The organism is Corynebacterium sp. TAE3-ERU2, from assembly GCF_019209955.1.
GTDB classification, from domain to species: Bacteria; Actinomycetota; Actinomycetes; order Mycobacteriales; family Mycobacteriaceae; genus Corynebacterium; species Corynebacterium megadyptis.
On record NZ_JAHUTL010000004.1, the window covers coordinates 115,344 to 230,686 of the forward strand.

Consider the following 115,343-nt stretch of genomic DNA (forward strand, 5'->3'; position numbering starts at 1 on the left):
AAGCCGGGAATATCCAGGCTGAGGATCTCAAGATCCGGCGCGTTTGCGTCCTCCGGGCGGGTGCGCTGTAGCTCGCGGGTGAGGGTGTCGAAGTCCTCGAGGCCGCGGCCAATGCCGTGGATGCACACCACCGGCAGGCTCTCGGCTGGGCTCGGGATGTGGCGATAGCGCAGCTGACCATGGGAGGTGTCCAGCATCTGTGGTGCGGGCAGCTCCGATGCCGGCGGCTGCTGCGCTGGGTCCGCGGACTCATCGGGGGCTGCGGCGGGATCGGCTGCGGCAGCGGCACCCGGGGCGGCACTGGCGGGGGCGAAGGCCATATCCGTGGTGGGGTCGGTGCGGCGGAAATCGCGTACCTCGCGCAGATAGTCATTGCGCAGGGTCCACGGTGCGGTGTCGGTGACGGCGGGGAATTGGGCGATCCCGCGCTCCACATAGTTGCTCTGCAGGTCAATGATGCGGCTACGGGGCCCAGTCGGCGGGGTCGTAGGGCAGAAGGAGCCGAGGCCATGCTGGCGCAGATGGGTGATCATGCGGGCCAGATAGCGGCCCACCAACTCGGCCCGGAGAGTGAAGGAATCATTCACATAGCCCAGGGTGAAGCTGAAGTTGGGGACGCCATCCAGGCACATGCCGCGCCAGGCGGTTTTCTCGCCGGGATGAACCGGCGCACCGTCCACGGAGAGCGCGATATCGCCCAAAGCCTTGAGCTGCAGCCCGGTGGCCTTGATGAGCACATCGGCCTCCACGGCCGTGCCATCGCTGGTGTGGATGTGGTGGGCGCTGAGGCTATCGATGGTGTCGGTGACCACGCTGATATCGCCGGCGGCGATGGCGTGGAAGAGATCGCCATCGGGCACACGGCATACCCGTTGGGTCCACAGGGGGTAGGAGGCCTCGAAGTGCTGGGAGTGCAGTTCTTCGCCAATGATGGCGCGGCGGTGCGAGGCGAGCGTGCGCGTGACCGCATCCTCTGCGAACTGGGAGGCTTTGAGGGTCAGCGCCTGGGTGCCGATCGCACGCCAGCGATCGAGGGCATCCACGCCCCGCTGTGGCAATACCGAGCGCAGCGGCTGGAGGGGAGTGGAGTTGGGCATGACGGCGGCGTGATTGACGGTGCGCTGGATCATCGTCACGTGGCGTGCCTTCGCGGCGAGTTCTGGGGCGAGCGTGACGGCTGTCGCCCCTGAGCCGACAATGGCCACCGCGGCATCGCGGAGGTCGAGATCCTCCGGCCAGAACTGGGGATCAACGATGGTGCCGGTGAAGTTCTCCTCACCGGGAAGCGTGGGTTGGTGGGAGTGGGCGTGATCGTAATAGCCCACCGCGGCGTGCAGGAACTGGGCGTTGAGCTGGTGTTCCTCGCCGGTGGCGCTATCCACATAGCGCAGCTGCCAGCGCTGGGTGGCACTGTCATAGGCCGCCTCGCGCACCTGGGCGCCGAAGCGCATCTTGGAGGCGAGTCCGTGGCGCTGGGCCGTGTGCTGCAGATAGTGCAGAATCTCCTCGCCGGTGCCCAAAGGCCGGCTGCCCGTCCAGGACTCGAAGGAAAAGCAGTAGCTATCGATATCGGAATCACTGCGCAGCCCGGGGTAGGAGAAGGTGTGCCACGTGCCTCCAAGATCCTCCTTGGCATCGAGGATCACCCAGCTCAACCCAGGGATCTGGGAGAGATAGTAGGCGGTGGCGATGCCGGAAATTCCGGCACCGATAATGGCTACGTCTACCTGCTGTTGAGACACGTTTCTCCTGCTTGTTCGGGGCCAAGGGCTCATATGGGTGAAGCGATCCGCGATGGATCTATCGAATATCTTAAACAGCATTCAATTGCGGTGTCTGCCGTTCTGCGTACGTGTAGTGATCGCTGCTCGTATCGTCCAGTGCCGCATTCTGCGCCGGGCGGCCGCGGGTGGGGTCTGCGCGTTCGGGTGCCTGTAATTCGCACCCATTAATGGGGTTATATACACCATTAAAATCCCCCAAATAAGAAAGAGATTAAGCAATTAGTACAACAAAATAAGAGGGGTGAGACCTCCGACAATACCCCCGTATAGGGGTCCTATGTAACGCTTCCTTCCCTGTCACATTGACGGAGGCGTAACGAGCTGGCAAAGTCTCTTTTAGCCGTTGAGGTAGACGGTAACCCGCCCAGCAGGGCAGGCCTTTTTTCAAGGTCAGCCTATGTTGTGGTGGAGATTATGTAGTCCATTGGGGTGGGTGCCCCACGGATGAAATCAAAGGGATTCGGTACTCGTTTTGAGGGAATGCGGGTACCGAATCCTTTTCTTTATGCCTATTGACGCATATCAATGGCGAGTGAAATAGGCGTTATTCTTCTCGCTGCCCCGAATGACAGCACGCGAAAAAAGAGGTCCGGCGCGCTGCGGTGTGGCCGGGGTGGGTGCGGGGCAGGTAAGCGTCGATAAGCGTGTGCCCTATGCCACTAGACAGGGTGGTCTAGGGTAGGCTGGTGTCCATGACTGATCGTATGAATGTGGAATCCTTCAATCTCGACCACACCAAGGTGGCCGCGCCCTATGTGCGCATCGCTGATCGCAAGGAGCTGCCCGGCGGCGATGTGCTGATCAAATATGATGTGCGCTTTAGCCAGCCCAATAAGGGCCATTTGGAGATGCCGGCAATCCACTCGATTGAGCATCTCACCGCCGAGCACATGCGCAATCACACCGATAAGCTCATCGATTTTTCTCCCATGGGCTGCCAGACCGGCTTCTACGCCCTCATGCTCGGCGTGGAGCCAGAGGAGTTTTATCAGCTGCTCGAACAGACCCTGCAGGACATCCTCGATGCCACCGAGGTGCCGGCCGCCAACGAGGTGCAGTGCGGGTGGGGCGCTAATCACTCTCTCGGCGAGGCACAGCAGGCCGTCCGCGGCTTCCTCGAGCACCGTTCCGAGTGGGAGACCGTAGACGCCTAAGCGGGCTCAGAGCGCGCTCTGGCTAGCATGAACTCATGGCTACCATCATCCCCATCGGCGATAAGACCCCGCAGATCCACCCCACCGCCTGGGTGGCGCCCAATGCCACCCTCATCGGCGATGTGGTGATCGGCGAGCACGCCAGCGTGTTCTATGGCTGCGTGCTGCGGGCGGATATCAACGCTATTCGCGTGGGCGCGCGCAGCAATATCCAAGACAACTCGGTGCTGCACGTCGATCGCGACGCCCCCTGCACCCTCGGCGCGGACGTGACGGTGGGGCATATGAGCCTGGTGCACGGCACGACCGTGGCCGATGCCTGCTTAATCGGCATGCACTCCACGCTCCTATCGCGCTCCAGCGTGGGCACAGGCAGCCTCGTCGCTGCCGGAGCTGTGGTGCTGGAAGGTCAGGACATCCCGGCCTCCTCGCTGGTCGCCGGCGTGCCTGCGCGCGTACGGCGGCAGCTTGACGACGGCGACCGCGAGCACTTCATCGCCCATGCCGGCCGCTATGTGGAGACCGCCCAACTCCAAGAGGAACCACTGGAAAGCTAAACCGGTCCGGCCATGCTAGAAGCCCCCTGCCTCGCGATGCGATACTGCATCACGGCAGGGGGCTGAACTGATGGATGGACGGGGCGCCGTGGCTGGCTGCTCTGGAAGCTAGCTGCTTTGGCGGCGGCGCCGTGGGCGACGGCGGGTGGTGGTGATGCGCCGCTTCGGGAAGAGCCGCTCGGAGATCAGCGTGGGATCGGTAAATAGCGGTCGCACGGCGATCGCCCGTGCCGCCGAGGTGTAGGTGCCCTGCAGGTTATCGCAGTACACCACCTCGTGCGCGTGGCCGGCCTCGCGGAGAGTGGAGCGGACGATCTCCACGGCGCGGGGGTCGTGAGAGAAGGCGCAGCCGGTGACGATCACCGTGGTGACGTCCAGACCAGAGGCCATGGTGGAGGCGATCGAACCCAAGAGCCGGGCGCGCTCATCGAGCAGGCGGCGGGCGGATTCTGCGCGCTCATCATCAGAGTTCGCGAGATCCACCATGCCGCTGACCGTGGCGGTCTTAATGCCTTGGCGGCCTGCTGCGGCAAGGAAGCCGCGGGTCGAGAGCGCCTCGTGCGCGTCGCAGACGTGAATCTCCGATTCCGAAGGCGATTCACAGCCGCCGAAGCCCAGCAATTCCGAGTCGGGAATCGGCAGGCGCGTGGCACCAGAGACCCCGTGGGTGCTGGTCCAGGCCGCGCCGACGGTATCGCCGGCGGCGAGCACCGCCACCTGATGCGGGGACTTGGTCTGTGCCAGGCAGGCGCCACGGTCGAGGTACTGCGCGAGCACGGTGCCCGTGGCCAGATCCTCCACATCCACCGGCACAGCGAAGGCCTCGGTGAAGGGGTGCAGGATATCCACGTCGCGCCAATACCATTCGGCGTTGGTGACGGTTCCGCGCAGTACTCGGGCCGGGATCATGATGCCGATAGCGGCGAGCGGCAAGGCGTGCTCGGCCACCAGGGTGCGAAGTTCGGCGATCATGGCGTCCACGAAGTCGGCGGGGTTAGTAGTGGCAGGGTCCATGGTGGTGGAGTGCTCCACCACCAGATCAGCGCGCGTGCCGTATAGCGCCATGTGGAAGCCAGTGGGATCAATGGCGATGGCGGCATGCAGCCACGGCGACGGAGACAACTCGATCGGGATGCGCGGACGGCCCGGGCCGCGGGGAACAATCAGATCGGGGCGCTCGCGCACCAAGCGCGATTCAATCAGTGTGGTGACGGCCCGAGTGATCGTTGGCTGGCTGAGCTCGGCGGCCTCGATGAGGTCTTGGCGGATCATCTGGGTGCCCTGCTGGAGGACAGATAGACAGCGGCTTAGAGGGGTATCCGCCGTATACACAAAGGTTTGACCTGCCAAGGGCGAGAGGACGCTGATGTCTTCCTTGACTGGTGCATGTGTTGCGGGGGATTTCATGCGAGTCATTCTATGCATAGCCTTGACAGACCACGAAAACGACAATCTGCGTTTAAAGAGTTCTCAGGCTCTTCTCACTTTGTGGTGGTGTGCTGCATCTTTAGGTTTCTCTGGGGGCGGTGATAGCCCGTCTCTACCGGGCGCGGATAGGGGCGTAATATTCCCGTTTTCGACACGCAACTGAGCCGATTTTGGGCCTGCACACATGGGGGTGGCATCAGATGTCAGAGGAGTAAAGAAAGAGAACGAAGCCTTCCACATGAGATGCTCGCTTAATAATTAGGAATTAACACTAGAGAGCTTGGTGTAATGAACCGCTCGGTTCATCCCCGCATAACCTACAGTCAATAAAGGACGCGTCCACACTGCGGGCTTCGGGGCGCAGCATAAGGGGGTGCGCGAGTGCTTCGAGGCAGGGGCAGACCGAACGGTTGGTGGACATAAGCCTGGGGTGCGAGGTCGTCAGGGCGAACGAGGAGTCTTGCGCCTCCGCCAGCCCAGCGCCCCAGCTAGCCCAGCGCCCCAGCTAGTCGCGGGCGGCGCGCAATCCTTCGCGCACATGGGCCACGAGGGCGGGAAGTGCGTCCTGGGCGGTGGCCTGGATGAAGACATCCACCTGCGGGGTGAGGTCGGTGGTCTGGGGTGAGATTTCCACCAGTTTCGCCCCCATCTGCTTGGCGATAATGGGCAGGGAGGCGGCGGGCTGCACGATGCCTGAGGTGCCCACGATCACCACCAGATCGGCGCTGGCCATGCGTTCTTCGGCCTGCTGCCACTCTCGTTGGGGCAGTGGCTCGCCGAACCAGACGACACCGGGGCGAATGAGGTTGCCGCACCGCGAGCACGTCGGTGGGGTCAGTCGCGGGCTGGGCTGCTCGGGCAGTTCAGGGCGGCGGGCAGGGGCGCCACACATGCAGCAGCGGAAGGCAAAGAGCGAGCCGTGGAGGTGAATGGGCTTGCGGGAATTGCCGCGTTCGTGCAGATCGTCGATGTTTTGGGTGGTGACGTGCACATCCTGCAGTCGCTCCCACTCGCCGATGGCGAGGTGCCCGGCATGGGGATAGGCGTTCTGGGCCACGCGGGCCCGCCAGAGATACCAGGCCCACATGGGTTCGGGGTCGCGCGCCCACGCATCGATGGAGGCCATGGCCTGCGGGTCCACATGATCCCAGAGCCCCGATTCGGCTGAGCGATACACCTCCAAGCCAGAGTCGGCGCTCATTCCGGCGCCGCTGAATACCTCGATTCGCTCGGAGTGCAGGGCGAGATCCCCGGCGGTGGCGATGCTGTCGTGGTCCATGCTGTCCGTGCTGTCCATAGTGTCCATGCTAGAGAAGCGAGGCGACCTCGCTGGGGTCCGCGTTGAGCAGCAATGCTAAACGCTGCTGCGGTACGGCGAGGGCCTGCTCCAGGGTGGCGATATAGGGGGCTTCCTGGGCGGCGCGCTGCGCCAAGAACTCTCCTTGATCGCTGGGCGAGCAGCGGTTGATATACACCCCGCCCACCCGCACTCCGAGGTGCTGCAGGGTGTGATAGAGCTCGATGGATTCACTCACCGGCATCTTCTCGGGCAGGGTCACCAGGCCAAAGGAGGTGAGTTCTGGGTCGTGGATGAGCTCACGGAAACTGCTGAAAAGGTGCTTGCGGCGGGTGAGGATAGCGCGGATCTCGGCGTCGCGGCTGCGCTCTTTCTCCCCAGAGAAGCCGCGGACGATCTCGCCGAATTTCTCGGATTGGCCCCGGCGTTTCAGCAGCCCCTCAGTCCATGCGCCCAGCAGCTCGGGCAGGGCGAGCAGCCGCGCGGTGTGCCCGCTGGGGGCGGTGTCGATGACGATGTGGCTGAACTCCTCGCGCTGGTGCAGCGCCACATCGGCGATGCGCTCGAGCAGGGCCGCTTCGTGGGTGCCAGGCGAGGTCCGCGCCAGGTTGAGGTGTTTGCGCACCTCGCCGTGGAGGCGCTCCGGCATCATCGTGCGCATGGTCTCTTCCACCTTGGCGATGTGTGCCTCGGCGGTGGCGCGCGGGTCGAGTTCCATCGCGGACAGGGTGGGTGTCAGCGCGGTCGGGGAGTCGCTGAGGGTGGCGTCGAAAATGTGCCCAATATTGTGCGCCGGGTCGGTGGAGACCAACAGGGTGGGGGCGGCCTCGCTCAGACGCAGCGCGGTGGCCGCGGCGAGGGTGGTTTTGCCCACCCCGCCTTTGCCGCCGAAGAAGATCACGGGGGTGTTTAGCAGCATTGGATGTGCTCCACGGGTGAGTGCTCTAAGCCCATGCGGGTATGCCAGGCGTGAAAGTCCTCGTAGATGATGGGCAGCAGCTCGATGGTGTAGAAGCTCGCGGGATTATCAATGCCAAGGGCTTCGGAGAGCACCAGCATCATGAAGAGGTCATCTTCTTCTCGCTGGGCCTGGGCGAAGGTGGCGCGGTAGGGGGAGACATAAAACTCCTCCATGCCGCGGCTCACCTTCTTGAAGGCGTCGAGAAGCTGTGCGGGCCAGGCCGTCATGGTGCCCCGCTAGCTCCGGGTGGAGGAGGCGGCCAGCTCGGGGTAGTCCTCGGGGAAGGCCGCATCCGGTTCGCTGTGCTCGCGGGCGCGGCGCACGGCGGAGAGTGCTTCCACGGAGACCCACAGGGCGCAGGCGAGGATGATGATATCGAGGGTGGCGAGCAGCCAGTTGGCGTCGGCGATGAAGGTCTTGAGCTGCACCACCAGCGCCCACACGGACATCACGAGCACGAAGAGCAGCGGGATTACCACCGGCCAGATCGGCCGGGAGAGGCGGGAGAGGATCACCGCGATGATGGACATCGACAGCGCCGCCATGAGCTGGTTGGTGGTGCCGAATAGCGGCCAGATGAGCACGCCGCCGGAGCCATTGCTGCCGGTGGAGAAGGTGAGTGCCAAGCCCACGGTGACGGCGATGATGGTGGCCCAGATAGCGGAGACCTTGGCGCCGATGATGCCGCCGATTTCTTGGACCACGAAGCGCTGGAGGCGGATACCGGAGTCCATGGTGGTGGCGGCGAAGAGCACCGCCATGGTGGCGAGGACGGTGGCAGACAGCGAGTTGGGCAAGCCGAGACCCTCGTTGATGATGGAGCTGCCGCCCTGCACGAAGGCGCCGACGCCACCGGCGTTGAACTCGGTGTAGATCTCCTTCCAGTCCGCCAGGCTCTGAAAACCTGCGGTGGTGGCCACGATCGCGCCGAGGGCGAGCAGGCCCTCGCCGACCGCGCCGAAGTAGCCCACGAAGCGCTCATCGGTTTCTTTGTCGATCTGCTTGGAGCTGGTGCCGGAGGCCACGGTGCCGTGGAAGCCGGAAATCGCGCCGCAGGCGATGGTGACAAAGAGCAGCGGCACCATCGACGGGGTGCCCTCGGGCAGGGAGGTATTGACCATGGGAGCCACCACGGTGGGCGCGGTGAGCAGCGCGGAGGTGTAGAGAATGCCGAGGCCGATGAATAGCTGCAGGCCATTGATGTAGTCGCGCGGCTGCAGCAGCACCCACACCGGCAGCAGCGAGGCGATGCCGCCGTAGATGAACAGCAGCAGAATCCACACGGCCTCCGGGGCGAGTCCGAAGGTGGATTCGGGCAGGCTCACGGGAACACGGTCGCCCAATACGATCAGCCCGTAGAGAGCCACGATGCCGACCAGCGATACCAGCGGCAGGTTCCACTTCAGCCGGTAGATGGCTTGGCCGATGAGCAGCGCCACCAGCAGCGCGCCCCAGGTGGGGATCACGGCGCTCGGTGTGGATACCAGCAGCCCGGCGATCACCACGCCGAAGGCGGCGACCACCATGAGCAGCAGCAGGAAGATGACCACGAGGAAGAGGTTGCGGCCGCGGGTGCCAATGTATTTGCCGGACAAGGTGCCGATGGATTGGCCTTTGTGCCGCGCCGAGGCCCACAACACGCCGAAGTCGTGCATGCCGGCGATGAACACGGTGCCGATGGTCACCCACAAGAAGGCGGGCAGCCAGCCCCAGATCACGGCCACGGCCGGGCCCACAATGGGGGCGGCACCGGCGACGGAGGTGAAGTGGTGGCCCCAGAGCACGTACTTATTGGTGGGCACGAAGTCCACGCCGTCCTCGAGCTCATGCGCGGGGGTGGCGTACTCCTTTTTGAGTTGGTACACCGTCGATGCCAAGTAGCGGGAGTACAGCAGGTAGCCGCCGCCCATCATCGCTAAACCGATGAGGATGAGCCACAGTGAGTTCATTTCTTCACCCCTAGAGTGTGATCGCCGAAGAGTATGTGCATCTTAGTGTGTCACATCACGCGGGGGTGGGGGAGCAGAATACCCGAGCTCTGCAGGCTTATCGACGCCGCCCTCTGCCTAGAGCACCCGCTGCAGCCAGCGCAGCACCCAGGGCAGCCAGCCGGCGAGGAAGAGCACGGTGATGAGGCGCACGATCTGCATGGCGGCGACGATCTCCACGGCGCCGGTTTCGGAGCCCAAGGCCAGGGCGGTTTCCAGGCCGCCGGGATTGGTGGCGAGGAAGGCGTCGATGTAATCCATACCCATCCATTGCGCAATCACCCAGGCCAGCCCAGCGCAGCCGCCAATGAGCACCGCAATCAGCCCCAGGGTGAGGGGGAGCTGGTGGGAGAAGGAGCGCAGCGCCGCTACCGAGAGCCCGCCGCCGGCCATCCAGCCGATGGAGACATAGGCGATATCGCGGGCGGCCTCGGGCAGGGCGAGGGAGTGCCAAGGATCGAGCAGCAGCGCCACGATGATGGTGAGCAGCATGGGCCCGAGCACGCTGGCCGCGGGCAGGTGGAGAAGCCGTCCCAACTTCCCGCCGAACACGACAATGACGAGGATAGCGAGAGCGCTGAGCCAGGTGAAGGGCTGCGCCTCGGGTTCGCTGGGGCTGCTACTGCCGCTGAGGTGAGCCCAGGCCACCACCAGCGGCATGATGATAGAGACGCTGAGGAGCCGGAGATACTGGGTGAGGGTGACATAGCGGAAGTCCGCGCCGAGGTCCTTGGCCAGCAGCGGCATGACGGAGGCGCCGCCAGCAAAGAGCGATAGCACCCCGGTTTTCGGGGAGACTACGTGCGCGGGATCGCGTGGATCAGCACCGGCGCGCCGGGCCTGGCGCAGGGAGCCGCGCCACAGGAGCCAGCCGCCACCGAAGGCGAGCACCACGGTAAAACCCGCAGAGAGCAGCCCGGGTGCCACATAGCGCAGCAGCTCACCGGCGGGGGTGCGCACCAAGGGCAAGGCGGCGATGATCGCGATGAAGGACTTGGCCACGGTGATCAGGCGAGGATCCACGGTGAGTTCCTCGCCATGGAGGATAGCCGAGCCGGCCGCGGCGATAATGGCGGCGAGAATCCATGCGGCAGGCACATGCAGCGCGCTCAACGCTACGCCCAGCACCACAGAGAGCGGGGCCACAATGGCCCATCGTGCCCACTGGGTGCGCACTGGCCTCACCCCTTTCTTCTCACCGCTTTAGAATCAATCCTATGAGCCACGGATACGACAGCGACAAGCAACGCTACCTCGCGCGCCTCAAACGCATCGAAGGACAAATTCGTGGCATTCACCGCATGGTGGATGAGGACGAGTATTGCATTGATGTGCTCACCCAAATCCAGGCAGCTCGCGCCGCCCTCGACAATGTGGCGCTCAAGCTTCTCGACGATCACCTCTCGCACTGTGTGGTCACGGCAGCAGCCCACGGCGGCCAGGAAGCCGAGGACAAGATCGCGGAGGTATCGCGGGCCATTGCCCGGCTCGTGAAGTAGCAGCCGCGTCTCGGGCGCGGTGCTCGCAGGCGGCGCTGGCGACGGGGCGCGAGATAGTAAAGATAGTAAAGATAGTAAGAGATAGTAAACGGGAGACCATGGAACGCAGAGCCAACCCATTTCGCGCCACGTTCGGGTCTACACCGCCGTATCTCGCGGGCCGCGCTTCGGAGCTGACGGACTTTCGCTATGCACTCGAAGAAGGACCTGGGGCGCATGAGCGGGTCACTGTGGTCACCGGACTTCGAGGTGTTGGTAAGACGGTCCTCTTGAACGCCTACGAGGATGAAGCGCGTGCGCAGTCGTGGCACGTGATTTCCGAGACAGCCACACGCGGGTTCATGCAACGGCTTACTGACACGATATATCGATTAACAACAGATCAGTACGAGCAGGGCAAAAGGAGAATCACTGGGCTGAGTATCGCTCCTTTGGGGGGAGTGCAGCTATCAACTCCCACGCATTATTCCCCTCAACCGACCTTCCGAGATGTGCTTACTCGATACCTTGAGATCCAAGCAGACATTGATCTAGCTATGAATCAAGAGCCGGTTGGACTGCTCATTACCGTGGACGAGCTTCACAACAACCGCAAGGACGAGATCATTGAGTTTGGCGCAGCAATTCAACATCTCGTGCGCGAAAACCGGCAGATTGCCGTGGCCATGGCAGGCATACCGCAGGCTGTGAATCCACTGCTAGCAGCTGACAGCGGAGACAACCCTGTGACATTTCTCCGCCGTGCAAACCGAGTGGACCTTGGACTTATTCCCGATGAGGAGGTGCGGCGAGCCCTCAAGGAGCCGGTTGAAGGAAGCGGTTGCTGCTTCACGCCGGATGCATTGGACAAGGCGGTGCAGGCATGCGCTGGGTATCCCTTCATGATTCAGCTGGTGGGGCACGAAAGTTTCCGTCGACGTGAGGGCGAGGTCATTACGGGCGCCTCGGTTGAGGAAGGTGCGGCAAAGGCCAAGCGTAAGCTAGGCCAGCTGGTGCACGAGGCATCACTGCGGGATCTCTCACCGGTCGATCGCACCTTCCTCGCGGCGATGGCTACGGATGATGGCCCGTCGAGAACCAAGGATATTGCCACACGAATGGGAGTGGATGCGCAGTATGTGGGCACCTATCGGCGGCGGCTTATTGCCGCAGAGATGATCACCGTTGTGGGCCACGGGCTGGTGGACTTCGCGCTGCCCTTCATGCGCTCCTACCTGCGCGGTTGAGCGCGGCGGGAGCTTTTAACGGCGCAGCTGAGCTGTGGTTTTTCGTGTTGCAGGTGCGGTGCGGGGATCCTCCGGCCAGGGATGCTTGGGGTAGCGCCCGCGCATGTCGGCGCGCACATCTGCATAGGCGCCGTCCCAGAAGCGGGTGAGGTTATCGGTGATCGCCACGGGTCGCCCAGCAGGGGAAAGCAGCTCGAAGCGGATGCGCGTGCCGAGTACCTCGGGGCTGTCCTCGAGACCAAAGCACTCTTGGAGTTTGACCTGCACGCTGGGTTGCTTATCGCTGTAGTCCACGGGGATCGATCGCCCCGAGGGCACGGTGATACTGGCGGGCACATCCTTGTCGAAGTCCTGAGCCGCCGGCCAAGGCAGCAGCGCGGACAGCGCCTGGTGCATGTCGATCTCCGCCAGCGGCATGCCCTCGGCGAGCCGCGGATAGTGCATGCTCAACCAGATGGGCGCGGCGGCGATGAGGCCCGCATCGCTCACATCTGGCCACTGCGGGTCGTGGGCGTGATAGAAGGCCATGCGCTGGCGCAACTGCTGGGCGGCGGCGCTGAAGCGTATATCGCGCAGGCCATCACGTTCGAAGGCGCGCGCTACCGCCTCCTCCACCTGCGCCACGGGCACGGCGGTGGGGGTAGACGCCAGCTCAATCGCTGCGATACTCCGAATCGTGCGGGCACTCAGCTTGCCCTGGCGCACCCGCACCTCGGTGCTGCTCGTGGGCGGATAGAGCTGAAGGATCTGCTCCTCGCTCACGGCAGCGGCGCGCCGAATAATGGGCAGCGCCTGCTGATTCGTGCCGCGGCTCATCTCCGCCACGGCCAGCCATACGGCACCACGCAGCTGGGTATCGAGCAGCCGCGCCCGCGTCCCCGCGGTGGTGAGATAGACGTGCTGATCGGCATCCACGAGCCGAGCCACCATGTGCGGCAAAGCCAGCGCAATCACCCCGCCGGCAGATAGTTGCCGCAGCTGCGCAGGCTGCTCAGAGGAGGCGGAACGAGCGATCCGGGTGAAACGGCGGGTCTCCCGCGCCACCTGGGGCGAGCTGCTCGGAATGCTGAGATCCGTGGCGCTGCCCACGGTGAGCTCGGCCAGCACCGGCGCGGCAGCGGGGCCTGCCTGTAGTAGCGCGTGGGCACAGCGCGGGTCTGCGGGGATGGTAGAGATCTTGCGGCCATGCTCAGTGATCGCCCCATGCTTATCGACGGCACCTATCCCGTGCAGTACCTCCTCCGCAGCGGCCAGCGCGGCCGGCGGGGGAGCGTCCAGAAGCGGAAAGCCCTCACCCCGCGGGCTGCCCCAGCTGGCCAGGGTGAGTGCCGCCTGCGTGAGATCCGAGGTGGCGATCTCGGGGGCGGGATAGGCGGGCGCGGCAGCATAACTACGCTGCTCACACAGCCGAATCGCGGTGCCGGGCCCGAGTCGTCCGGCGCGGCCGGCGCGCTGATCCATCGCCGCGCGCGCCGCACTAATGGTGATCAGCCCAGTCATGGCGCGCAGATTATCGCGGCGCGGGACGCGGGCCAGACCGGCATCCACCACGGTATGCACCCCAGGCACGGTAATGGAGGATTCTGCAATGGCGGTGGACAACACGATCCGCGGCTGATCAGTGCCGCGCACGACCGCGCTTTGTTCCTGCGCACTCAAGCCGCCATGCAGCACCGCGTGGGGGCCGTGCAGCTGCTCGGCCACGCGCTCTATTTCCCGACGCCCCGGTAAGAAAACCAGCACCGAGCCAGTGGACTCGGCCAGCGCCTCATCGGCCACCCGCGCTGTCCACGATAAAAACTCGCGGGTCACACCCCGCTCGTCGAGGCGCGCCGGGCCGGGTTGATAGCGGATGTCTACCGGATGGAGGGCGGCGTCTACCTGGTGCAGGGTGGCGTCGATAAGCGTGGCGAAGGCGCGGGCATCCACGGTGGCGGACATCGCCACAAGCTGCAGGTCTTCGCGCAATAGGCGCAGCTCGGCGAGCATGCCGAGGGCAAGGTCGGTGTCGAGATTGCGTTCATGTACCTCGTCGAGGATGACGGCGTCGATACCGGAGAGTTCGGGGTCGCTGAGCAGCATGCGCACCAGCACGCCCGGGGTCACAAACTCGATGAGCCGGCCCGCTTCACTCTGGCCGCGTACCGCGAAACCGATATCTGTGCGGGGGCCGTGATGCAGCTGGCGCAGGCGCTGGGCGGCGGCGATCACCGCCACCCGCCGCGGTGCTGTTACTAGTACCTTCCCGGAATGTGACTGCTCATGCAGCAGATTGGCGACCGCCGGCGGGATCAGGGTGGTTTTACCCGTACCGGGCGGGGCGTGCACCACAGTGGCACCGCTCTGGGCCAGACGCTGCTGAAAGAGCGCGATATCGCGGGCCACGGGCAGCCCAGCGCCAATCGCTCCGAGATCACAGGGAAGGGTCATGGTGCAGAGGCTAGCCGTAGTGTCGGGGTGCGTGTGATGTTAGGGGTATTGCCGCGCGCCGCAACGACGACGCATGCTTTATCCGTACCGGCACTTTGGCTTAGGATAGTACCGCGATACAGATAGAGCCTTCTTCGGAAAGAGTGCATGCAATGAAGCTCACCGTGCGGTTGTTTTTTCTTTTCGGCATTGCTGCCGAAGTTATCCTCTTAATAGCCAAGCTAGCGGGGAAAGACCTGCCTGCATACCTGCTCTTTTATCCCCTGATCTTTCTCGCGGTGGCTGTGGGGATCATCCTTATCACGCTCATCAGAGACATCATGCGTAGCGGCTCGGTCACATCATCCATCACAGATGTCTCCCGCAGGCTTGGCGTTCCCCGAAAAGCACTGGCCTTGTGGTGCTCTGAGGTGGGAATGCTCTATGGAGTCACGGGGCTGTGTACAAGGAACACTGGCGCGGGGGAGCCGGTGTCGTATCACCGTGCTTTAACGCCTGTGTTTATCGGCGTGCTGCTATTGGGAATCGTGGAGGCTGTGGTTGTGCACCTCGTGGTGAGCAATGGCGTGCTCGGGGTAGTGATAGCCATTCTGAGCGTATATGCGATCGTCTTATTCGCCGGATTTTATGGATCAATGCGGGCTCATCCGCACCTGCTCAACGACGATGGCAGCATACAGGTGCGCCTGGGCACTAAACTCCGCTGCTTCATTGAGCCGCACAATATAGCGGCAATCACAAAGGTGATGCCAGGTTCCGGCGGGGCGGTGGAGATCGAGAACTCGGGATGTCGGGCTCCGGTGCTCGGGCAGGTGAATGTGCAGATAACGTGCACGGATCCTGTTGTTGTTGAGGACATATCGCTGGGGGTGCACGAGGTCACACGGCTAGATATTTATTGCGATCAGCCCGATATTCTCTTGGCGGCTCGCCCCTAGTTGCTCTGGCCTAGCGCTTGGTGATGGTGTGTCGATAGTCCATGGCGCGTACCGGCACCCCTAGTGCTAAGGAATCGGCAGGAATATCGGTGGTGACGATCGCCCCCGCCCCGATTACCGAGCGGGCCCCGTACCCCAGGCAGAACCGTTACTCCAGCGCCGATCCACGCCTCCTCCTCGATGGTGATCGGGTCGGACTTTTCCTTGATTTGGTACATCGAGAAGGTCTACACCTCGACAAACCGTGCCGGTGCTAGTAGCCGTTTGCTTACCGCGCTGCATGCTGAACTCACTGAATTCTTTGGTTCTGACCGGCACTTTTCCCACGCATATCGGGGTGGCCGTTCTACGGAGGCGCCGATAGGACCGCCTACCGCTGGCACGAATCAGCACCGCACGGTTGTCAAGATGGGCAGTATGGTCAGAAAGGTGCGCACCATCATGGGTAAACCGCCTACAGCCCCCCGAAAAAGTAGGCGAAAAGCAGTACAGCTCGGGCCGGGAACGTATTGAAGCTGTGCGCGCGTCGGCGGCTGCTTTCCCGGCTGCTGTGGGCAATAACGATGGGTCGTCTAGTGGCAAAGATTTTGATCGGTAGGACGCGATGCAAGATGTTTTCGATGGTTGTCGGTAGATTTTTCACTACCCCTGGAGTGGCCAGAAAAATGACTACATTGATTTCAATGTTTGAATCCAACCCCAAAAAGGGGTGATCGACAATCTTCGTTGAGGTGTTTCATGTTGATCGCTAGGGTGTGCTTTAGTCGCCCCGTTGAGTGGCCAAAATCGGAACCGGTCGCCCCGAAGAGAAAACGGGGTGGGGCGGATTTGCTGACCAAGGCGCAAAAGTTCCCCAAGACATCATGAGGGGAAGAAATGAAGAATCTGCGAAAAGCGGCCATGGTCGTTTGTGTCCTATCTCTTGCAACAATTGGCACCCCCAGTTCGTATGCTTCAGAATCAACCAAGGAGCTCTCCGCCAATGCCGTAACGGACTAGGGAAAAACGATCCCCGAGTACGAGACAGTATCGGAACCTACACGGTAAAGTGCCACGTACATGAAAATTCTTCAGGAAATTCCGTAGTCGGATACGTTGTTGGAAATCACTCTTCTGATCCAAACAAAGCAGAGAGAGACGCCAATTCCTTTGTCTCAAAATTTGGTCCGGGAAACTCAAAACGGCACTGTAAAACCCAGACGCAATACATCGGCAGAGGTGCATACACTCAATCAATGCAGAGTATATAGGAAAGATGTACCATGAAAAAAATTTACACTTGGTGTTTTTTTACAACGTTCGTATGCCGTTATGATCAACTGAACGAAGCTAAACAGCGTCATCAAGACTGCACCGATAAAGTTCGGGAAAAGTACAATGTGCATTTCTCGTCAGAACAGGCCTATCAGCAAGGGCAAAGTAATCTACTCTTCGATCTTCTGCTTCTGGAAATAGTCGGAAATGATACAGAGCTTTCACTAAAAGAAAAAGAAAAATATTCTTCTTTTTCTTTTGTGACAGTGGTGGATATTCCATGTGAAGATGACTCATATGAAGATGAGTTCAGAAGTATTTGCGATCTATTGGAGATAGACCTTGAAGAAGGGTTTCCTGCTAAGTTCCCTAGTCGCACGCGTGGGATTTTAGTTAGTCCTGGAGGTCGCGAATTTAAGGAATGCGATTACCAATAAAGTGTAGTGACAGAGTTGTCGTTGAAGCTGGTTGTCGCGTGGTCGATTCCTCGGCCGCAGGGGTCGCACTAAAACCGCTTTTCAAGCCTCGTGTCAGATTGTGGCGCACAGCCCCTTAGCTGCGGTGATGTATGGCTACCTGAAACCGAGTTTTACGATGATCCTGTTTTCCCTGTTTACCCAACTATGCCAATGTGGCAGTTATTCTCTGACCTGCACTGGGGGGGAGCTTGCCCTCGGGCAGGTGAATGTGCAGATAACGTGCACGGATCCTGTTGTTGTCGAGGACATATCGCTGGGAGTGCACGAGGTCACACGGTTAGATATTTATTGCGATCAGCCCGATATTCTCTTGGCGGCTCGCCCCTAGTTGCTCTGGCCTAGCGCTTGGTGATGGTGTGCCGATAATCCATGGCGCGTACCGGCACCCCATCCGGAAGCTCGTCGCGCTCCCACTTCTCTTGGCTATTTTCGAGCGTATCGACCACCCGCGCCGGCACCCCTAGTGCTAAGGAATCGGCAGGAATATCGGTGGTGACGATCGCCCCCGCCCCGATTACCGAGCGGGCCCCGATGCGCACCCCAGGCAGAACCGTTACTCCAGCGCCGATCCATGCCTCCTCTTCGATGGTGATCGGGTCGGCCTTTTCCCAGCCATGGCGGCGCATCTCCACGTCATAGACCGGATGATTCACAGTGATCAGCCGGACATCGGGGCCGATCAGTGCGCCCTTCTCAATGGTCACGGGCGCGGAATCTAAAATAGTGACCTTGGCGTTAATAAATACCTCGGGGCCGATGAAGGTATTGCGCCCGTATTCGATAAAGGCCGGTGCCACCACTGTGGAACCGCCGCCGACAGCGCCCAGCCACTCCTCGGCAATGGTGCGGGCCCGCTCGGGGTGGCGCTCCTCATTGAAATCACGCATCAGATTCTGGGAGCGGCGGCGCACCGCGTTGAGGGTGGCATTGTCGATGGGTAGATGCCATTCCCCCTTCGCCATCTGCTCGAAGCTGGAATAGGTACCGACATCAAAGCTCATAATGCCCCATTCTAGGAGGCGAGGGTGCACGGCATAACTGGGCCGATCCGTGCCGCTGCGGCCGGGCGAGCGCCTGTGGGGGTGAAGGCATTACCGCGCCGGCGCGGAGCTATCGCCGCAGATCAGAGCGGTGGGAGTCGGCACCGCCGGCAGTAGGGGGTGGGGCGAGTGTCCGGGGCTTTTTCTAGAGTGCAAGGCATGAACACCACCGCAGATCACACAGCAGTATCCAGCCCCGAGCAGTACAGCCCCGAGCAGCGCGGTCTCACCCAAGGTGAGGATGGGCGCTGGCGTATTCCTTGGGGCAACCAGAGCGCCCAGTTGCGCGATTACTATGACAACGAATGGGCGCATCCCGTGCGCGATGAGCGCGGCATATATGAACGCCTCGTGCTCGAAGGCTTCCAAGCGGGCTTATCCTGGCGAACGATCCTGCAGAAGCGCCCCGCTTTCCGGCAGGCCTTTGCTCATTTCGACCCCGAGAAAGTCGCAGCCTTCGACGAGGCAGACATACAGCGCCTGCTGGAGAACCCAGCGATTATTCGCAACCGCGCCAAGATCACCGCGGCGATCAGTAATGCGCAGGTGCTGCTGCGCACCCGCGAGAGTGCGCCCTTGCCGGAGCTGCTTGCCCGCTACCAGCAGCCCCTCGGCAGCCGTTTTGCTCATGTGGATCACATCCCCACCACCAGCCCCGAGGCCGCAGAATTAGCCCGCGAACTCAAAAGCCTTGGGTATCGTTTTGTAGGGCCCACCACCTGCTATGCGCTCATGCAGGCGAGTGGGCTAGTGGAAACACGAGTGGAGGGAGAATCTCGATGCTGAAGAAGAAACAGCTCACGATCAACGGCGTCACTGGGGTGCTCACGCTGCCCGCCCAGCCCAGCGAGACCCTCGTGGTGATGGCGCATTGCTTCGGCTGCAGCAAAGAAACCAAAATCCTGGTCAAACTAGCCCGCTTCCTTGCCGGCCACGGCTACGGCTCTGTGCGCATGGACTTCTCGCGGCATCTCTACTCCACCTATATCGAGGAACTCGAGGGCGTCTCTCGGGTCATGCTTGGCGACGCAGCCGCAGATGCAGCCGGCAGCAGCGCGGGGGAGCTGGGGGAGCTGCCGCGGTTTTCCCGGGTGGTCCTCCTCGGGCATTCGCTCGGCGGGCTGGCGGTGCTCAGCGCCGCAGCGCGTAGCCGGAGCACGGGGCTGGGGGAGTACCTGCAGGGTGTGGTGGCGTTGTCCGCCCCAGCCACCGCCCACCACGTGGAGGCCGCGGCCGCCGATGTGCCCGATCTGGACCCCGGGTTGGTGGATGAAACCTTTGTGCAGGATGTGGCTGCCACCGCGGCCACCGAATTCAGTGACTGCCAGGTGCCGGTGCTGATTGTGCACCCCGATGAGGACCCAGTGGTAGGAATCGAGCATGGCCGGCGACTGCACGAGCTACTGCCGGACAGCGAGCTCGTGGTGGTGCCAAAGTGCACGGATCACATGTTCGTCTCCGACGCGGCGCGCACAGCCGTCGAGGAGGCCGTGGGCAGATGGCTACCCCAGCACACTGCAACGCCAGCGGATTCCCATCCACAGCAGCGCTGAGCCGCCCAGCCAGCTCCCGTCTCAGCGGGTGGATAGTGCCCCCGCGGTGGCGAGTTTTGCCATAATGGCCGCTATGGCCGAAAACACAGCGCATGAGCACTATCCGCACCTGAACACGCAGGGCCGCACCGCCGTGGTGACGGGAGCCTCCGCCGGTATCGGCGCGGCCTGCGCCCGCGCCCTCGCCGCCGATGGCTGGACCGTGATCCTCGGGGCGCGTCGGCAGCAACCACTCGAGGAACTCGCGCACGAGATCGGCGGTATCGCCCTGCCGCTGGATGTCACCGATGAAGCATCCGTGGAGAATTTCTGTTCCCAGATTTCCCGTTGCGATCTGCTGGTGAATAACGCCGGCGGCGCCAAGGGGCTGGACTCCGTAGAAGAGGGGCGCATTGAGGAATGGCAGTGGATGTATGAGGTCAATGTGCTCGGCACGGTGCGTCTCACCCAAGCCTTATTGCCGCTGCTGCGTCAGGCCCCCGAGGGTGCCGGGCAGATCATCAACATGAGCTCCGTTGCCGGACACACCGCCTACGCCGGCGGCGGTGGCTATAACGCCGCGAAGTTCGGGGTGGCCGCGCTTACTCGGGCGCTTCGCATCGAAACCCGCGAGGAACCCATTCGCGTGGTGGAGGTATGCCCGGGCCGGGTAGAGACAGACTTTTCTCTCAACCGTTTCCGCGGCGACCAGAGCCAAGCCGAGAAGGTCTATGCCGATAAGCTCAACCTCTCGGCCGAGGACATTGCAGAAACGGTGCGCTGGATCGCCGCCCTGCCCGCGCATATGAACGTCGATCAGATCACGCTGCGGCCGCGGGATCAGATCTAGCGGCCAGCCTGTACGCAGCTTTTTCGCCGCTGCCCAGTACCGCTGCCCAGCCCTGTCTCGCCACCGCCTCCTCGCTTCCGGAAGAAAGGCCCTCGTGTTCAGCTCTCTCGCTAGCCTCTGCGCGGTGTGGATAGTGGCCCTCGCATCCCCAGGGCCGGATGTCTTTCAAATTCTGCGCATCGCCTCCCGGCAGCGGCGCGCCGGGGTGCTCGTGGCCCTAGGTATCTGCCTGGGAAATACGGTGTGGATTCTCGCCTCGCTCGCAGGCCTCTCGGCGCTGGTCACCACCCACCCGGGGCTATTGAATCTGCTGAAACTCATCGGTGGCGGCTACCTGCTCTATCTCGGCATGCGGGCCCTCTCTGCGGCGCTCGGCCCCTATTGGCCTAGGCGGCGTCGTCGCCAGGCACAGGGTGCAGCGGGCACGAAGGAAACACCACCACCCAACACCCTGCCTAGCAGTACGGCGGCGCAGCTGCGCCTCGGGGTGGCTACCAACCTCTCCAATCCCAAGGCCATCCTGTTTTTCGGGGCGGTATTTGCCCAGTTCATCTCGGCAGACAGCTCCCTGGGGGAACAAGTACTCATCGTGCTGTGCCTCGAGATAATCCAGCTGCTGTGGTTTCCCGGGGTGGCGCTGGCGGTCAGCACGGTCAGCGCCACGCTGCGTCGCTATGCTGCGGCCATCGATACTCTCAGCGGCACCGTCTTTGCCGGTTTTGGTTGCTATATGTGCCTCACGGGGGCGGCGGCGCTGCTCGGCTAGGTGCGGCTGCGCCTGCAGCGGAGCGCGGTGCGCCACAGTGTCTAAGGCGCTGACTACACTGAGGACACGATGAACAATTCACATGTAATTGATGTAGCGATTAAGACCGAGACCATTAAGCTCGGGCAGTTCGTGAAGCTCGCCAACCTCGTCGAGACCGGCGGTGCGGCCAAGTCCGCTATCGCCGAGGGCGAGGTGTATGTCAACGATGAGCAGGAAACTCGCCGCGGCAAAACTCTGCACGCCGGTGATGTGGTGCGCGTCGGGGGACTGCAGGCACGGGTGTCTACCTCTGATGACGAGGATGACTTCTTTGATGAGGCCACCGCGAATGATGACTTCGACCCGGAGAAGTGGAGGAATCTCTAAACCATGCCAGCATTCATGGGCCAGGACGGGATGCCCTATTGGATCGATCTATCCACCTCGGAGCTGCGCAAGGCGCGCTATTTCTACTCCAAGGTGTGCGGCTGGGACTACACCGAGCTCTCCTCGGGCTATCTGCTTGCCACGAAGAACGGGATGCCGGTGGCGGGCCTGGTGGCCAAGCCGGAAGATTCGCAGCAGCCCGATAGTTGGGTGACGTATTTCCTCACCTCGGATATCAACCACGTGGTCGAGCGCGTTGCTGAGCTCGGGGGGCGCTGCCTCACCGAGCCGCTGCCCACCAGCCAGGGCCAGATGGTGGTGATCGCCGATAGCTCCGGCGCGTTATTCGGTGTGATCCAGCCAGAGGGCGAGGAGCGTTTCGTGGCCGCGGGCGAGCCGGGCACGAGCGTGTGGCATGAGCTGACCACCGTGACCAATCACGAGGACACGCTGAAGTTTTATGCCGAGCTTTTCGAGTGGACTCTGCACACCGTGGACAATGACGCCGGCCAGGGCTACACCATGGCCCTGGCTGAGGGCGCGCCCTTCGCTGGAATCTATGATGCTGCCGGCCAGTTCCCGCCCCAGGTGCCGAGCTTTTGGCAGTCCTTCCTCGGCGTGGAGGATCTGCGTCTGGCGGTGCAGATGGTGGAGGATCTCGGCGGCGAGGTGATTCGCCCGCCCATGAACTCCGATTTCGGGGCGCTGGCTTTGGTCGCCGATTCCACCGGCGCGGTGGTCACCCTCGTGGAGGTCGAGGAACCCCAGGAGGAAGAATTCCTCGACGAGGCCGCGCCGCTGCACGATATCGATGTGGAGCAGCTGCGCAAGGACATTCAGAACTAGCGCTTGTCGACGCCACCTCTGCCGCTATCCCCCTAGCGGCAGAAGTCCGCGGCGTCCTCGATGAGCTGGCGGGCCTGCTGCGGGGTGGCGAGATAGTCTGCTGCGTAGTAGCGCACCGTGTGTGCCTCGCTGAGCTCTCCGAGCGCGCCCTCATCGGCCCAGCTGGAATGGCTGAACTGCTGGATGAGGGTGCGGGGCCAGGTCTCAGCGGCGGGTAGTTCAACCGTCTCCGCGCCGCCGTCGAACTGCGGGTTGCGCAGGATCAGCCCGTCGAGCTCGCCGGCGAGAGCGCCGAGGAGGGCGGCGCCATAGCCATCGCCGAAGCCGATGACCCGATCCACCCCTTGCTGCTGCCGAGCGGCGCTGAGGGCGTCACGCACTGCGGCGCGGGCGGCCGCAGGCTCTGCCGGGTGCAGGGGATAGTGCACGTCTATCACCCGCGCGCCGCTGCGCTGGGCCAGCGCAGCCACCAGCGGCTGCCAGTAGACATCACGGAAGGCGCCGCCGCCGAAAAAGCCACTGCCGCCATGAACGCTGAGGATCGCCGTGGAACTGGGATCATCGGCGGTGATGAGGGTGTGGCTGCCCAGCGGGGCGAGCTCCACCTGGTCGGTCCAGGCCACCTGCGGCATGCGATGATCCACCGCCGTGCCCAGCTGCAGAATCGCGGCATGGGTGGTGCGGTCCACGATATGTGAGACCCAGCGTTCGGCATCTGCGGGCTCGGTGCGCCCGCCCTGCCACGGCGGGGTGAAATCCGGTGCAGGATAGTGCTCCGAGAAATACCAGAGCAGCTGTTCGAGCTGCTCGGCGGCGGGCATCATCTCCGCGGAGTCGGCGGCGGTGGTGGAGCTATCGGACACGAGAACATCCCCTTCACTAGCAATCGCGCATGGTGCCTAGAGTCTAGCCAAGGAGATGTCCTGTGCGGCTGCCGGGTGTTACCAGATGCTCACGCGATCCTCGGGGCGGATATACATCGGGGAGTCCTCATCAACCTCGAAGGCCTCATAGAGCTCGGCCACATTGCCGGCGATGAGATTGCAGCGGAACTCGGCGGGAGAGTGCGGGTCCACAGCTAGGTAGGTCCTTTGCAGCTCGGGGCGGATCGTGGTGCGCCACACCCGGGCCCAGGAGACGAAGAGGCGCTGCAGGCCGGTCAGTTCCACATCCAGTTCGGGGCGGGCGCCCTCGGTGTCCACGCGCAGCTTCTCATCGGTGTCGAAGCTCAAGCCCTGATCATCGAGCCAGCGGCGATAGGCCACCACGGCGATGCCGAGGCCGCCGAGATCGCCAATATTCTCGCCGAGGGTGAACTCGCCATTCACCCCGGCGCTGTCCTCCTCGGCCTCGGCCAAGACGGAGGGCACCTGGCCGTCGAATTGCTGCACCAAGGTGGCGGTCAATTTCTCGAAGGCGGCGCGATCCTCGGCGCTCCACCAATCGTTGAGGCTGCCCTGGCCGTCGTAGCGGGAGCCTTGATCATCGAAGCCATGGCCGATCTCGTGGCCGATCACGGCGCCGATAGCGCCGAAGTTGGTGGCGGCATCCGCATCCGGGGAGTAGAAGGGCGGGCGCAGGATCGCGGCCGGGAAGGTGATGTCATTTTGCACCGGGTAGTAGAAGGCATTGACCATCTGCGGCGGGCAGAACCACTCCTCGCGGTCGGCGGGCTTGCCCACCTTGGCCACCTGGTAGTCGTGCTCGAAGGCGGAGGCGGCACGGGCATTAGCCACCACATCGGCACCAGCGGCCGAGACCTCGAAGTCATAGGAGCGCCAAGTATCGGGGTAGCCGATCTTGGCCTTGAAAGTGCCCAGCTTCTCGAGGGCACGCTCGCGGGTGGCGGGCGTCATCCACTCCAGCTGGCTGATGCGCTCGCGATAGGCGCCCAGCAGATAGTCCACGAGGCGTTCCATCTCTGCCTTGTACTCCGGCGGGAAGTGCTCCTCCACGAAGAGCTGGCCGATCTCCTCGGAGACGGCCGAGTCGGCGAAGGACACAGCGCGACGCCATCGGGGCAGCTGTTCGGTCGAGCCCTGCAGCACCCCGTTATAGAAGCGGAAATTCTCCAGCTCCAGCTCGGTGGGCAGCATGGAGGCGAAGGAGGAGATGATGCTGCGGCAGGCCCAGAGGCGCAGATCCTCAGGCGCCACCTCCGCGAGCAGGCTATCGATGAACTCGGGGAAGTCCTTGTTGCGCACAATGACGGTGGTATCGGGTGCAAGCCCGCTGGCCAGCAGGAACTCGCGGCTAAACTCGGGCAGCTCGGAGACCGCGATCGGGTTATAGCTCTTCTGCGCATCGCGCGAGGCCACCACATCGCGGTGCCCGGAGGCGATCCGGGTCTCGAAGGCCACGATGCGCCCTGCGGCATCCGCGGCCGCATCTGCCTCAGAAACCCCAGCGAGCTCCAGCATGGTGGTCACGTGCTGCTCATAGGCCTGCAGCACCGGGGCATGGGCCTGCTCGCGATAATAGGCCTCGTTCGGCAGCCCCAGACCGGACTGATCCGCCCAGGCGACCACGTTTTCGCTGCCGGCATCCTTGGCCATATAGCAGCCCAGCAGCGAGGGCACGCCCTCGCGATAGAGCGCGCCAGCGGCACGGGCGAAGCGGGTCTTATCCACCCCGGCGTCGGAGTCAGCGGTGGCGGGCTGGATGGCCTGGGAGATGGCGTCGATAAGCGGCGCGATGGGCGCAACACCGGCCTGGTTAATGCCCTCGGTGTCCATGAAGGAGGAGTAGAGGGCACTGGCGCGCGAGGAGCCACCCTCGATGAGGGCGCGGACATCATCCTCGGCGCGATCGCGCAATGCATGGAACGCGCCGTAGATGCCGCGGTCGGCGGGGATAGTGGTGGAATCGATCCATTCCCCGTTGACGAGGTCAAACAAATCATAAAGTTTCATGAGCACCAGCGTAGCGAGGGCGTGTCCTGCTGCCCACCTACACTGGTGGCTATGCGCAATTCCTTGAAGCCGTCCGCCGGCGCGAAAAGCTGGTGGGCGTTGATGATTGCGGTCAGTGTGGTGCTGGCGTTACCGCTGGTTATCAATGCCGCAATCCCTGAGCGCCTCAGTGTGGGCGCACAGCCGGTAGTACTGAGCGGAACGGATAACAACTGGGAAATACCCGTCTATCTGGATCCGGAGCAGCAGCAACAGCAGCCCTCCTGCATGCACGACGGCGCCGATCCGCTGGTGACCGCCTTCGCCTGCCCCGGCGGGCGAATCACCTCTACCGTTGTTGAGAGCACGGATGATCCGGTGCTGGCGCTGCAGCGCATGGTGCGGGCCATTCGGGTGACCGGACTGCCCACCGATGAAGCGGTATTTTCTCTCGCAGTGGACAGCGAGGATGTCAGCGACGCCTATGTGATCGCCAGCGACCGCGGCTATGTGGCCGTCTCTGGTGTGGGCGCAGGCGAGCACGAGGGGACAACGATGGTGGCGCTCGTCTCCGGCGAGAACGCCCCAGAGATCGGGGCCGCGGTATTTGCCTCGCTCACCGGCGAGGAGCCGGTGGCCCTAGCCGAGAGGGGCGAGGTGGTCTACGGCGAGAGCTTCCTCGACGGCGAGTACCCGCTCGCGCCCCGGGTGCACCCCGAGCAGCTGCAACGCCAGCTCGACGGGGAGGCCGGCCCGGCCGCACCCCGCTCCGAAAAAGCCCCCGCCGAGGAGACCGTACAGGCCCTGAACCGAGACAAGGATGTGGCATGAGCACGATATACCGCATCTCCATGATCGTCATGATCGTCATCTGCATACCCATCGGCCTGGGGCTGGTTGGCGGCACCGCGGTGCTCTCCCCGCAGGGCTTCGGCGTAGGCATTCCCTGCGCCCTGCTCTATGCGGTGGTGATTATCTCGCTGCTTCGCCGCACCCCGCTGTGGCCCTCTACCCGCACCGCGCCGGGGCTGCGTCGCAGCCAGGTGCTGTGGTGGGCGGTCGCGGCGATGAGCTGGGGAGCATTCGCCTCCTTCGGGCTCACCATGCTCTCGGGCGGGCCGATCATGGCGCTGACCTCCAAACTCGGCTGGGACATAGTGGAAGCCTCCCTGGGTGGCGCCTATCCGGAGGAAATCTCCAAAGTCCTGGGCGTGGTGCTCATCATCTTCGCCTTCCGCTTCCTCAACCGCCCCTGGCATGGCTTTATCACCGGCGCGCTGGTGGGGCTCGGCTTCGAGATCACCGAGAACCTGCTCTACGGCACCGTCGGCGCGGTATATGACCCCGCCTCGGATTTCTGGGGCGCGCTGCAGATGTGGGGCTTGCGCACCCTCTTCGGCGTGGGACTGCACGTGGTGCTCTCCGCGATCGCCGGCTGGGGTGTGGGCTATGCCCTGCTCGGCGGGCCGCAGGTGGCACGCTTATCGACGCCACGCCGCATCCTCATCGCCCTTGGCTGGCTAGTGGCCTCGTTCGTGGGCCACTTCTGGTGGAACCTGCAGTGGGGAAACATGGTGGCGATGGGCGTGTCCATCGCCCTGGCGGCCTGCTACATATACGGGCTGTTCATTGTTCTTCTGGTGCGGCTCTGGAAACAGGCGAAGCGCGATACAGGCTATGTACTCTGCGACAAGCCACTCTTGGCACCCCCGCCTACACCTTCGCTATCGCTATAGATTAATTTTTCAATTATGAAAAAGATTCTGAGCTACGCTGCCCTTGCCGCCCTCGCGGCGGGCCTGGCGGCCTGTGGTGACTCTGGCGAAACCACCACTGACACTGTCACCGAAACCACCTCCGTGACCGGAGAGACGTCTCAGGTAGAAACCGTTACCGAGACCGAGAGCGCGGCTCCTGCCACCCGCACCCCCGCCGGTGGCACTGCCCCCTGCGAGATCCGCGCCTACTCCAATAGCGCCGAGGATGATCTCCTCGACGATGACGTGGTGCGCGCCGGGGTGGATAAGCCCCGCGTGACCCAGCTGGTGCAGGATAAGTGCGGCAGCGCCACCTTCGACGATGATCACTGGACCTACCGCGATGGCGCCATCGAGGTGGAAGTGCTCGAGGATGGCACCGTCGATGAAATCGATGTAGACGATTAAGACAACGGCCACGGCCACACCAGACCCCCGGCGGCGCACAGCTCAGTGCGGTTCGCTGGGGGTTTTCTGCGTGGCTGCGGCGGCATGGCGGCGGCATGGCGGCGGCGTGGCTGCGGTGCGCGCCGGCCGCACACGCCGGTCTCGCACCCCGCATCGCGCTCAGCGTCTGCAGTGCGATCGCGCAGGGGGTTCTCCCCTAATCTGTAGCGTATGACTATTAACCAGATCGCTGACGAGTATGTGAAGGCGAGTATTGCCCTCTCGCCCGAGTTCGCCACCGCCTTGGGCTTGGCGGAGAACCAAGACCGCTGGGGTGACTACTCCCCGGCTGGGGTGGAGGCCGAGGCTGACCTAGCGCGGGAGACCGTGAAGAAGCTGCAGCAGGCCGAGCCGGTGGACGAAGGCGAGTCGGTGACGAAGGCGGCGATGCTTGATCGCCTCGGCGTGGCCCTGGATCGCCACGCGCTGGGAGAAGCCTACAGGGATCTCAACAACATTGCCTGCCCGATTCAGAGTGTGCGCGACACCCTGGCGCAGATGGATACCTCCACTGCGGAGGGCAAGGCCAATGTGGCCGCGCGTATTGCGCGCATGGGCGAGGCCTATCGCGGCTATGCCCAGACCCTCGCCGAGGGGGCCGCCCGCGGCCTGGTGCCCGCGCAGCGGCAGGTGCAGCGCGGGATTGAGCAGCTGCAGGCCATGGCCGCCGAGCAGTCCCTGTTGGATGTCTATGGCTCAGAGGCCGAGGCCACCGCCGAGCAGGTGGCGGCGGGCAAGCAGGCAGCCGCGGAGCTGGCCACCTTCTTGGAGGAGCAGATCGCACCCCACGCCGCCACCACCGATGGGGTGGGCCGCGAGCGCTATGAGGTGGCCAGCCACCTGTGGGTGGGCCACCGCATCGATCTGGACGATACCTATGAGTGGGGTTTGGAGGAGCTGCAGCGGATCATCGCCGAGCAAGAGGTCTGCGCCGCCGAGCTCTATGGGGAGGGCACCAGCCCCAGCGCGGCCTTTGCGCGACTCAACGCCGATCCCGCCTATCAACTGCACGGCGTGGAGGAGCTGCAGCAGTGGATGCAGCAGATCGCCGATGATGTGATCGCGAACATGAACGGCACCTATTTCGATATCCCCGAGCCGGTGCAGCGCATCGAGTGCTGCATCGACAAGGCCGGCACCGGCGGCATCTTCTACACCGAGCCCTCGGCCGATTTCTCCCGCCCAGGTCGCATGTGGTGGTCCGTGCCGGAGGGCGAGGACACCTTCAATACCTGGCAGGAGCTCACCACCGTCTACCACGAGGGCGTGCCCGGCCATCACCTGCAGCTGGGCCAGCAGGTCTATGAGGCCGAGCACCTCAATAGCTGGCGCCGCCAGATGGGATTCAACTCCGGCCATGCCGAGGGCTGGGCGCTCTATGCGGAGCGCTTCATGGATGAGCTCGGGTTCCTTCCGGATGCCGGCTATCGCATGGGCATGCTCGATGGGCAGCGTCTCCGCGCGGCGCGTGTGGCCCTGGACATTGGCGTGCACCTGGGTAAAACCACTCCCGATGGTGGCACCTGGGATGCGGACTATGCCTGGCAGTTCATGAAGAACAACGTGGCCATGGCCGATGGCTTCCTCCGCTTCGAGGTGGATCGCTATCTGGGCTGGCCGGGCCAGGCACCCTCCTACAAGGTGGGCCAGCGCCTGTGGGAGCAGCTGCGCGATGACTTCCTTGCAGCCCGCCCCGGCGAGCTGAAGGAGTTCCACCGTCTCGCGCTGCGCGAGGGCACGCTCCCACTCGGCGTGCTGCGCGAGGTGGTCATGGCCCAGGCCTAGCGATGCTTATCGACGCCGCCCCGCAGGCCGGTGATAGTTCCGGTGCGGCAGCGGCGCTCAGCAGAAGGCGGCGGTAACAGCAAAAGTGCTGTCACCGCCGCCTTGTATCGACTCGCTCGGCGCGCCGGCCGAGGTGGGCTAGTTGCGGAAGGTCTGCATCTTCGACGGTTTCCACAGCCCGGAGCGGGTGATGGTCTCGGTGTCGATCGCGGCCTCCTTAGGCGCCTCGCCCTCAGAGTTGGTGCGTAGTGCGTAGTACTGCAGGCTGCCCCAGTCGCGCTTCCAATCATTCTTCAAATAGCCCGGCGCCTCATAGGAGGTATTCACTGCCTCCGCGGTGCCGAGGGCGCCACCGCCGGTGAAGTCCTGGAAGCCCGAGAGGGATTCCTTACCGGGCTTATCCGGCGAGATTCGGTAGCGCGGAATCTCGGTGACACCGGCATAGTGGTCGAAGCTGCGCTGATCCGGGAACTGCAGCGCTACCGGCCAGTCGAGCAGGCCCGGGGTATCGCTGCCAATGAGCGTGTTCACGGAGGCCAAGGTGGGCACGCGCGGCGGGGTGAAGGCCAGCCAGTGGCCTGGGTAGAGGGAATCATCCTCGGCCTTGATGCGGATCACGTTGGCCTCATCGGGGAGATCGGCCAGCGGCACGCGCAGGTTGCGCCAGATATCGTCGCGGAAGGCGTCGATGGGCTCGTATTCGCCGAGCATTGTCACCGAGCCATCGGCGTCGCGGTGGCCGTATTCCACCACCAAGGTTTCGCCTTCGATGGGATCGCCATTGACGTCTTTGCGCTCGGTGGAGCCGGCGGCGGTAATCACCACGATGGGCGCATCCTCGCTGCGCTCGGCCGGCAGGGAGAACCAGTCACTGGTCACCGCGGCCGGGATCTGATCATTTTGGCGATAGGAGCCCAGCACCGGCACCTCTGCCGGGTCGAGGCCGAAGGGCAGTTTGGCGTGGGAGCCGTTGATACCGGTTGTGGTGTTGAAGCCGCCCTCGGTGCCCACCGGCTGGCCCACCACCGATTCCTGGATCTCGATATTGGTTTGGGGGCCGTCGAGCGCCTCCGCGGCGCTTTCCGGCCAGGCGCGGTAGCCGGAGACATCTAAGCGCACCGGCAGATTATTGGGCCCGAAGCCATAGGAGTTTTCGCCATTATCCAGCGAATCCTTCAAATCCTTGCCATCGGCAGGGGCGAGGAAGGAGTCATTGGTATTGGTCTCAATCACGGCGTCATTGGCCAGCTGGCCGGTGGTTCCACCCAGCTCGCGGACGTTGCCGGTGCCAATGGAGTACTGCGGCCACTGCTGCAAGAAGCTCTTGGCAAAGGAGCCATAGCTGATGATCAAAATGCCCACGCAGGCAATGGCGATGGGGGCGGCCAAGAGCTGGCCGGTCCGGGAATGGGAGGCCGCACTCTGGGCCTGCTTTTCCCGCTCGTTCTCGCGCTGGGCGGCGGCCATGGCCTCGTCCTTGGTGGGGTTTTTCGACAGCGCATCGGCCATGCGGGCCTGCCGGGCGGTGTCCTCTTGCTCCGCGGCGGAGACATTCTGCGGCCGCCGCAGTGTTTCGAGGAAGGAGGACACCACGGCGATACCAACCACCACCAGGGTGAATACGAGGGCGACGGTGGCGAACTCGATGCCGAAGATCTGCGGGGTCTTATCCCACCACGGCACACCGAAGCTGGAGACGTACCACCAGCCATTGATGCCGGCGAGGCTCACCGCGCCCACCGCCATGACCGCCGCGCCCAAGAAGAGCTGGGTGGAGCGGGATTGGCGGGCATAGTTGGCCAAGGACACCGCCGCCACGGCGGCCACGGCGGCGCTGAGCCCAGCCCACACACCGAAGTGGTGGGTCCACTTGGTGGGGGTGAACGTCATGAAGAACATGGCGCCGGCGAATACCAACAAGAGGCGGGTGATGGAGGCGGCATTGGTGCCCGGAATGGAGGTGGAGCGCACCTTGGTGTAGAGCACCACGGCGAGCGCGAAAAACGCCATGATCACGGGGAAACGGCGGGCCACCGAGCCGTCCACGCTGCCGAGCAGCAGGGCGGCATAGCGGCTGTACTCCTGGTACCAAGACAGGGAGGGGCCCACGAGTCCGCGCACCCTAGTGGACTCCAATGCGGAGGCCAGGGACTGATCGCCAAAGACGGCCACCATCACGGCGGTACCTGCGGCCAGGAAGGGGGCGATGATCGCCGCAACATTGAAGGCGGTGGGGCCGGAGCCCATGATCTGCAACCGCGCCACCAGGATCTTCACCAGGGCGGCGAGGCTGACGAGTAGCGCCGCCACGGCCATCAGACCGGTGGGCCCGGCCGAGAGCGAGAAGGCGGCGGCGAGCACACCGAGGGCAGCGGGAAAGAGACGGGAGGTGGCGATGGCACGCTCGAAGCACACCCAGGTAACAACCACGCCCAAGGCGATAATCGGCTCGGGGCGCAGGCCGTTGTTGTAGGCAGTCCAAAAAGCGAGGAACAGCAGCGCTGCGGACCAGCGAGCGATGCGTCGAGAAGCAACGGCCTTGCCGAGACGCGGCAGCATGGATTTCGACACAAACAGCCAGGTGAGAATGGCGGCCACCAGCTGCGGCAGACGCATCCACATCGAGGCGGTAGAGACCTGCGCCATCGCGGCCAGCAGATCATAGTAGGGGGAGCCGAAGGGCGATTCTGGCACGCCATACCAGCGGTAATAGTTGGCGATATAGTCGGCGTGCTCGCTGGCGCGGGCCATGGTGAGGATGAAGCCATCATCGGAGGTATTGCCACCAAAGACGTACCAGAAGGCGATACCGGCCAGTACCACGAGATCCGTGACGCGCAGCGTCTTCCACTCCGCGGGAATCTCCATAAAGCCGCGGCCATCGGCGCGATCCAGGCGGTAGAGCGCGGCCAAAGAGGCCAGGGTGAGCAGCACGCCGCCGATCATGCACGCCAGCTTCAGCGGAGTGGGCGAGGAGGTGAAGCGGGAGTTGATCTCCACCTGGGCGCTCAGCCCCTGATCCACCAGCGCCTGATAATTCTCGCCCGTGTCATCGAGCTCGGTGTAGATACCGCTGACCTGGGGGCGTTGATCCGTATCGACCTCTCCCAAGGTGGTGCCCCGGGCGCTCACGCTGGCGCCATCGGCCCCGACGGAGATATCCAGTACCTCGCCGCGGAGATCCTTCACCTTCTCCGGGGTGAGGCGCACCAGGATTTCCTTGAGCGTGGACACCACCAGATCGCCATCGGTGCTGCGGATCATGAGGCCGCGGTTGGCCGCCTCGGCGGAATCCTGCGGCAGCGTGGAGAGCAGCAGATTCTGGCCCTCGCGGAGATCATCCACCGCATCCACCGGCATGCGCACCTCCAGCTGCTCGGGGGCATAGGAGATGAGCGGGGCGTTGATGGATTGGAGATCGCCCTGCGGCCAGCTGAAGGAGGACTGCACCTGGTTGATGGGCATCAACGGGGTGAGCACAAACAGCACAAATCCCAGTAGACCAGTGATCACCGAGAACGCCTTGAGCCCCGTGCGTGGGGGGTGGGCGTGCTCGCTGCTGCCGAGAGAATCTGCAGGGTCAGATGAAGCGAGGACAGGAGTGGACATAAGGGATCATTGTACTTCCTCGCCGCCGCGGCCCCAGTCATGCGCGACCGAGGCCGTGACGGAAAGCCCAGCGTGCTAGCTGGATGTGGTGGTGCGCACAGCCACCACGAAGGGGCCGATCTGCTTCACCGTCCACGGCGCATTCGGCGCGTTAAACATCTCCGGGTTAAACCAGAGCGCGCGGAAACGCACATTCGGATTATTCGGGTAGATGTCCTCGGAGATGTCCAGCTTCCACGCGCCCGCCGGGGTGTCCACGGGCTGGTTGGTGCTGGGGGCAGAGGCCGTTCCTGAAGAGCCGGTGGCGCCGGTGGCGCCCGCCGCGTCCTCGCTCGACGCGGTGTCCCCCGCGCCCGCGCTCGGCGCCGTGACGTCGATGTCCTCTTCGGCGGGGGAGCCATCGAGCTGGCCGCGGAACACGAAGGCTTCTGGGGTCGAGAAGGCCCCATAGATGGGCGCATTGTCCAAAAGCGCGGCGAAGGCGCGGGGAGACATCATCGGGTCAAAGGAGGCCTGGGCCCATTTCTCCAGCTGCTCATTGCGCTGTCGGAACATCGCCAGCGGGTTGGCGTAGTGAGCGGTCATGCCTTGGTAGCTGAAGAAGGGGTAGAAGGAGAGCAGGTTGAACTCGTCGGTGACGATAACGGTATCCCCAGCGGGTTTGCCCAGCTCATCGGTGATGAACGTGGTGATATCGCCGTAGTAGCGGGCCGCGTTCGGCGGGTTGGAATCACCGCGCTGGCCATTGCCGTCGGTGTCGGTATAGGCAAAGTCCAGGCCGCGGGAGAGCTTATTGGGAATATCTTGGGCATAGGCCACACCACTCATTCCCAGCACGATCACCAGCAGCGCGGTGATGGAACTCTTCAGCTTCTTCGAGATCATCCGCGGATAGAGCTGATCCAGCCCCACCAGCCGCAGCTCCGCGATGCCGAGCACACCCGCGGTGGCCAGCTGCAGCGTGATCAGCGTTTCCAGGCGGAAGCCCAGCAGGGTATTACCGGCGAGGGTGACGATCATGGAGGCCACCGACCAGCCGTAATACACCACCAGCGAGAGCCCGAGGGCGCGGATATCGCGGTCGGCGGCGCGGATCACCAGATAGGCCACGCCGATCATGCACAACGCGCCCACCAGCGACAGGGAGAACATGGGCAGAGGAATCTCGGTGCCTTGGCGCGGCAGGTAGTGGGTGGCGCCGGAGGCGGAGGTGCTCTGGCCGCTGAGGATCGCGGCGATGTAGGGCCACCACACCACGGCGGCCACGGCGAGCGAGCTCAGGCCGATCACCACTAGCCGCAGCAGCGGCGCCACGGAGCGGGATCCCACCACGGCAGCAACGAGCGCCAGCAGCACCACCGAGAGTGCGATCACCGCGGTGAAGAGGGTGTACATGGATGCCGAGGCCCCGAGGTAGATCACCAGACCCAGCATGGACATCCGGGCCCCGTCGAGGGCGCGCCGGGCCAGCACTGCCGCGGCGGGAGCACCCATGGCGATGACGGCGGCATAGGGCTCGTGGGCGGCCACCACGAGGGTGATGGCGGTGGTGGTGAGCGCGATGGCGGTGGCCACCGGCAGCGAGCCGGTGATGCGCTGCCACACGGGCACGAGTACACAGCCCGCGGCGGCGAGCGTGATCAGCGACCACGGTTGGAAGGCCTCCCAGCCGGGCAGGTTCACCAGGTTGGCGAAGCGCCCGCCGAACCAGAACCACCCCGCCGGGTAGAAGGGAGGCATGTTGATGTAGTTCATATCCACCAGCCGCGCGGTGTCGGTCAGCCGGGTGAGGAACTGGGTGCGAAAGCCCTGGTCCACGCTGGCGCCATCGAGATACAGGCTGGTCGCCGAGAGGGGAATGCCGAGCGAGGACACCACCAGCCCGGCGGGGCTGAGATAGCACAGCGCGATGGTGAGCCAGCGCCGTAGTGGCGAGCGCGCCGTGGTTTCCCCGTGCCGCCAGGCGTGCTCGTCCTGCAGCCATAGGTACACGAAGGTGAGCACGGTGAGCAGCAGGATCACGGTGACGGCGGTGGAGGCCGCGCGCGATACATAGGAGGTGCCAAACGCGGGCAGATTGGTGGTTTTGAGTATCAGCCACGCCACATAGGTGGCGACGGCTCCGGCCAAGCCCGCCGCAAGCACCGATAGGGCCGCCCGCTTCGGCGTTAAGGCATCGGGGGCGTAGGGGGCGAGGCCATCAGGCTCGGGGTTATCCCGCGCCGGGCGGGGAGTGCGGGGAGCGCGCAGGGAGCCATCTGAGGCGGTGCTGGTACTCATGCATTTAGTGTGACACACCCGCGCGCGGGGAGGGAAAACATCCACGCTGCTCAGTTAATGCATCGCGGGGCTTATCGACGCCACCCTGCACGCCCGTAAATCACCCGCATACGCGACCGCCCCGCCGGCGATGCTCGTCCTTTGCGCACACCGGCGCAGACCGGCGGAAACCGGCGGAAAGCGTCGACAAGCGTCGGAGAACCTCGGGCGGGGCGGTAGGGGCGGCTGCGCGAGTCGCTAGCAGCCGCGGCAGGGCCTTAGAAGGGCAGCTTGCGGAAGATGGGCTTCGGTACGTGCTGCAGGATCATCATCACCGGCTGGAAGAGCGGGTGCACCCAGATCACGTCCTTATTGCTGTTCACGCCCTTGAACACGGCATTGGCCACGTCCTCGCGATCGACGGTGAGCGGGGCCTCGTCGAGTTCTTCGGTCATCTTGGTGCGTACCTGGCCGGGGCGCACCACGAGCACGTGGGCGCCGCTATCGCGCAGGGCCTCGCCGAGCTGCTCGTAGAAGGCGTCGAAGCCGGCCTTGGTGGCGCCGTAGACAAAGTTGGAGCGGCGCACCTTCATCCCGGCCACCGAGGACAGTGCCACGATGTGGCCGTGGCCCTGCTTCTTGAACTTCTGGCCCAGCAGGGTGCCCACGGACACGCCGCCGGTGAAGTTGATATTCGCGGCCTTGACCGCTTCCTGCTGGTTTTGCCACTGCTCTTCGTTATCGCCGAGGATGCCGAAGGCCACGATGGCCACATCCACATCGCCGGCGGCGAAGGCGAGATCAATCACGTCGGCGTGGGAGTCGGTGTTGGTGGCATCGAAGTCCAGCACTTCCACGGCGGAGGCGCCGGCCTTTTCCATGCGGGCGGTGGCCTCGGCGACGCGCGGGGAGTCCTCGCGGGCGGCGAGGGTCACTCGGGCCGGGCCTTCCTTGAGGAAGCGCTCGACGATGGCGAGTCCGATATCGGAGGTGCCGCCGAGCAGGAGAATATTTTGGGCTTGGCCTACAGCGTTCAGCATGTGGGTTCCTTTCTTGCGCGGGGCGTAAATTAACGCAGCTCGAGGCGGCGGCTCATGTCGGAGGCGAAGACACCGTGCGGGTCGATCTCGTTGCGGGTCTTCAGCCAGCCCTCCATGCCGGGGTACATCTGGTGGAAGTTCTCGGCGGTGGTGCGGGATTCCTTGGCCAGGTAGAGGCGGCCACCGAACTCCATCACGCGACGGTCCAGATCATCCAGGAACTGGCCGAGGCCCTTCTTGATGGGGAAGTCCACGCACACATTCCAGCCCGGCATCGGATACGACAGCGGGGCCTTATTGCCTTCGCCGAAGAGCTTGAACACGTTGAGTGCGGAGTAGTGGCCGGAGGCCTGGATGTCCTTGACGATGGACTTGAAGGGCTCCACGGCCTCGCGCGGCACCACAAACTGGTACTGCAGGAAGCCGCGCTTGCCATAGCCGCGGTTCCACTCGCCGATGAGATCCAGCGGCTGATAGAACTGGGTGAGGTTTTGCACCTGGTTTTTATAGGTGCCGGATTTGAGCCACCACAGCTCACCGATGGCCACCATGGACATCTTGTTCATGGTGAAGCTGGGGAAAATATCGGGCACGGTCACCAGCTGGGGGGCGTTGAACTTCAGCGGATCCTTCGCCAGCTTCGGGTTGAGCTCTTCCAGCTGGGCGAGGGTGGCCAAGGAGCCGCGGGAGATCGCGGCGCGGCCGAGCTTCGGCTCGGGCGAGATGGCATCAAACCAGGCAGAAGAATAGGTGTAGTTCTTCTCGGAGCCATCGGAGTGGAACTCGATGGTCTCGTCCAGGTTGGCGGTGAGATCGCCATCGGCAATGAAGTAGGCGGTCTCGGTGCGGGTCATCTTGATGCGCGCCCGCAGGATGATGCCGGTGAGGCCCATGCCGCCGACGGTGGCCCAGAACAGCTCGCCCTGCGGATCATCCGCGGAGCCCTCCGGCTCGAGGTGCAGGATGCGGCCATCGGCCACGAGCAGTTCCATAGACACCACGTGGTCGCCGAAGGAGCCGGCGGAGTGGTGGTTCTTGCCGTGAATATCGGGGCCGATAGCGCCACCGATGGTGACCTGGCGGGTTCCGGGCAGCACCGGCACCCACAGCCCATAGGGCAGGGCGGCCTTCATCAGCTGGTCGAGGGTGACGCCGCCGTCCACGTCCACGATGGCGGTCTCGGTATCGATGGAGTGGATGTGGTTCAGCGGGGTCATATCCACCACGAGGCCACCGGCGTTTTGCGCCGGGTCGCCATAGGAGCGGCCCATACCGCGGGCAACGATGCCGCGCTTGAGGTGGTTGGGCTTGGATTCGTTCTGCTCCGCCACGAGGGTGACGGCGCGAACGATCTCTTCCACATCGGGGGTGGACAGCACGTGAGCCGTGGTGGCGGCGGTGCGGCCCCAGCCGGTGAGGGTTGTGGCTTCTGTGTGCAGGGTTCCGTGGGCACCGTTCGAAGCAGCGGTGCTGGTCTTACCTTGTGTGCTCGTCATCGCTAAACAAGGCTACTCCGCAGGGCCGTGGTTGTGGGTTTCCATGCCCGTTTTGTTGAGTTGTTGTGAATAATCCAACATGCGCGCGGCGCCACCTCCCGCCGCCGCCATAGCCTCCCAGCTGAGGCGTGGCTGAGGTTTAGCCCTCGCCACACTCCGGCAAGAGGGAGGAGGGTTCGCCGATGGTCGTGATGAGCAGCTCGTCACGGGCACGGGATGCAGCCACGTAAAGCAGGGCGCGTTCCCGCTGGAGGGCGTCCTCGCGCTCGGCGTCGGGAAGCGGCATCCGCCCGCCGCGCCGAGGAATGGCCTGCTCATTGATGCCGTCGAGGATCACGTGGGTAAATTCCATGCCTTTGGCGTTGTGCATCGTCATCACCGACACCGGCGCCTCGAGGGTGGCGGCCCCGGAACGCAGGGTGCTGGTGGTGATACCGGCGGAATCCAAATGGCTGGTGCGCATGACCACGCGCCGTTTATCGCGGCAGAGCACGCCGATATGCGTGGAGGCACTGGCGTTGGTGCTCCACGCGGTGATGGCGCGCTCGATAGCGGCGTCTTCTTCCTCCGGGGTGGCGGCGTGCACGATCCGCGGCAGCGGGCCGGTGCGCACGGAGCGGTACCCGGTGAGGGTGTCCTCCTCGCCGCTGGAGTCCAGCCAGTGCACGCCCTCGAGGATGGCGGAGGCGTAGCTGAGGTTTTCCGCGGTGGTGCGGTAGTTCAGCCGCAGTCGGCTGGTGGCGCGGCCGCGGGTTTCAATGCCGAAGCGGCTCAGCGGCAGCTGATTGCCGTAGATCCGCTGGTGGGAGTCCTCGGCGAGGAAGATGTCATTCGGGCCGGGGGCCACACAGGCGCGGATGAAGCGCCAGTGCCCGGCGTGGAAGTCCTGGCCCTCGTCCACCACCACGTGATCAAAGAAGGGCTGCTGGCGGGCCTCCAGAATGTGGGCGGCCACCACCGCGAGCGCCGGATAGGTGAGGCGTTTCTGCTCGGAGCAGCGCCGGATGAAGGCCTTGACGATAGTCCAGACGATCTTGCGTTCCTTGCGGCCCAAGGGCGTGCGCCGGCCCGTGCGGGTGATGCGCAGATAGTCCTTCATCTCGGTAATGGAGTGGGCGAGGATGATATCGGTGAACTCATCGTTGAGGAATGCGGGATGCCGCTTGTCCTGGGGCAGGCCCTCGCCATTGAGCTCGGCGGCCAGCTCCCAGTTTTTGTGCACCTCGCGGTCATCGAGCGGCCGGGGCACAAAGGAGCTGCTGATTCCCAACGTGGCGTGGAGGGCGGCGTCGAGCTCCTCCTTATTGGCATTGGTGATGAAGTTGTAGATCGCCGAATCAATACCGTTGATCCACACCCCAGGGGTCCCGGGCATCCCGGCCTCTGGATAGGAGGGATCCAGCACATTCATCTGTGTTTTCAGCTGCCGCGCGAGATCCTTGGTGAAGGTGGTGAGGAAGATCCGCGGCACCGGCCCGCCCTGGGCGCCGTGGGTGTAGAGATACCGGGTGCGGTGCAGCAGCACCACCGTTTTGCCGGTGCCGGCGCCGCCGAGAATGCGGGCGCTGCCGCGGTGCTGGCTCTGCACGGCGCGCTGCTGGGAGGGGTGGAGGAAGGTGCGCCACTCGGCGAAGCTGCCTTCTTCCAAGATTTCTTTGAGATCCAGCTCGGAGGGGTCGATCCAGTAGCTGGAGCGCTGCAGCGAGTTGATGATGGTGTCATCACTGTCGGCGGTCTCGTCATCGGCGTCGATGCGCTCGAGCCCGAGGTCCTCAACCACCTCGGCGATGCTCATTCCCGCGAGCAGCCCCACGATGGCGTCGTGCTCGAACTCGGGGCGCTCGGCGAGCAGCTCTTCCAAGACGGTGTCGTTCTCGGCGGCTTGGACTGCGGCGATGGTATCGGGGGATAGGCCCAGCTCGGTGCGGAGATCCTCGGTACTGATATTCGCGTCGCGCAGGATGTCGCGCGGCGGTTTCTGCGGCAGCTGGGCGGGGGTGCCCACGTTCGCGTCCGACTGGTCTTTTTGGGCGTCGGCGAGCTGCTGGGCGGCGATTTCCGCAGCGCGCTGCTTGGCCCGGGATTCGATTTCCGCATCCAGTTCCGGAGACGTGGAGGCGCTCGGTGTGCCGCTGTTGTCGACGACCACCTCGCCAGTGGTGGAGTTGATCTTCACCGTCACTGTCTGCGCATAGGCGATGGCCTCATCGTGATTATCCACGTGCAGCAGCATGAACAGCCGCCCGTTCGAGCCATCGAGCTCCACGAGCACCGCGCGGTATTTGTCCGTCACCCGTCCGGTGCGCACCCGCGGATCGGCGGTGTTCTTCAGCGGCTTGATCCTTAGTGAAGGATGACTCGGGTCCTTTTGAATCTTCTCAATAAAGACCAGAATCTGTTTTTCCATCCCCGGAACGGAATGGAAATTCTTTCCTATCATCAGGGTGCTGCTCATTCACTTCACTCCATGTGCTGTCGCGATCGCTTATCGACGCCCACTCGCGCCGCAGTGGCGTATCCGTGTGAAGCACAGCTTAGTGAACGCGCCATCGCTGAGGGTTTCTTTCTTAGAGCCAACCCTGATCGCGGGCAACGCGGGCGGCCGCATAGCGAGTGTCGGTCTTATGCTTTCGCGCTGCTGCGGGTATCCACCCCGCTGAGCGCCAGCGTGGCTATCTCACACCTCACGCGGGGTAAGCGGGGGCTTTTAGCGCGGCTGGGGGAGCGCCGCGGCTACTGGCTGCGGCAGCGGCACATACTCCGGAACCACTGCCAGCACCGGATCGCTCACTGGTGGGGCGATATGGCCGAGCTGCTGATCCAGCACTTGGCGCGCCGGGTAGTTTATGAGCGAGAGACCGGCAGAGCCCACGGGGTTGGGCAGGCTCGGCGGGGCAGGAATGTGCTCGCTGGGGCCGAAAGCAGACTGCACATCGTGGGTGAGTTGCGCGGCGGAGCCATTGGTGGCGGCCGCCACGGAGAAGTCACGGCCATAGCTGGCGGAGGCGTGGAAAGAGCGGCGATCATCCGACCAGCCCCACTTGGTGCCGATCACCCCAGGCAGCGTGGAGGTGCCAAAGTTCTGGGCATAGCCATCGGCCGCCACGGGGGAGGCGGTAGCGAGGGCTACGAGTACCGGATCGGTGGGGTTCTCGCGCTTCTTCGCCTCAAGGTATTTCACGCTATCTGCCGTGGAGGTAGTGGAATTACCCCAGTGGGCCGCACCGTGGGTGTCATGCAGGCCATAGGTGCGGGCAGTGGCGTTGATGGACTGCGGATACTTCGCATAGAGCTGGGAGGCGATGCGATCATCCGAGGTGCGCAGCATCTGGGTGGCCTGCGCTTTTTCTTCGGCGGTGCCGTGGCTAAAGACGTAGTCGGCGATGTACATCTTCACGATCGACAGCCCGGGGCGGGACTCATGCTCGTTCGCGGTGCCCGCATGGAATCCGGTGGGGGTGTGCTCAAAAGAGATCTGGGTGCGCGCCGGGGCGTCGATGGTGCCATTGGGGTTGGTGCGTGGTACCGGCGCCGCCGCAACCGAGATGGCCAGTAGCGGGGCGGCGGCCGAGGCGATCACCGCCGTGGATACAGCCGACACAACGCGGCGGGATACGCGGGGAAGACGAGAGGGAGCGCGATGACATCCAGACATGGTGTTCAGTATATGCCTCGAGGCTAGGTGCTGGAAGGCAGTGTTATATGCGGCTACCGTGCACGGGCCTCCTCGCCCCAAGGTGGCTAGGGCGGCGCTTCCGCGCTCTCATAGTAGATACGTGCTGGTAGCGCGGGCCTCTGGCTGATGATCGCACTCGTAGTCAGCGATCAACCAGGATCGCCTCCATGGGCGCCGGTGATGCCCACCCGTCACCACATTTCGGTGTGGCCTCTACGGAAGCTCAGGCGGTTCCGGCATCTCTCCTTCATAAGACACGTGATCGCCATTCCAGTAGTAGACAACCTCCTTGGTGAAGGCGTACATGTTCGCTAGCGGTTCTCCTGAAGCTTGAAAGGCTTTGCTGTCCACAAAAGACACGCGAACGCCGTTGGGATCCGCTGTGGCGCCCGCGATTGCTAAGAGATTGTCACCGGCGAATTCCTGGAACGAACCCTTGTGGAAAAGTGCAACCTGTAGGTAAGCGCGCACATCATTATTGTCAAGCAGGATGTACGACATATCACTATCTGGGTCGTACTCCGAGCTATCAGAGACAACCCAACTGCCACTGCCGAATGTTGTTTCTGCCGCGGCTAATGCGAGTGCTTCGGCTTCCGATGTCGAGGCCCCGGCCGGGCTCTCAGGGCTACTACTCTCAGAGCTAGGAGACGGCGGCGCGCTGCTCTCGGTCGATTCATCTGGGGCGATGGTCGTTGTTGAGGTTTCGATGACGGTGGTGGTCGTAGCCTCACTAGTCGATGGGGCTGCTGTGGTGTCATTGTCATTGCATGCTGTCAGTCCAGCGATGCACAGCCCCGCGGCGAGGGCTAGTGCGGATGCCTTCGTGGCTGTCGAGTAGGTGGTGCGGGTACTCAATGAATTCACCTTCACTAGATAGGCGTGAAAAAGAAGCGAGCTCTCCACCACGTCGGTGACGTGGATGGTCTGATGCGCCCTCCGGTGGTGCCGATGGCGCACTTGTGCACACGCTGCTCGGCCCCTCGGTGGGGCGTCATAGATCTCCAATTTTACTTACTCAACGTCCAGTAAAGGCGGTTTTCCGCCGCCAATATGTGGGCTATTAGCTCGCTTGTGGAGCAGGGGGTTAGTGAGGGGCTCTGGTTGGCCGAGGACGCCACAGTGTCCACTCGCCACGGTGACGGTGATGGCACGGGAGCTACGTCGGAAAGAAGCTGCCTGGCCTGCAGATTCCGTCGTTGAGCTGCAAACGTGCGGCGAACATCGACAATTTCCCTGGCATGCAGGCCTGGTGGTGCGAGGTTTTTAGCGCCCATCGCAGCAGCGCCCCAGCCGGCGGAGCTAGTGCGGTGCGGCGGGGGCGCTGAATCGGAGGCGACGAGGGGTGGTTAGTCGATCAGGCGCTCTCCCGTGGAGGGGGAGAAGAGGTGCTGCTTATCGGGAAGAATGCGCACGTAGATCGTGCCATCGCCCTTGGTCACAGTGCGCGGAGGCACACGCACGATGAGGGTGGAATCGACGGAGCCCGACTTCGGTGCCTTCTCGGGGTCGGCGCCGGCCAAGGAGCCATAGACATAGGCGTCGGAGCCCAGCTCCTCCACGAGGTTCACATGCAGCGGAATGGCGCCGGGGGTGTCGGCGGACACCAGCTCGAGAGATTCGGGGCGGAAGCCCACGGTGAGAGTGCCCTGGTCCTCCTCCTTCAGGGCGCTGATGGCGTCGCGGGGCACGGGGATCTCCGCATCGCCAAGCACCGCGCGCTCACCCTGAATGGTGAAGGTCCCGAAGTTCATCGAGGGCGAGCCAATGAAGCCAGCGACGAATTCATTGGCCGGCTTGTCATACATTTCCTCTGGGGTTCCGACCTGCTGGAGAATGCCGTCCTTGAGCACCGCAATGCGATCGCCCATGGTCAGCGCCTCAGTCTGATCGTGGGTGACGTACACGGTGGTGGTGGCCAAGCGTCGCTGCAGATCCGCGATCTGGGTGCGGGTTTGGATGCGGAGCTTGGCGTCCAGGTTGGAGAGCGGCTCGTCCATCAAAAAGACCTGGGGCTGGCGCACAATGGCGCGGCCCATCGCCACGCGCTGGCGCTGGCCGCCGGAGAGGGCCTTGGGTTTGCGGTCGAGGAACTGGGTGAGGTCAAGGATGTCCGCGGCCTCTTCCACCCGCCGGTTGATCTCTTCTTTGGCGGCTCCCGCGATCTTCAGGGCGAATCCCATATTGTCCCGCACACTCATGTGCGGATAGAGGGCGTAGTTCTGGAACACCATCGCGATATCGCGGTTCTTCGGCTGCATCGCGGTCACATCTTTGCCGCCGATCAAGATCCGGCCGGCATTCACATCCTCCAGGCCTGCGAGCATGCGCAGCGAGGTGGATTTACCGCAGCCGGAGGGGCCGACGAGAACGAGGAACTCGCCGTCCTCAATGTGGAGGTCGAGCGAGTCGACGGAGGGCTTTGTCGCGCCGGGATAGACGCGCGTCGCCTTATCAGATGTCACAGTTGCCATGATCTGGCACACCTTTCTTCACCGGCAGGTACGTGCCGGACGATCCGTTGTGAAGGGGGGTATGAGCAGGCCGCGGAGCAGCCGGCTATTTCTGCCGAGCGATTCGTGCCACACGAAGCACTCCCCATCGATTGTGACACAGTTTTATGGCTCTGAGACGCTGAACCCATAAGGAATCTCTTTGTGGCAGGATTTTTCCTAGTGATAGTTATCTCCCGAGGGGAAGGAACACAGCAGCATGCATGCTTGGCAACGCCGCGGCATTGCCTACGGCGGCGACTACAACCCGGAGCAGTGGAGCCCCGAGACCGTTGATGAGGACATCGCCCGGATGAAGGACGCGGGAGTCACCATGGTGAGTCTCGGGGTCTTTGCCTGGGCGGCGCTCGAACCGGAGGAGGGACGCTACACCTTCGAGTGGTTCGACCGTGTGGTGGACAAGCTCGAGGCGGCGGGAATCGACATCGACTTGGCCACGGCCACCGCCTCGCCGCCGGTGTGGTTGGGCCAAACCTACCCCGAGACGCTGCCCATGACGCGCGAGGGCGTGGTGTGGGGCCATGGCTCGCGGCAGGCATTTTCGCCCGCCTCCACGGTATTCCGCGAGAAGGCCTGCGCCCTCATCACTGAGCTGGCGCGACGCTATGCCCACCGCGAGCATGTGGTGATGTGGCACGTGGGCAATGAATACGCCTGCCACACCTGGGAGTGCTTCCGCCCCGAGAGCCAAGAGGCCTTCCGCACCTGGCTGAAGCAGAAGTATGGCTCTATCGAGGCGCTCAATCATGCCTGGGGCACCGCCTTTTGGTCGCAGACCTACACCGATTTCTCCCAGGTGGCGGCCCCGAATCCCACCCCCACCCTGCACAATCCGGGCCATGTGCTCGATTGGAAGCGCTTTAATGATTGGATCATCCGAGATCTCTATATCGCGGAGCGGGATGCGATCCTCGCCGTGGACCCGGATGCGATGGTGACCACCAACTTCATGGGACTGTTTCCGAAGCTGGATTATTTCGCGTGGGCAGAGGAGGTGGGGGTGGTATCCAATGACTGCTACCCCGACCCTGCCGATCCGCGCGGGATTGAAGAGTTCGCGCTCAACGCCGATCTCTCGCGCTCGTGGGCGAAGGGCAAGCCGTGGATCCTCATGGAGCAGACGGCCGCGATGGTGCAATGGCGGCCGCGTAACTCACCGAAGCGGCCGGGCCAGCTGGCGTTGTGGAGCATGCAGCAGATCGCGCGTGGCGCAGATGCCATCTTGTACTTCCAGTGGCGGGCGTCCACGGCCGGCAGCGAAACCTATCACTCCGGCATGCTGCCGCATGTGGGTCCGCAGAATCGCTCCTGGAAGGAAGTGGTCTCTTTAGGGTCGGATCTGAAAAAGCTCGCCCCCGTGGTGGGCACCCACACCGAGGCCACTGCCGCGGTGCTGCTGGACTGGGATGCGCTCTGGGCGCGGCAATCCTGTGTCGGCCCCACGGAGGATGATCCGCTCTTCGCGGTGCGGCAGTGGTATTCCACGCTCTTCAACCAGGGGCACGTGGTGGACTTCGTCCAGGGGGCAGATATTGCCGATAGCCCCCACTCCTTGATCGTGGTTCCCGCAGAATTTCAGATCACCGAGGAGACGGCAGAGAACCTCCTCGCTGCTTCTCGACGCGGCGCTCAGGTAGTACTAGCCGCACGGACAGGAACTCAAGCCGCGGATGGGCGCGCCGTTGCCGGCTATCTCTCTGGCTTCCAAGAGGCGCTCGGTGCCCGCGTGATGGACATTGCCCCGCTCACCGGCCCCAGTGCTCTGACCTTTGATCCCACCCACGAGCCCACCGGCCCCTTCGATCGTATTTCCGCCGCGGTCGGCACCCCTGGCGCCGCAGAGCAGCTGGATATTAGCCTCGGCCAGGAATTGACCGAGCAGCTGGATGGGTGCGCTCGCGCCACCGGTGGAATGTGGGCCGAGGAGCTGGCCGTGGATGGCGCAGAGGTGCTGGCCACCTTCGCGGACGGCGATCTCGAGGGTTTCCCGGCGGTGATTCGCTCCGCTGTGGGCGATGGCGCCCTCTGGTACGTGGCGACGGATGCCGAGGGGGCATTGCGCCACGCCATCCTGCGCGCCGCCGCTGGCGCCGCGAATGCCGCGCCGGCACTCCTCGGGGCGCCGGCGGGCGTGGAAGTGGTGCGACGGGAAGGATTCACCTTCCTGCTCAACCACTCCGATACTGAACAGGAGGTGGGTTCTGTGGAGCCCGGCACCGATCTGCTCAGCGATACACCCACCGGCGAGACCGTGCTGGTCGCGCCCCGCTCGTCGGTCGTGATCCGCCACTAGAAACGAGCGGCCAACGCCGCTATCGCTGCCCACGCGCCCCGTACCTCCTCGGTACGGGGCGTTTTTCTGTGCAGCCGCCCCGAGGCACTGGGGTGGCAGGCTGCCCCCGCAGCGCCCCCGATATAGGGTGTGTGGTCGCTCTGAGCTGTGGGTGTTTCCTAATTCACTATGGCGAGGTGAACGAAGATTTCCCCAGAAAAGTTGTGCTGAGCTGCGGGGTAAGGGAAGTGAGAATAAGGCTCGTGCCGGAAGTGCGCAGCTGAGAAGAAAGTATGGCGCACCCCCTGCCGGACGTCTGATGTGTTGGTTATCATTGAGGAAGTCAAGGTGTACTGCGCACCACAATGGGTGCGCCTCGCTCCGGTCCGCCCCCGCTTACCCCCAAGCCACATCCCGTGGGCCAGGGAGATCGCACCTTTTGTCCAAGGAAGGATCAGTTTCATGAGTGAACATTCCCGCGGCGCGCGTCGCATGTTTGTGAAGACAGCGTGCGTCCTCGCGTCCAGCAGCCTGGTGCTCACCGCCTGCTCCGGCGGAGATGACGGAAGCTCCACCTCCGCAGCAGAAGGAGGCTCCTCCGAGGGCGGAACCATCGAGTACTGGCACCGCCTGCCCGATAATGCCGGGGCTACGAAGGTCAATGACATCGTGGCCAAGTGGAACGATGAGCACCCCGATATGCAGGTGAAGGCCACCAAGTTCGAGGGCGATGCCGACGACTCCTATAACAAGATCGACGCCGCCATCAAGGCCGGCACGGCCCCCTGCCTGGCCCAGGTGTCCTACTCCGAGATGGCGCAGCAGCTCGTTGCCGGCCATGTGGAAGACATCGCCGAGTACGCCAAGCAGTACGAGGACAACTACCAGCCGGGCGCATGGGGCGGTGTGGTCCTGGGCGAGGGCATCTACGGCATCCCGCAGGACACCGGCCCGCTGGTGTACTTCTATGACAAGGCTGCCTTCGAGGAGCTCGGCATTGACGTGCCCGAGACTTGGGAGGACTTCACCGAGGCCGCCGAAAAGGCCAAGGAAGAAGGCAAGTACATCGGCGTCTTTGAGCCCGATGAGGCCGGCGCCATCATGGCTGGTCTGTCCGCCGCCAACGGCGCCGAGTGGTTCGCTACCGAAGATGATTCCTGGAAGATCGACATCGACGGCGATAAGACACAGCAGGTTGCCGAGCTGTGGCAGGGTCTGCTGGACGATGAGCTCGTGGCGAACTACGAGCGCTGGGGCGATGACTTCAAGGCTGCGTTGAACGGCGGAGAGATCATCGGCACCGTGGGCGCGGGCTGGGAAGTCTCCCTGCTGCCCGAGGATCTTCCGGACGGCGCCCAGTGGGGTGTGGCGCAGCTGCCCGTCTTTGATGGTGCAGATCAGATGAGCGGCCCCGATGGCGGTTCGGCTATTTCCGTGCTCAAGGGATGCGAGAACCCCGAGGGTGCCACCGAGTTCGCCAACTGGTTCAACACCCAGATTCCGGAGCTGACCACCCAGGGCTTGCTGCCGGCAGCCAAGGGCGATGTGACTACCCCGGAGGATCTGCAGAAGGTCTATGGCGAGGACAACGTCTATGAGACGATCGCCGAGGCCAATGCGAACATGAACCCCAATTTCGCCTTCTCCCCGACCTGGCCGGTGGTGAAGCAGCAGATCAACACTGACGCCGGCAAGGTGGGCAGCGAGGGCATGACCCTCGACGAGGTGCTCACCAACGCCCAGAAGCAGGGAGTGAGCTCGCTGAAGGACGCAGGCGTCAGCGTCAAGGAGTAGGCACTACTCCTCCTAGCGGGAGCTAGATAGTTCCACGAACTCTCAGGCGAGGAGGGCATAATCTTCCCCGCCTGAGAGTGCTCGTGGTGCCGGCTCTCCGCTCGTCCCCATCTCTCTGTGGCTGCCGCGACGCTGTGCACAGTGTGTATCGCCCGGCTGCGGCTCCCACGTGCTTTACGTTCATTGAAGGACATCCTGTGGCACACACTGACACACATGCTGTGGCCAAGCAGAATGCGTCGGTTATTAAGGCGCGGCGGCGACGCTCGGCGATGTATGGGTGGGCATTTTTGGCCCCGTTCGCCATTTTGTTTATCGCGATCTTCTTGGTCCCCATCTTCACCTCTATCTACAGCAGTTTCTTCCTCGAGAAATCCTCCGGCGGCCTCTATGGAACGAAGGAACTGTCCTTCGTCGGCTTCGAGAACTACTCCACTGTGCTGCATGACAGCCGTTTCTGGCACGGCATGGGCCGAGTGATTCTCTTTGGCGCCTTCCAGATCCCCATCATGATCTTCGGCGCCCTCGCGCTGGCGCTGCTCTTGGATTCGCTGGCCGCCCGCTATATCGGCTTCTACCGCCTGGCCTACTTCTTGCCCTATGCCATCCCTGGCGTCGTGGCGGCAATGGTGTGGACCTACCTCTATAACCCCACGCTGAGCCCCATCATGAAGGGGCTGTCGGCCATCGGCATCGATATCAATCTCTTCGACACCAATATCGTGCTCGTCTCCATGGCGAACATGACCACGTGGACCTTCACCGGCTACAACATGCTGATCTTCTTGGCCGCGCTGCAATCGATCCCGCACGATCTCTACGAGGCGGCGCGGATCGACGGCGCGAATGAGTGGACCATCGTGCGCCGCATCAAGATCCCGATGGTGAAGAACGCGGCCCTGCTCGCGGTGCTGCTCTCCATCATCGGCACGGTGCAGCTGTTCAATGAGCCGACCGTGTTGGCCACCGTGCAACCGTCGATGGGCGGCGATTACACCCCGATGATGCTGGCCTATAACACCGCAATGGGCACGCTCAGCCCCTCCGGTTCCGGCCCGGCCTCCGCGATCTCGATTGTGATGGCTTTGCTTTCCGGCATCATGGCCGCGGTATATGCCGTCGTGCAGAGGAAGTTGGATAAATAAATGTCTACTCACACCACGAATACGACGCCGGACTCCGCCACCGTGAAGGGCCCGAAGGACGTGAAGGGCCCGAAGGGCACCCTCCCCGATGGCCGCACCTATCGCAAGAGCAAGTCCAATGTGGCCTTGTCCATGCAGCCGACCGCGACTGCCAAGATGGCTACCCGCATCACGCTGGTGATTGTGGCTATCTACTTCCTTTTCCCCGTCTACTGGCTGGTCGTGTCCTCCACCAAGGCCACCGGCGATCTCGTGACCACCAATGGGTTGCTGCCGGCCGAGCCGCATCTCGCCGAGAACTTTAACTCGCTCACGAACTACGGCACCGGCGATTTCTGGCGCTCGATCCTCAACTCCGTGCTCTACTCGGGCGGCTCCGCCATCATCGGCGTGCTCGTCTCGGTGGCGGCCGGGTATGCGATCGCGAAGTTCCGTTTCGCCGGGCGCAATGTGGCGCTGGTGGTGATCATGGGCGGCTTGCTCATGCCCGTGGCGCTATTGACCGTGCCGCTCTATCTGCTCTTCAGCCAGATCGGGCTGGTGAACACCCCCTGGGCCATCATCCTGCCGGGTGCCGTGAGCCCCTTCGGTGTATTCCTGGCACGCATTTATGCGGAGACGGTGCCCGATGAGCTGCTCGAAGCGGCCCGCATCGATGGTGCCGGCGAGTTCCGCATCTTCTTCACCATTGTGCTGCGGCTTTTGGCCCCGGCCATGGTGACCATCTTCCTCTTCATCTTCGTGGCGGCGTGGAATAACTTCCTGCTGCCGCTGATGATGGTGACCGATCCGCACCTCAAACCGGTGACGGTGGTGCTCTACGGCATGATGAGCTACTTCAATGCCGATAAGGGAGCGGTCTTGCTGGGCTCGCTCATGGGCGTGCTACCGATGATCATTCTCTTCCTCGGCCTGCAGCGCTTCTGGCAGTCCGGCCTCTCCGCTGGAGCCGTCAAGGGCTAAGCCTTCGTCGCGGACCCACCCCATCCCCTCCCTCATCCCTCGCGGATAGGGGAGGGGATAGCTATGGGTACCACACCCTGCGCACGCTTATCGACGCCCACCTCCGGCGCATGCGCCTAATCGCGCAGGCGCTGGACTACCTCCGGCAGGTTCTCCGCATCGCTGAGCTCAGCGATGGTGATACTCAGCCACGGCGCGGCGAGCTCATTGTCGTCGAAGAGCAGCGCCAGTTTCTGCTCTGTGTCTTCGAGCTCCCACACCGCAATGGTGGACACGCCGTTGATCTCATCGCCGATATTCTCGGGCGCGGCCACCCCGGCGCGTGCGAGAACACGCAGCGCGGCCACCGCCTCCTCATCGTCCTCCCACTCTTCGAGTACCTCGGCCCATGCGTCGCTGATCTCGGAGGTGTGAGACGCAGCCGCGGTATCCGCCGCAGCCGGGCTCGCAGCAGCAGCTGCGGGCACTGCCGCCTCCACTGCCGAGAGCTCGCTGTCATCCCGCACATCAATAAGCACGCTGTTATTGCTGAGGAAGCCTAAGTTCGAGATGTGCAAGAAGCGGTTCCAGCTGTCTTTGTCCGAGCCCTCCTGGTCTGGAATAAAGCTGATGCGCACGCCCTTGTCCACGCGGCGCAGATCCACCGCCGGTCCCAGCAGCTGGGGGCCCTGTTCCTGGGCGGCCCAGGAGATGTGGAAGGCCGCGGCCTCGCCGAGCTTATCCCAGCGATGGGTGGGGTGATGCAGAATTTCCAGCAGCTGCGTCATGGGATCGCGCAGCAGCAGCTCGTGGAAGGAATCCTGGAGCCGCAGCTTCTCATTGAGCACCCCACGCAGCTGCCCCACATACCAGCGGGGCGTCTGGGTGGCGCCGGTGGTGGCCGTGGCGCGCCGGGCCTCGAGATCCTTGTAGGTAATGGACCACGGGTACATGCCGCGGCGGGCCAGCTGTGACCGCTTGGCGATGTCCCCAGCCACCCGGTTGTGCAGCTGGCTGGCGTGATACTGATAGCCGTCGAGATAGGCGGCCACGGTGCTCACGGTGGCGTTATCGGTTTCAAAGTAGAAGTCGGGTTTGGTTTCTACCAGATCCTTCTGCTCGTGCATGGTCCACTGGTGGGGCGAGTTCGGGAAGCTGATGGTCCAGCGAGCATTGTTGCCCACTGTTTGCTCCTGCACGCGCGCGCCCTTGGCCTTGAGATCGGCGCGCAGCTGCTCGAGGAACATCACCTCGAGTGCTGAGCGGCTATCCGGCTCTGGGGCTTCCTCGGTGATGTGGCCCTCCCAGAGGTTCTCCTCGCGCAGCGGATCGACGCTGTCACCCGGGTGGAGATCATCCACCAGGATTTTGGTGATCGCCGCCAGCGCTGATTCCCGCGAGGTCTTATCCACATCACTGCCGGCGCTAAAGGGCAGTAGGCACTCGGGGCAGGCTTGGCGCTGATCGTTCTGGCAGGGGCAGTGCTCCAGCTTTTCATAGGCCTTCAGCAACAGGCGGCGAATATCGGCCGAGGAGGTGAATTGCGAGAGATAGCCGGTGCCGCCCGGGATCGTGTCATGCAGCAGCAGCATGGGGCTCACCTTGCCGTGGGTGCTGGCACGGACCGGCGCCACATCGAGGTGATCGGGGTTGCCGCCGAGGGCCAGTTTGAAGCCCATGCGGATCGTGGCGATGAGGCTCGGGGTGGCGTTCTCATCGGCGGCGGCAATGCTGGGCGGCAGGTGCATGAGCACGCCTTGGGTGGTGAGAGTGCGCCCCAGGGCGAAGGCGATGGTGTCCTCCTCGGCGGCATTGCGCAGGGAGCACCAGGGCTTGTGGTCGCGCCAGTGATTCGATCCCGCCTCGGAATCCTTGTGGCCGCACTCGCGGCACACGCGAAACATGGGAGTTTCTACTTCGGCGCCGCACAGGGATTGGCGCATTCCGCCTTGGGCGCGGCCCAGGTTCAGCCAGCGCATGTTCACCGAGGGCAGGTAGCGGATACCGAAACCGGTTTCGCGCAAGAACCATCCCTCGCCATAGCCGCCCTCGGGCACCACCATGGACAAAGCGCGCTCGAAACGCACCGAGGTGCGATCGTCTTTGGCATCGGTAATCGCGGAGCGCGAATAGTCCACGCTGGCGTAGACGCGCGTCATTTCCACCACGTTGATCACCTGCGCGGCGTCGGCAAAGCGAGCGTCGCCGCAGTGTGGGCAGGGCAGCGTATCCGTATCCGGGGTTTCTACCCGCGAGTAGGAGCAGCTGGGGCAGAGCCGCCACTGTTGCACAGCGGCGTTATCCGGTCCGAGCTCCACCGAGTCCACCGTGGCGGCAATGCCTTGGGCATAGAAGGTGGCGTCGGGGGCGAGCTCGAAGAGCGCGGAGGAGATACCGCGCGAATAGTCGCGGGCATGCGTTTCGATCTCCCCGGTATCGGCGTCGGTGCGCGAGATCGAAAGGTGAAACTCCACGGTCTCATCCAAGAGCGTGAAGTTCGGCAAAAGGCCCGCGCGCTCCATCACGGCGATCCAATATTCCTCCTCGAACTCGGAGGTCAGCTGGCTGTTGATGAAATTCGCCGCCGCCCGGGTTTGGCGCAGCTGCAACTCGGTTTCCTCATCGGCGCTATTGCTTTCGGCGACGCGGTTGAGTTCATCGAGCGTGGCATGCACCGCCTTTTTGCGCTCGAGGAGCATTGCGCGGTGGGATTGCCAAGTGCTGCGGCTCTCGCGCAGCACGGCCACCGCCTGGGTGGTGGCCCACTCCCGCAGCTCCTCCTTCACGGCCTGGGGCGCAAACTCGCCCAGGCTGTCCAAGAATGCCTCGAGCTCAGCGTCGATCCCCGCCTCGATGCGATCGATCAGCGCGGCCACCACCGTGCCCTCGAAGTCCTGCAGGCCATAGCCGAAGACGGACTTCGCGCGCGTCGCCGACACATTCACCTCGGCAAAGTCCATGGTGTCGATCACATAGGCCAAGAACTGCCGGTGCAGAATCTCTCGCGCAGACAAAAAGGCCGCCGGCGGCTGCACCACACCATTGATGGTGCTCAGCGGCCGTTCCAGCCTAGCCAGCGCCTTCCCGCGCCCGCGGGTCACAGCGATCACCAGCGAGTTGCCGCTCAAACGCCCAGCGCGGCCCACGCGCTGCACATAGGAGGCCACAGAATCCGGCAGGGAGGCCAGCATCACCGTGGACAGATCCCCGATATCGATACCCATCTCGAGTGTAGGGGTAGCCACCAGCACATTCGGCGCATCCGGTTGTTGCTTATCGACGGCCGCCTTGAACTGTTCCTCGATCTCTAAGCGATCCGCGGTCGCGAGCAAGCTCGTGTGCTCGCGGCTGATGACCGTGCGGGAGTCCCGGGAGCTATACAGGCTGCGGTAGTAGTTGTGCGGATTAGCCACTACCTCGAATCGGCCCTCACAGCCGAGCGAGTGGCAGGGGGTGTGGGACAAGAGTTCGCGGCCGTGGGCGTCCACGCCGAAACGACGGTGGCACACCGAGCATTCGAGGATGCCGGGATCGGGTTCGTGCACCACGCGAATGCGCGAGGACTCGAGATAATACATGGTGGCGCCGGTGTTGGACTCCAGGCTGCCCACGATGCCCTCTGCGGCCAAGAGGCGAAAGAGCGCGGTGACCGCCCAGGCGGCATGGCGGGTATCAATCCCTAAGTGGGTGGCGCTCCAGCGGGCACACCAGCCGCGCTCCTCCGAGAGCGGCAGCACCGAGTTCTTCGATTTCGCGCCAGCGAGTTTTCCGCCCGCACGGGGAAAGTGCGGGGCGCCGCCTTGGGGGAAGCGGGGCACGCCTTGGGCGGCGGCTTCGCGGCGATAGAGCATGTACTCATTGCCATCGTCTTTGATGAAGGCACGCAGCAGCTCGGTGTAGATACCGCCGCTGAGGCGGGTGTATTCCAGCAGGCCGCGGGCCCAGGCCAGCTCGCTGCCGGCGCCATCGAGTGCGTCGCCGGTGGCGGGGTCATGGGAGATAAACGCCGCCATTTGCGTCTCGCCGAAGGCGCTGCGCAGAGCCTCTTTAGCGATGGGCTCCAGCACCGCATCGTCTACGTCCACGCCCACGGAGACTGTTCCGGTGGAGACCAAAGAGCGGGGCAGATCGGCGCGATCACCAAACTCGAGAGCCACATCCAGCTCGAGCACCTTGGTCAGGCGCTTGGTGGCCTCGCCGCGCTGCCCCGAGGAATAGCTGGGATCCCAGAAGGGCGCGAAGCGTTTATTCTCCGCCACCCAGGGCGGCAGGAGCTCAAAGCGGGAGCGCGCCGGGACCTCATCCGCATCGGCGGAGGCAATGAGCTGCTTGGGCAGGGTGTCTAGGGTGGTCGCTTCGTCGATGGCCGCATTGGTGCGGCCACGGAAGGCGAAGGTGCGGGCGCGGGATTGCATGAACCCGGCGCGGTGCGCGGCATCCTGCACGGAGTCGGTGAATACCAGTGATTTCTTCTCTGCGGCGTCCACATCGTCCATGCCGAAGAGATTGGACACGGCCACGGAAAGCAGCGTGGCCACGGAGGAGCCGAGGAAGCGGATGGAATCGCGCTCCCCGCAGGAGGGGCAAACGTTCTGGCGGGCAAGCTCGTCTACGTCCTCGCCGCCATAGGTGAGAACCCGCACCACGCCACCGAAGTCCAGGTGTTCCTCATCGGGCTCGCTCACGCTCAGCTGCGCATTGGGCAGATCCAGCCAGGCCAGCATGGAGTGGTCCTCGGCCATGCGATCGCGTCCCAAGCGCAGCTCACTGGAGGCGTCGATGAGCGGCCGCATCATGGTGCGTTTACGCACGCTATGGCCGCGGATGGTTTTGGGGTTGGTTTCGATGCGCTCATCGCCGGGTTGGACGCTGACCATCCACCCCGAGCGCCCGCAGTTACGGCAGTAGCAGGCCGGCAACCAATTTCCCTCGGTGGTGCCGTTATCGGACCAGCGAAACATTGCCGCCCCGGCGGCGTTGAGCTCCACGGCGCGGTCGATGCGCGATACCTCCCGCACCCATAGGTGGGTCTCTACCCCGGGGAATTTCTTGCCGTGCCAGCCATGCAGCGCCCCGAACTCGGCGCGCAGGTGCGCGATCAAGGTCAGGGTGTGGGCAATAAAGGTGGCTGCGTCCGCGCCAAGCTGACGTAGCGTTTCGGCATGGAAGAGCTGGGCATCCAGCGGAGTCTCGTCCTTTTCGAAGGATTCCGTTATCGCCACCGGCCGGCTCGTTGCCTGCAGCAGCTGAAGAACCCACTCATTGCGCGCGGCCATCGCAATCGTGTGCTCCACGGAGGTCTCCGCGTCTAGGCCGAGTAGTTTTTTGCCGAGCACCCGGCGCACGATGCGGTCGTGCTCCACATGTTCCTCGGCCTCGGTGGCCTTTTCGATCGCACGATTCATCTCCTGCATCGCCGCGGCCGTCGGCGCGGGCGTGGGCTCGGCCTCGATCCCGGTGAACTCGGCAATGCTGCGCTGCCACTGTTCGATGGTGAGCACGGTTTCGCGCACCACGGAACTCGGTGGCAGCTGTTCGCCGAAGATAGTGTGCGCGAACTCGAGCATCTCTGTGGGCGCGGAATTCTTATCGCCCAGTGTTGCGGAGGTAGCCACCGGCGTGATCCGCCCCAGTGGGCGGGCCTTGTCCTCCTCGCTTAACTCGCTCTCGGGCTGGAGGGCCTTGATCTTCAACCCCATGCGCCGCAGCAACAGCGCCACATCGGTGCCTTGGGCGCCGTCGTAGGTGTGGAACTCATCGAGCACCACATACTGCAGGCTTGTCGCCGATTCCTTCCATAGCTGCTGGTCTTCATCGCGCAGCAGGAGCTGATCCAGCATCTTGTAGTTGGTCAGCAGGATCTCCGGCGGCGCCAGCCGCATCGTCTCCCGATCGGTGATCAGCCCCGCCTCGCTCACGGTCCGACGGTGCGAGTCAGCCGTTTCACCGGTATAGATACCGGCACGAATCCCACCCAACCGCGGATCGGTGGTGATCAGCTCCGCCAGACGCGCCGCTTGGTCATTAGCCAGCGCATTCATCGGATAAAGGATGAGCGCCTTAATTCCCCGCCGCCCCGTGGTGCGCAGGCAGTGATCCAGAATCGGGTAGAGAAAGGACTCCGTCTTACCCGAGCCCGTTCCCGTGACTACCAGAGTGGGCTCTGGGCGCCGCTCCTCGCCATCGCGTGACGACGCTAACCTGCGGAACGCCTCCGCCTGGTGCCGGTAGGGAAGAAAATGCTCCGGCAGCCAGCCCAGAAGGTTCGACCAGTCCGCCGCCGGGGCATAGGGCAAACGGGTGCGCACATAGGGCCCATGGAACATGCCCTCCTCGGAGTTGGTGAGAAACTCCTTCAGCCCCGCCGCCGTCGCCTGCTCCGCCAGGGAGAAGCTGGTGGCCAGGTACTCACTCAAGCCACCAATAATGTGGTTCGAGGCATGCGTGGGGATGATACTGGACATGATGGGTTATAGCTCCTTGGAAAAAGCCTCATAGGCGGCCCGCAGATCGGCTTCACGATCCAGCGGGGCAAAGGGGTAGTCGAAGGTATAGGACACCTCAGACTGCGGGTGCGTCCAGGTGCGCTCCGCCGCAGACAGCTCCGCGCTGGGCTTCAACTTCTTCTCGAGCTTCACAATCTCCTTCGGCACCTTCCTGCCATGCGCATCATAAAAATCCTGTTGATCGTAGCGACGCATCACGGGGAATTGGGTGCGATAGATCATGCACAGCTCATCAGCGCTGATACCCAAGGACAAGGCCACAATGGCATCAATCTCATTCTGCGCATGCCAGCGCTCCTTCGCGTTCCGCAGCGGCGTCTCCGGTGTCCACTCCTCACCCGTGATCTGCTCCCACAAGGGCGCATAAGCGCGGGTAAGGCAGTTCAATTCCAGATAGCGGCGAGCCGCGATGGGCCACAGCGCGTTCTCGGTGCCGAGGGGGAGCGATTCGAATGCTGCTGTCCTAATATCTCCAGCACCCCTTGATCGAACCATGAAATCTGCAATGACAGAACTACAAAAGGCCGCCGCAGTCACCGCCGGTATGGACTCTAAAGGCCCTACACTGAAAACTGGATCCACGTGTTTCGCTCCAGGTGGAATGATCCCTGGATAAAGGGTGCGAAAGCCCGTTGTCGCCGCCATACGTCGCCAGGCGACGCGGTAGTGATCCGCTACAGGAGTACGCCCCTGCTCCGTGTCCCAGAAGCCATAGGCCGTCTCATAATCGTCTTTTTCTCGGTTGGGCTGATAGGCCGTGGCAGGGATGAAGTTCTCAGGGATAGCCTCAAGATCAATCTCGGACCAATCTTTGTTGTTCTTCATCGTGGGATTGGGCTGCTTAATCATGGGCGTGGATACGCCAAGATGCGGGCCTTGCAGAATCGCATCCGTCCAGGAATCTGGATGCTGCCACGAGGTGTCGAAGTACCCCTTCTTCTTGTCTGCAGATTCATGCCAACCGCTAGAGAACTGTAGCCCCAGAGAACCAATACGATCTGCGGCGGCGAGCTTTTCCAGAACGGCGGCAGCAGCGGTGTTCATGGTATAGACCATGCGGGTTTCCAGCAGCGGTGTGCTGGGATCCTCCAGGATGGACTTCCACAGCTCGAGGGTGTTCTTATCTACGGTGGCAATACGATCGCGGTGGGGCCGCAGATCCCAGTTATCGTTATCGTCTTTGACACCAGGGACGTCTCCGACACCAGAATGGATGAGAGAGTCTCGATACGTGTGTGGATGATAGAGGTGAACTGCCTGCTTAAACGAGATGTTCTCACGCGGGTGTCCGTAAAGATGGATCCCATAATGCCGTGTGTTACCCATATCGAATAGGACCAGCTCGTTCTTAATTTCGAGATGCATGCGCAGGCGCCGATAGGCCCCTATGCGCAGGGCCGCAGCCTTCTTCTCGGTGAAGTGTGATTCGGGGTGGATCAGGGAGATCACACCAGTGTCGCTGGCATTGGCCCAAGTGCGTTCCATAAAGCCGCGATAGAGGTCTGGCTGCTGGTCGGCAAGGTGTGGATAGCGGGTGATATCGCCGAGTACCTCCGCTGTCGCCACGGTTTCCCCCAAGCCACGAGAGAGCGTGTCCAGCACAGCGGAGTCCTCGAGCAGTACCGCGCGCCGTTCCTTCTTTGCAGCTTGAGTGGGCTTAGTGGCCAGTGTGAACCATGGATCGTGCTCAGAGAGCAATGCATCGACATCAGTACGGGGCCGCACCCAGGGCGGGTTGCCCACTTGGAAGTCGAAGCCGCCCTCGGCCATGACGGCGGCGAAGTCGAGATCCCAGTGGAAGAAACTCTGCTCGGTACTGACGCGCTCCACAATGGCCAGCCACGGGTGGGCTTCCAGCAGCTCCTCGTACTTCAGAGCGCCGGAGGCCTTGAACTCGAGGTCCTCGATAAAGTCCAAGTCCTCCCAGTCCATGGCGAAGCCGAATCCCTCGGCCTGCTTCTTTCCAGACTTCAGGGCGTCATTGGCCCGGCCCAAGGCGTGGTGAAGCGTGCGCAGCCACTCCTCACGGCTGGGCAGAAGCTCCGTCTCATTCAGCGGCCAGAACCACAGGGCGTTCCAAGCGTTCATGATCAGCCGCAGGCGCTGATAAGAGCCGTTGAGATTAGCGAAGAGCTCCTGCTCGATCTGTGCGCGGGTGACCGCGCCGGCGCTGTGCTGCTCCGGCTGGCCCCATAGGTTAATGGTGCGCCGGGCCTGCTGTTCTGCGATGCGCAGGCGCACCAGAGCAAAGCGCCATAGCACCTCGACTCGCTCGGAGAGCGCCCCGAGCTCGCGGGCGTGTGCCTTGCTAAAGCCCTTCTGCACCGACTTTCGCCACGTCTTCATGGCTGCGATCTGCTCGGGCGCCATGGCTTTGAGGTCCTTGGATTCGCTGGCGGCGCCCCAGCCAAGGGCGGGAACGAGGAAGTGATGCACCCGCGAGGAGACCGTCGGATCGGGGCTCTGCGTGATAATGGCTTCCGAGACCGTCTGCACGCTGTGGTGCCGCGGGCGCTCCGAGAGGTACTGCTTGGTGGTGAGAGCGTCTGTGCTCAGTGTGGAACGCGTCGCCCCGATAAGCGAGTTGCCGTGGCGCAGGTGCAGGCCGAACCACGGGGCCTTCAAATCGGCGGTCATGGTGTTTAGCCACAGCGAGATTTCGGCGAGCTCTACGGCGGTGCGGTTGAGGTCTACGCCATAGACCTGGTGCAGGGCGATGGAGGCCTTCACCTTTTGTAGTTCCTCGGTGAGGGACTCCGCCGGAATCTGCTCATCGAGCTCTTCTTGTTTCAGCGTGATGTAGAGCTCTGCCAGCTGGTTCACGGCCTCCACGGCGAAGGCGCCGGAGCCCATCGCCGGCTCGCAGATACTCAGGTTCAGCACATCATCGGCGCAGCTGATACGGCCGGAGCTGCGCAGCTCCTCGATGGCCTGGCCCACGGTGAACTCGGTGATCACCGGCGGGGAATAGAAGGAGGCCGAGCGCTCTCGATCCCGGGAGGATTGGCGGTACACAAAGGAGCCGGCCTTGTGGCGACGATTGCGGGTGCGGGTGCCGGAGATGGCGTCGTCAATCCGCTCTTGGACGAAGCTGTCCGGGGGCAGAGTGGCGGCCAGCGACTCGGGCACAACCCATGATCCCTTGGAGGGATCGCCGTGGGGCGCGACCTCCAGCAGCTCTTGGGTGGCGATGAAGCCGGTATAGGACATCAGGCCCTCGTACACCTGGCCGAGCTGGGTGACACCGAGGGTGGCATAGGAGACGAAGCCGCGCTCACGGCCCGAGGTTTCGGGGGTGAGCAGCAGGTTTTGCAGCACCGTGTGGAGGGCGGCATTGGAGAGTTTGACGCGGGAGATATACGCGGTGGCATCCGGCTTGAAGAGATCCGCGGCGAGATTCCGGAAGCGGAGGCCATCGGCGCCGGCGTTGGCGTCGAAAAGCTCGGCGGTGGGGTCCAAGGGATCATGGCCCTGATCCACCAAGGAGAAGAGGAGATCGAGGCTGTCGTAGAGGTAGGTGCCGCGGGCGGCCCGCTCGCTGGGTGGTTCGATGAGGATCTGGTCGCGCAAGTTCGACAGACCATAGCCCTCGTCATATTCGGGCACCCCAGTGGGCAGGATCTGCAGCTCTGGGGAGGCCTCGGCGAAGAGTAGGAAGAGGATGCGATAGAGATAGCGCAGTGATTGTTTGGCCAGCTCATTGCCGTCGAGATCAATCGGCAGGCGCTGCTCGCGGTGGCGATCCAGCACATCATTGCCGATGATTTCGATGGATTCCTTAATGGCCTGGCGGAGGCTTTCGCTCACCTTCACGGCGTGCTCGCGGGACTCGGCGAGCGTCTCAAGCCACCAGGTGCTGCCATCGGGGGCGCAGGTGATGTTCTCCCACGCCAGGGCGGCGCACACCTGCTGTAGCTCGCCGCGATTCTTGGTGTTATTGCGCTCGGCGGCAAGGGCCACATCCACGCCGAAATACCGACCGAGGGGCCAGGAATCGCGTTCGGCGAGAATCACCCAGGAGCCGGCGATCAGCACGATGAAGGCCGGCTGTTCCTCGCTGAGGAATAGCTCCGTCACCAGCTTGGTGGCCGACCACTCCAGCTCGGCGCCATCCAGGCTCGGCAGGGTCAGCGGGGTGGCCTCCACCAGCTCTTCAATATTGGTGATGGGAGAAACACGAAGGGTAGCGGCCTTGTGCTGCAGCGAACCGGTGAAGGCGAGGGTGCCGGCGCTGCTCTGCACCTCCTGCGCTGCCGGGTGCGGATAGCCACAGGCGGATTCGATGGCCGCGGCGGCGGCCTCCACCGAGGAAGGAGTGGCGGGGTCAATGGTGGATAGCGCCGTCTGCAGCTCATTGCGCTGGGCAGTGAGCCGACCCCACGGGGAGGTGGAGGACGCGGAATCCTTATCGTCGGCCTTCCACACCTTCACTGCGTCCTCGGCACGCTTGCCAAAGGACGCGCCCTTGGTGTTCTCATCGTTGGTCAGGTAGTAATCGCTGATCCACTCGTCAACGTTGGCGATGGAATCGAAAGAAGCCATGGGGAGATCCTTGTTATGCGCTGGGGGTGGTGGCGGGAATGATGACGGCGAGGGGACGGATAAGGGAACGCTGCGGGCGGGTGGCCACGAGCATCTCACGCTGCTTGTCCACCACGGCACGAGAGCGGGGTGCCCGGCCGGAGCTGTGGCCGATGGCGCTTTCCCATTCGGCGGCGCGCTCCGACCACGCCGCGGCGCGGCTTTCGGCCTCGGCGATGCCGGCGCTCTGGATGGCGTCGACATGCGTCTCCGCGACATCAAGCGCCGCGCGGATCAGTCGGTTCGTCTCCGGCGGAACCCTGAGCGAGCCAGTGGAAATAGCCTGCTCATTCAAACCGATCTCACGCAGCATGGCGATGGGATCGGTGACGGTATCCACCGTGGCCGCAGGAATACCCTCGGGCACATCCAGGCCGAACTGGCCCGGGGTGGCCAGCAGGAAGGAACGGGTGACCACCTGGCCGCGGGAGCTAGTGAGCGTGGCCATGAGCAGCACCGTGAGCTCCTCCACGTCGCCGGTGAACGCGGGGATCTCGGACTTAGCCATCGAGGACAGGGCGCGATCGGCGGCCCAATCCGATACCGGGTGCAGCGGGCCCAGATAGTGCGCCTTCGGCCAGGTCTTCGAATCGTTATCGCGGGCCGCCTGCAGCTGCGACTCGCCGCGAGCAGTGGAGGTAGCCAGCATCAGGCGCTTCTTGACTTGGCGATAGTCCACATAGTCCTGGGGCAGCAGATCGAAACGGCGCTGCAGATCCGGTGGGGGAGTCAGCTCCATCGTGTCATTATCGTGCAGCTCCATCGACACCCCGCCGCGCGCCGGGGACTCCGAGGCCACATCATGAAACGCCTCCGCGAGGGCCTGCACGAGATAGTCCTGCTCGCTGGAGAACAGGCTATGAGTGGCCGAGGAGGTCAGTGGCTGCTCTGGTTCCTCGTCGAGGACCAAGGTGCCGCTGTTGAGCATGGCCCAGAGATCATCCACGGCCCGCTCGTCTGCACTGCTCTCGGCCGAGGGAGCATCCGTGTCCGGAGCGTCCGCGTCGGTGGCGTGGTCTTCGGCGTGGCGGGCGGCGCGGTCGCGGGCGTCACGCACCACCTCTTCCGCGGTGCGGATAGTGGATTCGAGATCACGGCGGCCCCGAAGAATATCGCGGACGCTATCTTCCTCGCTGCGGATGGAATGCTTGCCCATGAGCAAGGAGGCATCGCCGAGGAATTGGTGGGCGGCGTGCTCACGCTCGACGAGCTTTTCTAATACGTGGGTCTCGCCGATGCCCTCCTCGGGATCGAGAAGCAGCGTCGCGATCTGCGGCGGGTTGGTTTGGCCATAGCGATCAATACGGCCATTGCGCTGCTGGATACGGATAAGCGACCACGGGATGTCATAGTGCACCAGGTGGTGGCATTGGCTGTGCAGGTTCACGCCCTCGCTGGCCACATCGCCGGTAATGAGCACCCGGAGCTTGGAATCGGCGCGCTTGAACTCGTCGATCAGCTCCATCTGCTCCACATCGGACATGCCGCCGTGCATGACTTTCACCGCGCCCTTGCCCAGCTTGAGGTCCTTGCTCAGGTTGGTCTCGAGGAAGTGCAAGGTGGCGACACGCTCAGAGAAGATCACCACTCGCTGCGAGGAGCGCTTCTTAATGCCCACCTCATTGCGCAGATAGTCCACGAGCTGGAAGTACTTATTGGAATTATCGGGGGTGATGCGCTCGGCCAGCTCGCGCAGCCGGTGCAGGGCCTGCACTTGGGCGCCGCTGCTGGTGGAGGCGGAATCTGCGGCGAGAGTGCGCAGGCGGTTATCGATGGTCTCCAGCAGGGCGGCAGGGGAGGAAAGATAGGCCTTGACCAGGGTCCACGGGAAAAGATCGCCGGCCAGTTTCGTGCTCACCCACGTCTCGCTGAGCTCGCGGGCTACGGCATTTTCCTCCGCCGAGGCCTCAATGAGGATATTGGTGGGCTCCGCGCGGATCGCCCACTTATCGCCCACCACCGAGGCGACCTCCTTGGAGTTGCGGTGGCGGCGGATAATGAGGTCCTTGGCGGCGGCCTCATCAATCACTCCGCTCGGGCTCACGGCCAGAGGATCGAGCAGGCGCAGGATCTCCTTAAACGAGTCTGGGTCGCCATTGTGCGGGGTGGCCGAGGCGAGGATCAGCGCATCGGTGCGCGGCGCGAGCGTGCGCACCAAGCGGTTATTGTGCGTGCCGGCATTGGTGGCGTTGTGGATCTCATCCACAATCACGATGTCCCAGTTCACCTTCTCCAGCTGGGCGAGGTACTTAGGGGACTTCAAGGTATCCATGGACACGATTACGCGCGGGAAGTACGTGAAGGGGTTCTTGCTGGCCGGCAGCTTCTGGCGCACCTTTTGAATACCGATCGAATCCAGACGCACCAGCGGAATGGAAAAGCGCGTCCACAGCTCCTGCTGGAACTGCTCCAGCACATGCTTCGGGGTGACCACCAGAATGCGCTCCCCGCGGCCACGCCGAATCAACTCGGCGGCGATCATGCCGATTTCGAGGGTCTTGCCCAGGCCGACGGCGTCGGCAAGCAACACGCGGGGCTGTACCCGCTCGGGGTCGAGAGCCATGCGCACGGCCGCGAGCTGATAATCGAGCGGGTCCGCGAGCATACGGGTGGCCACGTCGAGCTTCTGTTGTCGCAGCGGCACCGGGGTTTGGCGCATCGTGGACTCCAGCCACAGCTTCGAGTGGCGATAGCGCGGGGAATTATCCGGTACGGGAGTGACCGCGGCGGGGTCGAAGATGCGGACATCGTCAAGGGCGGTGAAGAAAGTGGCGGTGGTATCGCGCACATAGTCGCTGAGGCCGCGGACCTTGATGCGGAAGCCATCGGTGGAGCGGGTTACGTGGGTGACCAGCCACGACTCATTGCGCACCTCCACGGTGACGCCGGGCGCGAGCTGATCGAAGTAGCTGGGGTCGCGGGGGCTGGCGGTAGCAGATGAGGCCGCTGCGGAGGGCTGAGTCATAGTTCCATAAGTTTAATTAGTCAGCGCTCATGGTGGGCCGATATGACTACGCCGTGTTGGGGAGAGGATCTTTTGGAATCCCGTGCAGCATCGGGTGGAAAAATCCAATATTTGGTTCGTGCTGCGCCTAAAACACGGCCTATCCCCGAAGCTGTGTTTAAGGTGTGGAGCGACGGGCCAGAGATCAGACACCCTGAGAGCTAGAGCGACGAAAGCGTGATTCGTACAGCCTTACAGTACCTACAGCGCCAAAAAGGAAGGGTACTAGACCATCAACAAACTGAGTAGATACACCGCGACTGCTAAAACTAGCGGTGCTCTCGCGCAACGATGAAAAATCCTCCTGGAGGACCGCACCTCCAACATCGATGGATAGACGTCGATCGTGGTGTTTCGCTGTTAGCTAAGAGAAGCACGATCGAATGGTGGCGCCCAAAACAAACAACCGAAAGGTTTTCTCTATTGCAACGAGAACTTGTCAGAGTAAGTAGCTATTTAAGGGTGATCTGGTAGGTACATGTGATATTCACAGTGGATAGCGAGAGCGGCTAAAGGTAAATTTGGATAGAATTATCGACGATACACTGAAACGCTAACTTTAAAGCGCTGTATTGGTTCGGGCGCGACTTCGACACACGCCATGGGGCACCGACTGTCTTATGGCGGGAATAGCTGCACGAAACGTCAAATCTATGGCAACCTAAAAACTGGCCGCGTGGCTTCAAGGTAAAAACGTTTCGGAATTAGAAGAGGAAGGAAAGTATTTCATAGAAGATGCGCTAATTTCCAAACTGCCATGGGCGCTTGCGGCGGTCCGTGCTAGAGCTTCGGCCTATGACGGCGAAGACGATGCTAATGCGTGGACGTTTTATGGGGAATATAGCGTAGCGGTTACAGCACTGGAGACAGGGACGCTCAACCCTTCAGCGGCGCTACTTATGAAATCGGGTTTCCACTCCCGCAATGGCGCGTTGGCTGCTGTTTCTAGCGCAAACGGGAGATTTCTGGCCGTCCCGGGAATGCGGGAATGGTTAGAGTCAGAAGAGGTGCAGATTCTTTCTACTGATTTCGATTGGCCGACAGGCTACTCCCACGAAATGTGGATTGAGTTTATAAAACATGCCTCGAAGTCGCTTGATGGAGCTTGGCAGGTTACAGAATCTTTGGTTGAAGTGAGTTGAGTTCCCGGGCACGAATCCAAATTTGGTATACCGTATCGGGCTGTATCTGTTGCTAACGGTGAGACAGTCCTGCAGACAGCTGACGGTATGGTTGTTGGCTCCCTTGATAGGTCTCTTAATCCATGTCGCAAGGGTTTGCTCTTGGCGAGAGGTACTTTTAGGCAAGATTTAGTGATGCTGTCCTATATTGGCACCGCAGACCTGTATCAATAGGTGTGTCCAGTGGTTCTAGGTCTGTGGAATAGAAGCCAAAGAACTGCATGTTTCACGATAGAGCAGTGCATATTAGTGGAGGCTCATTGTTGTCTCTCGTGAGTCTTTTCTGGATTTGTTCAGAAGGGGACGCCGCAACAAATAATTGCGTTGCTATAAGGGGTTACAGAGCCGGTACGAACTACGAATTTACACTCGGACAGCATGCCTTTCAGTGCTTCGTGTTCCACCTTCGAGATTTCCGCTTTTGGTGCTGCAGCTCGCAGTGCTTCGAGTCCTGTGCTTGGTGACTGGTGTGCCGCAGTGATCTCTTCAATCTCGATATGCGGCAGGATGCGCTCGACAACGGGAACGAACTCGGGTGTTCCAAAATCTATGGAGAGGTCAACGACCTCGACGTCACTAGGGATCGGAAGGCCCACATCTGCTATAGCAAAGAGGTCCTTATGTCCTAGGCGGCTAACACAGCGAAGGAGATCGCGGTTTGAGAGTCCTTCTTTGAGCATTGGATCTTTCTCCTAATCTGTTGAGGGCAGTGCAGTATTGATGTCGGGATATGAAGACTGGGCACCTTCATGTTGCACGGAGTAAGCTCCGACCCTCACCGCATGTTCGACTGATGAGACGAGACTGTCTCCGGCAACAATCCGAGCCGCTAAAGCACCGGCAAATGCGTCCCCGGCACCAGTAGTGTCAACTACGTTTACCTTCGGGCTTGGGATTCTATGAATAGAATTCCCTTCACCACATCGTTCTGCTACAACCGCTCCTTCAGCTCCTAGGGTGAGAACTACTGATGAGAATCCTGCTTCAAGAAGGTAGCGAGCGATGTCGCTAAAGCTGCTATCTGGGGGAGTGTCGTAGCCAAGCATCCGAAGTATCAGAGAGGCCTCGTGTTCGTTGGCTATCAAGGGATTAGCTTCGAGCAACGCACTCGGGGATACCTCAATGACCGGCGCAAGGTTCACCACAGTTCGGAGACCATTGCTCTTCGCGAGGCCGACGGCCTCTTCGAAGGCCTCCGGAGGTAGTTCCCCCTGAAGCAGAACAAGCCGAGCAGCTTGAATCGCCGAAGCGCCGGCCCGAACACGATCTGCGGACACTAGTGCATTTGCCCCAGGAACAACGACGATGCAGTTCTCACCATCTTCCGATACGTGGATTCCTGCAAAGCCCGTGGGCGTGTCGATTTCGCTAACCTCCGTTAAGTCCACACCAGCGGCTTTCAATCCGCTCAGGGCTACTTCCGAGTGAACGTCGGTACCGTGGGCTCCAATAAAAGCAACATTGGATCCTTGCAGGGCAGCTGCAACAGCCTGGTTGGCTCCCTTGCCACCAGCACGGTGGGTAAGGCTGCGTGCGAGGATTGTTTCACCTGGGGCTGGATGGCGCTCTACTCGGATTATTTGATCAACATTGATTGATCCCACCACAATCACATCGGGGGCGTCGGCTCTATCATCGTCTTTTTGTGTATGGCTCTTCATGACTATCCGTGGCTCGGTATGGTGAGAACTGAAGCAAGAATTTATTCTCATGTGTCTTTTCAATGGTCAGCTGCACTTGAGCGGCGCGAGGCCAGAGCTCCGACAACCGTTAATTGAGGAATAGGAGCCCTAGCCTCCGGAGACTTCTACTTCTCGAAGTCGCCGACGTTGTCCTTAGTGACGGTTACAACCTCGACAGGAACGGTATCTTCTACTTCCTCTCCCTTAGCGAGTTTGGCAGCCTGCTCCACTGCGGTGGCTCCCAATTCGCCGGGTTGCTGGGCGATAGTACCGACCATGCGGCCGTCTGCTACTGCGGCTAGGCCATCGCTCGTGCCGTCGAAGCCCACAACCATAACGTCTTTACCTGCGCGATCCCCAAGGGCTTCCAAGGCGCCAAGGGCCATCTCATCATTTTCAGCGAAGATTGCCTTGACATTGGGGTGGGCTTGGAGGAGGTTCGTTGCGACGTTCAGGCCCTTGGTTCGATCAAAGTCGGCAGTTTGCTGAGCCACAACCTCGATGCCGGGGTACTGCGTGATTCCCTCAGAGAAACCCTTACCACGGTCGCGAGACGCGGAGGAGCCTGCAATGCCTTGTAGGACGATGATCTCGCCTTCTTCGTTGATGGAATCCGCGAGAAGCTCAGCTGCCTGCTTTCCTCCTGCGACGTTATCGGATGCGACAAAAGAGTCAACTGTTCCGCCCGATGCCGATCGGTCGAGGGCAACGACGGGGATCTTCGCTTTGTTGAGCGATTCCACTGCAGGGACCACGGCGTCAGAATCGGTGGGGTTCACAATCACCACTTGTGCGCCGGAGGTCACGGCGTTACTCAGTTGATTGATCTGTGTGGCGGAGTCATCAGATGCATCTTGAACAGACAAATTGATACCGAGTTCGCCAGCCTTCTCTTCAGCTCCATCCCGCACCTGGACGAAAAATGGGTTGGTTTGGGTTGAGAGTGCCAAGGTGACGTTTGCGCCTTGAGCACCAGCGTCACCATCGTCACCACGATTGCATGAGACTAGGCCCATCGACAGCACAGCAGCTGACAGGAGAGCAACAGATTTTTTCATGAGGGTATGCATAATTTTATGCCCTTTCTGCTTTGTTACGGATGACATCAAATCCCACGGCCAGTGCAATCACGAAGCCAATGACGATCTGTTGCCAGAAACTGGAGACGTTCATCAGGTTGAGACCATTGCGGATGACCGCCAAGAGGATTGCTCCCACGAGGGTGCCCGTCGCCTTACCGGATCCACCGGCCAAAGAGGCGCCACCGATTACTACCGCAGCAATAGCGTCTAGCTCGTAACCTACGGCAGCTTGAGGCTGTGCCGAGGACAGCCGACCTGTCATAACGAGCCCCGCAAGACCAGCGAATAGGCCAGATAGGGCGTAGACGGCCACGAGAATTTTCTTTACTGGTAGTCCGGAGAGCCGAGCTGCTTCCTCGTTTCCTCCAATCGCGTACATCGAGCGACCAAGTACGGTCCTAGAGAGGATGAACCAGCACACCATTCCTGCTAGCACCATCATCACAATCGGAATGGGAATCCCAGCGACGGTGGAGCCCATCCAATTCACCTCGGGAGAAGAAGCGATAGGTGATCCTTGAGAGAGCACGAGTGTGGCACCACGGGCTATGGACATCATGGCAAGCGTGGCGATAAACGCTGGCAATTTTCCATATGCAATGGACAGACCTGAAATAGCACCTGCGAGGAGGCCGATTGCCAAGCCAACGAGAATCGTTAGCCACCCTGGAAGGCCTACGTCTGAGAAGGAGTAGGCCGAGAACATAGCGGCGAGTGCTGCGACTGAACCAACGGATAGATCAATGCCTGCTGTGACGATCACGAATGTCATACCGAAGGCCAAGATCGCAACAGTGGCTGCTTGAATTCCAACGTTGAGCAGGTTCTGCACCGTAAGGAAGTGTGGAGTTGCGATGAACAGACTGACACACAGTAGAACCAGCCCCACTAGTGCGCCATTGTTCATGAGCCAGTCGACTACAGGATGAGTTCGCTGCTTGGGGGTCTTTTTCTCGCTTGGAGTTGTTGCTGCCGTCACTTTAACTGTCCTTTCCTTGAGCAACGGAGACTGTCCTCTGCTCGGGTGCTTTCTCGACTGCAGTGAGGGTGGAATTTTCTACTGCCGAGTCGGTGTTCTTAACCGCGAGACTCATCACGTCATCTTGTGACGCCGTCTGCGGATCTAGCTCTCCGACGATTTGCCCTCCTGACATGACGAGGAGCCTGTCGGACATGCCGAGTACTTCAGGGAGATCGGACGAAACCATCACGACCGCTCCACCGCGCTCGGTAATGTCGTTGATGATGGAGTAGATCTCGATCTTTGCGCCTACATCGACGCCTCGAGTTGGTTCGTCCAGTAACAGCACGTTGGAACCCGCTAAGACCCAACGCCCGAATACGACTTTTTGTTGATTTCCACCAGAGAGGTTTCGTACGTGGCTATCAATGCTGGCCATGCGAATTTTTAGTCTCTCCGCGACATCTTTCCCGCGTGATCTTTGACCTTTGAGGTCTGCAAGGCCGCGCTTAGATGTGGTGGATAGCGTCGCTAGTCCGAGATTGTCTACGACGGGCGCATCAAGGATAAGTCCCTGCGACTTACGATCTTCAGGAACGTGGCCAATGCCGGCTTTGATTGCTGCCTTGATCGAGCCATTGGGGACCACCTCGCCGCCAACTGTGATTTCGCCCGAGTCGTAACGATCGGCACCCGCGATAGCTCGAAGAACCTCGGTTCGTCCAGCTCCTACTAGCCCAGCGATCCCGACGACCTCGCCGGGCATTACAGAGAAAGTGATGCCAGAGAAGGAGCCATGGTTATGTAGACCCTTTACCTCGAGCAATGGTTCGTCTTTTGTGTCCTCGAGGCTCGGTGTCCTTGGGTATTGGTCATCAATGTCACGACCAACCATCAACTTCACTAGCTCTGCCTCTGGGGTAGTCGCAGGAACCTCGGCGATGAACTGGCCATCTCGGAGTACGGATACCGTGTCAGCTATCTCTGCGATCTCATCAAGGTGATGGGAAATGAATACCATTCCAACACCTTTGGACTTGAGGTCTCGCACCACTGAGAACAGTTTCTCTATCTCAGCTCCAGTGAGCGCTGCGGTAGGTTCGTCGAGAATGAGTACTCGGGCGTTGAGTGTTAGTGCTTTGGCAATCTCCACAAGTTGCTGACGAGCGATTCCGAGAGATCCCACAGGGCTATCGAGGTCGACGTCCACGCCAATCAGTTCCAAGGCCTTTTGGGCGCGTTGCCGCATTTCACGTCGATTTACTAATCCCCAACGCGAGGGTGTCCGACCAAGCAGAAGGTTCTCAGCAACAGAAAGGGTGGGGACGAGGTTGAGCTCTTGGTGAATGGTGGCGATACCTTTGGCTTCTGCTGCTTTAGTGTTGGGCAGAGTAGTAGGAACGCCGTCGACGATGATCCTCCCCTCATCTGGCTGGTATACCCCCGATAGCATTTTGATGAGAGTGGATTTTCCGGCACCGTTTTCTCCGAGGAGCGCGTGCACCTGCCCTGGGCGGACGTGAAGGCTTACTTCATCGATCACCGTGACTGGGCCGAAGGACTTGGACACCTTCTCTAGGGAGACGATGCTGTCTACTGAGTCGATGTGGTGCGTTGTGTTTGCAGGGCTCTGTTTTGAATCCATTACCGTCGCTCCAATGTTGTGGAATCTCGCACGATGAGGCGGGTGGGAAGAGAAGTTCCTTGAAGGGTGTTGAGAGAATTGTTGTTTGCTGAGGAATTGCAAGAAGAGGCTATGAGGTTCTGCAGCGTCTTGAAGGCAGTTCGGCCCATACGGCAGACATCTTGATCAATGATTGTCATGGGCACTTCCTGCAGCTCGAATACGGGGAAGTCGTCGAAACCGACTAGTGCGATATCGTGACCAAGTCGCAGTCGCGAGTGATGGCAGAAGCGGAGCGCTCCGAGCGTCATCATGGAGTCACCGGCGATGACGGCGCGAACACCTCGTTCGACAAGAGAGCGGGCACCATCGAACCCCTCTTTTTCGGCATAGCCACCTTGGTATAGCACCGGAGTGACATTGTGCTTCGAGCATGCAGATAAGAACGCTCTTTTCCTAAGCACTCCGGTAGAGGTGTCTTGGGGGCCCGCCAAATATCCGATTTCATCCGTGACCCGCACTAGCAGCTCGACCGCTGCGGTTATTCCAGGTGTGGGATCGGAGTCGACAAAGGGAATAGCGTTCTTGAAGCTCTCTTCACTATCCGGGAGTGCAAGTTGGCGGTCAACAGCGACTACTGGGGTTCCTGAACGCTGAAGAGCGGCGATCCTTTCTCCAGAACCTATGTGGGGAACTACGATGAGGCCGTCGATGCGCTGGTTCTCCATGATCTCTAAAGACCTGATCAGCTGTTCAGTATTGTCGTTGGAGTTCGCCATGATCAGAGATAGGCCGAACTGCGCCGCCTTTTCCTCGATTGCGCTAGCTAAGACGGAGAAGTACGGGTTTCCGACTCCTGGTGTGATCAGACCGATGGTGTCGGTCTTAGATCCTTTGAGCGCCCGTGCTTGCGAATTGGGCCGATACTTTAACTTCGTTGCGGCCTCACGGACCCTTTTGTTAGTGGCTGTAGAGATTGCAGAACTTCCGGCGAGGGCGCGAGACACGGTCGAAACGGACAGGCCGGTAGCTGCGGCTATGTCTTTGAGGGTTGCGCCAGCCATTCTGTCTGCCTTTCCATTTTGTGTTGCTTCAACGGAAGTGATGGTGCTTTCACATCCAGTTATGCAAACGTTTGCATTAGGTAAATTACCGACCCTGAGGTGGTGCGTCAAGTGCTACAGCTCACTAAGGGGGTGAATGTATGGGTTACAACATATGCAGCGGAGGTGTCTCTCCAGATGGTGTAGCGATGAGGGTGGCGATGCGGCGGGGGTGGTTTTGTCGTTGTTTGTGTATTGGGATGCTGCTTAGCGGCGCTCGAGATGACGTTGCCGTGAAGATTAGTGCTTTAAGGGGGTGTTCCAAGTCGCTGGTAGAGGCGACGTTTGCCTATATTCGCAAATGTCGGGCTTGCTGAGAGTGGTAGCGGCTAGTTGTGGCAGATGTCGTTTTGGCGCCTTGGGGCAGGTGTGCTTCCTGCATTTAGGAAGTGATTGCCCTATGGATCGTTGACCACTAGGTCGAGGCGAATCCTATTGTTGAAGTTTCAGTGGCACGGCGCGGCTCACTTTCTTGTGAAAGTGGGCTTAAACGGGGGTTTCGCCGGATGGGGCGGTCGCTTTCTAGGGCCGTTGCCCTTCCCCTGAACCCCGCCCAGCGACCCATAAACGCAGGCTACACTGCGTGAGAAGCTTCACCCTACGGAACCGTAACTTATGTAGCGGGGAGGACTACACTGGGGTTCATGAGTAAATATGGCAAGAAAAACGTTGGTGAAGAAGACCGCAAGGTTCGTTATGGGGTCGCTGGCGCCCTGGCTCTCGCCGGCCTCGCTGTAAAGGGAAAGGGGGCCAAGGCAGGCCTGCTCGGTGCCGCAGCTGGCATCGGCGCCACGGCCTATGTGGGTAGCTGCCCGCTCTACAGTTTCCTCGGCGTCAACTCCGCCGCCTAGCCCGCGGTAGTGTCGCCGCACACCCTGCGCGGCCCCACCTGCTCTGGACGGGATCCCTACAGGTCCATGAGAGAGCGAATCTCCTCGGGGAGTTCTTCCTGGGAGGTGATGGTGGGGCCGTCGTAGTCGCGCAGAATCTCATACACCCGCCCCCGCGCCGCGCTATCGAGCAGCGGCAGCTCCTCAGCCATGAGACGAGTCATGAACCCATCCAGCGGCAGCTGCGTATGCTCCGCCGCGATATAGGTTTCCTTCTTCGGGTCGACGGGCTTCTTCTTTTTAAACAGATCAAATAGCGCCATGCCCCCATCGTAGAGGCTGGCGCCAAACGACCAGCACCGGACGTTAGTCGGTGTCCTCGTCGTCGTCCTTATCTGCTGCGCTTCGTTCCTGCGCGGCTCTGAGTGCCTGCAGCGCCTTGTTGACGGCATCGGTGTCTATCTCGCCATCTTCCACTTTGAATAGCCCAATGAGTTCACGTGCCATGTCAGTGCCTCCTTGTCCCTGAACACGGGGATATCTCCGTAGTGTATGTTCTGGCCTGCGCCCCGACAAGGGTTCATACCCGCGTGCGTGGGTGGCGACTAAGCTAAACGGCTATGACATCTCCCCAGCCCCACGACACCCCCGTGCTCACCTACACCCTCGACGACACCCTCGTGGGTCGCCTCGCCCCGGCCGTAGCCACCGCCGTGTCCGTGGCCCTGCCGGAGTATGTGCCCTGTCGTCTCGCCCGGGGTGTGCTCACGACCGCGCTGTTCACCAGCGCTTTCGGGGTGAGCGTCTGGGCCACCACCCAGGACGATAACCCCGATAATGACCCCGAGGTAGCCCTCGCCAAGATCCGCGCCACCCTCGACGCCGACGATCAACGCCCCGTCGATAGCCCCCGCGGTTTTTGGACCAAGGCCGCGCTCGCTGGCGGCGGCCTCTGGGCGGGATTCAAGGCCCAGAGCGCGCTTATCGACGCCTCCTCCGCGGCCCTGCGCGCCGCTGGCGTCTCCAAACCCCGCACCTATATTGGCCTCGGCCTCGGCGCTGCCGTCTACGCCCTCGGCGAGGCCACGCAGCGCGCCGAGCTCGCCGCCAAGGAAGGAAAGTAGGCGCCATGCTTGCAGTGACCGACCGCCCCGATGAGCAGCACCACGTGATCTGGCACGTGGACGATGACTTCGACACCGCCACCGGCGTGACCGCGGGCGCCTGGATTCTCGGCGGCGACTATCCCGTGGGCCGCGAGCGCGAAAAAGACCTGCTGCAGGTCGATGCCGTGCTGGATTCCCGCGAGGCGATTAGCGCCCTCGTCGAGCGCATGCGCACCGCCGCCGAGGAGCTCAAAGCCTCCACCAAGAACCTGCGCCTGCCGGCGATCACGGATCCCGACTGGGAATCCTATGAGGACGCCTTCAGTGGCGAGCCCATCGCCCGCGAGTGTTGGGTGCGGGTGCGCGCCGTGGTGGATCTCATCGAGGTCTGGCACGGCATGGAGCGGGCGAGGTTGCGTCGTAAAGCATTAAAGGACGCCGACCCCAACTACCGCCCGCTGCCTGCGGGCTAGGCGCTCGCCCTGCGAGGCGGCCATGCGTGGTTTAGATTAGCCCGTGTGAACCAGTCCCATCCCAGCTTCGAGGTCGATGATTACGACTACGCGCTGCTCTACCACGTGGAAGAACCCGCCTCTGGGGCGTGGCGGCGCATCCGTGTTCCCGCCAGCATCCCCATGGACCGCTTCGCCCGCATCATGCGCGTGGTACTGGACCAGCAAGAAGCCGGCGACTACTGCTTTTTCACCCCCACCGCCACCATCAAACCGGGCGCGAAAACCAGCACTGAACTCGATCAATGGGCGGCCGAGGCCATCACCCTGGGCTCCCTCGGCGAGGAGAGCTTCCGCTTCCGCTTCAACGATCACCTATCGGTGAATCTGCGGCTGATCACCACCCTCAGCGGCATCGGTGGCTCCGATACGCACTGCATCGACGGCGAAGGACGGCTAGACGAGCCGGAGTTTTCCGTGGACGTGATCAACCGTGAACTGGACTCCGAACGCTGGGTGGAGGCCACGCTCAGCCGGGCGAAAAGCTCGCTGAAGGACGTGATCAACCGCGCTGGGCTCTGGGAGGCCACCCAGCTGGTGGCGCTCGGCATGGACACCCGGCAGCGCGCTACCACAGCGGAGCGGCACAGCCTGCTCGAACCGCTGGTGCACTATATCCACGAGCGGCACGACACCGTCCCCGGCGATCCCCTGCTGCGGGCGCTGGGTCTAGTTGATGGCGAGGGCGGGCTCACCGCCGTGGGCCGGCACGCACTCAGCGACCCCGCGGCCCTGTGGGTGCAGCTGAGTCGCACCCTGCCCGTCGAACGGGAAGTGGTGAGTAACGACGCCGCCTGGCTGCTGCTGCTCAGCTATATTGCCGGGATGCCGCGCGGCACCACCGAGGCCTTCGTAATGCAAGGCATGGTGTGGGCCGGCCATCGCGGGACCGGCTCCACCGTGTTGGTCACCGATGACATCCGCTCCCTGGCCTCGCGCACGCTCTCGGTACTGGAGATGCTCGGGATCATCGCCAACGATCTGCTCGTGGTGGGCGGGCCGCTGCACAATGCGCGCATCGACCTGCTGCGCGCCATCATCACCGACTAAAGCGCTCGTGGGGCAGAATGTAGGCCCAGGGGTGCTAGTATCCCCCACGTGGATGCGAACTCGACCAAGCCCGAATACACCGGACCGCTGCCCTCCGTAGAGGGCCTCGACGCCGGCGCGATGGCGTCCAAGGATAAGTCGCTGCACGTGCAGGCCTTCAAGTTCATTGTCTCCGGTGGCCTCTCGGCCGTGGTGGACCTCGGCCTGACCTATCTGCTGCACATCGTCTTTGGCGTGGACAAAAATCTCGGGCGTCTCGTGGGATTCATCTTTGGCACGCTCACCGCCTACATGATCAACCGCCGCTGGACCTTCCAAGCCGAGCCCTCGGCCAAGCGCTTTAGCGCCGTGGCGGTTCTCTACACCATCACCGCAGTGGTGAACCTCGGCTTCTTCGCCGTGGGCTACAACATCTTCTACGGCTGGGGCTGGGGCGAGCGGCTATCCACCGTGGCGGCCTTCGTGATCGCCCAAGGCACCGCCACCGTGATCAACTTCATCGTGCAGCGGTTGTGGATCTTCAAAGTGCGCTAGCGGCTGTTTAGGGGCGCTCGAAGCGCTCCCGGCGGCCCTGCTGGTGCAGCTTGAACCACTCGAGGAAACCCCGCGGATCCTTGCGCTGCACCAAAAAGAACCAGCCGAAACGGGCATACTCCTGCGGTAGCAGCTTGCGCATGCCGGGCTGATTCATCAGATAGCCGCGATTGCGGTAGGTGAAAAAGCGCTTGCCCTCATTATCCGGGTACTGGGTGTGCATGCGCCCGCCCAAGATCGGCTTAAACTCCTCCGAACCATCGGGGTGCAGATAAGCCGTCTGCAAACAGGTGCCGAAGCGCAGGCCCGAGCGCGCCAAGCGGCGATGATATTCCACCTCGTCGCCGCGGATGAACAGCCGCAGATCCGGCACGCCGATGCGCTCGGTCGCGGTTCGCGAAATCAACGCCCCATTAAACAGCGAGGCGATGCCCTCAAGCAGCTCCTCCTCGCCCAGCTCCGAGCGGTAGCGCCGCCACTCCACCCCGCGGCGCAGCGGGAAGGCGAGCTTATCGGGCTGCTGCAGATTGCACACCACAGGGGAGACCTCGTCCAGCCCGTGGGCCTCGGCGCAGCGCACCAAGGTGGCAAGCACCTCGGTATCCTCCGGGCGGCCATCATCATCCGCGCACCAGATAGCATCCGCACCGAGCGCCAGGGCCGTAAGGAAGCCATAGGCAAAACCACCCGCACCGCCTAGATTGGTGCGGCTCGGCAGATAGACGCCACGCTCCCCGGCAACCTCCTCTACCAGCTGCCGCACCGCGTCTTCGGCGCCATTATCCACCACGATGATGTGCTCGACCGGATGGGTCTGGGTGGCCACAATCTCGAGAGAGTGGCGCAGCAACTCGGCGCGGTGGTGGGTGACGATAACAGCGGCAATGGAATCCGTAGTGTGCAGCGGCATAGCTTTTATCTTCTCATACCGCAGCAAGGGCGGCGGCTGCGCTCGAGGCGAGCGCGACTGCTAGTTCTGCTCCGCGGGATCATCGATATGGGCCAGCAGGCGGCGCACATGATCGGCCGCGCCCTTGCCCTCATAGGCCTCCACCACATCCGGCACCGTGCCGGCCTGCTTGATCGTGCCATGATCAATCCACAGCGCCGTATCGCAGAGCTGGGCCAAAAAGTCATTCGAGTGCGAGGCAAACACCAAGATGCCGGAGCGCTGCACCAACTCCTGGAGGCGCTTGCGCGCCTTCGCCATAAACTCCGCATCCACCGCGCCGATGCCCTCATCCAGCAGCAGAATCTCCGGCTCGATAGAGGTGACCACACCCAGTGCGAGGCGGATGCGCATACCGGTGGAGTAGGTACGCAGCGGCATGGCCAAATAATCGCCAAGATCGGTGAAATCGGCGATCTCATCCATCTTCTTCTTCATCTGCTGGCGCGTTTGGCCCAGGAACAAGCCGCGAATGATGATGTTTTCGTAGCCGGAGATCTCCGGATCCATGCCCACGCCCAGATCAAAGACGGGCGCCACCCGGCCGCGCACATGCGCCGAGCCGCGGGTGGGCTCATAGATCCCAGAGAGCAGCCGCAGCAGCGTGGACTTACCCGCGCCATTGTGGCCTACCAGGCCGACGCGGTCGCCCTCCTGCAGATGCAGATTGATATCGCGCAGCGCCTCCACGACCACCACATTGGAGTCATTCTTGCCAATGATGCCGCCGGCAGCGCCCAGCGCCGCCTTCTTCAGCGAGCGGGTTTTGGCGTCGAAGATCGGGAAATCAACGCAGGCATTGTAGGTATCGATAGAGACCATGGGATCGTTGTGCACCTTTATGTGGAAGTGAAAGTGGAGGGAGGCGTCGATAAGCGAAAAAGCACTACACCCAATAGCTGACGCGATAGCGCCACGTGCGCATCGCCAGCAGCGCCAGAATCAAACCGGCGGCGGTGAAGCCCAACACCACCCACCAGTGATAAACCGGCAGCGGCGCGCCGATCAAGGGGGCGCGGATAACCTCCATGTAGTGATACAGCGGATTCAACTCCGCGAGCCGGGCACGGCCCTCAACCTGGCCGCCCTGATCCTTCAGAGTTTGGGTGGTCCACACAATCGGAGTCACATAAAACAGCAGCTGGGTCAGCGCCTCCAGCAGCGGGGAAATATCGCGGAAACGGGTGGAGACAATGCCAAAGAACATAGCCACCCACACGCCATTGAGCAGCAACAGCACCATCGCGGGGATGGCCAGCAGCAGCTCCCAGCCCAAACTGCGCGGGAAAACCAGCATCAGGATCACCCAAATAACCAAGTTATGGGCCAAAAACAGCGTCTGCTTCCACACCAGGCGATACACATGCACCGATAGCGCCGAGGGCAGCTGCTTAATCAAACCCTCATTGGCGATGAACACCTCCGAGCCCTCGCGGATACAGCCCGAGATGAAGTTCCACATGATCAACCCCACCGTCACATGCGGCAGGAACTCCGCCAAAGGAATGCGGAAAAGAACCGAATAGAGCAGACCCAAAGCGAGGGCCATCACGCCCGTAGCGATCGTGATCCACAGCGGGCCCAGCACCGAGCGGCGATAGCGCTGCTTAATGTCCTGCCAGCCGAGCTGCAGCCACAGCTCATTCTGCTGTGCGCCCCGCACCAAATCCGACCACGCGGCCGCGAACGTCTGGGAACGCGAAGGCGGCGCCGTGGTCTCATCCGTGCGGGTAATCCGCTCGATCGTGGCCTCTAAGTTGCGTGATTGGCTGTCTGACACAGTAAATAACCCTATAGGTTCAGCCGCTAAAAGTGGACTAGATCGGCGGCGGGGTGGCGCGCCTGGGGCGTTGCGTGGGGTGTGCGAGTGGCGCTGTGTGGGATGCGTGAGGCGGGGGTGTGGGGCGTGGGGCACGCGGTGGAGCACGGCGGCTACGGCGGCTGCGGCGGGTGTCTCAGGTGTGGCGCACGTGGTCCCTGCGACGCAGGAGACACCCGAAGGGAGGCACGGCGGCGGGGTTAGAGTGAACATTCTGTGAGCTAGATGCTTGCCTTGCAGGAAACCTTAGGGCGGTGGGTAAGCTGTGTACTACCGTTGGTAAGGCTGTACGCAGCGACACCAGCGGCCGGCGTGCCGTGCAATCCGGCGGGGTACCACGAGAAGTAAAGGAGCGTTCAACACAGGATGGTCTTCGATGCCCCACGTGTACGTGGACTCTACGTCTCGTTGAGTGATGGTTGGATCTATCTCAACGCCCCGCAGACCCAAATTCCGGAAAAGGTTTACGCCGGCCTCTCCAATGCTTTCCGCACCAGTCGCAGCATGATGCGCCCCGAGCCCACCACTGGGCACCATTCACGTAGCTATAGCGTGGGGCGCACGGGGGCGCAGGATACCGAGGACGCGGCCCGTCGCGCTATTGCTGACCTCTTGGGCACCCGCGCCGACTGCGTGGTCCTAGGCCCGAATCGCCAAGACCTGCTCATCGCGCTGGCACGCTCAATTTCCTCGCGGCTGCGTCGCTCCGATGTGGTGCTCAGCCCGGACCCGATCTTCGAGCCCTTTGCTCGCGAGGCCAAGAACACCATCTACGCCCAATACGATCTCACCCTCGGCTCCATTCCCGCCGAACAGTTCAGTGAGCTCGTCACGGGAGCCACCCGCCTGGTGGCGCTGCCCGCGGCCGATGGCCTGCTGGGCGTGGTGCACGATATCACCAGCATCGCCGAGGCCACCCACAGTCGCGCCCGCGCCTGGGTGCTGGCCGATCTCAGCGACGTGGTGCCCTATCGCTTGAGCTCGATGGATGAGCTCGGCATCGACATCGCGGTGCTGGATGTCTCCGGCATGGGTGGTCCCGACGTGTCCGCCCTCGTGTTCCGCTCCGCAAGCATGCTGGGCCGGTTGCAGCGGCCGCTGGAATTTCCCGCCGTCTCCCCAGGGCTGCTCGGCGGTGTGCCGCCGATCATCGACCACTACGCAGACCTCAACGAAAACGCCAGCGGTAACCGCCGGCGTCGCCTTGAGATGGCCTTCGAGGACATGTCCAGCCATTTGAGCAAGGTGTATCATCACCTGCTCGAATCACTCACCCTGCACGGGGTGCACATCGTGGGCGTCTCCGGTGATGCCACCGACCTCGGGGCCCTGGACTTAGATCGTATTCCGCGGATCTCCGTGGTGCTGCCGGATGTTCCCGCCGCCACCGTGCAGGAGCGGCTCGCCTCCAATGGCATTGCCACCGTGCTTCCGCCCGCCTCGCCGCTGCTGGACGAGATGGGCGTCACCGACGCCGGGGGTGCGGTGACCATCGGGTTGGCGCCCTATAACTCCGAATACGATATCGACCAGCTCGCCCGGGTGCTGGCCTCGCTGGCATAACCGCCGCTGTTGTCACCAGCCTCGCTGGCCTCATAGAAGAAGCCTTCAGAGCAGAACTCACCGCCGCGCAGCCGAGTACCGTTTCCTCGCTGCGCGGCGGTGGTGTGTATATGCGGCGGCAGCCGTGCCCGCTGCGGCGCGCTCAGGATAGGGCCTTGGCTGCGCCGGCGGGGGAGGGGTGCTTAGGAGATCTCGAGGATGATCTTGCCGGTCATTTCGCCCTTGGCCATGATCCGGTGCGCCTCCGCGGCCTCAGTAATCGGCAGCACCGTGGAGATCTGGTGGCTGATCTCGCCGGATTCCAGCAGCGGCCACACCCCCTGCTGGGTCTTGCGCACGATCTCTGCCTTGTCCTCGATGGAACGATTACGCAGGGTGGTGGCGGCGAGAGTGCCGCGCTTCGAGAGCAGTCGGCCCACGTTCAGCTCGCCCTTGGGGCCGCCGATTAAACCAATGATGGTCACCGTGCCGTCCATGGCCAGTGCCTTCACATTGGAATCCAGGTAGGAGCCGCCGACCACATCCAGGATCACATTGCACTTATTGCGCATGACCTCGGCGAAGTCCTGCTCCTTATAGTTAATAGCTACATCGGCGCCCAGCTGGGTCATCAGCTCCACCTTCTCGGCGGAACCGGCCGTGCCCGCCACGGTGCAGCCCAGGGCCTTGCCGAGCTGAATAGCGAAGGTGCCGATACCGCCGCCACCGCCGTGCACCAGCAGCGTCTGGCCCTTCTCCAGATGGGCGGTCATCACAATATTCGACCACACCGTGGTGGCCACCTCCACGATGGACGCAGCCTCGGTGAAGCTCCAGCCCTCAGGAATCGGGAGCAGCTGGCCTGCCGGCACCGCGGCGTATTCGGCATAGCCGCCGCCCGCGAGCAGGGCGCACACCTTATCGCCCACTGCGTAGTCGCTATCGCCCGGATCGGCCACCACGCCCGCAATCTCTAGGCCGAGGATCTCGGAGGCACCCTCCGGCGGCGGATAGGCGCCAGCGCGCTGCGCCAGATCGGCGCGATTGACGCCCGCGGCCTTGACCTCCACCAACACCTCGCCCGCGGCGAGGCTGGGACGCTCTACCTCATCCCACACCAGATCCGGGCGCTTGGGGTTATCGGATTCAACGAGAGTGATAGCTTTCATTGTGTCGTGCTTTGTGTGTTCAGTCATAGCCTCCACAGTAGGTGAACGCGGGGCGAATCGGCTAGGATGACTGGAGTCTGTGGCCCACCCGCCCCTGCGAGTGCGGTCCACGCAGGCAGGGAGGCGTGGCAGAGCGGCCGAATGCACTCGCCTTGAAAGCGAGCGACCCGTGAAACGGTCCGGGGGTTCAAATCCCTCCGCCTCCGCATATAGATGTAGCGCGACACTGGTTATTTTCAGTGCCGCGCTACATTTTTTTGCTGGTACAGGCTGCGGCATGGGGGCTGGCGCAGCGGCCTAAGAAGCCTAAGAGACCTAAGAGGTTAAAGCCCCAGCTCCCGCCACACGCTCAGCAGACGATCCATCTCCGCAGCGTTGGTCACGGTCACGCGCAGCCCCTCCGGGAAGGCGCGCACCAGCACATCCTTATCCGCTAGTGCCGACGCCACCTCGAGCGCATCCTCGCGTGGAATCCACACAAAGTTCGCCTCGGAGGGCACCGCCTGCAGCTCCTGGCACACCCGCTGCCGCTGCTCCACCACCTCATCGGTGCGCTGCAGCAGCTGCGCGGACTCGGCCAACGAGGCACTCGCGGCGGCCTGGGCCACGGCATTCACGCCGAAGGGGATGGCCACCTTGTTCAGCGCCTCGATGATCTCGGGGGCGCCGAAGGCATAACCAATGCGCATAGCGGCCAAGCCATAGGCCTTCGAGAAGGTGCGCAGAGCAACGAGGTTCGGGTACTCGTGGATCGCCGTGTGCCCGATGGGGGTGTCGGTGGCGCGCATGTACTCGAAGTAGGCCTCATCGAGGGCCACGATCACATCCTGCGGCACGGCCTGCATGAATTCAGCAAACTCGGCTGCGGTGATGGTGGTGCCGGTGGGGTTATTCGGATTGCACACGAATACCAGGCGGGTGGAGTCGGTGATTGCCGCAGCCATGGCGGGCAGGTCGAGGCGATGATCCGCGGTCAGCGGCACCGGCACGCCGGTGGCGTTGGCCACCTGGGCGAAGATGGGATAGGCCTCGAAGGAGCGCCACGGGAACACCACCTCTTCGCCGCGATCGCAGGCGATCTGCACCAATTGCTGGCACAGCGCGGAGGAGCCGCAGCCCACGGCCACCTGCTCGACCTTTAGGTCGAGGTGCGCGGCGAGCTGTTCCCGGATATCCAGTGCTGCCATGTCTGGATAGCGGTTCGCCTGGGAGGTGGCCTGCTCCATGGCGGTGAGCACGGCCGGCAGCGGGCCACTCGCCACTTCATTACTGGATAGCTTGAGGGCGCGCGGGTTGCGCTTGCCCGGAACATAGGCCGGCAAAGAAGCAAGATCAGGGCGAATCATGGTGCCTAACACTAGCACTCGTCGCCTGATACCCACGGTTTTTGCGCCCCCACAAATGATTGCTATTATGGCCTGAGCGCATTGCGTATGCGCGTGGAGACGTGCCAGAGCGGCCGAATGGGGCTCACTGCTAATGAGTTGCCCTCTTAACGGAGGGCCGGAGGTTCAAATCCTCTCGTCTCCGCTCTCACCTCTCTTCGGAGAGTGTGAGAATGCGCCCGTAGCTCAACGGATAGAGCATCTGACTACGGATCAGAAGGTTAGGGGTTCGAATCCCTTCGGGCGCACCACAGATAACCCCAGTTCATCGCCATGATGAGCTGGGGTTTGTGCATGCGCGGGTCCTGTTCCGACCGCCATGAATACCGTGCCCCACAGTAGGCGATGTTCATGGAACGCCCGCCCGTTGTGCTCACCGCCGCCCGCGCTGAGCGGCTAGCTCCCAGCGTCGATAAGCTCCTCGAACTCGCCCCACAACAGCCGCATATGTAATACAGTTCACAATCATGAAGGATAAGCAGTGGCTTCGGGTTGCGCTTCCTGTGTTCGGGGTGGCGTGGGGAGGAAATGGCTTCACGCCGATGCTGGTGTACTACCGCGGGCAGGGAGCGCTGGCCGCCGTGGTCGTGGACCTCATGCTGGTGTATTACGCCATCGGCGTGGCGATCGGGCTCTTGGCCACCGGCCCACTCTCGGATCGCTATGGTCGGCGGGCGCTCATGCTGCCCGCCCCCATCGTGGCGCTGGTGGGTTCTGTGCTCATTGCCAGCGGCGAGCAGACCGCCTGGCTCATGGGGCTCGGGCGTTTCTGCGCTGGTACTGCCGTGGGCATGGCCATGACCGCGGGCGGCAGTTGGATCAAAGAGCTCTCCTCTCCGCGCTTCGATCCCAGCGCCGCGCCCTCCTCGGGGGCGATGCGCGTGGCGATGTCGCTCAGTGCCGGCTTCGGCCTGGGCGCGGGCGCCTCTGGGCTGATCGGGCAGTGGGCGCCGCTGCCGGGTCAGCTGCCCTTCGTCTTTCATATCCTGCTCACTCTCGCCTTCCAGCCGCTGCTCTTCGGGGTGCAGGAAACCCGCCAATCCCCGCGCCGTGGGCCCGGCCATTATGGCCGCAGCGGCATATTTCCCCTGCGCGCCATGTTCAGTTTCCGCTTCATCTTCCTCGCCGCCGCCGTGGCGCCCTGGGTATTCGGCACCGCCTTCGTGGGCAACGCCATCCTGCCGCAGCGCTTCCAGCCCGAGATGGAGCATCCCATTGCTCTCACCGGCATGTTCATCACCATCGTGCTCATCACCGGCTTCGTGGTGCAGCGCGGCATGCCGCTGGTGCCGGCACACCTGCGCCCCGCGCTCAGCTTGGGTGCCGTGGTGCTAGCGATGAGCACCGCGGTGTACGTGGTGGAGCACCTGAGCTTGGTGCGGGTCGCCTTGGCCTGCGTGCTGCTGGGGATTTCCTATGGCTCCTGCATGTACACCGGCCTATCTGAGACGATCGAGGTCGCCGCACCCAATGAGCTGGGAAGTCTCTCCGGCGTGTACTACTCGCTCACCTATACCGGCATGATTTTCCCCGCGGTGCTCACAGCGCTCTCGGGCCGTTTCGGGTATCCGCAGATGCTTGGCTTCGGCGCCGCGGTGGCGGTGGTGCTGCTCGTGTTCGCCGTTGGAGCCTCGCGCCGGGTCTATGGCGCGGGGCGGGGGTAGCGAGCGTGGGTACGCAATCGTAGGTTAGCGCGCGAAGGGGAACATCTCCGCCTTAGAGTGGGCGGTGAGTGCGGGGTAGTGCTGCGCTTATCGACGCCTCCCTCCAGCCACGTCCCGCCCGATCGTGAGTGAACAACCTCTAAGGAGATGAGATGACACTGCGCCAGAATCTCTGTGTGCTTGCTGCCGGGTCGCTATTACTTGCTGGATGCTCCTCCGGTTCCTCGGACCGCTCCGGCTCCGAATCCACCGCCGATACCACCCCTGCCGAGACCGCCACGGTGGATGCCGCCGGCCTCGATGTGCAGGCGCATCGCGGTGGTAGGGGAGAGCACACCGAGGAATCCCTCACGGCGTTTTCCCACGCCCTCGATCTCGGGGTGGATACCCTCGAGCTGGATATCGTGATGAGTGCCGATGGGGTGCCCATGGTGTGGCACGATCCCCGCATCGAGGACACAAAGTGCGCCGATACCGAGCCCGCTACCGAGAGCGATGAGCAGTATCCCTATGTGGGCGCGCTCGTCCACGAGCTCAGCTATGCCCAGCTGGAGACGCTGCGCTGCGATAAGACGCTGGAGGATTTCCCGGACGCCACCCCGGCCACGGACAATAGGATCGCCCAGCTCTCCGAGGTATTCGCGCTAGCCAAGGAGAAGAACCCCGAGGTCAAATACAATATCGAGACCAAGATCGAGGCCGAGAACCCTGCCGAGTCCGCCCCGCCGCGGGAGTTTGTGGACGCCATTCTCGCCGCCGCCGATGAGGCGGGGCTGCGGGAGAAGATCACCATTCAAAGTTTCGACTGGTCCAGCCTCGAGATCGTGCAGGATATCGCCCCCGAGGTGCCCACGGTGGCGCTCTACGATGAGACCACCTGGACCGAGAACTCCCCCTGGCTGGGATCGGTGAGCTACGAGGACACGGACGGCGATGTGCTGGCCGCGGTGCAGCAGCTCGGCGCCGATGTGGTCAGCCCGGGCTATGCGGTGCCCTATGGGACCACGGCGGGGGAGGGGGACTATCACCCCGTGGCCACCGCCGAGTATGTGGATCGCGCCCATGAACTGGGGCTGAAGGTGATCCCGTGGACGGTCAATGATGAGCCCACGATGCGCGATCAGATCGAGGCGGGGGTAGATGGGATCATCACCGACTATCCCACGCTATTGGTGCAGGTGGCTCAAGGTTATGGCTGGAAGCCGCAGCGAGGCTAAGAGCCCTGCATCTTTTCCCTACACCCCTGTTGCCGCTGGTGCGCAGGGGTTTTCTTATTGCTACCCCCACATGTGCGGATGCTCCGTTGTGTCTTTGTCCACATTCCGTACTCATCTGACGTTATAACCAGATACACTTTGGGGTGTATCACAGCCCTCGGGTGTCACTGATTCGATCAGGCATCACCGCGCACTGGATACTCCCATAGTGACGATCCCCGCCGACCAGCCACTGCTGCTGGATCGGTGAGATTCACGACGTGGGAGTTGATCCCCTTGACACACCGGAGGTGAGCAGGCATGACAGAGCTTCGTATAGCTCGTGTGCTGAGCAATAACGCCGTGGTGGTGCGCGATTCCGAGGGCCCAGCCCCCCAGTCCAAAGTGATTGTGGGCAAAGGACTTGGCTTCGGCGCATCCATCGGAGACATCATGTCTCGCGCTGAGGTCACTGCCGCAGAAAATCGGCAAGAATATGTGGAGCTCACCGCGGAGCAGGAAGAAATCCTCACCAGCCTCGGCCGTATCAACGCCGCCCAGCTGGCCGTAATTAGCGCCGCCATAGACTTAGCCGTGGATGTGCTGGGGGAATTGCATCCCTCAATCTATGTGATTCTCACCGAGCATCTCTCGGCAGCAGTTGAGCGCGTCGATCGCGGCGAGCTCATCGAAAACACCCTCGTCAACGAGATCAAAGCGGTATTCCCCGAGGCCTTTTCCGCCGCGGAAGTGGTGGTGCACTACCTCAACGCCAACCTCGACACCCGCGATCTGCCGCTTGATGAGGCCGCGTTTATCACCCTCCACCTCACCGCCGCCCGCACAGGCGACACCGTGAAAAAGCCCTTGGCTACGGCCAATGCTATTTCCCGGGCGGAGCAGCTCATTCACCGGCGGCTCCGCATTACCGCTCCGGGAATGGGCGATGAGGTGAGCGTCGATAAGCGCGACGCAGCAGATGATTCCTTGCCTATTCGGCTCCGTTATCTCCTCACGCGGCTGCGGGAGCAGAACTATCGCAGCAATGCCCTCGCCAGCACTATTTCTCGGCAATTGCCGGAGGAATGGGAGTTGGCCGAGGACGTGATACGCGACCTTGCGGGCACGGACACCTTAGATAAAAAACTTCGCGGAGAGACCGCTTTTCTCGCGGTGTATCTGCACGGATACGCACAATAAAACACATCTATTTCCATACAAGAAGGGGTGAGTGCAGGTCATGAATAAAGTAATGACTTCACTACAGCGTCTGGGCAAGGCCCTCATGGGCGCTGTGGCCGTCCTGCCAGTGGCGGCAATTCTCATGGGTATCGGTTATTGGATCGATCCCACCGGATGGGGCGCTGATAACGCCTTCGCCTCCATCCTCATCTCCTCGGGTAGTGCCATTCTGGACAACCTCGGCCTGATCTTCGCCATCGCTATTGCTTTTGGCTTGGCCAAGGACTCCAATGGTGCTGCGGCGCTCTCCGGTTTCATCGGCTTCGCCACGCTTACGAAGCTGCTGGGTGAAAGCGCCGTGGCCGGCTACCGTGGCATCGGCGATCCCGAGGAACTCACCGGCCAGGCCGCCCGCGACTGGGCTGCTGAGGGCTGGTCCGCCGTGGGCAACAATAACGTGCTCTTCGGCATCGTCATCGGTGTGCTCGCCGCCTGGGTGTACAACCGATTCAGCGGGGTCAAGCTGCCCGACTTCCTGGCCTTCTTCTCTGGCCGTCGCCTGGTGCCGATCCTCACCTCCTTCTTCTCGATCATTCTCTCCGGCATCTTCTACTTCGTGTGGCCGGTGATCTACGGAGTGCTCTTCAACTTCGGTACCTGGATTCAGGGCCTCGGCGCCGGCGGCGCGGGCGTGTACGGCTTCTTCAACCGTCTGCTCATCCCCACCGGTCTGCACCACGCACTGAACTCCATCTTCTGGTTCGATGTGATCGGCATTAATGACATCGGCAAGTTCCAGGGTGGCGCGTCCACCATCGCGGACGCTTCTGCAGCTACCGACGCCGCCACCTGCCCCGGTATCTGGGACGGCAGCACCTGTGAGGTCGTGGGCGTGATCGGTCAATACCAGGCCGGCTTCTTCCCGATCATGATGTTCGGCCTGCCCGGTGCCGCACTGGCCATCTACCTGCGCGCCGAAGGCAAGCGCCGCAAGGTTGTCGGCTCGCTGATGCTGGCCGGCGCTCTGGCCGCCTTCTTCACCGGTGTGACCGAGCCGCTCGAGTTCTCCTTCATGTTCGTCGCCCCGGTGCTCTATGTGGTGCACGCCCTGCTCACCGGTATCTCCCTGGCGATTGCCGCTACCTTCCACTGGACCGCAGGCTTCGGCTTCTCCGCCGGTTTCGTGGACATGGTGCTCTCTGCCCGCAACCCGCTAGCAAACCAGTGGTGGATGCTACTGCTACTCGGCGTGGTCTACTTCGCCCTGTACTTCGTGATCTTCTACTTCCTCATCGGCGCCTTCAACATGTCCACCCCGGGCCGCGGTAAGGACGCCGAGGTAGACAACGACGAGGATGAGGACGCCGGCGATGATGACACCCGCGCCACCGCCGCGAAGATCATCACCGCCCTCGGCGGCGCCGAGAACATCGACTCCCTCGATTACTGCGCCACCCGCCTGCGCGTGGTGGTCAAGGACGGCAGCAAGTTCGATGAGCCCAAGCTGCCGCAGAACAAGGTGCTCGGTGTGATCAAGCCCTCCAAGAACTCGGTGCAGATCATCATCGGCCCCCAGGTGCAGTTCGTCTACGACGAAGTGGTGCGCCAAACCCCGAGCAGCGTCAGCGCCACCGGGGAAGCTGAGGAATAACCTATCCATGCCACCTGCCCAGCAGGTCATGGGATGAGTGAGGCCGCGGTGTGTGCCGCGGCCTCACCACGGGATTAGACTCGCTCGTGGCGTGCGGGGCCGCGTTCCCGCACAAGACGAGTAGAAGATTATAAGGAGAAACAATGTTCGGATTCGGCAAGAAAACCAAGGTCCACGCTCCCTGCGAGGGTGAGGTATGCGCCATGTCCGAGGTCGATGACCCCGTATTCGCTGATGGCATGATGGGCCAAGGTTTCGCGCTCAAGCCTGCCGGCGGCGTGCTCGAGGTGACCGCGCCTATCGACGGCACCCTCGTGACGGTCTTTCCCACCGGCCACGCCTTCGCCCTCAAAAGCGATAAGGGCCTCGAAGTGCTCGTGCACGTGGGCATTGACACCGTGAGTATGAAAGGCCGTGGCTTCGAGCGCCTCGTGGAAAAGGGGCAGAGCGTAAGCCAAGGAACCCCGATCGTGCGGGTGGACTTCAGCGAGATCGAGAAGGAAGGCTTCTCCACGATCATTCCCGTGGTGTTCACCAATAAGAAGCAAGTCAAGGACGCAGAGGTTCACACGGCACAGGCCGTCACCCCGGCCGATGTGGCCTGCGAGGTGTCCATGAACTAGGGCATGGTCCCCGCGCACTTGCGCCACCTCCAGTGGAGGATGGGGCCGGACGTCGCCTGCGCACTGCAGCAGCGGCGCCCGGCCCCTTTTCTTTAATGAACCGTCTGACATTGACAGCGCGGCGACATACGGGCAGCCCCATCCATTTAGGGGTAATCCTCTCAGGTTCTGTGAGCAATTCGGGCGAAATGGCTCATAACAACCCTCTTGAGAACTACTCTAAGTAGGGTAAGCATTTCCTTTCGCAGAAAATGCTTCACGGAAGCTGCCTTGCGTCGCCCCCGACCCCATTGACATGGGGAAATGCGGGGTCGGACATCACCGCACAGAGCCCATGAGGTGTTGGCGAGCGGCTTCACACCCGTTTTTCTTCACTCACACATGGAAAGCTGGTACCGCTGTGTCTACCCCAGTTACTCACGAGTCGAGCGCCCACGCACCGGCAGCCGACGCTGAGGCTCCCCCCGCCTCAGCATGGCGCCGCCAGGCCTTCGGCCTCATTTTGGGCGTCGTGCTTGCGCTGATCGTTTATTATCTCTTCCCGGAATCCGCGGCCGACACCGTGAACAAGGCCTATCCGGATGCCGAGCAGCCCTATACCTACCAGGCGCTGCGCACCACCGCCGCTGGTGCCGTACTCATGGGCGCATGGTGGATGACGGAAGCCATCCCGCTGGCCGCCACCGCCTTGGTTCCTCTCGCGCTATTCCCCTTGGCGCAGCTGGTGGACTTCGGTGACGTTTCCGGCCAGTATGGCAACCCCACCATCTTCCTGTTTATGGGTGGATTTATCCTGGCGCTCGGCATGCAGCGCTGGAACCTGCACCGGCGTCTGGCACTCAGCGTCGTGCTTATGGTGGGCACCAAGCCCAAGCAGCTCATCGCCGGCTTCATGATCGCCACCGGGTTCCTCTCTATGTGGGTGTCCAATACCGCCACCGCCGTGGTGATGTTGCCCATCGGCGTGTCCGTGCTGGCGCTCACCGCTGACCAAGTCGGCGGCCAAGACAAGCAGAAGAAGTTCGCCACGGCGCTGATGCTCGCCATCGCCTACTCGGCCTCGATTGGTTCCTTGGGCACCATCATCGGCACCCCGCCGAATGCCCTGCTGGTCGGCTACATGTCCGATAACCACGACGTGCACATCGGCTTCGGGCAGTGGATGATGGTCGGCGTGCCGCTGGCCGCCGTGTTCCTGGCCATCGCCTGGTTCGTGCTCATCAGCGTGTTCAAGCCGGAGATCAAGGAGATCCCCGGCGGGCGTGAGCTGATCCGTAATGAGATCAAAGCCATGGGCCCGATGTGCCGCGGCGAAAAGTATGTGGGCCTGATCTTCCTCATCACCGCCCTGTCCTGGATCTTCATCCCCATCATCATCCGCATCAGCGGCTCCGCGCTTAATATTGCCGACGCCGCCATCGGCATGACCGCAGCGCTTCTGCTGTTCATCGTTCCCGCCAATGCCAAAACCGGCGTGCGCCTCATCGACTGGGAGACCGCCAAGGAACTCCCCTGGGATGTGCTGCTGCTCTTCGGTGGTGGCCTCGCGCTGTCCAAGATGTTCTCCGTCTCCGGACTCTCGCTGTGGATTGGTGAGCTCGCCCGCGGCCTCGATGTGCTGCCCACCGTCCTGTTCATCTTCGTCATTGCCGCTGTGGTGCTCGTCCTCACCGAGTTCACCTCGAACACCGCTACCGCTGCGGCCTTCCTGCCCATCCTGGGCGGTGTGGCCGTGGGTATTGGCCTCACCAGCCTCGGCGGCGAAGAGAACGTCCTGCTGCTGACCATCCCGGTGGCACTGGCCGCCACCTGTGCCTTCATGCTGCCGGTGGCGACCCCGCCGAACGCTATCGCCTTCGGTTCCGGCTATGTGCGCATCGGCGAGATGGTCAAGGGCGGTATCGGGCTGAACATTATTGGTCTCTTCCTCATCACCGCCACCGTGTATCTCCTCGCGGTGCCCGTGTTCAACCTTGTGCTGCCCTAGCTAGCTGCTTCGGGCAACGCGCCTAGCAGGCAGAAAGAAACCGGCAAAAAGCCTCATGAGCAGGCAACTTGCCGGTTTCTTTGCTGGGGGTGTAATGTATTTTCTCGTTGCACAGCACCGAGAGAAATCTCAGTGACGTGGACTGCGCCCGTAGCTCAACGGATAGAGCATCTGACTACGGATCAGAAGGTTAGGGGTTCGAATCCCTTCGGGCGCACCAACGGAAACCCAGTTCATCCACCTGATGGACTGGGTTTTCTGGCGTTTCAGGGCGAGGGGCGTGCGGGCCCACAGCGCGCTGCGGGCCCGCCGTGGCCGCTAATCCTCGCTCGGCAGTGGTGCGGGGGCCTCGAGCAGCTCGATGCGGGCACCGAGGTTTTCGGCATGAATGAGCTGCTGCACCCAGGCGGCGCTACCCGGCTGGACGCGCAGCACCGGGCGGGAACTAATCTGCGTGGAGTTATTCGGGGTGGAATTACTCCGCGCCTCAAAGCGGACGCGGGAGCGATACCCGAAATCCACCAGCTCGCCAATATTCGGCGCGGAGGTGGTGAGATGCGTGCGGGCGTCGTTAAGCAACTCCAGCGCCTCATCCAAGGCGGTGAGCACTGCCTCGTGGTTGGTCTCGCACATGGCGCGCACCAGCGAGGGCGCCGAGCTGGCCACACGGGTGCCATCGCGGAAGGAACCAGCGGCCAGCGATAGGGCGAGCGGGCCGCCATTATCGCCGACCACGGCGAGGGCCTCGGCGAGCAGGTGGGGCACATGCGAGATGCGTGCCACCGCGGAATCGTGGTGATCGCTCCGCGCCGGAATCACCTCCGCCCCCACCTTGCTGGCCATGCGCACGCAATCCACCCACAGCCGCAGCCAATCCTCATCCACAGCCTCGGGATGCTCTGCTGCGTAGTCGAAGGTAATCACCCACGCGGCCCCCTTGAAGAGGTCATCGAGGGCGGCCGACCAGCCGGAATCGGCAGTCCCGGCCATGGGGTGCCCACCCACATAGCGGCCCTCCATGCCGCGGGCGCGCACCTCGGCGAGCACCGCAGATTTCACACTCACCACATCGGTGATGCCGCAAGACGGGGCGTAGCTAGCGATGGCATCGAGCATGGTGCCGATCGCCGGCATCGGCACCGCCAACACAATCAAGGCGCCTTCCTCTTCCGCACGCTCAAGAGTGGGCTCGAGCTGCGAGGAGACGTCATAGCCCTCATCTTGGGCCGTAGACACGGCGGAGGGGGAGCGGTTAAAGCCAAAGCAGGCGTGGCCGGCGCGGTGCAGATCGCGCAGCAAGGAGCCGCCGATCAGCCCGAGCCCGAGGATACAGACGGGGCGAGAAATGTTATGGGGGATCATCCGACAAGTGTGGCACAAAACGACTACGGTTACGTGGTATGAGTGCCGATCGCGTCGACTTTTCTGTGGTGGTTACCCTCAACAACGGCCAATGGCAGGTGCAGCGCTACAAAGATGACTTTGAAAGCCTAGACACCTCCATCGCCGCCGTGCGCAGCCTCCGCGCGGAAGGCCCAGCCTTCGCCCTGCTGTGCAGCGAGGACGATTATTTCATTATCGTCCGGCCCACTCCTTCGCGAGTATTCGCCCTGCTCTCCGATGCCACCTACGCCCTCGACGATGACCTCGCCGAGGATGTGCTCAATGAGCTCGGCATCGACCTGCCGGATCTGGACGAGGACGAGCTCGATGACGTCGACCCGTGGGCCGAAGGCGATTTCACAATTTTGGAGGACGTCGGTCTGTCCGAGCAGGTGATGGACGTGATCCTCGACGATGATGAGCTCTGGCCCTCCGAGGCAGTGATGAAGATCGCCGAAGAGCTCGGTTTCGAGGAACAACTCGCCGATGCCACCGGCCTCGAGCTCTCCTAAGGGCGCGCTGCCCGAGCCGCAGTACCTTGAGCAGGCCCGCGCGCTCATGCGCCGCGCCCTCGCGGTGGCAGCGGATACACCCGCCGGGGACGTTCCCGTGGGTGCGGTGATTGTGGACCCGCTGGGCCGCGAGGTGGCGCGGGCAACGAATCGTCGAGAAGCCGATGCCGATCCCACCGCCCACGCCGAGGTAATCGCTATCCGCGCCGCCGTCCAGCAGCTCGGCGATGGCTGGCGGCTCGAGGACTGCACCCTCGTCGTCACTCTCGAGCCCTGCGCCATGTGCGCCGGCGCGGCCATCGGCGCCAGGGTGGGGCGCATTATCTTCGGGGCCTATGAGCCCAAAACCGGGGCCTGCGGATCCGTCTATGACATCCCTTTAGATCCGCTCACCGTGCACCATCCGGAGCTTATTGGCGGCGTGTTGCGAGAAGAATGCGAGGGGCTTATGCAGGGGTTTTTCCGTAACCTACGCAATGGTGGGTAACAATTGGGTCTCAAAAGCAACCCGACGTGGCGCGAGAGGGATTTCACACCTATTGTCGGTGATTGATAAACGTTCACCAACGGAAGGAGACTCTATGTCTGATTTTGAAAACGCAAAGGACGACCTCGTAGGAAAGGCCAAGGAAGGCTTCGGCGAGGCTACCGGTAACGACGACGTCAAGAACGAGGGCAAGGCCGAGCAGGTTAAGTCCGAGGTCAAGGACAAGGTTGAGGAAGCCGGCGAGGCCATCAAGGACAAGGCCAACGAGGTTTTCGGTAAGTTCAAGAACTAAAAAGATCGCACCGGCGCCACTGTTTCAGTAGCGCCATGATGATCAGCTAGATCCGCTGCGCGCGGCCACTGCACAACGGTGCTGCGCCAGCGGATTTGGTGTATCTACGCACCCGCCCGTAACCTATTACGCGGTGGCGTGTCCGAGCGGCCGAAGGTGCTCGCCTCGAAAGCGAGTGTAGGGTAATCCCCTACCGAGGGTTCAAATCCCTCCGCCACCGCGCGATGAAGCTCCCGAGAGATCCTGTACAGGATAGCTCGGGAGCTTTTCTCTATCTCCACCCATTCTCTGGGAGTGGGCTCAGATCGGGGTGGAGAGTGGGGTTATGCCAGCTCATATGGGGTAGGGTCGCTCGGTTGCTGGGGGTGATCGGCGGCGGCTGGGAGGGCGGCAGGGATCGCTGCGTGCCCGTGTGTGGGTGATATTGGCCCCACCCGGCTCTAACTGGTTATAAACACTATCCCCACGGGCTATATCCAGGTAGGCTAAAAGGTGACATTAAGCCACGTGATTGGGAAGGCGATACACGATGAGCAAAGAGCAAATTATTGTTGCTGCCGTAGATGGCTCGGAGGCCTCCAAGACCGCCGTGCGCTGGGCTGCTAACACCGCTATGAAGCGCGGCGAGCCTCTTCGTTTGGCCGCAAGCTATGCCATGCCCCAGTTCCTCTATGCAGAGGGCATGGTGCCGCCGCAGGAGCTTTTCGACGACCTGCAAAAGGAAACTCTCGAGAAGATTGAAGAAGCCCGCGCGATCGCGCACGAGGTAGCACCCGATATCAAGATCGGGCACACCATCGCTGAGGGGTCGCCCATTGACATGCTGCTGGAGATGTCCAAGGACGTCACCATGATCGTCATGGGTTCCCGCGGCCTGGGTGGGCTGTCCGGCATGGTCATGGGTTCGGTCTCTGCCGCAGTGGTCAGCCACTCCTACAACCCGGTCGTGGTGGTCCGCGAGGACAGCCAGGTGCTGGATTCCACCAAGTACGGCCCCGTGGTCGTTGGTGTGGATGGCTCGGGAGTCTCGGAAAAGGCCACCGCCTACGCTTTCGCCGAGGCAGATGCCCGCGGCGCTGAGCTGAACGCAGTGCACACCTGGATGGACATGCAGGTGCAAACCTCCCTCGCTGGCCTCGCCGCTGCCCAGCAGCAGTGGGCGAGCGTGGAGCGGGAGCAGGCAGAAATGCTGGATGAGCGTCTGGCTCCCTTCATTGAGCGCTACCCGAACGTGAAGGTGAACAAGATCGTCACCCGCGATCGTCCGGTACGCGCCCTGGTGGATGCCGCCGAAGGCGCCCAGCTGCTCGTGGTGGGCTCTCATGGCCGCGGCGGCTTCAAGGGCATGCTGCTCGGCTCCACCTCGCGGGCCCTGCTGCAGTCCGCCCCGTGCCCGATGATGGTGGTCCGCCCAGACTCCGATCCTGATTAAAGCCAAACCTAATATTAAGGTTTGGACACGATTTGAGTGCGCAATGTCCTGTGGCTAGCTTTTAGAGTTTTTGCTCTGTAAAACAGGTAGGAGCACCATACAGCTAATGTATGACTAAAAGTTATTGATGCCCGCACACGGCGGGCATCACAAAGAAAGGACATAACATGCTCGGACTTGGATTCTTTGGTTGGATCATTATCGGCGGCCTCGCAGGCTGGATTGCCTCTAAGATCATGGGCACCGATGCTCAGATGGGCATTGGCATGAACATCCTCGTCGGTGTGGCCGGCGGCCTCATCGGTGGCCTGATCCTCGGCCTCGCCCTGGACGTTGAGTCCGGCGGCTGGTGGTTCAGCTTCTTCACCTGCTTGCTGGGCGCTGTGCTCCTCCTGTGGGTTGTGGGCAAGATCAAGAAGAACTAGTTGATCCCGCTCACAGCCTCCTTCCAGAGGATGTGACAGCGAGATCATACTCAAAGCCGTCGGGGCGAACCCGGCGGCTTTTCTCATGCGCCAAGCGCTGAAGATACACCCCAGCACATGTGCCCATAGCTGGGCAGATTCGCGCTCTCGTCGATTCGCTACCACGGCCCGCCGCAAACACGATATGCTGCTAGGAGAGATATAAAACAGACCGGTGCGTCTATATCGCGCAGGGGTGGCGCTCAGCGCACTAGAACCTCTCGTGTGGCACACAGTAAGGAAGGGTGAGCGGAAAAAGCGATGGCAGCAGCAAAGGGTGCAGGAACCAAGAAGCCTGGACGGGCGCGGCGCAAGAATCGCCCGAGCCCACGGGAGCGGCTCCTCGCCAGCGCCACCGCGCTGTTCACCACCGAGGGCATCCGCGTGATCGGCATTGATCGCGTCCTCCGTGAAGCCGATGTGGCCAAGGCAAGTCTTTATTCACTTTTCGGCTCTAAAGACGCCCTCGTGATCGCCTATCTCGAGGCCCTGGACCAGGACTGGCGGAATGATTGGGAAGAGCGCGTCGCCGATTACGAGGATCCCGAGAAGAAAATCCTCGCCTTCTTCACCAAAGCCATCGAGGATGAGCCAGAAAAAGACTTCCGCGGCTCCCACTTTCAAAATGCCGCCAGCGAGTATCCCCGCCCCGAAAACGAATCCGAGCAGGGCATCATCAACGCCGCTTTAACCCATCGGGCATGGATGCATGAAACCATGACTGCGCTATTGACCGAGAAAAACGGCTACCCCAGCGAGTCCTTGGCTAATCAATTGCTCATCTTCCTCGACGGCGGTCTCGCCGGGGCGAAGCTCACCCACGATATTGCGCCGCTGCTCACCGCCCGCGACCTAGCGAAGCAATTGCTCGGCGCACCGCCCGCCGACTACGCCATTTAGCGCTTATCGACGCCTAGCTCTGCCGCGGTCGCCGCGGCTTATTCACATCAGCCATACGGTGCCTCCCGTGATGGGGCTTCAGGTGCCGCATCACGCGCTGCTTGGGGCCGGTGGCCGTATCCTTCCGTCGTAGCACATGCGAGGAGGGCTCTGTGCGCCGCGTGGGGCGCTGCGCCGGCTGCGGCGCCGGGGTGCTGGTGTTCCGCTTCTGCTGCGCCTGCGGCGACACCCGTGTTGGCTGCGCCGGCTGCGGCGCTGCGGACTGTGCGGGCGTATCCGCTGCGCGGGTGATCTCCGCCATGGCGGGTACTGTGCGCGGCGCGTGCCGACGCGTGCTGGCAGTGGGGGCGCCCATCGTCTCCTCGTCGAGCCGCAGCGTGATCATCCGGGGCTTCGGCTTCTGGGTGGCCGCCGGCTTCTGCTTTTCCGGTTCCTGCTGTTCGGTATCAGGGGCGGGTGCTGGCTGGGGTAGTGGCTCGCCGCGCTTGAGGGCCCGCTTATGTTCTTTTTTCGCGGTGCGCAGCGCCTTGGAGGCCTGCTTGGCTTGGGCCTTGGCTTTGGCTACCGCCTCGTCATAGGCTTTGCCCCGCTCTTCGATCATGGCGATCTCTTTGCGCAGCTGCTCCCGCTTGGATTGGCCGGCGGTGAGGCACTGCAGGCGGCGTCGTCGCACGCCCCATTTCCGCTGCCGGAAAAAGGCTTTCTTCTTGCGATAGTTCTCGCGCCCCTGGTCGCGGTGGGCGATGAACTCCTCGCTCAGCGGGTAGCGGTAGTGCATGATCGCCATGGTGGTCATGGACTGGGTGAGCGTCCACAGGTTGTTGCCAAACCAGTAGATGGCGATGGCCACGGGGAAGGGGCCGAGCAGGCCGAAGTAGATGGGGAAGATGGCCGCCATAAACATGAAGGGCAGCATGAACTTCTGCATCTTCACCGCGCTCGGGGAGTTGAAGTCCAAGGTGAAGTAGTTGCGGATCGAGGCGGTGACCATGTTGATCGTGGTGAACACGGAGGCGCAGATCACCAGCGGCAGCACGAAGCGAAACACCTGGTCGTGGCTGGTGTTGAGCAGATCAAACTGCTCATCAGACATAGCTACGTAGGAGGCGATGGGCACATCGCGGATGCGCACCTGCAAAAAGCTCGCCATCTCCTCGGAGCTGAGCATGCCGATAGGCGGGTGGTGGGCAGATTCGATGCCATCGGAGGGCCGCGCCATACGCAGCATGAGCCGGTAGAGGCCAATGAATACGGGGATCTGGATGAGTGCCGGCACGCAACCGGCCGTGGCCGAGTACTGATTCTCCTTGTAGAGCTGCTTGCGTTTGCGCTTCTGCTCTTTGAGTTTGACGGGATCGGTCACCAGCCCGTATTCCTTGCGCAGCGCCGCGAGCTGGGGGCGCAGCTTATAGGACATGCGGCTGTTCTTCTGCTGTTTCCAGAAGAAGGGGAAGATGGAGAGTCGGACGGTGATAATCAGGCCGAAGATGGTGAATAGCCAGGCGCGGGATTCGTTCAACCCGAGCCCATCATGAAGCAGGATATGCCAGAGCTTCATTACCCCAGAGACGGGGAATACGAGAGCATCAACCATCGAATTCTCCTACTGATAATAAGTATAAAATCTCCCTCATAACTCTATAGGTTTCGTGGCCTGTTCCCACCCCTGGGCTGCAGCTGTGGCCGGTGAGTTGTCTGAAAACACATCCCATGTCTGCTGCTCAGCCGGCCTCGAGCGGGCAGGGCGCGCGGTGTGAATAGTGCTCTCCTTGACACACTGTCTTAAAATGTTCATCTATGAGCGCCCCTGTCCCTGAATCTGGAAGGCCGGTGCAGGCTCCCCGCCGGCCCCGCCCTGGTTGTCACCGTGCCCCGAGGTCTCATGGCCCCGGTGTCGTACAGATCCTTGGTGAGCTGCTACTGACCATCGGTGTCCTCATCCTGCTCTTCGCCTACTACGAGGCCTATTGGACGAATCTCGAGGCGGGCAAGAAGCAGGCTGCCGCTAATGAAGAGCTGGATCACCAGTGGTCGAATCCGCGGCAGAAGAAAGTGCCCGAGCTGGGCGATGCCTTCGCGCGCATGTATGTGCCGAGTTTCGGCTCGGACTATCACTTCGCCATTCTGGAGGGCACCGACGATCACACGCTGCTCTCGGGGCCTGGCCGCTATACCGAGACCGAGATGCCCGGTGAGGCCGGTAACTTCGCCATCGCGGGCCACCGCGTGGGCAAGGGCGCGCCCTTTAATGATCTCGGCAAGCTCAATACCTGTGATGCCGTGGTGGTGGAGACCCAGGACACCTGGGAGGTCTATCGGGTGCTGCCGATGGGTGACGGTGATCAGCGCACCGACTGTTTCACCCCGGAGCAGCGCCAGCGCATCGTCTCGGGCGACTATCACTCGGTCTATGGCCGCACTATCACCACCCCGACGAACGTCTCCGTTCTGGAGACCATCCCCGGGGTGACGGATGATGATCCGGACGCCCTCAACGCCGAGGCGCTGATGACCATGACTACCTGCCACCCGCAATTTTCTAATGCGGAGCGCATGATTATTCACGCCATGCAGGTGGCCCACTACGATAAACAGGGCGGATTCACCCCGCCGGAGCTGGAGGAACGCTAAATGTATGGATGGATCTGGCGCTTGCTACCCGGCCCATGGCCGGTGAAGCTCATTTTGCTCATCGCGCTTCTCGTCGGCGTGTTCTTCCTTTTGATGGACCTGGTGTTCCCGATGATCTCGCCGCTGCTGCCCTATAACGACGTAGCCGTCTAGGCCCTAGAGCCCGAGGTTGGAGATAACACTCTCCGCGATCGACTCGGGCTTGATGGTTTGTTCCTGATCGCTGAACACCACCACGCTGGTCGTGCCCTTCGCTACCGCGTACACCGAGTAGCCCTCTAGCCCCGACGAGCCGAGGCTGCCGCGCCCGCCCTGAAAACCGGCGGGCTGCTCGGCTGGCTCGGTGACGTCCACTGGCGCCGCCCAATCCACCACCTGGCGCGCGATGGCCTCATTTTCGTTATGGCGCACACTCACTAGCACCTGCGGCTTATCCCCATAGGACCAAAAAACGCAGGCAGGGGGATCAAAACGGGTATCCACGCCCTGATCGAGCACGCGCTGGCCATTGGTATTGGCCACAAATTGCGTATCCAGATAGGGGCATTGCTCGCCTGTGCCCCGGGCCACCTCGGGGAGGGTGTCCACTGCTAGCGCGGGCTGCACATCGCTTGTCGACGCCTCCTCGCTGCTGGCTTCCGCCCCGTCGCTTGCTGGGTCTGGGGCGGGGGAGGAATCGGTACATCCTGCCAGACCAAGGGCCACAACGGTGCCGAAAATAAGGGGGAGCTGGCGGAGGTGGCGAATAGTCACGAGGTCCATCCTTCGACTAGGGAGTGCGAATAAAAAAACTCAGCCCTCCACATTACTGGGATCAGTACGGTGAGGGGGCTGAGTTGGGCTCAGAGAGGGCGATCTACCTAAAACTCTACTTGGCGTGGGCCTCATAGTAGGCGTCGTAGACCTCTTGGGGGATTTTTCCACGAGCGGCGACCTTATAACCATTGTCTTGTGCCCACTTGCGGATCTCGCGGGACTGGTTATTCCGCCCTGTCGCAGCGGCGGCCTTGCGGCGGCCACGACCTGCGGTGCTCACGGCGCGGCCGGCAGTCATGTACGGCTGCAGGTCCTGGCGGAACTTGGCGGCGTTTTCTGCCGACAAATCCAGCACATACTCGCGACCCTCGACGGCGAAGTGGACGATATGGACGGCGTCTTCTTCCAGCGGGGTCTGATCGAGATCATCAAAATACTGGGTGACTTCTCTACGGGCCATGATGTTTCTACCTCTCCTCAAACGATTCTTCGTTTGCTGTGTTTGTTGTAGCTGTGTGCGGCGAGCTATGTATAGGGCATATCTGACACCGCGTGCTACCTATTGACAATAATACAAGAAGAATTATCTTTTGCAATTAATTTTAGACTAGAAAGCACTTCACGTATATATTTTATATGAGAACGCTATCCATAATTACTGAGCGAAACCTAAAGGCCCTAGAATTGTCCTAGCGAAAAAAATCGCCCACGCTGGCAAATCCCCAGTAAGAGGGGCCCAGCGTGGGCTGTGTACGGTGGCGGCGAGTGCCGCGAGACGGGCTTAAGACTTCAGCTTGGAATTGACCTCGTGCATGATCTGGTCGAGATCGCGATTAATGGAGGCATGGGAGCGACGGCGCTGCTCGACGGTCATAAATTCCGCGTTATCCACGGCGGCGTCCAGCTCCTTCAGGCGATCCTCGACATCCATCACAAAACCATGGGGCAACGAGGACTTCTCCACGTTGGCGCTGATTCCTGCGATACGGGCCTTAACGGCTGCGCCGTGGCCATTGAATTGGGCCAGCTGCTCCGGCGCGACTCCGAGCTTGCGGGAGCGCTGCTGAATACGCTGCTCCTTCGCCCAAGTGATACCGCGATAGACGAGCGGCAAGAGAAGCGGCGCCAAGGTGCGGGCGAAACCGGCATAACGCTGCGCGTTCTTTTTATTGAACTTGCCGGCCTTGAGCTTATCCAGCTCCTGCTGGGCGCGCTTACGCTCGTGCTTGCGCTTGTTCTTCATGCCCTTACGATCGGCCTTGAGCAGGTTCTTTTCCTGCTTAGCGAGGAGCTTATCGCGCTTGTACTCCAGCTTCGCGGCCTCCTTGGCTTCCTTCTTGGCGCGCGCCTTAGCAGCCTTGATTTCGGCCTTGGACTTTAAGCGTGCCTTTCGGATTGTGCGGAACAAACCCATGCTGCACTCCTTGTTGCATTGAGCCCCACAGGTGTGAGGCGTTGTCTTCTGCCGGTTGAGAATACCGTGTCTCTTTATTCTGCGCCCAAGTCTACAGTGTGTTTTCTCAGATTCCTCGAACGGTGCGGGCGGCAGGTGGGCGCGGATACACCCTCCGATACTGATCGCTGACAATACTGCGACCCTAGGCGCCGCGCTCTGCGTCGATGAACTGGCGATTCACAAAAGTAGGGGTTCCGGCCTTGGGGAAGCGGGCCTCTATACAACCACCGTGGGCGGCTAGGAGCCTGAGCGCTTGGCCCCGTCACTGCCTGCGGCGCTACAGCGCATAGCGTTCTGCCTCCACGCTGAGCTCGGTGGTGCCCCTGCTGGATGCCGGTGTGGGCGTTGCGGCAGCGGTGAGCGCGAAGAGGCCGCACAAGAGCGCCAGCACGGCGATTCCCGCCGTGATCTGGTGTGCCGGGGTGTGGGTGCGTGGGGCGGGGCCCTCGCGGGTGCCGGCCAGCACGGCCCGTTGGGCGCGCCGGGAGCTCAATAGCAGCGGCAAAAAGGCCGCGAGCGAGCCGGTGGCCACGATCGAACCCGCCAGCTTCAACCAGCTAGAGCCCAGTGGCAGCAGCCAGATCAGCAGGCCGCCATTGAGCAGGGTCCAGCGCAAGAGCCCTGCGGTCTGGAGGCGATACAGCCCAGCGCGGACCGCGCCCGGGCCGCCGCCCAGCATGCTGGGGAGCAGGAAGGAAAGGGTGCCGATCAGCAACTGGGCGGCGAAGCCCACGAGGAGCGCTAGGACGGGCAGCGCGGGGGACTGGCCGCGCAGCAAGATGGCGCTGAGAAGAGCAGTGGAGCCGATGAGCCAGAGGGGAGCGGTGGCCAATGCCAGAGAGGAGAAGGTGATGCGATCGCGCGGGGCGGCAAGCACTGTGCGCATCACGGGAATCCAGCTGAGCCAGCGCCCCAGCCAGCCGAGGGTGTAGAGGGCTAGACCGACGCCGACGAGCGGCAGCAGATGCAGGCGCAGCCCGCAGAGGGCAACGAGGATGCCGCCGCCGAGAATACCGGCGATAGGCCCATCGAAACGAAAAGAGCCCTGGGCGCGCCAGATGGTGGGGAAAAGCAGCGCGGCCGCGCCGGCCGCGGTCAGCCCGACGAAGCCAAAGATATTGGTGATCACGTGCCCGAGGATCGCGGTGGAGCCTGTTTTGGCGCTGAGCGTGCTGAACTGCGCGAGCGCGGTATCGAGCACGTCATAGGCAAAGACGCCCTGGGCCGCCACAAAGAGCCAGAGGGAAGGACCAAAGCGCTGCGGGCGGCGGGTGCTGCGGCGCAGCAGGATGAGGTGGAGGGCATTAGCCAGCACGCTGAGGGCGACGATCAGGGCCCCAAGGCTTAAGACGGGAGCGTCCCAGTCCAACGCTGGGGTGAGCAGCTGGCCGAGTAGCACGCCCACGATGCCGAGGTTCAGCCCGCCGATAATCCACAACCGGGTGCGGAAGGTGGCCGGTGTGGGACGCAGGTGCAGCAGCTGGTCGCTGAGCTGGCAGGACCAGATGAGAATGGAGTTGCTCAGCACCCCCAGGGTGAAGGTGTGGGTGAGCACCCACTGGTGATGCGGGATGATGGGGTGCGCCACGGAGATCAAGACAAGCGCGATCAGCCACACCGTGGCGGGCAGTGCCCGCTGCCGGCCGCGGCGGCTGCGGGTATCGGCGCGGGTCGACGGAGTGGGCAGGGGGAGCGCACCAGCATTCATAGCCACGAGTGTATCCGTGGAAAATGGGGCCTCCAATTGGGGAGGGGCGGCTGGCTAGGAGCGTCGTGAAGCGACAAAGAGCGCCGCGCCAATGCCGAGGGTGAGTGTGCTCATCGCGGCCAAGCCGAGGATCAGCCCAGTCCAGTTGGTGGCGTCGAAAAGCAACCCTGATAGCCAGCCAAACACGGAGGATCCCAAGTAGTAGCAGGCCACGTAGGTGCTCGAGGCCTCCGCGCGGTTCTCGACGGCGGTGTGGCCCACCCACGCCGAGGCCGTGGAGTGGACGACGAAGAAGGCGGCGGTAAATACCAGGATCGCCGCGATGAGCACGCCCAATTGCGGGGCGAGACAGACGAGCAGCGCGATTAGAGATGTGCCAGCACCGCACACCAGGGTGATGCCGGAGCCATATTTACTGCTCCACACCCCGGCGCGGGCCGAGGACCAGGTGCCCGCCAAGTAGAGGAGGAAGACCACGCCGACCAGTGCCTCGCTGAGGCCGAAATCGTTGATGAGGACGAAGCCCACATAGTTATAGAGCGAGACAAATACGCCCATGGCCAGCCCGGCGATGAGAAAGAGCCCGGCAAGCCGCGGGTTTTTCCAATGTCCGACCATGGCCTGCAGCTCGCCGCGGAAGCGCAGCTTCTTTGGTTGGAAACGCCGCTGCGGCGGCAGGGCGATGATCGCAATAATCGCGCAGATACCGGCGAAGAGCAGATTGGCCCCGAGCGCCCAGCGCCACGTGGACAGTTCCAGGACTCCGGCGGGAATGAGGCGGCCCGAGAGTCCGCCGAGAGAGGTGCCGGCGATATAGACGCCAATCGCCTTCGCGAGCGCGTCGGGGGCGAGTTCCTCCGAGAGCAGCGCCATGGCCACTGCGGGCACGCCGGCGATCATCGCCCCTTGGATACCGCGGCCGATAATCAGCCAGGTGGCCGTCGGGGAGAAGGGGAGGAGCAGTCCGATGAGGATGCTGGCGATCAGCGAGATCGTCATGATCCGCCCGCGCCCAAAGCGCTCCGAGAGGATCGAGGCTGGGACGACGCATAGCGCCAGCGCGCCGGTGGTCGCGGAGACGGTGAGCGCGCTGATCGTCGGAGTGATCTCGAAGGCGGTGGTCAGTCGCGGCAGCATCGCCTGTGTGCAGTAGAGCGTGTTGAAGGCCGCGAGACCCGCCGCGAGGGTCGCGCCCAAGACGCGGCGATAGTCGGGGTCGGTGCGCTCGAGGCCAGGCGGCAGCGTGGCGGCGGGGCGGCTCGGGGGTGTGACGGACATGCACACCATGGTGCGCTCACAGCGATGATTAGTAAAATGTAGAAAAAAGAGAAGTTCCATGCATTTTCGGTATATAGCCGCGGGGAGGGCATATGAGCTCTGTGAGCATCGAGGATTTGCGGGTATTTGTGGCCATCGCCCGCAATCAACACATCACCGCCACCGCTGATGAACTCGGCATGGCCCAGCCCACCGTGACGCGCGTGCTGCAGCGCGTCGAACGCGAGGTGGGCGCCGAACTCTTCGAGCGCCGCGGCCGCACCCTCGTGATCAATACCCGCGGCGAGACGCTGCGCCGCGCCGCAGAGAGCATCATTGCCCGCTTCGACGCCACCCAGCTGGATATTTCACGGCTGCTCGACCCCGAACATGGCACCATCCGCCTCGACTTCATGCATTCGCTGGGCACGTGGATGGTGCCGGATCTCATCCGCGATTATCGCCGCGCCCACCCAGGGGTGCACTTCGCCCTGCACCAGGGGCCCGCCTCGGGGCTGATCGAGCGGGTGCACGCCGATGAGGCCGATCTGGCCTTGGTGGGGCCGCAGCCCCGCGGTGTCGCCGCCGACGCCCTGCACTGGCGTCAGCTCTACCGGCAGCCCCTAGCGGTGGCCTGCCCCATCGGCCATCGCTTGGCCGCGGCTGGTTCGGCGCCGATCAGCATGGAGGAAGTGGACGGTCAGCCCTTTATCGCCACCAAGGTGGGCTATGGCACCCGGCAATTGCTCGATGATCTCGTGGCCGCCTCCGGGATCACCGCGCCGGTGGCCTTCGACTCCATGGAGCTGTCCACCGTCGCCGGGCTGGTGAGCGCGGGACTGGGGGTGGCGCTGCTGCCGATGAACGATCCTTATCTGACCGGCGGGACAGCCCAACAGGGATTCGTGCTGCGTCCGCTGCGCCCGGCCTGCTATCGCGAGCTCGGCCTCGTGTGGCGCGCCACGGGGGAACTCACCCCCGCGGCGGAGCAGTTTCGACGCTGGGTGCTGGAGAAGATTCCGCCCGCTGGCCAGCCCGAGGAGGCCACCGCCGCGGCGGGATGTGAGATTTCACCCGAATAACGGGCCCTTCATTGGCCCTTAGACAGGGCGGGCGTAGCATAAGTAGCCACTGTATGTCCTCTACCGTCTTCAGAAAGGGCGGCTGATTCCCCATGACGACTGTTGCAGTAGTTGGCGCCACCGGCCAGGTCGGTCGCGTGATGCGCACCCTGCTCGAAGAGCGCAACTTCCCGCTCGACGCTATCCGCTTCTTCGCCTCCAAGCGCTCCGCCGGCACCACCCTCACCTACGACGGTAAGGACGTGGAGGTCGAGGACCTCGCCGAGGCCACCGTGGAATCGCTGCAGGGTATCGACATCGCCTTGTTCTCTGCGGGCGGCTCCACCTCCAAGCAGTACGCCCCGCTCTTCGCCGAGGCCGGTGCCACCGTGGTGGATAACTCCTCCGCATGGCGCAAGGACGAGGAGGTGCCGCTGATCGTCTCCGAGGTGAACCCGGAGGCCAAGAACGAGGTGCCCAAGGGCATCATCGCCAACCCGAACTGCACCACCATGGCCGCGATGCCGGTGCTCAAGCCGCTGCACGACAAGGCCGGGCTGAAGGTGCTGCACGTCTCCTCCTACCAAGCTGTGTCCGGCTCCGGCTTGGCCGGGGTGCAGGCGCTGGCCGAGCAAACCCGAGCAGTAGAAGCCTCCGCCGAGCAGCTCGCCCTCGACGGCTCCGTGCTCAACCCCACCGATCTCGGCCCCTATGTGGCCCCGATCGCCTTCAACGCCGTGCCGCTGGCCGGCAACATGGTCGACGATGGCTCCCTCGAAACCGATGAGGAGCAGAAGCTGCGCAATGAGTCCCGCAAGATCCTCGGCATCCCCGAGCTGCGCGTCTCCGGCACCTGCGTGCGCATCCCCGTCTTTACCGGCCACACCCTGACCATCCACGCCCAGTTTGAGAACTCTCTCAGCGTGGAGGAGGCCAAGCAGCTGCTGGCCGATGCCCCCGGTGTGGAGCTAGTAGACGTGCCCACCCCGCTGGCCGCCGCAGGCACCGACCCCTCGCTCGTGGGACGCATCCGCCAGGACCAGACCGTGGACGATAACAAGGGCCTGATCCTCGTAGTCTCCGGCGATAACCTGCGCAAGGGCGCGGCACTGAATACCATCCAGATCGCCGAACTGTTGGTCTAAACACCCACAGAGCCGCGCATAGCTCAGCCACCGACTCGCCACTAGGGCAGTCGGTGGCTGTGGTGTATCAGCGGGTAGGAAAGCTGGGCTAGCTCACCTTCACCGTCATGCCGATGGCGGCCCAATCCTCCGGCCCCACCGAATGCCCGGCCGAGTCTGGCCCCAGCAGCGCCGGCTCCACGCACACAAAACGCTTCCAATCGCCCTGCTGCAGATCCCCGATATTCTCATCGGCGGCCGCGCCCGGATTCCACACCACCACGTGATCAGTGCCCTGGGAGGTGATGGTCAGGGTGCGCGCACCATCGCTGATGGTGAAGGGGGAATACTGCTCGGTGGCGACGCGCTCGTCCGTGGCGGTGCCGTCGAAAAGCCAGCGGCGCTCCGCGCCGAGGACCTCTGTGCCGGTGACATCATCGACCAAAAAATAGGGGTGAAACGCCAGCTGGATGAGGCGGCGATACTCCGTGAGATTGTGCGCCCGCAGCATCAGCGCGAAACCCTGCTCGGTGTGCTGCGCGGAAAAACGTAGATCCCAGCCATCGTGGGTACAGCGGGCATCGATGCCGCCGGTGGTGTCCTGCACCTCCCACGGAATGCGCCGCGCCCAGCCGTGCTGCAGCTCATCGTGGCCCAGATCCTTCGAAAACCACGGCGCGATCACCGGAACCCCGCCCCGAATCGAACTATTCTCGCTGAAATCCGCCAGCTCGGACATGAACAGCAGTTCCCCGCTGGAGTGACGCGCGGACTCAAGATGGCCGCGCCCGGCCGGCATGGACAGACTCGTCTGAAGGCTCATAACCCCTCAGTTTAGCCCCCATCCCAGCATGGCCGATGCGTATCGACGCCCACTGCCGCTGCAGCGCCTGAGCTGCCCGCGCCGAGCACTCGGCGACTAGCCACACAGCGGGGGAGAGGAGAAGGGGAACGGGTACACTTCCGTACCGTGGCTCTCTATCGCAAGTACCGTCCCGCGTCCTTCGCAGAAGTTGTCGGCCAAGAGCACGTCACCCAACCGCTATCGGTGGCGCTCGACTCTGGCCGCATTAACCATGCCTATTTGTTCTCGGGGCCGCGGGGCTGCGGTAAAACCTCCTCCGCGCGCATCATGGCGCGCTCCTTAAACTGCGTAAACGGCCCCACCTCCACTCCCTGCGGGGTGTGCCCTTCCTGCGTGTCCCTGGCCCCGGGTGGGCCCGGCAACCTCGACGTCACCGAACTCGACGCCGCCAGCCACCGCGGCGTGGACGATATGCGCGAGCTGCGCGATCGCGCCTACTACGCACCGGCGGAGTCCCGCTATCGGGTGTTCATCATCGATGAGGCGCACATGATCACCACCGAGGGCTCCAATGCGCTGCTGAAAATCGTGGAGGAGCCGCCAGAGCACCTCATTTTCATCTTCGCCACCACCGAGCCGGAAAAGGTGATCAGCACCATCCGCTCGCGTACCCACCACTATCCTTTCCGCCTGCTCACCCCCATGGCGATGCGCGGGCTGCTGGAACGCACCGTGGCGGCCGAGAACGCCCAGGTAGATGATGCCGTGTACCCGCTGGTGATCCGCTCGGGTGGCGGCTCCCCGCGCGACTCGCTGTCCATCCTGGACCAGCTGCTCGCCGGCGCCGGTCCCGAAGGACTGAGCTATGAACAGGCCGTGCTGCTGCTCGGAGTGACCAATGATTCGCTTCTCGACGCCGCCGTGGAGGCCCTCGCCAACGAAGATTATTCCGGCATGTTTGCCACCGTCGACGACGTGATCGAAGGTGGCTTCGAGCCCCGCCAATTCGCCCTCGACCTGCTCAACCGCCTGCGCGATCTCATGGTGGTGCGCACCGTGCACGACGCCATGAACCACGGGCTGGTGGATGTGCCCACCGGGCGTGAAGAAGTGCTGGCCGAGCAGGCCGAACGCTTCAGCCCGGAACAGCTGGCCCGCATGGCCGCGCTGACCAACGAGGGGCTCAGCGATATGCGCGGCGCCACCTCCGCCCGGCTGCTGTTGGAGGTCATGTGCGCCAAGCTCATGCTGCCCGCCGCCACCGCAGGAAGCGCCGGAACTGCCCTCGGCACCGCCGGCGGGGCCACAACTGCGGCCGCGCCGCGGGGCGGCCAGAGCGAGGGCGAGGAGAAAAAGCCATCCCGCCGCTTTGAGCGGAAATCCGTGCGCGAGCAGCGGGAGCAGCGCGAACGCGAACAGCGCGAGCAGCGGGAACGCGAGCAGCGGGAACGCGAGCAGCGGGAACGCGAGCAGCGGGAACGCGAGCAGCGGGAACGCGAGCAGAAAGAACAACAAGAACAACAAGAGCAGCACAACGCCGCTCCCGCCGCGGCCCCGCAGCAGCCCGAGTCCACGCCTGCGGCGCCTGCTGCACCGGAACCCGCCGCTGAGCCCACGCCCGCCGCCGAGCCCACTGCCGCGCCGGAGCGGGAGGAGCGCCGCGAGGAGGCGTCGACAAGCGCTGCGGAGACACAGCACAGCATTGCCCAGCAGTGGCCGGAGATTCGCAGCGCGATCTTCAACGCCAATGCGCGTACGGGCGTGATGATCGCTGAGGCGCAGGTACTGGAAGAGACCCCAGAGGCGCTGCAGCTCGGCCACCACACGGGGGCGCTGGCGGCGCGGCTCTCGGCACCCGAGCACGCCGAGGTGATCGCCCGCGCGGTCGAGCAGGTCACAGGCATGAAGGTGACGGTCAGCTGCGTGATCGGAACGCGCGCGCCGGCCCCTGCGGCCACGCCCACCGAGTCCGAGGACAGCGACGCAGAGGACGAGGAACCGGCCCGCCCCGCCCGACGTGCGCCCGGCGGCTGGGTGGCCCCGCAGCTACCACCCGAACCCGGCACCTCCGCCCCAGTTCGCGAACCGGAACCGGAAAAGAAGAAGGAAGCTCCGCCGCGGCGACGCTGGCAGGAAAGGGCAGCCCGCGGCAATCCCCATGCCCGGCCTGGGCAGCAACCCCCGCCACCCGAGCCGGAGGAGCCGCACGACTATAGCGGTCGCGACCCCTACGCGGGCATGGCGGATTCGGTGCCGCTGCCCCCCGAGCCCGAGCCGGAGGATGCGGCCCCCGAAGCGGCCGCCCCGCCGCGCCCGCCTGCGCCCACCCCGCCTCAGCCGGTAGAGGAAAGCCCGGAGGATGTGGAAGAGTCCTTCGCCCGCGAGGCCGCGGAGGGCGAGGGCAGCGCCGATAGGCGTGACCAGCGCACCGTGGCAATCGAACTATTGCAGGAGCAGCTGGGAGCGAAGCTGGTATAAAACGTCTACACTCGTTGGGGCGATAAAGATACCCCCTAAGAAAGGCAACAACCATGACTCAGCCCGATATGCAGCAGATTCTCGCCCAGGCCCAGCAGATGCAGGAGCAGCTGCAGCAGGCCCAGCAGGAAATTATGGCCACCGAGGTCGTTGGCGAGGCCGGCAACGGTTTGGTCAAGGCCACCATGAACGGTGCCGGCCACATCACCGGCGTCGAGATCGATCCCAAGGTTGTCGATCCGGAGGATGTTGAGACCCTGCAGGATCTCGTGCTCGGCGCCCTCGAGGACGCCCACAAGCGCATCTCCGATGTAGCCGAGGAAAAGATGGGCCCGCTGCAAAACGCTGGCTTCGGTGGCGACTTGGACGGCATGCTCGGCTAAAACCTGACCGAGACGTCTGGTCACACTCAGCGCCCCGCCCCGTGCGGGGTGTTTGTGTGTACACTCCCAGCAGCGATAGCGGCCTGTGGCGTCCCCGCCACACCGATGAGCACCCCACCCCACGACCGAGGTCGACCCGCGCACTGGCGGGAATAGACCGGCACACGAAGGACACCCACCCCGCATGTTCGAAGGCCCGCTCCAAGATCTCATCGACGAGCTTTCTCGGCTCCCAGGAGTGGGGCCGAAGTCCGCGCAGCGGATCGCTTTTCACCTGCTCAACACCGATTCCGAGGATGTCGAGCGGCTCCAAAATGCGCTCGGCGCAGTGCGCGGTGGGGTCACCTTCTGCCGTATTTGCTGCAATGTGTCCCGCGATGAGCTGTGCCGCATCTGCGCGGACTCCCAGCGCGACCCCAGCGTGATCTGCGTCGTGGAAGAACCCAAAGATATTCAGGTGATCGAACGCACTGGGGAATACGAGGGCCGCTATCACGTGCTCGGCGGGGCACTGGACCCGCTGAACAATGTGGGACCAAAGGATCTCACCGTCTCACAGCTACTGCAGCGCATTGGTGGGGTCCTCGAGGATCGCGAGGGCGAGTCCGCCCCCGATATCAGCGAGGTGATCCTCGCTACCGACCCCAATACCGAAGGCGAAGCCACCGCCTCGTATTTGGCGCGGCTTTTGCGTGATTTCCCTGATCTGGTGATCTCGCGGCTCGCCTCCGGCATGCCGCTGGGCGGCGATCTGGAGTTTGTCGATGAACTCACGCTCTCCCGCGCGCTCACCGGCCGCCACCAGCTCTAAGGGTGGTCTAGCCGCGGCCAGCTAGTCTTCGAGGCGCTCCTCGCGCAGCTGCGAGACCTCATCGAGCACCAGCGGCTCGAGATCAGTGAACTCCACCCCCATGGCGCGGGCCAAGAGAAGATCCGCGATATGCGGGTTGCGGGCCAAGAAGGGCCCGTGCATATAGGTGGCAATCACGGTGCCCTGGATAGCGCCATCGCAGCCGGCGCCATGCCCGGAATCGGTGTTGCCGACACCGCGAGTAATCGAGCAGAGCGGCTGGGCATCCGGCCCCAGCACGGTCGATCCCATGTGGTTTTCGAAGCCGCTCAGACGCAGGCTCACCGTGCCGCTGATGCGCTGCGCATCGGAGATCTGCTCGGTGAGCACCGTGGAGGGCGTGGCCTCCACTTCACCGATGGCGCGGGTGCGTAGTTGCGCGGTGGTGGCGTCGATAAGCCCCAAGCCCTCGTGCACCCCGCCGGAGGCGTGGAAAGACTCGCCGAGTACCTGAAAACCGGCGCAGATGCTCAGGATCGGGGTCTTCTTCTCTGCGGCGCGGATAAGGCCGCCGTGGGCGCGCAGATGCTCCGCCGCCAACACCTGGGCTGCGTCCTCGCCACCGCCCATGCAGTAGAGATCGCAGGAATCCGGGATGGCGTCCTGCAGAGTGATCCGATGGATATCAGCATCGATGCCGCGCAGCCGGGCGCGCTGGCGCAGCACGAGGGCATTGCCATCATCGCCATAGGTGCCGAGCACATCAGGCAGCAGTAGTCCGATAGTGAGAGTCATTTACTCGTTTCCTTCCTTGGCTGCCTGCAGCGAACGTTCGAGAGCCTTCTTCAGATCACGGAAAGCCGTGTAATTGGCCAGCACCTCCACCCGGCCGGGCGGACAGGCGCGAATGGCCTCCACGGGGTCGTGGATGAGGTCGTGATCAATCGAGGCATACTTCAACCTGACCGCAAGGTCAGTACCGCGCTCGCCGGCGGCGTGCACGTGAAGGTTCTCGAAGTTCTCAAACACCACATCCCATAGCCACGAAAGGTCCTCGCCATCGGCCACCTGGCCGTTGACGGCGATCACATGGCCCTCGGCCTCGCGATCGAGCATGGACAGCGCCTCTTGCCAGCCGGCCGGGTTCTTGGCCAGCAGCATGTGCACCTCACGGCCCTCGAACTGGATAGTGGAGTAGCGGCCGGCCACATTATCCACCTCTTCCACCGCGTCACGGGCGCCGTCGAGGCTGATATCGAAGCAGCTCACCGCCGCCGCAATGGCCTGGGCGGCATTGCCGCGATTGGCCTTGCCCGGCAGCTTCAAATCCAGCGGCGTATCGCCCAGCGGGGAGCGCAGCGCCTCATCATCGATCACCCAGCTCGGCTCGGGGCGGCGGAACTCGCGGCCATCGGCCAGCGGCTTGGTGGCGTACCAATCATCGCCGTTGTGCACCACGTGGGAGCCGGTGCGCGGGCATGACACTGAATCGCCGATCCAGCCGGCGCCGGCAGAAACCCACACCACGTTCTCGGCGTCGAAGGCAACCGAGGTGACCAGCACGTCATCGCAATTAGCGATTACGGTCATCTCGGGGTGGGCCTCGACGCAGGCGCGGAGTGCGCGCTCGAGCTTATTGATCTCGCCGACCCGGTCCAGCTGGTCGCGGGTGAGGTTGAGCAGGATGAGCGCGGTGGGGTGAAGCCGGTCGGCCACCTTCGGCACGTGCAGCTCATCGCACTCCAGCACCACGTGGCTGGCATCCTTGCCGGCCATGAGCGCGGAGATAATGCCCGCGTCCATGTTGTCGCCGCCATCGTTGGTGGCCACGGTATAGCGGCTGCGCAGGGCGTTCGCGGTCATGCGGGTCGTGGTGGACTTGCCATTGGTGCCGGTGATCAGCACGGTGGGGCGGTTCTTCGCCACGGTGGTCATGATCGTGGGGTCGATTGCATTGGCCACCAGGCCGCCGATCATGCCGCCGGCACCGCGGCCGGTCGCACGCGAGGCCGCAGTGGCTGCTGAAGCTGCCGTCGTGGCAAGGGTGGCGCGCAGACGGCGGAGAGGCCGAGGAAGGTTGATGCTCATGGTTTAGAAATTGTAGCCTCAACCGCCGCTGGGAGGGGCACGCCTGCTCATAGGCGCGCCTCGGCACCGAGGGCTGAGCTGGCCGCCTAGTTCTCTGCTGCTGTGGCGGCCTGACGGGCCAGCTCCACGAAAGCGGTATCGGCCATGAGCGGAATATTTTTCCGCTGCGCGTGCATCGCCTTGCCCTTGAGATCCTGGGTGTGATTGCAGATCACCAGCGAGGAGCCACGGCCCAGCTTCTCGCTATAGCTCAACCCGGCATCGAGCGCGGCTTGAATGATCTCGGTATCGGGCAGCTCGATCTGCGGGGTGAGCACCACCTCCATGCCGGGCTGCAGCGAGCCTCCCGGCTGATACGCCCCGGGGTTCTCCGCGGCGGCGTCGGCCTGGGCGGCATCCACGCGCAGCACGGTGCGCTGCAGGCCGCAGCGATCCGCCTTCAACTCCTCGGCCTTATAGCTCACAGGATTGTCTATGGCCGCATAGAGATCCCAGGTGAGCTGGGTGGACTCGAAGGAAAAATCCGCCTCGGGGACGCTGGCGCGTTCGCGGCTTGCCTGCGGGGAGCCGTCGAATAGCCCCCACTGGCGCGCCACGCCGCGCAGCCGCTCGTCCTCGATCGTGGCGCCGGTGCGGCGCACGGTGGTGAGCATGTCGATGAGGGCCACCGGCTTGGGCACATGGCCGAAATTCGAGCGATTGCGCTTGCCGCCGCGCCGCCGCCGCTGCTTCGGGGCGTGGGCGCGCCGGTTATGGGCGATGGCCCGCTTCGATTCCGAGACAATGAAACCCCAGGTGAGGGCCATGTCGAAGGTGATGAGGGTACGGCCGTCGATCATGCGGCAGATACTTTTCGCCACCCCGGCGAAGGTGGGGGCCGCCGCCACCTCTTCTTTGCTCAGCCCGTGCAGATGCGGCGGTCCCGGATCCGCCTTGGGATTGAGCACATGGTGCACGTGCTCATCGAGCTCACCACTCGGAGTGAAGGTGGCCAGATCGATGGCAACCATCCGCGCCGACGCGGGGTGAATACCCGAGGTTTGCACCGTGGCAACCACAAAGGGGGCCCGCTCGAGCTCGGCTTGTCGACGCGCCCTGCGCTCTTCGCGGCTCAGATGATGGTTACCGTTGCTCATAGATTCCTATGCTAAACCACAACCGCGCCAACCCCGCGGACTAGGTGCAGGGCGCGGGGCGGCGGTGGCGTTTAGAAGTAGCCCATGATCTCGTTCACGCAGATAGCCACGAAGGCCAGCGAGATGATGGCCATCATCGTGTTGGCGAACCAGCCATTGCGCCATTGCTTCGGGGTGGCATCGGTATTGAGCAGGATGAGCAAGGTAAAGCCCAAAAAGGGCATGAAGAACGCGCCGAGCACACCATAGAGCAGCACCAAGGCCACGGGGCGTCCGAGGAAGAGCAGCAGCATGGGCGGGAAGGTCAGCCACAGGGTGTAGAGCTTGTAGTACTTGCCGCCGGTGGTGGTGGAGGGGTGGTTCTCGGGGAGTTTGCGCAGGTGGCCGATGTAGTCGGCGAACATCAGGGAGACGCCATTCCACACGCCCAGCACCGAGGAGAAGCTGGCTGCCCAGAAGCCGATGAGGAAGATCGTGCCGATGGTCGGGTTATAGCGCTCCGCCAGCACATCGGAGAGCCCCAGCAGCGCCTTGTCGCCGTTGTCGACTGCGATATTGGCGGAGTAGAGCAGGTCGGCGCCGAGGATCAGCATGGCGATCACGAAGATGCCGGTGACCACATAGGCGACGGTGTTATCGATCCGCATCACTTTCATCCAGCCGGGAGTGCGCCAGCCTTTTTCACGGCACCAATAACCATAGGCGGCCAGGGTGATGGTGCCGCCGACGCCGCCGGCGAGGGAGAGCACGTAGACCCCCGAGCCCTCAGGGATGCGGGGCACGAGCCCAGTGAGGATCTCGGGCAGATGCTGCAGGGAGAGTGTGGCAATGCCGACCACGGTGAGAAACATGAGCCCCACCAGCACGGCAATAAGTTTTTCGAAGAACTCGTAGCGGCCTATCCAGGTGAGGATGAACCCGAGAATGCCCGTGCCGATCGCCCACCAGGTGAGAGTGGTGCCGGGGAAAAGTGCGGCCAGCGGCAGCGCCGTGGAGCTCATGGCCGCGGCACCATAGACGAACCCCCACACCACGATATAGGGGGCGAAATACCAGCTGGTCCAGCGGCCAATGCGCCGCCAGCCGGTATAGATCGTGTGGCCGGTGGACAGAGAATAACGGCCCACGCCTTCGACGAGCACAATCTTCATGATCGCGCCCACTACGGCCGCCCAGAGGAGGGTGTAGCCGAATTTTTGCCCGGCAATCATGGTGGCGACAAGATCGCCGGCGCCGACACCGGTGGCGGCAGC

General features: G+C 62.7%; 92 protein-coding genes and 5 tRNA genes (2 of these 97 cut by a window edge). 50 read left to right on the plus strand and 47 right to left on the minus strand.

What is annotated here, in order from left to right; genetic code table 11:
- A protein-coding gene (locus KRX12_RS06865) for an alpha/beta fold hydrolase (protein WP_218366152.1) crosses the window boundary here: on the minus strand, nt 1–1,742 show its 5' portion. 676 nt of this gene lie to the left of the window's left edge; only the first 1,742 of its 2,418 coding nucleotides appear in the window; its start codon is at nt 1,740–1,742; its stop codon lies beyond the left edge, outside the window.
- Nucleotides 1,743–2,476: 734 nt separating this feature from the next.
- Between KRX12_RS06865 and KRX12_RS06870 the strand changes: the two genes are divergently transcribed.
- Nucleotides 2,477–2,938 carry an S-ribosylhomocysteine lyase gene (locus KRX12_RS06870; RefSeq protein WP_218364796.1) on the plus strand — a complete coding sequence of 154 codons (462 nt, stop codon included), beginning with the start codon at nt 2,477–2,479 and terminating at the stop codon, nt 2,936–2,938.
- Nucleotides 2,939–2,973: 35 nt separating this feature from the next.
- A complete protein-coding gene (locus KRX12_RS06875; protein ID WP_218366153.1) occupies nt 2,974–3,495 on the plus strand; it encodes a gamma carbonic anhydrase family protein in 522 nt (173 codons plus the stop codon).
- Between the two features lie 108 nt (nt 3,496–3,603).
- Here KRX12_RS06875 and KRX12_RS06880 read toward each other — a convergent pair whose 3' ends face one another.
- From KRX12_RS06880 to KRX12_RS06905, 6 genes are all read right to left on the minus strand, one after another.
- Nucleotides 3,604–4,902: a hypothetical protein gene (locus KRX12_RS06880; protein WP_218364794.1), complete on the minus strand. Its 1,299-nt coding sequence runs from the start codon at nt 4,900–4,902 to the stop codon at nt 3,604–3,606.
- Nucleotides 4,903–5,428: 526 nt separating this feature from the next.
- The gene (locus KRX12_RS06885; protein ID WP_218366249.1) at nt 5,429–6,202 is read right to left on the minus strand and encodes an NAD-dependent deacylase; all 774 of its coding nucleotides are present in this window, start codon (nt 6,200–6,202) and stop codon (nt 5,429–5,431) included.
- Between the two features lie 28 nt (nt 6,203–6,230).
- The gene (locus KRX12_RS06890) at nt 6,231–7,139 is read right to left on the minus strand and encodes an ArsA family ATPase (RefSeq protein WP_218366154.1); all 909 of its coding nucleotides are present in this window, start codon (nt 7,137–7,139) and stop codon (nt 6,231–6,233) included.
- Nucleotides 7,130–7,354: a cory-CC-star protein gene (locus KRX12_RS06895; RefSeq protein ID WP_370451582.1), complete on the minus strand. Its 225-nt coding sequence runs from the start codon at nt 7,352–7,354 to the stop codon at nt 7,130–7,132. The genes KRX12_RS06890 and KRX12_RS06895 overlap by 10 nt, the downstream gene beginning before the upstream one ends.
- 63 nt (nt 7,355–7,417) lie before the next feature.
- Nucleotides 7,418–9,130, minus strand: a complete 1,713-nt coding sequence (locus tag KRX12_RS06900) for a carbon starvation protein A (protein WP_218366155.1) — start codon at nt 9,128–9,130, stop codon at nt 7,418–7,420.
- 117 nt (nt 9,131–9,247) lie between these two features.
- Complete coding sequence (locus tag KRX12_RS06905) at nt 9,248–10,345, minus strand: AbrB family transcriptional regulator (protein WP_218366156.1); 1,098 nt, start codon at nt 10,343–10,345, stop codon at nt 9,248–9,250.
- A gap of 41 nt (nt 10,346–10,386) precedes the next feature.
- Here KRX12_RS06905 and KRX12_RS06910 point away from each other — a divergent pair, with 41 nt between their 5' ends.
- The gene (locus KRX12_RS06910; RefSeq protein WP_151641032.1) at nt 10,387–10,668 is read left to right on the plus strand and encodes a metal-sensitive transcriptional regulator; all 282 of its coding nucleotides are present in this window, start codon (nt 10,387–10,389) and stop codon (nt 10,666–10,668) included.
- A 98-nt stretch (nt 10,669–10,766) separates the two neighbouring features.
- Nucleotides 10,767–11,894, plus strand: coding sequence for an ATP-binding protein (locus KRX12_RS06915; RefSeq protein ID WP_218366157.1), 1,128 nt, complete (start codon nt 10,767–10,769; stop codon nt 11,892–11,894).
- A 15-nt stretch (nt 11,895–11,909) separates the two neighbouring features.
- Here the strand turns inward: KRX12_RS06915 and hrpB are convergent, their stop codons facing one another.
- Nucleotides 11,910–14,324: an ATP-dependent helicase HrpB gene (hrpB, locus tag KRX12_RS06920; RefSeq protein ID WP_218366158.1), complete on the minus strand. Its 2,415-nt coding sequence runs from the start codon at nt 14,322–14,324 to the stop codon at nt 11,910–11,912.
- Nucleotides 14,325–14,476: 152 nt separating this feature from the next.
- Here hrpB and KRX12_RS06925 point away from each other — a divergent pair, with 152 nt between their 5' ends.
- Together KRX12_RS06925 and KRX12_RS06930 are read left to right on the plus strand one after the other, a co-directional pair.
- Nucleotides 14,477–15,262: a hypothetical protein gene (locus tag KRX12_RS06925; RefSeq protein WP_218366159.1), complete on the plus strand. Its 786-nt coding sequence runs from the start codon at nt 14,477–14,479 to the stop codon at nt 15,260–15,262.
- Nucleotides 15,263–16,524: 1,262 nt separating this feature from the next.
- Entirely contained in the window at nt 16,525–16,953 is a 429-nt protein-coding gene (locus tag KRX12_RS06930) for a hypothetical protein (RefSeq protein WP_218366160.1), read from the plus strand.
- A gap of 380 nt (nt 16,954–17,333) precedes the next feature.
- Here KRX12_RS06930 and KRX12_RS06935 read toward each other — a convergent pair whose 3' ends face one another.
- Nucleotides 17,334–17,996 carry a sugar O-acetyltransferase gene (locus tag KRX12_RS06935; protein ID WP_218364775.1) on the minus strand — a complete coding sequence of 221 codons (663 nt, stop codon included), beginning with the start codon at nt 17,994–17,996 and terminating at the stop codon, nt 17,334–17,336.
- A gap of 198 nt (nt 17,997–18,194) precedes the next feature.
- Between KRX12_RS06935 and KRX12_RS06940 the strand changes: the two genes are divergently transcribed.
- The 6 genes from KRX12_RS06940 to KRX12_RS06965 all read left to right on the plus strand — a co-directional run bounded on the left by KRX12_RS06940 (nt 18,195) and on the right by KRX12_RS06965 (nt 22,398).
- Nucleotides 18,195–18,821 carry a DNA-3-methyladenine glycosylase I gene (locus tag KRX12_RS06940; RefSeq protein ID WP_218366161.1) on the plus strand — a complete coding sequence of 209 codons (627 nt, stop codon included), beginning with the start codon at nt 18,195–18,197 and terminating at the stop codon, nt 18,819–18,821.
- A complete protein-coding gene (locus KRX12_RS06945) occupies nt 18,815–19,588 on the plus strand; it encodes an alpha/beta hydrolase (RefSeq protein ID WP_218366162.1) in 774 nt (257 codons plus the stop codon). Before KRX12_RS06940 ends, KRX12_RS06945 begins: the two co-directional genes overlap by 7 nt.
- A 64-nt stretch (nt 19,589–19,652) precedes the next feature.
- Entirely contained in the window at nt 19,653–20,417 is a 765-nt protein-coding gene (locus tag KRX12_RS06950; protein WP_218366163.1) for an SDR family oxidoreductase, read from the plus strand.
- 94 nt (nt 20,418–20,511) lie between these two features.
- On the plus strand, nt 20,512–21,183 hold the full coding sequence (locus tag KRX12_RS06955) for a LysE family translocator (RefSeq protein WP_218366164.1): 672 nt from the start codon (nt 20,512–20,514) through the stop codon (nt 21,181–21,183).
- 69 nt (nt 21,184–21,252) lie between these two features.
- Nucleotides 21,253–21,552, plus strand: a complete 300-nt coding sequence (locus KRX12_RS06960; protein WP_218364766.1) for an RNA-binding S4 domain-containing protein — start codon at nt 21,253–21,255, stop codon at nt 21,550–21,552.
- A gap of 3 nt (nt 21,553–21,555) precedes the next feature.
- The gene (locus KRX12_RS06965) at nt 21,556–22,398 is read left to right on the plus strand and encodes a VOC family protein (RefSeq protein ID WP_218366165.1); all 843 of its coding nucleotides are present in this window, start codon (nt 21,556–21,558) and stop codon (nt 22,396–22,398) included.
- Between the two features lie 32 nt (nt 22,399–22,430).
- Here the strand turns inward: KRX12_RS06965 and KRX12_RS06970 are convergent, their stop codons facing one another.
- Nucleotides 22,431–23,261, minus strand: coding sequence for an alpha/beta hydrolase fold domain-containing protein (locus KRX12_RS06970; protein ID WP_218366166.1), 831 nt, complete (start codon nt 23,259–23,261; stop codon nt 22,431–22,433).
- 78 nt (nt 23,262–23,339) lie between these two features.
- A complete protein-coding gene (locus KRX12_RS06975; RefSeq protein WP_218366167.1) occupies nt 23,340–25,310 on the minus strand; it encodes a M13 family metallopeptidase in 1,971 nt (656 codons plus the stop codon).
- Nucleotides 25,311–25,361: 51 nt separating this feature from the next.
- On the opposite strand from KRX12_RS06975, the gene KRX12_RS06980 reads away from it, so the two are divergent.
- The 4 genes from KRX12_RS06980 to KRX12_RS06995 all read left to right on the plus strand — a co-directional run bounded on the left by KRX12_RS06980 (nt 25,362) and on the right by KRX12_RS06995 (nt 29,278).
- Entirely contained in the window at nt 25,362–26,120 is a 759-nt protein-coding gene (locus KRX12_RS06980; protein ID WP_218366168.1) for a hypothetical protein, read from the plus strand.
- A complete protein-coding gene (locus KRX12_RS06985) occupies nt 26,117–27,025 on the plus strand; it encodes a PrsW family intramembrane metalloprotease (RefSeq protein WP_218366169.1) in 909 nt (302 codons plus the stop codon). The genes KRX12_RS06980 and KRX12_RS06985 overlap by 4 nt, the downstream gene beginning before the upstream one ends.
- Before the next feature lie 15 nt (nt 27,026–27,040).
- Nucleotides 27,041–27,454: a hypothetical protein gene (locus tag KRX12_RS06990; protein WP_218364756.1), complete on the plus strand. Its 414-nt coding sequence runs from the start codon at nt 27,041–27,043 to the stop codon at nt 27,452–27,454.
- A 210-nt stretch (nt 27,455–27,664) separates the two neighbouring features.
- Nucleotides 27,665–29,278 carry a DUF885 domain-containing protein gene (locus KRX12_RS06995; RefSeq protein ID WP_218366170.1) on the plus strand — a complete coding sequence of 538 codons (1,614 nt, stop codon included), beginning with the start codon at nt 27,665–27,667 and terminating at the stop codon, nt 29,276–29,278.
- Nucleotides 29,279–29,416: 138 nt separating this feature from the next.
- Here the strand turns inward: KRX12_RS06995 and KRX12_RS07000 are convergent, their stop codons facing one another.
- The 8 genes from KRX12_RS07000 to KRX12_RS07035 all read right to left on the minus strand — a co-directional run bounded on the left by KRX12_RS07000 (nt 29,417) and on the right by KRX12_RS07035 (nt 43,832).
- Nucleotides 29,417–32,887, minus strand: a complete 3,471-nt coding sequence (locus KRX12_RS07000) for an arabinosyltransferase domain-containing protein (RefSeq protein ID WP_255550140.1) — start codon at nt 32,885–32,887, stop codon at nt 29,417–29,419.
- Between the two features lie 75 nt (nt 32,888–32,962).
- Nucleotides 32,963–35,167: an arabinofuranosyltransferase gene (locus KRX12_RS07005; RefSeq protein WP_218366171.1), complete on the minus strand. Its 2,205-nt coding sequence runs from the start codon at nt 35,165–35,167 to the stop codon at nt 32,963–32,965.
- A 257-nt stretch (nt 35,168–35,424) separates the two neighbouring features.
- The gene (locus tag KRX12_RS07010; RefSeq protein ID WP_218364753.1) at nt 35,425–36,186 is read right to left on the minus strand and encodes a decaprenylphospho-beta-D-erythro-pentofuranosid-2-ulose 2-reductase; all 762 of its coding nucleotides are present in this window, start codon (nt 36,184–36,186) and stop codon (nt 35,425–35,427) included.
- Nucleotides 36,187–36,215: 29 nt separating this feature from the next.
- Nucleotides 36,216–37,682: an FAD-binding oxidoreductase gene (locus KRX12_RS07015; RefSeq protein WP_218366172.1), complete on the minus strand. Its 1,467-nt coding sequence runs from the start codon at nt 37,680–37,682 to the stop codon at nt 36,216–36,218.
- 139 nt (nt 37,683–37,821) lie between these two features.
- Nucleotides 37,822–40,137 (minus strand): 3'-5' exonuclease, encoded by a 2,316-nt coding sequence (locus KRX12_RS07020; protein WP_218366173.1) that lies wholly within the window; start codon nt 40,135–40,137, stop codon nt 37,822–37,824.
- A 252-nt stretch (nt 40,138–40,389) separates the two neighbouring features.
- Nucleotides 40,390–41,337 (minus strand): hypothetical protein, encoded by a 948-nt coding sequence (locus KRX12_RS07025; protein ID WP_218366174.1) that lies wholly within the window; start codon nt 41,335–41,337, stop codon nt 40,390–40,392.
- A 234-nt stretch (nt 41,338–41,571) separates the two neighbouring features.
- Nucleotides 41,572–42,216, minus strand: a complete 645-nt coding sequence (locus tag KRX12_RS07030) for a hypothetical protein (RefSeq protein ID WP_218366175.1) — start codon at nt 42,214–42,216, stop codon at nt 41,572–41,574.
- Between the two features lie 491 nt (nt 42,217–42,707).
- Entirely contained in the window at nt 42,708–43,832 is a 1,125-nt protein-coding gene (locus KRX12_RS07035) for an ABC transporter ATP-binding protein (RefSeq protein WP_218366176.1), read from the minus strand.
- 238 nt (nt 43,833–44,070) lie between these two features.
- Here KRX12_RS07035 and KRX12_RS07040 point away from each other — a divergent pair, with 238 nt between their 5' ends.
- From KRX12_RS07040 to KRX12_RS07055, 4 genes are all read left to right on the plus strand, one after another.
- A complete protein-coding gene (locus KRX12_RS07040) occupies nt 44,071–46,164 on the plus strand; it encodes a beta-galactosidase (RefSeq protein ID WP_218366177.1) in 2,094 nt (697 codons plus the stop codon).
- A gap of 441 nt (nt 46,165–46,605) precedes the next feature.
- Nucleotides 46,606–47,937 carry an ABC transporter substrate-binding protein gene (locus KRX12_RS07045; RefSeq protein ID WP_218364745.1) on the plus strand — a complete coding sequence of 444 codons (1,332 nt, stop codon included), beginning with the start codon at nt 46,606–46,608 and terminating at the stop codon, nt 47,935–47,937.
- 197 nt (nt 47,938–48,134) lie between these two features.
- Nucleotides 48,135–49,082, plus strand: coding sequence for a carbohydrate ABC transporter permease (locus tag KRX12_RS07050; protein WP_370625202.1), 948 nt, complete (start codon nt 48,135–48,137; stop codon nt 49,080–49,082).
- On the plus strand, nt 49,083–50,045 hold the full coding sequence (locus KRX12_RS07055; protein WP_218366178.1) for a carbohydrate ABC transporter permease: 963 nt from the start codon (nt 49,083–49,085) through the stop codon (nt 50,043–50,045). It begins immediately after the preceding gene.
- A 116-nt stretch (nt 50,046–50,161) separates the two neighbouring features.
- On the opposite strand, the gene KRX12_RS07060 is transcribed toward KRX12_RS07055, so the two are convergent.
- The 9 genes from KRX12_RS07060 to KRX12_RS07100 all read right to left on the minus strand — a co-directional run bounded on the left by KRX12_RS07060 (nt 50,162) and on the right by KRX12_RS07100 (nt 71,709).
- Nucleotides 50,162–56,488: a DEAD/DEAH box helicase gene (locus KRX12_RS07060; protein ID WP_218366179.1), complete on the minus strand. Its 6,327-nt coding sequence runs from the start codon at nt 56,486–56,488 to the stop codon at nt 50,162–50,164.
- A 6-nt stretch (nt 56,489–56,494) separates the two neighbouring features.
- Nucleotides 56,495–61,072, minus strand: a complete 4,578-nt coding sequence (locus KRX12_RS07065; RefSeq protein WP_218366180.1) for a DNA methyltransferase — start codon at nt 61,070–61,072, stop codon at nt 56,495–56,497.
- 13 nt (nt 61,073–61,085) lie between these two features.
- Nucleotides 61,086–64,076, minus strand: a complete 2,991-nt coding sequence (locus KRX12_RS07070; protein ID WP_218366181.1) for a DEAD/DEAH box helicase — start codon at nt 64,074–64,076, stop codon at nt 61,086–61,088.
- A gap of 1,513 nt (nt 64,077–65,589) precedes the next feature.
- Complete coding sequence (gene rbsD / locus KRX12_RS07075; protein ID WP_218366182.1) at nt 65,590–65,976, minus strand: D-ribose pyranase; 387 nt, start codon at nt 65,974–65,976, stop codon at nt 65,590–65,592.
- A gap of 12 nt (nt 65,977–65,988) precedes the next feature.
- Entirely contained in the window at nt 65,989–66,957 is a 969-nt protein-coding gene (locus tag KRX12_RS07080) for a ribokinase (RefSeq protein WP_218366183.1), read from the minus strand.
- Nucleotides 66,958–67,103: 146 nt separating this feature from the next.
- The gene (locus KRX12_RS07085) at nt 67,104–68,036 is read right to left on the minus strand and encodes a D-ribose ABC transporter substrate-binding protein (protein WP_218366184.1); all 933 of its coding nucleotides are present in this window, start codon (nt 68,034–68,036) and stop codon (nt 67,104–67,106) included.
- 16 nt (nt 68,037–68,052) lie between these two features.
- Nucleotides 68,053–68,967, minus strand: a complete 915-nt coding sequence (locus KRX12_RS07090; protein ID WP_218366251.1) for an ABC transporter permease — start codon at nt 68,965–68,967, stop codon at nt 68,053–68,055.
- A gap of 73 nt (nt 68,968–69,040) precedes the next feature.
- Nucleotides 69,041–70,666, minus strand: coding sequence for a sugar ABC transporter ATP-binding protein (locus tag KRX12_RS07095; protein ID WP_218366185.1), 1,626 nt, complete (start codon nt 70,664–70,666; stop codon nt 69,041–69,043).
- The gene (locus KRX12_RS07100; RefSeq protein ID WP_218366186.1) at nt 70,666–71,709 is read right to left on the minus strand and encodes a LacI family DNA-binding transcriptional regulator; all 1,044 of its coding nucleotides are present in this window, start codon (nt 71,707–71,709) and stop codon (nt 70,666–70,668) included. The genes KRX12_RS07095 and KRX12_RS07100 overlap by 1 nt, the downstream gene beginning before the upstream one ends.
- A gap of 683 nt (nt 71,710–72,392) precedes the next feature.
- Here KRX12_RS07100 and KRX12_RS07105 point away from each other — a divergent pair.
- Complete coding sequence (locus KRX12_RS07105; protein WP_151550333.1) at nt 72,393–72,599, plus strand: YgaP-like transmembrane domain; 207 nt, start codon at nt 72,393–72,395, stop codon at nt 72,597–72,599.
- 56 nt (nt 72,600–72,655) lie between these two features.
- On the opposite strand, the gene KRX12_RS07110 is transcribed toward KRX12_RS07105, so the two are convergent.
- A complete protein-coding gene (locus KRX12_RS07110; protein WP_218364736.1) occupies nt 72,656–72,901 on the minus strand; it encodes a hypothetical protein in 246 nt (81 codons plus the stop codon).
- A 43-nt stretch (nt 72,902–72,944) separates the two neighbouring features.
- Nucleotides 72,945–73,085: a hypothetical protein gene (locus KRX12_RS07115; RefSeq protein ID WP_218366187.1), complete on the minus strand. Its 141-nt coding sequence runs from the start codon at nt 73,083–73,085 to the stop codon at nt 72,945–72,947.
- 113 nt (nt 73,086–73,198) lie between these two features.
- On the opposite strand from KRX12_RS07115, the gene KRX12_RS07120 reads away from it, so the two are divergent.
- The 4 genes from KRX12_RS07120 to KRX12_RS07135 all read left to right on the plus strand — a co-directional run bounded on the left by KRX12_RS07120 (nt 73,199) and on the right by KRX12_RS07135 (nt 75,780).
- Nucleotides 73,199–73,702, plus strand: coding sequence for a hypothetical protein (locus KRX12_RS07120; RefSeq protein WP_218366188.1), 504 nt, complete (start codon nt 73,199–73,201; stop codon nt 73,700–73,702).
- A gap of 5 nt (nt 73,703–73,707) precedes the next feature.
- Nucleotides 73,708–74,157: a hypothetical protein gene (locus KRX12_RS07125; protein ID WP_151530383.1), complete on the plus strand. Its 450-nt coding sequence runs from the start codon at nt 73,708–73,710 to the stop codon at nt 74,155–74,157.
- A 45-nt stretch (nt 74,158–74,202) separates the two neighbouring features.
- The gene (locus KRX12_RS07130; protein WP_218366189.1) at nt 74,203–75,246 is read left to right on the plus strand and encodes a hypothetical protein; all 1,044 of its coding nucleotides are present in this window, start codon (nt 74,203–74,205) and stop codon (nt 75,244–75,246) included.
- A gap of 120 nt (nt 75,247–75,366) precedes the next feature.
- A complete protein-coding gene (locus tag KRX12_RS07135; RefSeq protein WP_218364890.1) occupies nt 75,367–75,780 on the plus strand; it encodes a GtrA family protein in 414 nt (137 codons plus the stop codon).
- Nucleotides 75,781–75,787: 7 nt separating this feature from the next.
- Here KRX12_RS07135 and KRX12_RS07140 read toward each other — a convergent pair whose 3' ends face one another.
- The 3 genes from KRX12_RS07140 to KRX12_RS07150 all read right to left on the minus strand — a co-directional run bounded on the left by KRX12_RS07140 (nt 75,788) and on the right by KRX12_RS07150 (nt 78,509).
- Nucleotides 75,788–76,690, minus strand: a complete 903-nt coding sequence (locus KRX12_RS07140) for a glycosyltransferase (RefSeq protein ID WP_151550329.1) — start codon at nt 76,688–76,690, stop codon at nt 75,788–75,790.
- A 60-nt stretch (nt 76,691–76,750) separates the two neighbouring features.
- The gene (locus KRX12_RS07145; RefSeq protein ID WP_218364731.1) at nt 76,751–77,551 is read right to left on the minus strand and encodes an ABC transporter ATP-binding protein; all 801 of its coding nucleotides are present in this window, start codon (nt 77,549–77,551) and stop codon (nt 76,751–76,753) included.
- Nucleotides 77,552–77,615: 64 nt separating this feature from the next.
- Entirely contained in the window at nt 77,616–78,509 is an 894-nt protein-coding gene (locus tag KRX12_RS07150) for an ABC transporter permease (protein WP_218364729.1), read from the minus strand.
- A gap of 447 nt (nt 78,510–78,956) precedes the next feature.
- On the opposite strand from KRX12_RS07150, the gene KRX12_RS07155 reads away from it, so the two are divergent.
- Complete coding sequence (locus KRX12_RS07155; RefSeq protein ID WP_218364727.1) at nt 78,957–80,111, plus strand: aminotransferase class V-fold PLP-dependent enzyme; 1,155 nt, start codon at nt 78,957–78,959, stop codon at nt 80,109–80,111.
- Nucleotides 80,112–80,293: 182 nt separating this feature from the next.
- Here KRX12_RS07155 and KRX12_RS07160 read toward each other — a convergent pair whose 3' ends face one another.
- Nucleotides 80,294–81,259, minus strand: coding sequence for an NAD(P)H-quinone oxidoreductase (locus tag KRX12_RS07160; protein WP_218366252.1), 966 nt, complete (start codon nt 81,257–81,259; stop codon nt 80,294–80,296).
- Nucleotides 81,260–81,378: 119 nt separating this feature from the next.
- On the opposite strand from KRX12_RS07160, the gene KRX12_RS07165 reads away from it, so the two are divergent.
- Nucleotides 81,379–81,465: transfer RNA gene (locus KRX12_RS07165), tRNA-Ser, on the plus strand.
- Between the two features lie 117 nt (nt 81,466–81,582).
- Here KRX12_RS07165 and hisC read toward each other — a convergent pair.
- Nucleotides 81,583–82,605, minus strand: coding sequence for a histidinol-phosphate transaminase (gene hisC, locus KRX12_RS07170; protein WP_218366190.1), 1,023 nt, complete (start codon nt 82,603–82,605; stop codon nt 81,583–81,585).
- 95 nt (nt 82,606–82,700) lie between these two features.
- Between hisC and KRX12_RS07175 the strand changes: the two genes are divergently transcribed.
- The 9 genes from KRX12_RS07175 to KRX12_RS07215 all read left to right on the plus strand — a co-directional run bounded on the left by KRX12_RS07175 (nt 82,701) and on the right by KRX12_RS07215 (nt 91,167).
- Nucleotides 82,701–82,789, plus strand: a tRNA-Ser gene (locus KRX12_RS07175).
- 30 nt (nt 82,790–82,819) lie between these two features.
- A tRNA-Arg gene (locus tag KRX12_RS07180) sits at nt 82,820–82,895 on the plus strand.
- 216 nt (nt 82,896–83,111) lie between these two features.
- Complete coding sequence (locus tag KRX12_RS07185) at nt 83,112–84,308, plus strand: MFS transporter (RefSeq protein ID WP_218366191.1); 1,197 nt, start codon at nt 83,112–83,114, stop codon at nt 84,306–84,308.
- A gap of 152 nt (nt 84,309–84,460) precedes the next feature.
- Nucleotides 84,461–85,525 (plus strand): glycerophosphodiester phosphodiesterase family protein, encoded by a 1,065-nt coding sequence (locus tag KRX12_RS07190; RefSeq protein WP_218366192.1) that lies wholly within the window; start codon nt 84,461–84,463, stop codon nt 85,523–85,525.
- Between the two features lie 300 nt (nt 85,526–85,825).
- Nucleotides 85,826–86,704 carry a PRD domain-containing protein gene (locus KRX12_RS07195; protein WP_218364723.1) on the plus strand — a complete coding sequence of 293 codons (879 nt, stop codon included), beginning with the start codon at nt 85,826–85,828 and terminating at the stop codon, nt 86,702–86,704.
- A 40-nt stretch (nt 86,705–86,744) separates the two neighbouring features.
- Nucleotides 86,745–88,337, plus strand: coding sequence for an N-acetylglucosamine-specific PTS transporter subunit IIBC (gene nagE / locus KRX12_RS07200; RefSeq protein ID WP_218366193.1), 1,593 nt, complete (start codon nt 86,745–86,747; stop codon nt 88,335–88,337).
- Nucleotides 88,338–88,480: 143 nt separating this feature from the next.
- Nucleotides 88,481–88,960, plus strand: coding sequence for a PTS glucose transporter subunit IIA (locus tag KRX12_RS07205; protein WP_218366194.1), 480 nt, complete (start codon nt 88,481–88,483; stop codon nt 88,958–88,960).
- 400 nt (nt 88,961–89,360) lie between these two features.
- Complete coding sequence (locus KRX12_RS07210) at nt 89,361–90,947, plus strand: DASS family sodium-coupled anion symporter (RefSeq protein WP_218364720.1); 1,587 nt, start codon at nt 89,361–89,363, stop codon at nt 90,945–90,947.
- Nucleotides 90,948–91,091: 144 nt separating this feature from the next.
- A tRNA-Arg gene (locus KRX12_RS07215) sits at nt 91,092–91,167 on the plus strand.
- Nucleotides 91,168–91,265: 98 nt separating this feature from the next.
- On the opposite strand, the gene KRX12_RS07220 is transcribed toward KRX12_RS07215, so the two are convergent.
- Entirely contained in the window at nt 91,266–92,309 is a 1,044-nt protein-coding gene (locus tag KRX12_RS07220; RefSeq protein WP_218366195.1) for a prephenate dehydrogenase, read from the minus strand.
- A 38-nt stretch (nt 92,310–92,347) separates the two neighbouring features.
- Between KRX12_RS07220 and KRX12_RS07225 the strand changes: the two genes are divergently transcribed.
- The 7 genes from KRX12_RS07225 to KRX12_RS07255 all read left to right on the plus strand — a co-directional run bounded on the left by KRX12_RS07225 (nt 92,348) and on the right by KRX12_RS07255 (nt 96,417).
- Complete coding sequence (locus KRX12_RS07225; protein WP_151530396.1) at nt 92,348–92,842, plus strand: tRNA adenosine deaminase-associated protein; 495 nt, start codon at nt 92,348–92,350, stop codon at nt 92,840–92,842.
- Nucleotides 92,817–93,329 carry a nucleoside deaminase gene (locus KRX12_RS07230; RefSeq protein WP_218366196.1) on the plus strand — a complete coding sequence of 171 codons (513 nt, stop codon included), beginning with the start codon at nt 92,817–92,819 and terminating at the stop codon, nt 93,327–93,329. Before KRX12_RS07225 ends, KRX12_RS07230 begins: the two co-directional genes overlap by 26 nt.
- A 94-nt stretch (nt 93,330–93,423) precedes the next feature.
- On the plus strand, nt 93,424–93,621 hold the full coding sequence (locus tag KRX12_RS07235; protein ID WP_218366197.1) for a CsbD family protein: 198 nt from the start codon (nt 93,424–93,426) through the stop codon (nt 93,619–93,621).
- Between the two features lie 132 nt (nt 93,622–93,753).
- Nucleotides 93,754–93,841 (plus strand) — tRNA-Ser (locus KRX12_RS07240).
- 309 nt (nt 93,842–94,150) lie between these two features.
- Nucleotides 94,151–95,053, plus strand: a complete 903-nt coding sequence (locus KRX12_RS07245) for a universal stress protein (RefSeq protein WP_151550317.1) — start codon at nt 94,151–94,153, stop codon at nt 95,051–95,053.
- A 167-nt stretch (nt 95,054–95,220) separates the two neighbouring features.
- Complete coding sequence (locus KRX12_RS07250; protein WP_151550316.1) at nt 95,221–95,478, plus strand: GlsB/YeaQ/YmgE family stress response membrane protein; 258 nt, start codon at nt 95,221–95,223, stop codon at nt 95,476–95,478.
- 300 nt (nt 95,479–95,778) lie between these two features.
- On the plus strand, nt 95,779–96,417 hold the full coding sequence (locus tag KRX12_RS07255; protein ID WP_151530402.1) for a TetR/AcrR family transcriptional regulator: 639 nt from the start codon (nt 95,779–95,781) through the stop codon (nt 96,415–96,417).
- A gap of 13 nt (nt 96,418–96,430) precedes the next feature.
- On the opposite strand, the gene yidC is transcribed toward KRX12_RS07255, so the two are convergent.
- On the minus strand, nt 96,431–98,011 hold the full coding sequence (yidC, locus tag KRX12_RS07260; RefSeq protein ID WP_218366198.1) for a membrane protein insertase YidC: 1,581 nt from the start codon (nt 98,009–98,011) through the stop codon (nt 96,431–96,433).
- A gap of 203 nt (nt 98,012–98,214) precedes the next feature.
- On the opposite strand from yidC, the gene KRX12_RS07265 reads away from it, so the two are divergent.
- Together KRX12_RS07265 and KRX12_RS07270 are read left to right on the plus strand one after the other, a co-directional pair.
- Complete coding sequence (locus KRX12_RS07265; RefSeq protein ID WP_218364713.1) at nt 98,215–99,048, plus strand: class E sortase; 834 nt, start codon at nt 98,215–98,217, stop codon at nt 99,046–99,048.
- Nucleotides 99,049–99,201, plus strand: coding sequence for a hypothetical protein (locus KRX12_RS07270; protein ID WP_218364711.1), 153 nt, complete (start codon nt 99,049–99,051; stop codon nt 99,199–99,201).
- Between the two features lie 3 nt (nt 99,202–99,204).
- Here the strand turns inward: KRX12_RS07270 and KRX12_RS07275 are convergent, their stop codons facing one another.
- The 5 genes from KRX12_RS07275 to KRX12_RS07295 all read right to left on the minus strand — a co-directional run bounded on the left by KRX12_RS07275 (nt 99,205) and on the right by KRX12_RS07295 (nt 104,246).
- Nucleotides 99,205–99,801, minus strand: a complete 597-nt coding sequence (locus KRX12_RS07275) for a DUF2020 domain-containing protein (protein ID WP_370625559.1) — start codon at nt 99,799–99,801, stop codon at nt 99,205–99,207.
- Nucleotides 99,802–99,916: 115 nt separating this feature from the next.
- Nucleotides 99,917–100,264, minus strand: a complete 348-nt coding sequence (locus KRX12_RS07280; protein WP_218364707.1) for an Lsr2 family protein — start codon at nt 100,262–100,264, stop codon at nt 99,917–99,919.
- A gap of 321 nt (nt 100,265–100,585) precedes the next feature.
- Nucleotides 100,586–101,218 carry a DUF6474 family protein gene (locus KRX12_RS07285; RefSeq protein ID WP_218364705.1) on the minus strand — a complete coding sequence of 211 codons (633 nt, stop codon included), beginning with the start codon at nt 101,216–101,218 and terminating at the stop codon, nt 100,586–100,588.
- Between the two features lie 319 nt (nt 101,219–101,537).
- Nucleotides 101,538–102,968, minus strand: coding sequence for a hypothetical protein (locus KRX12_RS07290; protein WP_218366200.1), 1,431 nt, complete (start codon nt 102,966–102,968; stop codon nt 101,538–101,540).
- A 54-nt stretch (nt 102,969–103,022) separates the two neighbouring features.
- Nucleotides 103,023–104,246 (minus strand): MFS transporter, encoded by a 1,224-nt coding sequence (locus KRX12_RS07295; protein WP_255550141.1) that lies wholly within the window; start codon nt 104,244–104,246, stop codon nt 103,023–103,025.
- Nucleotides 104,247–104,338: 92 nt separating this feature from the next.
- Between KRX12_RS07295 and KRX12_RS07300 the strand changes: the two genes are divergently transcribed.
- Both KRX12_RS07300 and KRX12_RS07305 read left to right on the plus strand, forming a co-directional pair.
- Nucleotides 104,339–105,307, plus strand: a complete 969-nt coding sequence (locus KRX12_RS07300) for a LysR family transcriptional regulator (protein WP_218366202.1) — start codon at nt 104,339–104,341, stop codon at nt 105,305–105,307.
- 92 nt (nt 105,308–105,399) lie between these two features.
- The gene (locus KRX12_RS07305; RefSeq protein WP_218364698.1) at nt 105,400–106,431 is read left to right on the plus strand and encodes an aspartate-semialdehyde dehydrogenase; all 1,032 of its coding nucleotides are present in this window, start codon (nt 105,400–105,402) and stop codon (nt 106,429–106,431) included.
- An 88-nt stretch (nt 106,432–106,519) separates the two neighbouring features.
- Here the strand turns inward: KRX12_RS07305 and KRX12_RS07310 are convergent, their stop codons facing one another.
- Complete coding sequence (locus KRX12_RS07310; protein ID WP_255550142.1) at nt 106,520–107,233, minus strand: aldose epimerase; 714 nt, start codon at nt 107,231–107,233, stop codon at nt 106,520–106,522.
- Nucleotides 107,234–107,380: 147 nt separating this feature from the next.
- Here KRX12_RS07310 and KRX12_RS07315 point away from each other — a divergent pair, with 147 nt between their 5' ends.
- The 3 genes from KRX12_RS07315 (at nt 107,381) to recR (ending at nt 110,887) form a co-directional block, all read left to right on the plus strand.
- Nucleotides 107,381–109,693 (plus strand): DNA polymerase III subunit gamma and tau, encoded by a 2,313-nt coding sequence (locus KRX12_RS07315; protein ID WP_218366203.1) that lies wholly within the window; start codon nt 107,381–107,383, stop codon nt 109,691–109,693.
- A gap of 53 nt (nt 109,694–109,746) precedes the next feature.
- Nucleotides 109,747–110,076 (plus strand): YbaB/EbfC family nucleoid-associated protein, encoded by a 330-nt coding sequence (locus KRX12_RS07320; RefSeq protein ID WP_218364696.1) that lies wholly within the window; start codon nt 109,747–109,749, stop codon nt 110,074–110,076.
- Nucleotides 110,077–110,260: 184 nt separating this feature from the next.
- The gene (recR, locus tag KRX12_RS07325) at nt 110,261–110,887 is read left to right on the plus strand and encodes a recombination mediator RecR (protein ID WP_218366204.1); all 627 of its coding nucleotides are present in this window, start codon (nt 110,261–110,263) and stop codon (nt 110,885–110,887) included.
- 21 nt (nt 110,888–110,908) lie between these two features.
- Here the strand turns inward: recR and KRX12_RS07330 are convergent, their stop codons facing one another.
- From KRX12_RS07330 to KRX12_RS07345, 4 genes are all read right to left on the minus strand, one after another.
- On the minus strand, nt 110,909–111,661 hold the full coding sequence (locus tag KRX12_RS07330) for a type 1 glutamine amidotransferase (RefSeq protein WP_218364693.1): 753 nt from the start codon (nt 111,659–111,661) through the stop codon (nt 110,909–110,911).
- Nucleotides 111,662–112,954 (minus strand): MurT ligase domain-containing protein, encoded by a 1,293-nt coding sequence (locus KRX12_RS07335; protein ID WP_218366205.1) that lies wholly within the window; start codon nt 112,952–112,954, stop codon nt 111,662–111,664. It abuts the gene before it with no gap.
- Between the two features lie 86 nt (nt 112,955–113,040).
- Nucleotides 113,041–114,090: a DNA polymerase III subunit epsilon gene (locus KRX12_RS07340; RefSeq protein ID WP_218366206.1), complete on the minus strand. Its 1,050-nt coding sequence runs from the start codon at nt 114,088–114,090 to the stop codon at nt 113,041–113,043.
- A 71-nt stretch (nt 114,091–114,161) separates the two neighbouring features.
- Nucleotides 114,162–115,343, minus strand: partial view of an Nramp family divalent metal transporter gene (locus KRX12_RS07345; protein ID WP_255549188.1) — the 3' portion only. The gene runs 96 nt beyond the window's last position; only the last 1,182 of its 1,278 coding nucleotides appear in the window; its start codon lies beyond the right edge, outside the window; it ends in the stop codon at nt 114,162–114,164.

What these genes read in the sequence shown, in the direction of transcription:
- KRX12_RS07135 (WP_218364890.1), top strand. Translation starts at nt 75,367, where the DNA reads ATGGCGTCCAAGGATAAGTCGCTGCACGTGCAGGCCTTCAAGTTCATT.
- KRX12_RS07010 (WP_218364753.1), bottom strand. Translation starts at nt 36,186, where the DNA reads ATGCTGAACGCTGTAGGCCAAGCCCAAAATATTCTCCTGCTCGGCGGC.
- KRX12_RS07070 (WP_218366181.1), bottom strand. Translation starts at nt 64,076, where the DNA reads ATGACTCAGCCCTCCGCAGCGGCCTCATCTGCTACCGCCAGCCCCCGC.
- KRX12_RS06960 (WP_218364766.1), top strand. Translation starts at nt 21,253, where the DNA reads ATGAACAATTCACATGTAATTGATGTAGCGATTAAGACCGAGACCATT.
- KRX12_RS07250 (WP_151550316.1), top strand. Translation starts at nt 95,221, where the DNA reads ATGCTCGGACTTGGATTCTTTGGTTGGATCATTATCGGCGGCCTCGCA.
- KRX12_RS06890 (WP_218366154.1), bottom strand. Translation starts at nt 7,139, where the DNA reads ATGCTGCTAAACACCCCCGTGATCTTCTTCGGCGGCAAAGGCGGGGTG.
- KRX12_RS06945 (WP_218366162.1), top strand. Translation starts at nt 18,815, where the DNA reads ATGCTGAAGAAGAAACAGCTCACGATCAACGGCGTCACTGGGGTGCTC.
- KRX12_RS07080 (WP_218366183.1), bottom strand. Translation starts at nt 66,957, where the DNA reads ATGAAGAGCCATACACAAAAAGACGATGATAGAGCCGACGCCCCCGAT.
- KRX12_RS07145 (WP_218364731.1), bottom strand. Translation starts at nt 77,551, where the DNA reads ATGGTCTCTATCGATACCTACAATGCCTGCGTTGATTTCCCGATCTTC.
- KRX12_RS07220 (WP_218366195.1), bottom strand. Translation starts at nt 92,309, where the DNA reads ATGATCCCCCATAACATTTCTCGCCCCGTCTGTATCCTCGGGCTCGGG.
- KRX12_RS07085 (WP_218366184.1), bottom strand. Translation starts at nt 68,036, where the DNA reads ATGAAAAAATCTGTTGCTCTCCTGTCAGCTGCTGTGCTGTCGATGGGC.
- KRX12_RS07045 (WP_218364745.1), top strand. Translation starts at nt 46,606, where the DNA reads ATGAGTGAACATTCCCGCGGCGCGCGTCGCATGTTTGTGAAGACAGCG.
- nagE (WP_218366193.1), top strand. Translation starts at nt 86,745, where the DNA reads ATGAATAAAGTAATGACTTCACTACAGCGTCTGGGCAAGGCCCTCATG.
- KRX12_RS07255 (WP_151530402.1), top strand. Translation starts at nt 95,779, where the DNA reads ATGGCAGCAGCAAAGGGTGCAGGAACCAAGAAGCCTGGACGGGCGCGG.
- KRX12_RS06895 (WP_370451582.1), bottom strand. Translation starts at nt 7,354, where the DNA reads ATGGAGGAGTTTTATGTCTCCCCCTACCGCGCCACCTTCGCCCAGGCC.
- KRX12_RS07160 (WP_218366252.1), bottom strand. Translation starts at nt 81,259, where the DNA reads ATGAAAGCTATCACTCTCGTTGAATCCGATAACCCCAAGCGCCCGGAT.
- KRX12_RS06980 (WP_218366168.1), top strand. Translation starts at nt 25,362, where the DNA reads ATGCGCAATTCCTTGAAGCCGTCCGCCGGCGCGAAAAGCTGGTGGGCG.
- KRX12_RS07295 (WP_255550141.1), bottom strand. Translation starts at nt 104,246, where the DNA reads ATGTCCGTCACACCCCCGAGCCGCCCCGCCGCCACGCTGCCGCCTGGC.
- KRX12_RS07205 (WP_218366194.1), top strand. Translation starts at nt 88,481, where the DNA reads ATGTTCGGATTCGGCAAGAAAACCAAGGTCCACGCTCCCTGCGAGGGT.
- KRX12_RS06915 (WP_218366157.1), top strand. Translation starts at nt 10,767, where the DNA reads ATGGAACGCAGAGCCAACCCATTTCGCGCCACGTTCGGGTCTACACCG.
- KRX12_RS07195 (WP_218364723.1), top strand. Translation starts at nt 85,826, where the DNA reads ATGACAGAGCTTCGTATAGCTCGTGTGCTGAGCAATAACGCCGTGGTG.
- KRX12_RS07290 (WP_218366200.1), bottom strand. Translation starts at nt 102,968, where the DNA reads ATGAATGCTGGTGCGCTCCCCCTGCCCACTCCGTCGACCCGCGCCGAT.
- KRX12_RS06870 (WP_218364796.1), top strand. Translation starts at nt 2,477, where the DNA reads ATGACTGATCGTATGAATGTGGAATCCTTCAATCTCGACCACACCAAG.
- KRX12_RS06940 (WP_218366161.1), top strand. Translation starts at nt 18,195, where the DNA reads ATGAACACCACCGCAGATCACACAGCAGTATCCAGCCCCGAGCAGTAC.
- KRX12_RS06885 (WP_218366249.1), bottom strand. Translation starts at nt 6,202, where the DNA reads ATGGACCACGACAGCATCGCCACCGCCGGGGATCTCGCCCTGCACTCC.
- KRX12_RS07000 (WP_255550140.1), bottom strand. Translation starts at nt 32,887, where the DNA reads ATGTCCACTCCTGTCCTCGCTTCATCTGACCCTGCAGATTCTCTCGGC.
- KRX12_RS07105 (WP_151550333.1), top strand. Translation starts at nt 72,393, where the DNA reads ATGAGTAAATATGGCAAGAAAAACGTTGGTGAAGAAGACCGCAAGGTT.
- KRX12_RS06930 (WP_218366160.1), top strand. Translation starts at nt 16,525, where the DNA reads ATGAAAAAAATTTACACTTGGTGTTTTTTTACAACGTTCGTATGCCGT.
- KRX12_RS07115 (WP_218366187.1), bottom strand. Translation starts at nt 73,085, where the DNA reads ATGGCACGTGAACTCATTGGGCTATTCAAAGTGGAAGATGGCGAGATA.
- KRX12_RS07245 (WP_151550317.1), top strand. Translation starts at nt 94,151, where the DNA reads ATGAGCAAAGAGCAAATTATTGTTGCTGCCGTAGATGGCTCGGAGGCC.
- KRX12_RS07040 (WP_218366177.1), top strand. Translation starts at nt 44,071, where the DNA reads ATGCATGCTTGGCAACGCCGCGGCATTGCCTACGGCGGCGACTACAAC.
- KRX12_RS07305 (WP_218364698.1), top strand. Translation starts at nt 105,400, where the DNA reads ATGACGACTGTTGCAGTAGTTGGCGCCACCGGCCAGGTCGGTCGCGTG.
- KRX12_RS07340 (WP_218366206.1), bottom strand. Translation starts at nt 114,090, where the DNA reads ATGAGCAACGGTAACCATCATCTGAGCCGCGAAGAGCGCAGGGCGCGT.
- KRX12_RS07025 (WP_218366174.1), bottom strand. Translation starts at nt 41,337, where the DNA reads ATGTCTGGATGTCATCGCGCTCCCTCTCGTCTTCCCCGCGTATCCCGC.
- KRX12_RS07185 (WP_218366191.1), top strand. Translation starts at nt 83,112, where the DNA reads ATGAAGGATAAGCAGTGGCTTCGGGTTGCGCTTCCTGTGTTCGGGGTG.
- KRX12_RS07225 (WP_151530396.1), top strand. Translation starts at nt 92,348, where the DNA reads ATGAGTGCCGATCGCGTCGACTTTTCTGTGGTGGTTACCCTCAACAAC.
- KRX12_RS06900 (WP_218366155.1), bottom strand. Translation starts at nt 9,130, where the DNA reads ATGAACTCACTGTGGCTCATCCTCATCGGTTTAGCGATGATGGGCGGC.
- KRX12_RS07270 (WP_218364711.1), top strand. Translation starts at nt 99,049, where the DNA reads ATGTATGGATGGATCTGGCGCTTGCTACCCGGCCCATGGCCGGTGAAG.
- KRX12_RS07065 (WP_218366180.1), bottom strand. Translation starts at nt 61,072, where the DNA reads ATGGCTTCTTTCGATTCCATCGCCAACGTTGACGAGTGGATCAGCGAT.
- hrpB (WP_218366158.1), bottom strand. Translation starts at nt 14,324, where the DNA reads ATGACCCTTCCCTGTGATCTCGGAGCGATTGGCGCTGGGCTGCCCGTG.
- KRX12_RS07100 (WP_218366186.1), bottom strand. Translation starts at nt 71,709, where the DNA reads ATGGCTGGCGCAACCCTCAAAGACATAGCCGCAGCTACCGGCCTGTCC.
- KRX12_RS07335 (WP_218366205.1), bottom strand. Translation starts at nt 112,954, where the DNA reads ATGAGCATCAACCTTCCTCGGCCTCTCCGCCGTCTGCGCGCCACCCTT.
- KRX12_RS07300 (WP_218366202.1), top strand. Translation starts at nt 104,339, where the DNA reads ATGAGCTCTGTGAGCATCGAGGATTTGCGGGTATTTGTGGCCATCGCC.
- KRX12_RS06975 (WP_218366167.1), bottom strand. Translation starts at nt 25,310, where the DNA reads ATGAAACTTTATGATTTGTTTGACCTCGTCAACGGGGAATGGATCGAT.
- KRX12_RS06990 (WP_218364756.1), top strand. Translation starts at nt 27,041, where the DNA reads ATGAAAAAGATTCTGAGCTACGCTGCCCTTGCCGCCCTCGCGGCGGGC.
- KRX12_RS06925 (WP_218366159.1), top strand. Translation starts at nt 14,477, where the DNA reads ATGAAGCTCACCGTGCGGTTGTTTTTTCTTTTCGGCATTGCTGCCGAA.
- KRX12_RS07020 (WP_218366173.1), bottom strand. Translation starts at nt 40,137, where the DNA reads ATGAGCAGCACCCTGATGATAGGAAAGAATTTCCATTCCGTTCCGGGG.
- KRX12_RS07235 (WP_218366197.1), top strand. Translation starts at nt 93,424, where the DNA reads ATGTCTGATTTTGAAAACGCAAAGGACGACCTCGTAGGAAAGGCCAAG.
- KRX12_RS07285 (WP_218364705.1), bottom strand. Translation starts at nt 101,218, where the DNA reads ATGGGTTTGTTCCGCACAATCCGAAAGGCACGCTTAAAGTCCAAGGCC.
- KRX12_RS07005 (WP_218366171.1), bottom strand. Translation starts at nt 35,167, where the DNA reads ATGAGTACCAGCACCGCCTCAGATGGCTCCCTGCGCGCTCCCCGCACT.
- KRX12_RS07125 (WP_151530383.1), top strand. Translation starts at nt 73,708, where the DNA reads ATGCTTGCAGTGACCGACCGCCCCGATGAGCAGCACCACGTGATCTGG.
- KRX12_RS07120 (WP_218366188.1), top strand. Translation starts at nt 73,199, where the DNA reads ATGACATCTCCCCAGCCCCACGACACCCCCGTGCTCACCTACACCCTC.
- KRX12_RS06935 (WP_218364775.1), bottom strand. Translation starts at nt 17,996, where the DNA reads ATGAGCTTTGATGTCGGTACCTATTCCAGCTTCGAGCAGATGGCGAAG.
- KRX12_RS07230 (WP_218366196.1), top strand. Translation starts at nt 92,817, where the DNA reads ATGCCACCGGCCTCGAGCTCTCCTAAGGGCGCGCTGCCCGAGCCGCAG.
- KRX12_RS06965 (WP_218366165.1), top strand. Translation starts at nt 21,556, where the DNA reads ATGCCAGCATTCATGGGCCAGGACGGGATGCCCTATTGGATCGATCTA.
- KRX12_RS07265 (WP_218364713.1), top strand. Translation starts at nt 98,215, where the DNA reads ATGAGCGCCCCTGTCCCTGAATCTGGAAGGCCGGTGCAGGCTCCCCGC.
- KRX12_RS07320 (WP_218364696.1), top strand. Translation starts at nt 109,747, where the DNA reads ATGACTCAGCCCGATATGCAGCAGATTCTCGCCCAGGCCCAGCAGATG.
- KRX12_RS06875 (WP_218366153.1), top strand. Translation starts at nt 2,974, where the DNA reads ATGGCTACCATCATCCCCATCGGCGATAAGACCCCGCAGATCCACCCC.
- yidC (WP_218366198.1), bottom strand. Translation starts at nt 98,011, where the DNA reads ATGGTTGATGCTCTCGTATTCCCCGTCTCTGGGGTAATGAAGCTCTGG.
- KRX12_RS07330 (WP_218364693.1), bottom strand. Translation starts at nt 111,661, where the DNA reads ATGACTCTCACTATCGGACTACTGCTGCCTGATGTGCTCGGCACCTAT.
- KRX12_RS07095 (WP_218366185.1), bottom strand. Translation starts at nt 70,666, where the DNA reads ATGGATTCAAAACAGAGCCCTGCAAACACAACGCACCACATCGACTCA.
- KRX12_RS06985 (WP_218366169.1), top strand. Translation starts at nt 26,117, where the DNA reads ATGAGCACGATATACCGCATCTCCATGATCGTCATGATCGTCATCTGC.
- KRX12_RS07140 (WP_151550329.1), bottom strand. Translation starts at nt 76,690, where the DNA reads ATGCCGCTGCACACTACGGATTCCATTGCCGCTGTTATCGTCACCCAC.
- KRX12_RS07090 (WP_218366251.1), bottom strand. Translation starts at nt 68,967, where the DNA reads ATGAACAATGGCGCACTAGTGGGGCTGGTTCTACTGTGTGTCAGTCTG.
- rbsD (WP_218366182.1), bottom strand. Translation starts at nt 65,976, where the DNA reads ATGCTCAAAGAAGGACTCTCAAACCGCGATCTCCTTCGCTGTGTTAGC.
- KRX12_RS07055 (WP_218366178.1), top strand. Translation starts at nt 49,083, where the DNA reads ATGTCTACTCACACCACGAATACGACGCCGGACTCCGCCACCGTGAAG.
- KRX12_RS07060 (WP_218366179.1), bottom strand. Translation starts at nt 56,488, where the DNA reads ATGTCCAGTATCATCCCCACGCATGCCTCGAACCACATTATTGGTGGC.
- KRX12_RS07035 (WP_218366176.1), bottom strand. Translation starts at nt 43,832, where the DNA reads ATGGCAACTGTGACATCTGATAAGGCGACGCGCGTCTATCCCGGCGCG.
- KRX12_RS07110 (WP_218364736.1), bottom strand. Translation starts at nt 72,901, where the DNA reads ATGGCGCTATTTGATCTGTTTAAAAAGAAGAAGCCCGTCGACCCGAAG.
- KRX12_RS06910 (WP_151641032.1), top strand. Translation starts at nt 10,387, where the DNA reads ATGAGCCACGGATACGACAGCGACAAGCAACGCTACCTCGCGCGCCTC.
- KRX12_RS06995 (WP_218366170.1), top strand. Translation starts at nt 27,665, where the DNA reads ATGACTATTAACCAGATCGCTGACGAGTATGTGAAGGCGAGTATTGCC.
- hisC (WP_218366190.1), bottom strand. Translation starts at nt 82,605, where the DNA reads ATGATTCGCCCTGATCTTGCTTCTTTGCCGGCCTATGTTCCGGGCAAG.
- KRX12_RS07015 (WP_218366172.1), bottom strand. Translation starts at nt 37,682, where the DNA reads ATGACGAGCACACAAGGTAAGACCAGCACCGCTGCTTCGAACGGTGCC.
- KRX12_RS07190 (WP_218366192.1), top strand. Translation starts at nt 84,461, where the DNA reads ATGACACTGCGCCAGAATCTCTGTGTGCTTGCTGCCGGGTCGCTATTA.
- KRX12_RS07280 (WP_218364707.1), bottom strand. Translation starts at nt 100,264, where the DNA reads ATGGCCCGTAGAGAAGTCACCCAGTATTTTGATGATCTCGATCAGACC.
- recR (WP_218366204.1), top strand. Translation starts at nt 110,261, where the DNA reads ATGTTCGAAGGCCCGCTCCAAGATCTCATCGACGAGCTTTCTCGGCTC.
- KRX12_RS06950 (WP_218366163.1), top strand. Translation starts at nt 19,653, where the DNA reads ATGGCCGCTATGGCCGAAAACACAGCGCATGAGCACTATCCGCACCTG.
- KRX12_RS06880 (WP_218364794.1), bottom strand. Translation starts at nt 4,902, where the DNA reads ATGAAATCCCCCGCAACACATGCACCAGTCAAGGAAGACATCAGCGTC.
- KRX12_RS07310 (WP_255550142.1), bottom strand. Translation starts at nt 107,233, where the DNA reads ATGAGCCTTCAGACGAGTCTGTCCATGCCGGCCGGGCGCGGCCATCTT.